98 protein-coding genes and 3 pseudogenes (2 of these 101 running past the window's edge) are annotated in these 115343 nt (G+C 36.9%); 16 read left to right on the top strand and 85 right to left on the bottom strand.

All coding sequences use genetic code 11. The features are described 5' to 3' along the window. A protein-coding gene (gene glmS / locus AB3I42_RS03975; RefSeq protein WP_081123306.1) for a glutamine--fructose-6-phosphate transaminase (isomerizing) crosses the window boundary here: on the top strand, positions 1 to 751 show its final stretch. 1058 nt of this gene lie to the left of the window's left edge; 751 of the gene's 1809 nt are visible here — the last part of the coding sequence; the start codon falls outside the window, past its left edge; it ends in the stop codon at positions 749 to 751. Between the two features lie 166 nt (positions 752 to 917). Here glmS and AB3I42_RS03970 read toward each other — a convergent pair whose 3' ends face one another. The 5 genes from AB3I42_RS03970 to nifJ form a co-directional block, all read right to left on the bottom strand. Continuing rightward, positions 918 to 3155 (bottom strand): fibronectin type III domain-containing protein, encoded by a 2238-nt coding sequence (locus AB3I42_RS03970; RefSeq protein ID WP_368022290.1) that lies wholly within the window; start codon positions 3153 to 3155, stop codon positions 918 to 920. 293 nt (positions 3156 to 3448) lie between these two features. Beyond that, positions 3449 to 4807, bottom strand: a complete 1359-nt coding sequence (glmM, locus tag AB3I42_RS03965; protein WP_010718960.1) for a phosphoglucosamine mutase — start codon at positions 4805 to 4807, stop codon at positions 3449 to 3451. A gap of 23 nt (positions 4808 to 4830) precedes the next feature. Next, positions 4831 to 5988, bottom strand: coding sequence for a YbbR-like domain-containing protein (locus AB3I42_RS03960; protein WP_010737734.1), 1158 nt, complete (start codon positions 5986 to 5988; stop codon positions 4831 to 4833). Beyond that, positions 5985 to 6872: a diadenylate cyclase CdaA gene (gene cdaA / locus AB3I42_RS03955; RefSeq protein WP_010737735.1), complete on the bottom strand. Its 888-nt coding sequence runs from the start codon at positions 6870 to 6872 to the stop codon at positions 5985 to 5987. The genes AB3I42_RS03960 and cdaA overlap by 4 nt, the downstream gene beginning before the upstream one ends. A gap of 187 nt (positions 6873 to 7059) precedes the next feature. After that, on the bottom strand, positions 7060 to 10728 hold the full coding sequence (gene nifJ, locus AB3I42_RS03950) for a pyruvate:ferredoxin (flavodoxin) oxidoreductase (protein WP_368022289.1): 3669 nt from the start codon (positions 10726 to 10728) through the stop codon (positions 7060 to 7062). A 175-nt stretch (positions 10729 to 10903) separates the two neighbouring features. Between nifJ and AB3I42_RS03945 the strand changes: the two genes are divergently transcribed. Then, a complete protein-coding gene (locus AB3I42_RS03945; RefSeq protein ID WP_131773463.1) occupies positions 10904 to 11422 on the top strand; it encodes a thioredoxin domain-containing protein in 519 nt (172 codons plus the stop codon). 193 nt (positions 11423 to 11615) lie between these two features. Here AB3I42_RS03945 and AB3I42_RS03940 read toward each other — a convergent pair whose 3' ends face one another. From AB3I42_RS03940 to uvrB, 9 genes are all read right to left on the bottom strand, one after another. After that, on the bottom strand, positions 11616 to 13817 hold the full coding sequence (locus AB3I42_RS03940; protein WP_368022288.1) for a hypothetical protein: 2202 nt from the start codon (positions 13815 to 13817) through the stop codon (positions 11616 to 11618). Positions 13818 to 13909: 92 nt separating this feature from the next. Continuing rightward, positions 13910 to 14800, bottom strand: a complete 891-nt coding sequence (locus tag AB3I42_RS03935) for a hypothetical protein (protein ID WP_181933738.1) — start codon at positions 14798 to 14800, stop codon at positions 13910 to 13912. 179 nt (positions 14801 to 14979) lie between these two features. Then, the gene (gene whiA / locus AB3I42_RS03930; RefSeq protein ID WP_010718951.1) at positions 14980 to 15915 is read right to left on the bottom strand and encodes a DNA-binding protein WhiA; all 936 of its coding nucleotides are present in this window, start codon (positions 15913 to 15915) and stop codon (positions 14980 to 14982) included. Positions 15916 to 15949: 34 nt separating this feature from the next. Further along, a complete protein-coding gene (yvcK, locus tag AB3I42_RS03925; RefSeq protein WP_181914436.1) occupies positions 15950 to 16948 on the bottom strand; it encodes a YvcK family protein in 999 nt (332 codons plus the stop codon). Then, positions 16945 to 17829 (bottom strand): RNase adapter RapZ, encoded by an 885-nt coding sequence (gene rapZ / locus AB3I42_RS03920; RefSeq protein ID WP_010718949.1) that lies wholly within the window; start codon positions 17827 to 17829, stop codon positions 16945 to 16947. The genes yvcK and rapZ overlap by 4 nt, the downstream gene beginning before the upstream one ends. A 153-nt stretch (positions 17830 to 17982) precedes the next feature. Then, positions 17983 to 18702 carry an amino acid racemase gene (locus tag AB3I42_RS03915; protein ID WP_010718948.1) on the bottom strand — a complete coding sequence of 240 codons (720 nt, stop codon included), beginning with the start codon at positions 18700 to 18702 and terminating at the stop codon, positions 17983 to 17985. Between the two features lie 3 nt (positions 18703 to 18705). Next, complete coding sequence (locus AB3I42_RS03910; RefSeq protein WP_010718947.1) at positions 18706 to 19971, bottom strand: D-aspartate ligase; 1266 nt, start codon at positions 19969 to 19971, stop codon at positions 18706 to 18708. Positions 19972 to 20208: 237 nt separating this feature from the next. Further along, positions 20209 to 23046, bottom strand: coding sequence for an excinuclease ABC subunit UvrA (gene uvrA / locus AB3I42_RS03905; RefSeq protein WP_131773462.1), 2838 nt, complete (start codon positions 23044 to 23046; stop codon positions 20209 to 20211). Positions 23047 to 23055: 9 nt separating this feature from the next. After that, on the bottom strand, positions 23056 to 25050 hold the full coding sequence (gene uvrB, locus AB3I42_RS03900) for an excinuclease ABC subunit UvrB (protein WP_010737740.1): 1995 nt from the start codon (positions 25048 to 25050) through the stop codon (positions 23056 to 23058). A 387-nt stretch (positions 25051 to 25437) separates the two neighbouring features. Here uvrB and AB3I42_RS03895 point away from each other — a divergent pair, with 387 nt between their 5' ends. After that, entirely contained in the window at positions 25438 to 26934 is a 1497-nt protein-coding gene (locus AB3I42_RS03895; RefSeq protein WP_010737741.1) for an amino acid ABC transporter substrate-binding protein/permease, read from the top strand. Between the two features lies 1 nt (position 26935). Further along, on the top strand, positions 26936 to 27673 hold the full coding sequence (locus tag AB3I42_RS03890) for an amino acid ABC transporter ATP-binding protein (protein WP_010718943.1): 738 nt from the start codon (positions 26936 to 26938) through the stop codon (positions 27671 to 27673). Between the two features lie 270 nt (positions 27674 to 27943). On the opposite strand, the gene dnaJ is transcribed toward AB3I42_RS03890, so the two are convergent. The 6 genes from dnaJ to AB3I42_RS03860 all read right to left on the bottom strand — a co-directional run bounded on the left by dnaJ (position 27944) and on the right by AB3I42_RS03860 (position 36654). Then, a complete protein-coding gene (gene dnaJ / locus AB3I42_RS03885) occupies positions 27944 to 29110 on the bottom strand; it encodes a molecular chaperone DnaJ (RefSeq protein WP_010718942.1) in 1167 nt (388 codons plus the stop codon). 662 nt (positions 29111 to 29772) lie between these two features. Then, positions 29773 to 31605: a molecular chaperone DnaK gene (dnaK, locus tag AB3I42_RS03880; RefSeq protein WP_010718941.1), complete on the bottom strand. Its 1833-nt coding sequence runs from the start codon at positions 31603 to 31605 to the stop codon at positions 29773 to 29775. Between the two features lie 41 nt (positions 31606 to 31646). Continuing rightward, positions 31647 to 32210, bottom strand: a complete 564-nt coding sequence (gene grpE, locus AB3I42_RS03875) for a nucleotide exchange factor GrpE (protein WP_010718940.1) — start codon at positions 32208 to 32210, stop codon at positions 31647 to 31649. Between the two features lie 45 nt (positions 32211 to 32255). Continuing rightward, positions 32256 to 33299 (bottom strand): heat-inducible transcriptional repressor HrcA, encoded by a 1044-nt coding sequence (gene hrcA / locus AB3I42_RS03870; RefSeq protein ID WP_010718939.1) that lies wholly within the window; start codon positions 33297 to 33299, stop codon positions 32256 to 32258. A gap of 246 nt (positions 33300 to 33545) precedes the next feature. After that, complete coding sequence (gene hemW, locus AB3I42_RS03865; RefSeq protein WP_010737743.1) at positions 33546 to 34712, bottom strand: radical SAM family heme chaperone HemW; 1167 nt, start codon at positions 34710 to 34712, stop codon at positions 33546 to 33548. Between the two features lie 604 nt (positions 34713 to 35316). Next, entirely contained in the window at positions 35317 to 36654 is a 1338-nt protein-coding gene (locus AB3I42_RS03860) for a hypothetical protein (RefSeq protein ID WP_225429050.1), read from the bottom strand. 2135 nt (positions 36655 to 38789) lie between these two features. Between AB3I42_RS03860 and AB3I42_RS03855 the strand changes: the two genes are divergently transcribed. Beyond that, complete coding sequence (locus AB3I42_RS03855; RefSeq protein ID WP_081186522.1) at positions 38790 to 38936, top strand: putative holin-like toxin; 147 nt, start codon at positions 38790 to 38792, stop codon at positions 38934 to 38936. 236 nt (positions 38937 to 39172) lie between these two features. Here AB3I42_RS03855 and AB3I42_RS03850 read toward each other — a convergent pair whose 3' ends face one another. The 5 genes from AB3I42_RS03850 to AB3I42_RS03830 all read right to left on the bottom strand — a co-directional run bounded on the left by AB3I42_RS03850 (position 39173) and on the right by AB3I42_RS03830 (position 44323). Then, positions 39173 to 39364, bottom strand: coding sequence for a hypothetical protein (locus AB3I42_RS03850; RefSeq protein WP_010718919.1), 192 nt, complete (start codon positions 39362 to 39364; stop codon positions 39173 to 39175). Positions 39365 to 40202: 838 nt separating this feature from the next. After that, positions 40203 to 40631, bottom strand: a complete 429-nt coding sequence (locus AB3I42_RS03845; protein WP_258924840.1) for a hypothetical protein — start codon at positions 40629 to 40631, stop codon at positions 40203 to 40205. Between the two features lie 229 nt (positions 40632 to 40860). Continuing rightward, positions 40861 to 41613 carry a restriction endonuclease gene (locus tag AB3I42_RS03840; RefSeq protein ID WP_010718916.1) on the bottom strand — a complete coding sequence of 251 codons (753 nt, stop codon included), beginning with the start codon at positions 41611 to 41613 and terminating at the stop codon, positions 40861 to 40863. A 642-nt stretch (positions 41614 to 42255) separates the two neighbouring features. Beyond that, positions 42256 to 43626 (bottom strand): MFS transporter, encoded by a 1371-nt coding sequence (locus AB3I42_RS03835; protein WP_104325007.1) that lies wholly within the window; start codon positions 43624 to 43626, stop codon positions 42256 to 42258. 166 nt (positions 43627 to 43792) lie between these two features. Continuing rightward, a complete protein-coding gene (locus AB3I42_RS03830) occupies positions 43793 to 44323 on the bottom strand; it encodes a PadR family transcriptional regulator (RefSeq protein ID WP_181914435.1) in 531 nt (176 codons plus the stop codon). 274 nt (positions 44324 to 44597) lie between these two features. Between AB3I42_RS03830 and AB3I42_RS03825 the strand changes: the two genes are divergently transcribed. Then, complete coding sequence (locus tag AB3I42_RS03825; protein ID WP_010718913.1) at positions 44598 to 44975, top strand: YccF domain-containing protein; 378 nt, start codon at positions 44598 to 44600, stop codon at positions 44973 to 44975. Between the two features lie 175 nt (positions 44976 to 45150). On the opposite strand, the gene AB3I42_RS03820 is transcribed toward AB3I42_RS03825, so the two are convergent. The 4 genes and pseudogenes from AB3I42_RS03820 to AB3I42_RS03805 all read right to left on the bottom strand — a co-directional run. Next, positions 45151 to 46209 carry a family 20 glycosylhydrolase gene (locus AB3I42_RS03820; protein ID WP_223603360.1) on the bottom strand — a complete coding sequence of 353 codons (1059 nt, stop codon included), beginning with the start codon at positions 46207 to 46209 and terminating at the stop codon, positions 45151 to 45153. Positions 46210 to 46226: 17 nt separating this feature from the next. Beyond that, the gene (locus AB3I42_RS03815) at positions 46227 to 47579 is read right to left on the bottom strand and encodes an alpha-L-fucosidase (RefSeq protein ID WP_181914434.1); all 1353 of its coding nucleotides are present in this window, start codon (positions 47577 to 47579) and stop codon (positions 46227 to 46229) included. Next, positions 47548 to 47856, bottom strand: a complete 309-nt coding sequence (locus AB3I42_RS03810; RefSeq protein WP_306690366.1) for a fibronectin type III-like domain-contianing protein — start codon at positions 47854 to 47856, stop codon at positions 47548 to 47550. The genes AB3I42_RS03815 and AB3I42_RS03810 overlap by 32 nt, the downstream gene beginning before the upstream one ends. Positions 47857 to 47937: 81 nt before the next feature. Continuing rightward, a pseudogene (locus tag AB3I42_RS03805) lies at positions 47938 to 48075 on the bottom strand (hypothetical protein); the annotation flags it as partial. Positions 48076 to 48222: 147 nt separating this feature from the next. Between AB3I42_RS03805 and AB3I42_RS03800 the strand changes: the two are divergent. Then, a pseudogene (locus AB3I42_RS03800) lies at positions 48223 to 49399 on the top strand (branched-chain amino acid transport system II carrier protein). Between the two features lie 135 nt (positions 49400 to 49534). Here the strand turns inward: AB3I42_RS03800 and AB3I42_RS03795 are convergent. Genes AB3I42_RS03795 through AB3I42_RS03785 form a run of 3 tightly spaced genes read right to left on the bottom strand, consistent with a single transcriptional unit; the run spans position 49535 to position 51043 of the window. Then, complete coding sequence (locus AB3I42_RS03795) at positions 49535 to 49810, bottom strand: hypothetical protein (protein ID WP_010737768.1); 276 nt, start codon at positions 49808 to 49810, stop codon at positions 49535 to 49537. 14 nt (positions 49811 to 49824) lie between these two features. Beyond that, the gene (locus AB3I42_RS03790) at positions 49825 to 50751 is read right to left on the bottom strand and encodes a radical SAM protein (RefSeq protein WP_258924835.1); all 927 of its coding nucleotides are present in this window, start codon (positions 50749 to 50751) and stop codon (positions 49825 to 49827) included. Continuing rightward, positions 50714 to 51043 carry a hypothetical protein gene (locus AB3I42_RS03785; protein ID WP_258924834.1) on the bottom strand — a complete coding sequence of 110 codons (330 nt, stop codon included), beginning with the start codon at positions 51041 to 51043 and terminating at the stop codon, positions 50714 to 50716. Before AB3I42_RS03785 ends, AB3I42_RS03790 begins: the two co-directional genes overlap by 38 nt. 788 nt (positions 51044 to 51831) lie before the next feature. Here AB3I42_RS03785 and AB3I42_RS03780 point away from each other — a divergent pair. After that, on the top strand, positions 51832 to 52287 hold the full coding sequence (locus AB3I42_RS03780) for a helix-turn-helix domain-containing protein (RefSeq protein WP_010718891.1): 456 nt from the start codon (positions 51832 to 51834) through the stop codon (positions 52285 to 52287). 359 nt (positions 52288 to 52646) lie between these two features. Here AB3I42_RS03780 and AB3I42_RS03775 read toward each other — a convergent pair whose 3' ends face one another. The 11 genes from AB3I42_RS03775 to AB3I42_RS03725 all read right to left on the bottom strand — a co-directional run bounded on the left by AB3I42_RS03775 (position 52647) and on the right by AB3I42_RS03725 (position 66209). Further along, on the bottom strand, positions 52647 to 53432 hold the full coding sequence (locus AB3I42_RS03775) for a glucose-1-dehydrogenase (RefSeq protein WP_010737770.1): 786 nt from the start codon (positions 53430 to 53432) through the stop codon (positions 52647 to 52649). A 199-nt stretch (positions 53433 to 53631) separates the two neighbouring features. Next, a complete protein-coding gene (gene ribF / locus AB3I42_RS03770) occupies positions 53632 to 54567 on the bottom strand; it encodes a riboflavin biosynthesis protein RibF (protein ID WP_010737771.1) in 936 nt (311 codons plus the stop codon). A gap of 2 nt (positions 54568 to 54569) precedes the next feature. Then, the gene (gene truB / locus AB3I42_RS03765; RefSeq protein WP_181914427.1) at positions 54570 to 55493 is read right to left on the bottom strand and encodes a tRNA pseudouridine(55) synthase TruB; all 924 of its coding nucleotides are present in this window, start codon (positions 55491 to 55493) and stop codon (positions 54570 to 54572) included. A 662-nt stretch (positions 55494 to 56155) separates the two neighbouring features. Then, a complete protein-coding gene (gene rbfA, locus AB3I42_RS03760; RefSeq protein WP_010718887.1) occupies positions 56156 to 56503 on the bottom strand; it encodes a 30S ribosome-binding factor RbfA in 348 nt (115 codons plus the stop codon). A 19-nt stretch (positions 56504 to 56522) separates the two neighbouring features. Then, positions 56523 to 58877 (bottom strand): translation initiation factor IF-2, encoded by a 2355-nt coding sequence (gene infB, locus AB3I42_RS03755; RefSeq protein WP_010737773.1) that lies wholly within the window; start codon positions 58875 to 58877, stop codon positions 56523 to 56525. A 12-nt stretch (positions 58878 to 58889) separates the two neighbouring features. Further along, a complete protein-coding gene (locus tag AB3I42_RS03750; RefSeq protein ID WP_010718885.1) occupies positions 58890 to 59201 on the bottom strand; it encodes a YlxQ-related RNA-binding protein in 312 nt (103 codons plus the stop codon). After that, positions 59198 to 59491, bottom strand: coding sequence for a YlxR family protein (locus AB3I42_RS03745; protein ID WP_010718884.1), 294 nt, complete (start codon positions 59489 to 59491; stop codon positions 59198 to 59200). The genes AB3I42_RS03750 and AB3I42_RS03745 overlap by 4 nt, the downstream gene beginning before the upstream one ends. 23 nt (positions 59492 to 59514) lie before the next feature. Next, positions 59515 to 60702, bottom strand: a complete 1188-nt coding sequence (nusA, locus tag AB3I42_RS03740; protein ID WP_010718883.1) for a transcription termination factor NusA — start codon at positions 60700 to 60702, stop codon at positions 59515 to 59517. Positions 60703 to 60723: 21 nt separating this feature from the next. Beyond that, positions 60724 to 61197, bottom strand: a complete 474-nt coding sequence (gene rimP, locus AB3I42_RS03735) for a ribosome maturation factor RimP (protein WP_131773455.1) — start codon at positions 61195 to 61197, stop codon at positions 60724 to 60726. Between the two features lie 143 nt (positions 61198 to 61340). After that, on the bottom strand, positions 61341 to 65693 hold the full coding sequence (locus AB3I42_RS03730; protein ID WP_025480508.1) for a PolC-type DNA polymerase III: 4353 nt from the start codon (positions 65691 to 65693) through the stop codon (positions 61341 to 61343). A gap of 150 nt (positions 65694 to 65843) precedes the next feature. Then, positions 65844 to 66209 carry a helix-turn-helix domain-containing protein gene (locus tag AB3I42_RS03725; RefSeq protein ID WP_010737776.1) on the bottom strand — a complete coding sequence of 122 codons (366 nt, stop codon included), beginning with the start codon at positions 66207 to 66209 and terminating at the stop codon, positions 65844 to 65846. A gap of 131 nt (positions 66210 to 66340) precedes the next feature. Here AB3I42_RS03725 and AB3I42_RS03720 point away from each other — a divergent pair, with 131 nt between their 5' ends. Together AB3I42_RS03720 and AB3I42_RS03715 are read left to right on the top strand one after the other, a co-directional pair. Next, complete coding sequence (locus AB3I42_RS03720; RefSeq protein ID WP_368022287.1) at positions 66341 to 67183, top strand: aldo/keto reductase; 843 nt, start codon at positions 66341 to 66343, stop codon at positions 67181 to 67183. A 16-nt stretch (positions 67184 to 67199) separates the two neighbouring features. Then, complete coding sequence (locus AB3I42_RS03715) at positions 67200 to 67994, top strand: SDR family NAD(P)-dependent oxidoreductase (protein WP_368022286.1); 795 nt, start codon at positions 67200 to 67202, stop codon at positions 67992 to 67994. Between the two features lie 197 nt (positions 67995 to 68191). Here the strand turns inward: AB3I42_RS03715 and AB3I42_RS03710 are convergent, their stop codons facing one another. The 8 genes from AB3I42_RS03710 to rpsB all read right to left on the bottom strand — a co-directional run bounded on the left by AB3I42_RS03710 (position 68192) and on the right by rpsB (position 76717). Beyond that, positions 68192 to 69895, bottom strand: a complete 1704-nt coding sequence (locus AB3I42_RS03710; RefSeq protein ID WP_010718877.1) for a proline--tRNA ligase — start codon at positions 69893 to 69895, stop codon at positions 68192 to 68194. A 69-nt stretch (positions 69896 to 69964) separates the two neighbouring features. Continuing rightward, the gene (rseP, locus tag AB3I42_RS03705) at positions 69965 to 71233 is read right to left on the bottom strand and encodes an RIP metalloprotease RseP (protein ID WP_010737779.1); all 1269 of its coding nucleotides are present in this window, start codon (positions 71231 to 71233) and stop codon (positions 69965 to 69967) included. Positions 71234 to 71615: 382 nt separating this feature from the next. Beyond that, a complete protein-coding gene (locus tag AB3I42_RS03700) occupies positions 71616 to 72416 on the bottom strand; it encodes a phosphatidate cytidylyltransferase (RefSeq protein ID WP_034866992.1) in 801 nt (266 codons plus the stop codon). Beyond that, the gene (locus AB3I42_RS03695; RefSeq protein WP_010718874.1) at positions 72413 to 73222 is read right to left on the bottom strand and encodes an isoprenyl transferase; all 810 of its coding nucleotides are present in this window, start codon (positions 73220 to 73222) and stop codon (positions 72413 to 72415) included. The genes AB3I42_RS03700 and AB3I42_RS03695 overlap by 4 nt, the downstream gene beginning before the upstream one ends. 229 nt (positions 73223 to 73451) lie before the next feature. Beyond that, positions 73452 to 74009, bottom strand: coding sequence for a ribosome recycling factor (frr, locus tag AB3I42_RS03690; protein ID WP_010737781.1), 558 nt, complete (start codon positions 74007 to 74009; stop codon positions 73452 to 73454). Positions 74010 to 74012: 3 nt separating this feature from the next. Continuing rightward, positions 74013 to 74735 carry a UMP kinase gene (gene pyrH / locus AB3I42_RS03685; RefSeq protein ID WP_010718872.1) on the bottom strand — a complete coding sequence of 241 codons (723 nt, stop codon included), beginning with the start codon at positions 74733 to 74735 and terminating at the stop codon, positions 74013 to 74015. A 221-nt stretch (positions 74736 to 74956) separates the two neighbouring features. Continuing rightward, a complete protein-coding gene (gene tsf / locus AB3I42_RS03680; RefSeq protein WP_010718871.1) occupies positions 74957 to 75838 on the bottom strand; it encodes a translation elongation factor Ts in 882 nt (293 codons plus the stop codon). A 96-nt stretch (positions 75839 to 75934) separates the two neighbouring features. Continuing rightward, entirely contained in the window at positions 75935 to 76717 is a 783-nt protein-coding gene (rpsB, locus tag AB3I42_RS03675) for a 30S ribosomal protein S2 (protein WP_010718870.1), read from the bottom strand. Between the two features lie 387 nt (positions 76718 to 77104). Here rpsB and AB3I42_RS03670 point away from each other — a divergent pair, with 387 nt between their 5' ends. Continuing rightward, positions 77105 to 77584 carry an arginine repressor gene (locus tag AB3I42_RS03670; protein ID WP_010737782.1) on the top strand — a complete coding sequence of 160 codons (480 nt, stop codon included), beginning with the start codon at positions 77105 to 77107 and terminating at the stop codon, positions 77582 to 77584. A gap of 150 nt (positions 77585 to 77734) precedes the next feature. Here the strand turns inward: AB3I42_RS03670 and argS are convergent, their stop codons facing one another. From argS to arcA, 4 genes are all read right to left on the bottom strand, one after another. After that, a complete protein-coding gene (gene argS / locus AB3I42_RS03665; RefSeq protein ID WP_368022285.1) occupies positions 77735 to 79426 on the bottom strand; it encodes an arginine--tRNA ligase in 1692 nt (563 codons plus the stop codon). A gap of 416 nt (positions 79427 to 79842) precedes the next feature. After that, positions 79843 to 80793, bottom strand: coding sequence for a carbamate kinase (gene arcC / locus AB3I42_RS03660; protein WP_010718867.1), 951 nt, complete (start codon positions 80791 to 80793; stop codon positions 79843 to 79845). A 116-nt stretch (positions 80794 to 80909) separates the two neighbouring features. After that, positions 80910 to 81929, bottom strand: a complete 1020-nt coding sequence (argF, locus tag AB3I42_RS03655) for an ornithine carbamoyltransferase (RefSeq protein WP_010737784.1) — start codon at positions 81927 to 81929, stop codon at positions 80910 to 80912. 88 nt (positions 81930 to 82017) lie between these two features. Next, a complete protein-coding gene (gene arcA, locus AB3I42_RS03650) occupies positions 82018 to 83247 on the bottom strand; it encodes an arginine deiminase (protein ID WP_306690359.1) in 1230 nt (409 codons plus the stop codon). 474 nt (positions 83248 to 83721) lie between these two features. Between arcA and AB3I42_RS03645 the strand changes: the two genes are divergently transcribed. Next, positions 83722 to 84423: a Crp/Fnr family transcriptional regulator gene (locus tag AB3I42_RS03645; protein WP_010718864.1), complete on the top strand. Its 702-nt coding sequence runs from the start codon at positions 83722 to 83724 to the stop codon at positions 84421 to 84423. 92 nt (positions 84424 to 84515) lie between these two features. Here AB3I42_RS03645 and AB3I42_RS03640 read toward each other — a convergent pair whose 3' ends face one another. The 16 genes from AB3I42_RS03640 to galE all read right to left on the bottom strand — a co-directional run bounded on the left by AB3I42_RS03640 (position 84516) and on the right by galE (position 99302). After that, a complete protein-coding gene (locus tag AB3I42_RS03640; RefSeq protein WP_368022284.1) occupies positions 84516 to 85304 on the bottom strand; it encodes a glycosyltransferase family 2 protein in 789 nt (262 codons plus the stop codon). Beyond that, positions 85297 to 86133 (bottom strand): O-antigen ligase, encoded by an 837-nt coding sequence (locus AB3I42_RS03635; RefSeq protein WP_228022436.1) that lies wholly within the window; start codon positions 86131 to 86133, stop codon positions 85297 to 85299. The genes AB3I42_RS03640 and AB3I42_RS03635 overlap by 8 nt, the downstream gene beginning before the upstream one ends. Then, positions 86118 to 86576: a hypothetical protein gene (locus AB3I42_RS03630; protein ID WP_228022438.1), complete on the bottom strand. Its 459-nt coding sequence runs from the start codon at positions 86574 to 86576 to the stop codon at positions 86118 to 86120. The genes AB3I42_RS03635 and AB3I42_RS03630 overlap by 16 nt, the downstream gene beginning before the upstream one ends. Before the next feature lie 79 nt (positions 86577 to 86655). Continuing rightward, positions 86656 to 88485, bottom strand: a complete 1830-nt coding sequence (locus AB3I42_RS03625; protein WP_368022283.1) for a polysaccharide biosynthesis protein — start codon at positions 88483 to 88485, stop codon at positions 86656 to 86658. 81 nt (positions 88486 to 88566) lie between these two features. Then, positions 88567 to 89235, bottom strand: a complete 669-nt coding sequence (locus AB3I42_RS03620) for a CpsD/CapB family tyrosine-protein kinase (RefSeq protein ID WP_025480509.1) — start codon at positions 89233 to 89235, stop codon at positions 88567 to 88569. A 28-nt stretch (positions 89236 to 89263) separates the two neighbouring features. Further along, positions 89264 to 90061, bottom strand: a complete 798-nt coding sequence (locus AB3I42_RS03615) for a YveK family protein (RefSeq protein WP_010737789.1) — start codon at positions 90059 to 90061, stop codon at positions 89264 to 89266. 19 nt (positions 90062 to 90080) lie between these two features. After that, positions 90081 to 90935, bottom strand: coding sequence for a hypothetical protein (locus AB3I42_RS03610; protein WP_051641758.1), 855 nt, complete (start codon positions 90933 to 90935; stop codon positions 90081 to 90083). A 212-nt stretch (positions 90936 to 91147) separates the two neighbouring features. Further along, the gene (locus tag AB3I42_RS03605; RefSeq protein ID WP_306172383.1) at positions 91148 to 91855 is read right to left on the bottom strand and encodes a class D sortase; all 708 of its coding nucleotides are present in this window, start codon (positions 91853 to 91855) and stop codon (positions 91148 to 91150) included. Then, positions 91848 to 92429, bottom strand: coding sequence for a hypothetical protein (locus AB3I42_RS03600; RefSeq protein WP_034698353.1), 582 nt, complete (start codon positions 92427 to 92429; stop codon positions 91848 to 91850). The genes AB3I42_RS03605 and AB3I42_RS03600 overlap by 8 nt, the downstream gene beginning before the upstream one ends. A gap of 493 nt (positions 92430 to 92922) precedes the next feature. Then, positions 92923 to 93951 (bottom strand): tRNA (adenosine(37)-N6)-threonylcarbamoyltransferase complex transferase subunit TsaD, encoded by a 1029-nt coding sequence (gene tsaD / locus AB3I42_RS03595; protein WP_010718855.1) that lies wholly within the window; start codon positions 93949 to 93951, stop codon positions 92923 to 92925. Further along, the gene (gene rimI / locus AB3I42_RS03590; protein ID WP_010737792.1) at positions 93948 to 94415 is read right to left on the bottom strand and encodes a ribosomal protein S18-alanine N-acetyltransferase; all 468 of its coding nucleotides are present in this window, start codon (positions 94413 to 94415) and stop codon (positions 93948 to 93950) included. Before rimI (AB3I42_RS03590) ends, tsaD begins: the two co-directional genes overlap by 4 nt. Before the next feature lie 9 nt (positions 94416 to 94424). Beyond that, a complete protein-coding gene (rimI, locus tag AB3I42_RS03585; RefSeq protein WP_010737793.1) occupies positions 94425 to 94964 on the bottom strand; it encodes a ribosomal protein S18-alanine N-acetyltransferase in 540 nt (179 codons plus the stop codon). Next, entirely contained in the window at positions 94948 to 95670 is a 723-nt protein-coding gene (gene tsaB, locus AB3I42_RS03580) for a tRNA (adenosine(37)-N6)-threonylcarbamoyltransferase complex dimerization subunit type 1 TsaB (RefSeq protein ID WP_010737794.1), read from the bottom strand. The genes rimI (AB3I42_RS03585) and tsaB overlap by 17 nt, the downstream gene beginning before the upstream one ends. 131 nt (positions 95671 to 95801) lie before the next feature. After that, on the bottom strand, positions 95802 to 96782 hold the full coding sequence (locus AB3I42_RS03575) for a LacI family DNA-binding transcriptional regulator (RefSeq protein ID WP_010718851.1): 981 nt from the start codon (positions 96780 to 96782) through the stop codon (positions 95802 to 95804). A 38-nt stretch (positions 96783 to 96820) separates the two neighbouring features. Further along, positions 96821 to 98305, bottom strand: a complete 1485-nt coding sequence (gene galT / locus AB3I42_RS03570) for a UDP-glucose--hexose-1-phosphate uridylyltransferase (protein ID WP_010737795.1) — start codon at positions 98303 to 98305, stop codon at positions 96821 to 96823. Positions 98306 to 98312: 7 nt separating this feature from the next. Further along, positions 98313 to 99302, bottom strand: a complete 990-nt coding sequence (gene galE / locus AB3I42_RS03565) for a UDP-glucose 4-epimerase GalE (RefSeq protein WP_010737796.1) — start codon at positions 99300 to 99302, stop codon at positions 98313 to 98315. Positions 99303 to 99535: 233 nt separating this feature from the next. On the opposite strand from galE, the gene AB3I42_RS03560 reads away from it, so the two are divergent. Continuing rightward, positions 99536 to 99703 carry a DUF3042 family protein gene (locus tag AB3I42_RS03560; RefSeq protein WP_010718848.1) on the top strand — a complete coding sequence of 56 codons (168 nt, stop codon included), beginning with the start codon at positions 99536 to 99538 and terminating at the stop codon, positions 99701 to 99703. A gap of 126 nt (positions 99704 to 99829) precedes the next feature. Here the strand turns inward: AB3I42_RS03560 and AB3I42_RS03555 are convergent, their stop codons facing one another. The 11 genes and pseudogenes from AB3I42_RS03555 to AB3I42_RS03505 all read right to left on the bottom strand — a co-directional run bounded on the left by AB3I42_RS03555 (position 99830) and on the right by AB3I42_RS03505 (position 109320). Next, positions 99830 to 101647: an FAD/NAD(P)-binding domain-containing protein gene (locus AB3I42_RS03555; protein WP_081123326.1), complete on the bottom strand. Its 1818-nt coding sequence runs from the start codon at positions 101645 to 101647 to the stop codon at positions 99830 to 99832. Further along, positions 101644 to 102009: a DUF488 domain-containing protein gene (locus tag AB3I42_RS03550; protein WP_010737798.1), complete on the bottom strand. Its 366-nt coding sequence runs from the start codon at positions 102007 to 102009 to the stop codon at positions 101644 to 101646. Before AB3I42_RS03550 ends, AB3I42_RS03555 begins: the two co-directional genes overlap by 4 nt. A gap of 150 nt (positions 102010 to 102159) precedes the next feature. Continuing rightward, positions 102160 to 102870 (bottom strand): hypothetical protein, encoded by a 711-nt coding sequence (locus tag AB3I42_RS03545; RefSeq protein WP_081115223.1) that lies wholly within the window; start codon positions 102868 to 102870, stop codon positions 102160 to 102162. 438 nt (positions 102871 to 103308) lie between these two features. Beyond that, positions 103309 to 103704 carry a rhodanese-like domain-containing protein gene (locus AB3I42_RS03540; protein ID WP_010737800.1) on the bottom strand — a complete coding sequence of 132 codons (396 nt, stop codon included), beginning with the start codon at positions 103702 to 103704 and terminating at the stop codon, positions 103309 to 103311. A 14-nt stretch (positions 103705 to 103718) separates the two neighbouring features. Next, entirely contained in the window at positions 103719 to 104684 is a 966-nt protein-coding gene (locus AB3I42_RS03535) for an ROK family glucokinase (RefSeq protein WP_010718843.1), read from the bottom strand. Then, positions 104684 to 104896, bottom strand: a complete 213-nt coding sequence (locus AB3I42_RS03530) for a YqgQ family protein (RefSeq protein ID WP_010718842.1) — start codon at positions 104894 to 104896, stop codon at positions 104684 to 104686. The genes AB3I42_RS03535 and AB3I42_RS03530 overlap by 1 nt, the downstream gene beginning before the upstream one ends. A gap of 20 nt (positions 104897 to 104916) precedes the next feature. Continuing rightward, the gene (locus AB3I42_RS03525) at positions 104917 to 105615 is read right to left on the bottom strand and encodes a rhomboid family intramembrane serine protease (RefSeq protein ID WP_010737801.1); all 699 of its coding nucleotides are present in this window, start codon (positions 105613 to 105615) and stop codon (positions 104917 to 104919) included. A gap of 13 nt (positions 105616 to 105628) precedes the next feature. Continuing rightward, a complete protein-coding gene (locus AB3I42_RS03520; RefSeq protein WP_010737802.1) occupies positions 105629 to 106174 on the bottom strand; it encodes a 5-formyltetrahydrofolate cyclo-ligase in 546 nt (181 codons plus the stop codon). A gap of 361 nt (positions 106175 to 106535) precedes the next feature. Beyond that, a pseudogene (locus AB3I42_RS03515) lies at positions 106536 to 107531 on the bottom strand (FecCD family ABC transporter permease). After that, a complete protein-coding gene (locus AB3I42_RS03510; protein WP_081123330.1) occupies positions 107528 to 108517 on the bottom strand; it encodes an iron ABC transporter permease in 990 nt (329 codons plus the stop codon). The pseudogene AB3I42_RS03515 and the gene AB3I42_RS03510 overlap by 4 nt, the downstream one beginning before the upstream one ends. Next, positions 108514 to 109320: an ABC transporter ATP-binding protein gene (locus AB3I42_RS03505; RefSeq protein ID WP_034698560.1), complete on the bottom strand. Its 807-nt coding sequence runs from the start codon at positions 109318 to 109320 to the stop codon at positions 108514 to 108516. Before AB3I42_RS03505 ends, AB3I42_RS03510 begins: the two co-directional genes overlap by 4 nt. A 168-nt stretch (positions 109321 to 109488) precedes the next feature. Here AB3I42_RS03505 and AB3I42_RS03500 point away from each other — a divergent pair, with 168 nt between their 5' ends. Then, on the top strand, positions 109489 to 110445 hold the full coding sequence (locus tag AB3I42_RS03500) for an ABC transporter substrate-binding protein (RefSeq protein ID WP_010737806.1): 957 nt from the start codon (positions 109489 to 109491) through the stop codon (positions 110443 to 110445). A 78-nt stretch (positions 110446 to 110523) separates the two neighbouring features. Here the strand turns inward: AB3I42_RS03500 and AB3I42_RS03495 are convergent, their stop codons facing one another. Further along, on the bottom strand, positions 110524 to 111027 hold the full coding sequence (locus AB3I42_RS03495) for a dihydrofolate reductase (RefSeq protein ID WP_010737807.1): 504 nt from the start codon (positions 111025 to 111027) through the stop codon (positions 110524 to 110526). 168 nt (positions 111028 to 111195) lie between these two features. After that, complete coding sequence (gene rpmG, locus AB3I42_RS03490; RefSeq protein ID WP_002320810.1) at positions 111196 to 111360, bottom strand: 50S ribosomal protein L33; 165 nt, start codon at positions 111358 to 111360, stop codon at positions 111196 to 111198. A 206-nt stretch (positions 111361 to 111566) separates the two neighbouring features. Between rpmG and AB3I42_RS03485 the strand changes: the two genes are divergently transcribed. After that, on the top strand, positions 111567 to 112013 hold the full coding sequence (locus AB3I42_RS03485; protein WP_010737808.1) for a DUF2188 domain-containing protein: 447 nt from the start codon (positions 111567 to 111569) through the stop codon (positions 112011 to 112013). Positions 112014 to 112120: 107 nt separating this feature from the next. Here the strand turns inward: AB3I42_RS03485 and asnB are convergent, their stop codons facing one another. After that, entirely contained in the window at positions 112121 to 114016 is a 1896-nt protein-coding gene (asnB, locus tag AB3I42_RS03480; RefSeq protein WP_010737809.1) for an asparagine synthase (glutamine-hydrolyzing), read from the bottom strand. Positions 114017 to 114606: 590 nt separating this feature from the next. On the opposite strand from asnB, the gene AB3I42_RS03475 reads away from it, so the two are divergent. Further along, a protein-coding gene (locus AB3I42_RS03475; RefSeq protein WP_010718832.1) for a glycosyltransferase family 2 protein crosses the window boundary here: on the top strand, positions 114607 to 115343 show its 5' portion. The gene runs 211 nt beyond the window's last position; only the first 737 of its 948 coding nucleotides appear in the window; it begins with the start codon at positions 114607 to 114609; its stop codon lies off the right edge, out of view.

The raw sequence follows: 115343 nt of genomic DNA, 5'->3' as shown, positions 1-115343 counted from the left end.
TCGACAAGTACTCGTGAAAATGAATGAATTGAATTACCCATCATTGACGATCACTAATGTACCCGGCTCTACTTTATCAAGGGAAGCTTCTTACACTCTTTTACTACATGCTGGACCTGAAATCGCCGTGGCTTCAACAAAAGCTTATACTGCTCAAATCGCTGTTTTAGCTGCACTTGCTAAAGGAATTGGTCATGAAAAAAATCTTTCTTCAGCTAGAGAATTCGATCTAACGCACGAGCTTAGTATCGTAGCGAATGGCATGGAAGAACTAATTTCTCAAAAGGACTACTTACAGGAGTTAGCATCTGACTATCTAATGGATGCAAGAAACGCTTTTTATATTGGACGTGGAACAGATTATGCTGTCTCTTTAGAGGCTGCATTGAAGTTAAAAGAAATCAGTTATATCCAAGCAGAAGGTTTCGCAGCTGGGGAATTAAAACATGGTACGATCGCGCTGATTGAAACGAACACACCGGTTATCGGGATGATCAGCGAAGAGATAACAGGTGCACACACGAGAGGAAATCTAAAAGAAGTGGAAAGTCGTGGAGCAAAAACTTTGGTTATGGCTACAAAAGGCTTAGATCGACCAGGTGACCAATTAGTATTGCCTGTTGTTCATCCTTTACTCACTTCATTAATCACAGTGATTCCTACACAATTGATTGCCTACTATGCGACCTTGCTAAGAGGTCTTGATGTTGATAAACCGAGAAATTTGGCAAAATCAGTGACCGTTGAATAGGAAAAAGGTTAAAAAAATATAGCATGTATCACCATGAAAAAAGCCAAAAAACAATGAAATTTAGTTTTCATTGCCTTTTTGGCTTTTTTGTGTAGTCATCAATCAGTTCGAAAATGACTTTTTATTGTTTTAACCTATTTTGCATCGAGTCCCCCATCTAAAGGAGCTAAGCATTAGTTCCGGGCTGTTTTGCTTGATGGCTCTTTTTTTGTCTCATGTAAGATAACAGGATTGTTACACTCACTATGGTTAGCCCCAGTAGTTGTAGCAATGGACTAACTTTATTATCCGTAGCTGGTAACTGTTTACTCACCTTTTTAGCAGTATTCTTATTCACTTTTGCTTCCTCTTTTCCTTTATTAATCGCTCCATTATTTTTTGTTTCGGTTTCTTTTGCCACAGGTGGTTTTTCCGTTGATTCTTTTTCTATCTCTTCCTCTAAAGGAGGAACCGTCTCATGTTTTTTGCTTGTCTGCACAATGATTTTATTACTTTCTTCCGAGAGATCCCCTTCTTTGTTTTTCGATTTAACTACATAAGAATATTTCGTATTTTCCTGTAAATCTTTATCAGTATATAGTGAGGTTTCCCCCGCTACTTCTCCTACCAATACATTGTTTCGGTAAACTTGATAGCTCATGATTTCCTTCGATTCATTAGGTGCGTCCCACATTAAAGCCACTTCATGTTCTGTGACACGGGCTGATCTCAGTTTAGTAGGGGGCAACGGGCGACTCACCTCAATTGTCATTTTCGTTCTTGCTTTCACTGCACTACTCGCTTCTGATAGATTACCAGCTTGATCAACCGCTCTGATTTTATAGGTATAAGTGGTAGCCTCCATCAAGCCTGTATCTATGTAGGATAATTCCGTACCAGACAGTGTTTGGATTAACTGATCATCTCGATAGACGTGATAACCAGTGACACCCACATCATCGATTGCTGCTTCCCACGACAAGCTGACACTGTTAGTTGTTACATCATCGATTCGTAAATTCAAAGGGGGCGTAGGAGGAGTCAGATCTTCTGCTGATTTTGTCCTAGCCGTTACCGCATTACTTGCTTCTGATAGATTCCCTGATGGATCAACAGCTTTGACTATATAGGTATAGGTGGTATCTTCCATCAACCCTGTATCTATGTAGGTTAAGTCCGTACCAGTTAGCGTTTGAACCAACTGATCATCTCGATAAACGTTATAACTAGCTACATCAACATTATCGATTGCTTCTTGCCATGACAAGCTGACACTGTTAGTTGTTACATCATCGATTCGCAAGTTCAAAGGAGCTGCAGGAGGAAGAATTTCTTCTGTTGGTTTTGTCCTAGCCGTTACTGTATTACTCATTTCTGATATGTTTCCTGCCTGATCAACTGCTCTTACTTGATATGTATACATCGTATCTTCCATTAATCCTATATCCGTGTATGCTACTTCCTCCGCACCAATAACCCCTTGAATTAACTGATTGTCTCGATAAATGATATAACCGATTACGTCAATGCTATTTGTCGCTGATTCCCACGATAAGCTGACACTATCAGTTGTTACACTAGTGACTTTTAAATTCAAAGGCACTGCAGGTGGGCTGCTACTCGCCAGTTTTGTCCTAGCCGTCACTGCATTACTCGCTACTGATACATTCTCCGCTTGATCAACTGCTCTCACTTCATACGTATAGGTAGTATCTTCCGTTAATCCATTGTCGGTATAGGCGAGGTCTGCACCGGTTACTGTTTGAATCAGTTGATTGTCTCGATAAACCAAATAACCCATTACGCCTACGTTGTCTGTTGCAGCTTCCCAAGACAAGCTAACACTATCACTTGAAACGTCGTTGACTTTCAGATTTTTAGGATTGGTAGGAGCTTCCAAATCTAATGCAGTGGCTTGAACGTTATCAAAATATGCTGTCCCGTTTCCACTAGACGCAAAACGGATAATATATGTATTTTCACCTTCCGGAGTCGTAAAGCTAAATTCATGTTGTTTCCAAGCATCATTATAATGTCTCTCATCCTTCAACGAAATAAACCCTTCCCCATGATTAAGCGTGCCAAATTCCACAATTGCTGGAAACGAAGGGTCTCCAATCACATAATAAGTGAATTGATAGGTCGTTTTCGGTTTTAACTGAACATATTGCAGGATATTCTCTCCATTTGATGCCATTACATAATGATTGCCACTTTCATCTGTCACAAGTGCAGGATTGTTACTTCCAGGATTGGAAACGATCCAGTGATTCAACCCATCATTAAATTCACCATTTTTTATAATCACCTCTTCTGCTAGTTGATAAGAGGGTGCATAAGATGGATCAACCGCTACTACAATGACCGGTTTTACAAATAGAAAAACAATCATCATCAATCGAATCAGTTTTTTGAAAATTTTCATATTTACCCCCTCTAAATTAGTTGTTTCGCAAGTTAGTTTAATCTATTCAGAGATAAAAAAAGCCCTTTTTTTTCGTATAATTAGAAATTAAAGTTCTATCATAACAACTTTTAACGGAGAATATTCTAAACCCAACGCTAATTTTATACAAAAAAGTAGTTATCTTGGAACAATCATTTGACAGCAACCCAAATTTGTTTTCCTACAGACAAAAAAACTGTTATTCACAAAAACAAGAAAACATTTTTGTAAATAACAGTCGATTACTATTAAAATGAGAAAAATTTTAGTTCTTATTCTTCAAGTCCGATCTCTTCTCGAACAACTGCAGCAATCTTATCCACGTAATATGCTACTTTTTCATCCGTTGGCGCTTCAGCCATGACACGTAATAATGGTTCAGTTCCAGAAGGACGAACTAAAATTCTTCCTTCACCAGCCATCTCAGCCTCAGTTTCTTCAATCACTTTTTTGATCGCTGGAACTTCCATTGCACCATTTTTGTTGCTTACTCGGATATTTACTAATTTTTGTGGGTAGATCGTCACTTCGCTCGCTAACTCGGATAATTTCTTCCCAGTTTGCTTCATGATATTCAGTAATTGGATTCCTGATAGCATTCCATCACCTGTAGTATTAAAGTCAAGGAAGACCATATGACCAGATTGTTCTCCACCAAAATTATAATCATTTTTTCGCATTTCTTCTACAACATAGCGGTCACCAACCTGAGTAACTACGTCCTTCAAGCCAATTTCTTCCACCGCTTTATGGAATCCTAAATTACTCATGACCGTTGTAACGATCGTATCTTTTTTCAAACGATTTTTCTTTGAAAGGTATTTCGCACAAATGAACATGATTTTATCACCATCAACGATGTTCCCAAGTTCATCCACTGCAATAATTCGATCCCCATCACCATCAAATGCTAAACCGGCATCGGCGCCTTTTTCAACAACCATTTCAGCTAACTTTTCAGGGTGTGTTGAACCAACACCATCGTTAATATTTAAGCCATTAGGGCTGGTACCCATCGTATAAAAATCTGTTTCTAAGTCTGCGAATAAACGGTTGACAGAAGTTGCTGTCGCCCCATTTGCCGCATCGACACAAACGGTTAGGCCTGATAGATCCCCATTGATCGTTTGCACTAAGAATTGAGAATATTTTAATAAGCCTTCTGGAAATTCTTCTACTGTTCCTAATCCCTCTGCTGAAGGACGTGGCAATTCGTCCACTTCGGCATCAAGCAATGCTTCAATTTCTAATTCTTGTTCATCCACTAATTTAAACCCATCAGCACCAAAAAATTTGATTCCATTATCTTGTGCAGGATTATGTGAAGCAGAAATCATCACGCCGGCATTGGCTTTTTGCAATCTTGTTAAATAAGCAACTCCTGGTGTGGAAATGACGCCAAGTTGAAATACTTCAATACCAACTGATAACAAACCAGAAATTAAGGCTTCTTCTAGCATTTGCCCAGAGATTCTGGTATCACGCCCAACTAAAACCCGTGGACGTTTCCCTTCTGTTTCATGTTGGCTTAATACATATCCGCCACATCTACCTAACTTAAACGCTAATTCTGGTGTCAATTCTTTATTGGCTTCGCCACGGACACCATCCGTTCCAAAATATTTACCCATAATTGTAAATTTGCTCCTTTAACTTAATTTTCCGAAGAATACGTTTGACTCTCTTGTGTACTTTGCATAGTGGATTCACTCGAATCTGTACTTTCAGAAGTTTGCTTGCTTTCTGTCTGGACACTAGAAAGTGACGTGCTCGATGTAGTCGACTTTGTCGTTGACGTTGTTGAGTCATTCCTTTTAGTCGAACTTTGATTTTTATCGACTGAAGAATCACTAGTTGTCGATTCCAGCACTGGTGTTATCTCAACTTTAACCGATTTAGGCGAGACGCTCATTCCTTGTTCAATAGGAATCTGAATCGTCCTAGTCGTTCGATGAGTAATTCCTGATATGTCGATAGGCACAGCGATACTATCCCCTATTTGAGCAAGTTGTTCCGTCGTCCCTGTGACTTCAGCCTCTAATTCGGAAAACTTGAAATTATAGTTCTTAATTCCTTCGCCTTTTGTCCCTTGTTGAATACCATATAGGCTAACCGTTTTTTTCGGTTTGATTGCATCTGACGTGACGTTGACTTGCACTGGATCAGAAACAATACTCAACGGCTCACCAGCTGAATTTAACGCTTGTACAGATACATTACTATTCACACCATCGTCCGTTATCATTGACGGGTTGACTTTTGCAACCACTTGATGAATTTCCGCTAAAGTCTTATCTCCAGTGGTGATCGTGACCTTCGTCGGATCGACGGTTGTTTCAGTTAAATTATAACCAGAAGGCGTCGTCTCTGTTGGCAGAATAGCCTTAACTTCAAAGTCTTTGGTCACTTTCTTTTCAATTGTAACCGTGATCGTTTCCGGTTGCAACTTAGCGGTGACAGCGCTGCTTAGATTTTTGATTTTCAATGGCACTTCGTGGGTTCCTTCACCTAGATGTGCTAAGTCTGCGGTGACCCTAAAGGTACGGGTGTCTTCATTTGCCTCAGCCATCAACTGGATACGATTCGCACTAGCCAATTTGACAGTAGTAGTGTTTTCGTAACCATGGATATAATACTTATCGGTATCATATAAAAGTTGGATCGAAACATCAGAAGCTGTCTGCGAATAGGACTCGTTTCCAGATAATGTGTTTTGCATCGTTTGACCATTCGCATTGAAATAAAGAATGATACTAAACAATAACGCAACAAACCCATACAGAATACTCGTACGCTTTTCTTTTGAGATCATTTCCGATCCCCTCCCTTAGTCATTGCGTCCAAGAAAGATTGAAGCCCATTCTTTTTGTTTTTATTTTTTTCTTCTACAATTAGTTGTTTTCGTAAGATCGATAAATACTCTTCTTGCGATAACCCTGGTATCAATTGATTGTCTAAAGTGATACTTACATCTCCTGTTTCTTCCGAGACCACGATAGTTATTGCATCGCTGACCTCACTAATACCGACAGCAGCTCGGTGACGTGTTCCAAATTCTTTTGGAATCAACATACTTTCTGATAAAGGTAAATAGGCACTGGCAACTGCAATTTTTCCATTTTTGACAATAACTGCCCCGTCATGCAGCGGCGTATTGGGGATAAAGATATTAATGAGTAACTCACCAGTAATATCTGCATCCAATGCGATGCCTGTCTCAATATACTCATCTAAACCAGTATGACGCTCGATCGTAATCAGAGCACCAATCTTACGTTTCGACATATATTGAATAGCTTTATCAAAGGATAGGATCATCTTCTCGTCTTCTTGCTGTTCGCTTTTCGTTTGTTTGAATAACGAACTTCTTCCCAGATGTTCTAACCCACGACGAATCTCTGGTTGGAAGATGACGATTGCTGCAATCACACCATAAGTTATGACTTGGTTCATCAGCCATGACAGCGTGTGTAGCCCAATCAACTCAGCCGCAATTCGAATCACGATAAAGATGGCAACGCCTTTGAGCAATTGGATCGCTTTCGTCCCTCTTAGTAGCTGGATCAGTTTGTAAACCAAATACCATACGACTAAAATATCCAGTATGTTTACCAAAAAATTCAGAGAAAATAAGTCACCGGAAAACATTTGTTGCCAATACTCTAAATTAAAAAGTTCCCCGATTTGAAATGACATAAAAAGCCTCTCTTCTCTTTTGAGATTTCCCTTTAAGTATATCATATGTTTGGAAATATGAGACGATTCTGCCTATTTTTTTCAAGAAAATTACATAAATTATTCGATCGATTTTTCCGTCCTTTAAATTGTTTGCTTATCATTCACTAAATGAGATAGTTGGACCACTGAACGAAACCTCAAAACATCATTTTCGACGAGCTGCACGTTCTGCTCTTTTAGCAGCTCTTCTGGCTGCTGCTTCATCATCGATCTTACGTTCTTTTTTTCTCTTTTTCGTTTCGACTTCCTCTTCTTTTACAATCGGATCAGACGGTTCTAGTTTTTCTTTAATTTTATCAAGCTGTCCAGTGAGTGAAGCATAATTGTAAAAACGAGTTTTTGCATCTAGAACCGTTTTTTCAAACAATTTTTCAGCTAATTGAGGGTTGGCACTTTCTAGTGAAGAAAACCGGACTTGCTTACGCATAAAATCACCCATTGTTGAAAAGTCTGGTTTTTTGTAATCCAAAATCATCGGAACCTTCCCTTTTTCAATTAAACTTGGATTATAACGATAGAGGGACCAATAGCCTGATGAAACAGCTTCTTTGGCTTCTTTAATCGATTCTTTCATGCCACCCAACAGACCATGGGTGATACAAGGCGTATACGCAATGATTAGTGATGGCCCTGGGTATTTCTCTGCTTCTTCAAACGCCTTGATTGTTTGCATTTGATTGGCACCAGAAGCAATTTGAGCGACATAGACGTTCCCATAAGTCATTGCCATCATTCCTAAATCTTTCTTCGACGCATATTTCCCACTTGCGGAGAATTTTGCAATAGCTGACGTTGGCGTTGCTTTAGAGGTTTGCCCCCCAGTATTAGAATAAACTTCATTATCCAATACTAGGATATTCACATCTGCCCCACTAGCCAATACATGATCGATACCACCAAAGCCAATATCATAAGCCCAACCATCTCCGCCAATAATCCATTGACTGTTTTTGACAAAAATATCTTTGTGCTCAAGAATGGATTCCAATTCTGGGACTTGCTGTACTTCCGCTACCATCGCAGCCTGAAGTTTAGCTGCTCGTTGTTGTGTTCCTTCGCTATCGAATAAATGGTTGAGCCAGTCCTCCATCAACAGTCGAAGCGCACTCGATACTTTTGGCATGATTTCACGAACAGATTGCGCTAAAGCTTCACGACGGGTTTGAGCAGCTAGTAACATACCATAGCCAAATTCAGCATTATCTTCTAATAAGGAATTAGACCAAGCTGGACCTTGCCCACAAGCATTTGTTGTGAACGGTGATGCTGGCGAAGCTCCTCCCCATATTGAAGAACAGCCGGTTGCATTAGCGATCATCATTCGGTCTCCGAACATTTGGGTCAAAAGTTTCACATATGGCGTTTCACCGCAACCCGAGCAAGCACCTGAAAATTCAAGCAACGGTTGGTTAAATTGGGTAGCCATTACCGTATTTTTTCCTTTCATAGGGTTTTCTTTCTGTCTCAATGTCATTGCAAACGCCCAATTGACCGCTTGTTCTTTTTGTTCCTCGTAAGGTTTCATCACTAACGCTTTTCCTTTGGCTGGACAAGCCTCCACACATAATCCACATCCTGTACAGTCCTCCACGGAAACTTGGATACGATATTTTAACCCGTCAGGTCCTCTCATATCACGAACGATAAATCCTTCAGGCGCTTCAGTCAGCTCTTCTTCATCAGCTAAGAATGGGCGGATGGCTGCGTGCGGACATACAAATGCGCACTCATTGCACATCGTACAACGGTCACTGATCCATTCAGGGACTTCTAGGGCTACACCTCGTTTTTCCAGCGCTGCTGTTCCTAATGGCATCTCGCCAGTTGTCATCTGGTTGGCTACTAAAGTACCTACTGACAGTTGATTTCCTTCTTGAGCATTGATTGGCGTAAAAATCTCTTTTACGTAACGTGATGTTGTCTCTTCTTTTTTGCTAGGTAGTTCTAATGATTGCCAATGTTTGGGGATTTCAACTCTATGGAGAAGTTCAAGGGTATGATCAATCGCTTGGTTATTTTTTTCTACGATTTTCATTGATTTATGACCATAGCTTTTAAGCACTTCTTCTTTCAAGAGCGGAATCACTTCTTCAATAGGAATAATGTTTGCTAATTTGAAAAAAACCGTTTGCATGGCAGTGTTAATACGACGACCTAATCCAACTTCTTGAGCAATTTTCATCGCATTGATCGTATAAAATTGAATCTCATTTTCTGCCAAATATTTTTTTAGACGAATAGGCAGATGCGTTTCTAACTGCTCATCTGTCCATAAAGTATTCAATAAAAATGTGCCACCTTTTTTCAACCCTTTAACTAAATCATAGCTGTGCAAGTAAGCAGGCGTATGACAAGCGACAAAATCAGCATGTTCAACTAAATAAGTAGAACGAATTGGCGTGTTTCCAAAACGGAGATGGGAAATCGTCAATCCACCTGATTTTTTTGAATCATAGTAAAAATAGCCTTGGGCGTATTTGTCTGTATGATCGCCAATGATTTTAATAGCAGATTTATTTGCACCGACTGTCCCGTCAGAACCAAAACCCCAAAACTTAGCTTGATAAGTTTCAGCATCCGTTAAATCCAATGTTGGTCTTGGTGCCAAAGAATGATAGGTAACATCATCCACTATCCCGATTGTAAATCGTTTTTTCATTTGTTCATCTTTTTGCAACTCGTCAAAAACGCTGATGATTTGATCTGGTGTCACATCTTTTGATCCTAATCCATACCGCCCACCAATTATTTTAGGACAGATTGTTGCATCATAAAGTGCACTTTGAACATCTAGCAGTAATGGTTCCCCACCAGCTCCTGGTTCTTTGCTTCGATCTAATACGGCAATTGACTGTGTAGTTTTAGGAAGTTTTTGCAACAATGTTTCAATTGGGAATGGGCGATAAAGATGGATATTCAAGAAACCGACTTTACGGCCATTTTTATTCAAATAATCGACTGTCTGCTCAATCGTTTGCGCTACCGACCCCATCGAAATGATGACTTCTGTCGCGTCGGCAGCACCATGATAAGTGACTAAATCATAGGAAGTTCCACGTAATTCATTGATTGCTTGCATGTATTTTTGTACGATGCGAGGTAATTGTTCGTAATACGAATTGATCGTTTCTCTTTGCTGAAAATGAATATCTGGATTTTGATTCGTTCCACTAACAGTTGGGTGGTTAGGGTTCATCGCTCTGTTTCTAAACGCAGCAAGTTTCTCTTGATTGATTAACGATGCTAACTCGTCATATTCTAGCACTTCAATTTTTTGGATTTCATGGCTCGTACGAAAACCATCAAAAAAATTCAAGAATGGCAGCTCTGCTTCAATCGAAGCCAAATGTGCTACGGGTGCTAAGTCCATAACTTCTTGCACACTGCTTTCTGCAAGCATCGCAAATCCAGTCGATCGAGCAGCCATGACATCCCCATGATCCCCAAAGATATTTAACGCATTCGTCGTGACTGCACGACTTGCGACATGAAATACGCTTGGTAGTAATTCACCAGCGATTTTATACATATTGGGTATCATCAACAACAATCCTTGAGAAGCTGTATAAGTCGTTGTCAGCGCTCCTGTTTTGAGCGAACCATGCACAACACCAGCCGCTCCTGCTTCAGATTGCATTTCAACCACTTTAACTGGTTGTCCAAAAAGATTTTTCTTCCCACTAGCAGACCATTGATCCACTAATTCTGCCATCGTTGAGCTGGGCGTAATGGGATAGATTGCAGCTAATTCTGTAAAAGCATAAGAAATATAAGCGGCAGCTGTATTTCCGTCCATTGTTTTCATTTTTCGCATTTGTCATCATCCTTGTTCAAATTCTCTCAAATATCCAACCTATTATAACGCAAAAGCTCCTGAAAACCTACCTATTCTGTAAAAGTACTCACATGAGAAGATACATGCTTTATTAAACAAAAAACTAGTCTTTTTCCTGAAAAATGCTTAAAATGAATCTAAGAGGTGATTATACATGGATATATCTATCATTAAAGCAGATAAAACAAATACCGAAACTGGCATTCATTATGGAAACTTAGATGCTCCTAAGAAAATGGCTGAGTTTATCAATCTGGCTTGCCCTTATTGCCGTCAATGGTTCAACGAATCTTATGAATTACTCGAAGAAGCTGTAAGTAAAGGTCGTTTGCAACGGGAGATCAAACTTTTTGATAAAGAAAAAGAAAGTTTGCAACGTGGGAATGTGATGCATCATCATATTGATACATCAGACGGTCAAGTAGCTTTACGAGAAATCAAAAAAGTATTTGATTCGCAGGATGATTGGAAAAATCTTAGTCTAGCAGAAGTAGCAGATTATGCTCAAAATAAGTTAGGTCTAACTTACCAAGAAGAATCTCCTGCCTCTCAAGCAATTATAGCTGAGGCGAATGCTGCCAATATCCGTTTTGTTCCAACTGTTATTTTGGAAGATCATATTTTTGATGAATCGATCAAAAAAGAAGAGCTAATTGACTACATGAACGAGTAATAATCCTGACTATCACATGTACTTGTAATCATTATTGATCAGGATTGACACTATCGTTCCGACCCTAACAAGACCCAAGAACCCTAAAAATAGCCTAGCCTATTTTTAAGGTCCTTGGGTCATTTTTGATTGAGCGACTATCCAGATCTTAATTTAGAAAAAGATAAAAAAACGGATTGATACACCATCTATCCTAAGACCTTTCGTTGACAAAGCTTCGTAAACTAGCTTGGACACGTGGGTTATTTAGATGCTGTTGCCGTTTCTGTTCGATGACATTTTGCACTTTTTCAACGGCACGAGTTGTAGTCGATGAAAAACTTTTTGGCTGTGACAATATGGGTGAGTCTACCCGTGCTTTTTTCAGACTTAGGCCCATGGCGCTAGGATCCGATTCTGAATTTCTTCTCTTCCTCTCTCCTTCTGATTTCATTTCTTGACTCTTTTCATATTTTCCTTTCACTTGGTCTGAGCTATTTGATCTAAGCTCGATTTGATGAAAACGTTTGGTCAATTCATCCATAGATATTGGTTGTAGTGGTTGGTGACTCGTGCTTTGGTACAACGGATTGTTTTTAACTAGAGATAACACTTCATCTTTATGGATAAACCGCAGTTTTCCATCGGAATTAGGAACGGAATAAAAAGAAAATTCTGTCGCAATCTCGTTAACTGTCCTCCCTTTCTTTTCTTCATTTCGGATGTAATCACATATTATTTCTTGGACCTCTTCTGGTGATAAATTATATTGATATGAAATTACTCCTATATTTTGATTCTCCTTATACTCACTAACAATGATTTCACGCAATGGATCTATTCTATTCGATTTAGTGTAGATTTGATGAAACTGGTTTGTTGATTCAGCCATAGATATTGGTTTTGGTGGTTGGATCGTGCCTTCTTGTATCAGATTTTTCTTAACTTCAAAGACCTTTCCAGATTGATGGATAAATAACACTTGTCCATCGCCTGTATGAATGGTAGAAAAATATAACTCTGCCGCAACCTCATTAATCCGTCTCCCCTTCTTTCCTTTATTTACTATGTATTCGCTTATTATATTTTGTACCACTTCTAGCGGTACATTATATTTAGCTGAAATCATTTTTATATTTTTTTTCTTTTTATACTCACTAATAATAGATTTACTCAATAGATCTAAGCTATTTGGTTCAGGGTCGGTTTGATGAAACTGGTTTGTTGATTCAGCTATAGATATTGGTTTTGGTGGTTGGATCGTGCCTTCTTGTATCAGATTTTTCTTAACTTCAGAGATTGCTTTCTCAATGATAGGTGGTTCTGGGGTGTTTAATTCTGGTTGAGATTCGTTCTGAATTTTATTCACTATCTCTTGAACGGCTTCTTCGTTTATCTTTAGCGTACATGCAATTTCATTAATGGATACATTTTTTTCAATTGCTCCCTCTACATATATCTTATAAATTTGAGCCAACGTGCAGCCATTTCTTTCCGCAAATCCTTGAATTTTTTGGTTCTTTAATATATTGTTTTTAATATACTGATATGGAAATGTTTTTATTTCAGTTTGAGTTAAACAAAGCTGGTTACTTATTTCTTGTCTAGATATTCCCCTAATTGAATGATCTATAATAAATTTAGCCATTCGATGTTTCACCATTCTCGGAGTCCAGTCCAATTCGGTTGCAATATCACCAATTTTTATCCCTTTTCTTAGTTTCTTGACAAGCTCTTCGAAGCTTAGTTGTTCAAGTACCCTTTCTGGTTGTGTTTTTAATAATAAGGTATTTGTGTTTTTACTTTCTCCCTCTAACTTATTATTTTTTTCAACTTTTTTGAAAGTCTCAAGTATCCTCGGATATCCATCTAAACTCACAGGTAATATAATATTTAATTCTTCCCGTGTATATCCTTGATGAATCTTTTTTATTGCATAATCCTCTATTATCGTTTTAGTTTTTTCTACCGAAATATTCAAGCTTTCAGAGATATTCTTTATGTTTTTCTTTATTTTTAGCTTGTGAACGACCAATTTTTCCATCACATAATCTTCTGAACAACCAATATTCTCAGCAATGAGAGGGATATCACTATGCCTTTTAAAACTATTTTGGATAAATGCATGTTTTTTGTCCATTATACTAATTGAACTTTTATGTAGTCTTTCAGCTATCTGAAGTACCGAAAAACCTTGGTATATGCTACGTGCGATTTCTAAATTAAGTATCCTATAAGCATTTGGTCTACTAATCTTTAGTTGCTCGATAAGTTCTTCATGACTTATTTTATTTTCAAGTCCTTGAATGAACTCTACTCGTATTTTCTTCATTTCCTCCTTATTGTGGCGTTTTAGAAACGCTAATTTTTTTGAACTATCTTTATTGGGGCGCATCTTATGAATGGATTTTTTCATTTCAAGTGCGCCTTCGATATACATTAATTGAATCTGATCGAACGTAGAACTGTTTAACCAAGCAATATGTTGCATTGTATTAGCCTTTAACTCTACTGTAAGATAGTTGTATACATTTTTTTCATTTGAGCTGTTGTTAACCAAAGATAGGTAGAAATGTGTTGTTTAGGGGTTCCCTTACTCGATTCACTGATAATAAATTGCGCTATTATCATTCGAATTGTTTTATGACTTCTATTCAACTCTTGTGCAATTTCCTCAATATTTTTACCTTTCTTTCTTTGGATAGCAATATAATTAATTAGATATTTATTTAATTCACTTGATGTTATTTCTTCTAACTTGTCTTTTCTATTTTCTTTGTAAAAATTAATTATTTCATTTTGTCTCCTACTTTCTACTCCTTTTTCTCCTGATTCGTTTTCCTTTTTAACTTCAAGGTAGATATTATAGACTCTTGGATTCTCAGCCAAATTAAGATGCAACATTTTATGCAATTCTTCCAGTGTGTATCCTTCCTCACAGATTTTTCGTATTGCACAATTTTCTATTATCTTTTTAGTTTCTCCTAATGAAATAGAAACACTCTTAGTAATATCCTCGATATTTTCCATTTTTTTCAGCTTTTGAATAATTATTTTTTCAAGAACATACGCCTTCGTGCCACCTATCTGCTGAGAAATGGAGTCAATCCTAGAGGAAGGTGGAATCTCAGAAATGGAATTATTACTTGAGGAATCCGAAAAACGTCTTAGAATATAGTTGTGTTTGTTTCTGTGAATTTCCTCAATGGGCTTGTGAAATCGTTCAGCTATTTCAAGTTCCGTAAATCCTTGACTTAGTTTACGTGCGATTTCAAGCAATTTGATTTCAACCACTATTTTACGGGATATCTTCAAGCTATCTGCAATTTCTTCATCTGTTTTTCCTTGTTCATAACCTTGAACAACCTTGGCTCTCAGTATTTTATTCAGATATTTCATGATACTATTCTCCTTTGTTTTTAGTAGCAATAACCGTTATCAATGGGACTTGCTACTTACTTTTTAACATATTAAAGGACACTGATTAGAACTTTTTTTGGAAATATAATAAAAAAAGATTCTGAGACAAATACTTGTCCCAAAATCTTCATTAATTAAAAAATTAAAAATTTTTTCACTTAACTTGCTTCTTCGCGCAACTTTTCTGCAAATTCATTAATCTTTCTGATTCGATGATTGATTCCGGATTTAGAGATCGCTCCTGATGGAATCATTTCTCCTAGCTCTTTTAAACTGACTTCTGGGTGCTTTAATCTCAATTCTGCAATTTCTTGCAATTTTTCTGGTAGTGCAGTTAATCCAACTCTACTTTCAATCAATTCAATATTTTCGATTTGTTTTGCTGCAGCATCAATCGTTTTATTCAGATTGGCTGTCTCACAATTGACAAGTCGGTTGACTGAGTTTCGCATATCACGTACGATACGGACATCTTCAAAGCGCAACATCGAATTCGTCGCACCAATTAAGGTTAAAAAGTCAGCAATTTTCTCTGCGCCTTTTAAGTATGAAATATAGCCGTTTCGACGTTCCAATGTTCGAGCATGAAGACCATAATAATTTAACATATCACAAATGTCTTGATTATGTTGTTCATAAATGGAGAAAATTTCTAAATGGTAACGACTAGTTTCAGGGTTATTGACTGAACCAGACGCCATGAATGCTCCTCTTAGATAGGATCGCATTTTTTGTGCATTTCCTAAAATTTCATCAGATACATGCCCATTGAACATCATTCCGTCCATGATATCTAGATCCATCAGTACATTTTTCGTTCCTTGTTTCAAACGAACGATATAGACATTATTCTTTTTCAATTTCATTTTTTTTCGAACGAGTAACTCGCTTCGGACATTATAATGATCTTTTAAAAGAGAATAGATCCGTCTAGCGATAGCTGCATTTTCTGTTTGAACGTTTAAGATAAATTGTTGATTTACAATCCCTAAAGATCCATTCATTCGCAAAAGTGCAGCTAATTCCGCCTTTGCATGTTCGCGGTGAACTTCAAGTCCAGTAAGTTCTTTTTTGACATCTGCCGCAAATGACACCCTATTCTCCTCCTTTCTTTTAGTAACCTACCGTTTAATATTTGGAACCAAAAACCAAACGAAATAGCTCTTCCACAACTTTTTCACCATCATGGAAGACACCTCCATTTTTTAATTCTAAAAAGTCAGTCGAAATCACTCGACAACCTTCATTCCGTAATCCATGAAAATCATGGGTTACTTGTACGAGGTATTCATCGTAAATTTCAGGATCCATATAACCTGGTGGTACTTTTTCTGTGTTAACTAAAACAGTATCAATAAATGGTCGTTTCAAATGTTCATGCAACACCCGAATATGATCAGCATCTGTAAAATGTTCTGTTTCACCTTTTTGTGTCATGATATTACAAATATACACCACTTCGGCTTCTGTTTTAGCTACTGCTTCTCCAATTTCTTGGATGACCAAATTAGGTAAAATGCTAGTAAACAAACTACCCGGTCCTAAAACGACCATATCTGCCTCCATAATGGCAGAAACAACTTTTCGTGCTGGTTTGGCTTCGCTATCATCCGTGGTATTTCGCACATAGACATGATCAATCGTTTTTCGATCGACCGCAATTTTTGATTCCCCCACCGCAGTAGTACCATCTTTAAAAACTGCATGGAGTGTTAATGGTGTTTCAGAAGAAGGATAGATATGACCGTCCACATGCATCATCTTAGATAGGAGTTGTACTGCTTCGTATGTACTTCCTCTCATTTCTGCGACAGCGGCAATGATCAAATTACCGATCGTATGATTGGCTAAAAATTGATCTTCTTTTTTAAAACGATACTGAAAGATATCTTCATAAAATTGGGGCATATCCGACAATGAAACCAACACATTCCTCAAATCGCCAGGGGGCGCCATCGCAATTGATTCTCTGATTGCACCGCTACTGCCCCCGTCATCTGCGACAGTTACGATTGCTGTAATATCAGCCCCTTGGTTACGCAAGCTTTTTAAAATAACCGGTAAGCCTGTGCCACCCCCAACGACAACGATTTTGGGCTTTCTTATACGGTAAGTTTTCATCTTCACGAGCGATTCACCGTCTCTTTCCGTTTATCTTTGTCACGGTGAGTCACATTGACTTTATAATTTTCTTTCAAAGCACCTGATAAACGTTCTGTTAACGCAACTGAACGGTGTTGCCCTCCGGTACAGCCAATAGCAATCGTCAAGCTGCTTTTACCTTCTTTGATATATCCTGGTAAAACCGTCTGTAATAAATCTAAAAACTTATTATAAAACAGCTCAGTTTCATCAAATGACATCACATAGTCATAAACTGGTTGATCTTTTCCTGTCAAAGGTCTTAATTCAGGAATATAGTGGGGATTTGGTAAAAAGCGTACATCCATCACGATATCTGAATCAATTGGCAAGCCATATTTGAATCCAAAGGAAACAAATTCGATTCGAAAGCCTTGATCGCCTTTGGTCTTAAACGTTTGATTGATTTTTTCCCTTAACTGACGTGGTGTTAAAGTCGTCGTGTCTATAATGACCGAGGCCTGCATCTTTAGATCATTCAGTATCGCACGTTCTTTACGAATTCCTTCCGTGACTAAACCGTTCATTGCCATTGGATGGGTACGTCTTGTTTCCTTGTATCGTGCGACTAATTCTTCATCGGATGCATCTAAAAATAAAATCGACGTATCGATAAAATCCGTATTCTCAATTTCGACTAACATATTTTGGATTTCTTCAAAAAACGAGCGTGAACGCAAGTCTACCACTAATGCCATTTTCGTCACTTTACCCGATTCTTTGATCAATTCCCAAAACTTTGGAATTAGATTTGGTGGCATATTATCAATACAGAAATACCCCATATCTTCAAAACTTTGAATAGCGACCGTCTTCCCAGCGCCACTCATCCCTGTGATGATTACTAGTTGTAAATTATCAGCCATATCAAACGGCCCCCTCTCATATCTCTTCCTAAAATTATATCACTTCCGGGCGTATCATTACCAGTTAAACATTCTTAAAAATGAAGTTGTCGATAAAAATAGGGACAAATACCACTGTAGGTATCCGCCCCTAATCTTTGCTCATAAAAGTTTTCAACTTGATATGGTAGCTTGTCGGTGTTGTAAGGCACGGGCGATCGTTTGATCAGCTAAGATTGACTGTGCGTCAATGACGGGATATTCATTTTCCCCTACATACTCTTGCATCAACGATAATTCTGTACAGCCTAAAATAATTTTCTCGCAATCAAATCGCGCCACCGCTTCTGCCAAAATTTCGTAGTATAGTTCTTTGTTTAAATAATCTGATTCTTTGATATCATGATAAATCAAATGGTTGATTTTCGCCTGAAGTTGAGCATCAGGAATGACAGCCTCAAAGCCTAGCTGTCTCACTTCCTTTTCATAAATTCCAGCTTTCATGCTACCTTCCGTACCTAGGATGGCTACTTTACCAGTTGTATTTTGTCTGACAAGCTCATTTGCCGCTTCTCGTGGCATATGAAGAATCGGAATCTCAGTGGCTGCTTGAAGTTCATCAAAGAAATAATGAGCTGTATTACACGTTAAAACGATAAAATTTGGTTTGAGTAAATTTTGTTTTTCAACATCATCTAGTAGGTAAGGCATTGGACTTTCTTGTTCCCTATCTAAAATATAAGCCGTTCGATCAGGAACTGTCGCATGATTAAATAATACATAATTTAAATATTCCTGATCTTTTGAGGCTTTGGTTCGATGATTGATTAGACGGACAAAACTCTCTGTGGCCATCGTTCCCATTCCGCCCAAAATACTAAAAAAGTTTTCCATGAATCAACCTTCTTTCACATGAAAGTATTTTTTAAATCGAGGAATGTAATTTCTAAACATATACTTCATCAATAACCAGCGTTTGAGCGAACGATCTTTCTCATAAAAAACAGTCGTTCCATAACGATTTTCTTTAATCATTTTTTCTGCAACTTTTTTGTCTTCATTTGCTTTTGCATAAGTTAAAAAGACCTTGTTAGGTACACCCATCCATAATTTTGCTTGATCCGATTGGCTTGTCCCATAGGTAGTCCCTGTGAATGGAACTTCAAATACACGGTCTTCTGTCACAAATTTTGCTAAATTCAAGCCATTAAGAGTGACAAAGAAACTGCTTCTTCCCTGACGAAGGTTGATTTCAAAAAGTTTGTATTCACCATCTCTTGGATCGTATTTCATATCAAAATTCGCAAAACCAGTATAGGAAATATCTTCTAAAAATCGTTTAATCGTTTGATAGATCTTTTCATTATAATCTGGCATGATCACCACATAATTACCAATCGAAGCTGGTGTTGGATCTTCTAGTAATGGGTGACCTAAACACATCATTCTTACTTGATGGTTTTCATCGACATAAGCATTTAACACACGCATATTACTATCATCCCCAGGAATGAAATCTTGGACGATCATTTCACTTGTATAACCTGCTTCGTAAATACGACCTAAGATCAAGTCAAATTCTTCACGATTATCGATAATAAAGGCTTTTTTTCGACCTTCAAATTGGACAGATAAGTATTCTACGCTGTTTGCCGGCTTTAATGCCACTGGAAAGTCAAATGGTAACTCTTGATTCAAATGCCCATCAACTAACATTTCTTTTCTAACAATCAACGTTTTGGGATAAGGTAACTGGTATTCCTCGCAAACTTCATAAAAACTAACCTTATTAATCAGACGTTTAAATAACGAATAATCGATGTAAGGACAAATAAAATACTTTGAGAGTTCTTCTTTATGCTGAGAAATCAGTTCTGCATAGCCATCTCCACATGCAATCAAGAGATACTTCTTCGTTTGATCTGAATATTTCTCTCTTGCTAAACGTAACATGGACTCAATAAAGACCGGATCTTTATCAAAACCAGGAATTACGTCTACTTTGACAATTTTGCTATAGCGAGTTGGTGCCAACTGATTTGATGCATACGCCTGGCAAACTTTGCCATACGCTTCATGAAATGAACGTGCCATTCCATAGACATTCATGTCGCTACCCAATAAAATAGGAATAAATTCTTCGTTTACATTACTGTTCATCATTATCTCTCACTTACTCATAATCTCTAGTTTTCTTTTTCAACTACACAAGGAATATCATACCATAAAGAAAAAAGCAATCAAAGGAATCTCCTCCGATTGCTCAATTCTTTTTTGAACGGATTGAACTTATAGGAAGTTTTTATCTATACCAATTAGTGTAGAAAGAACTACCATGTTTCGTATTTTAGTCTATACTAGTCAATAAAACAAGAATAGATACTTGATTTTAATTTTTTTTTAACTATCCAGTTGGTTTTCACCATTCATGATTTTTTTTAAGTATCGACCAGTATAACTCTCTTTCACCTCAATGATTTCTTCAGGTGTACCAGTGGCTAAAATCGTACCGCCACCTTCCCCGCCTTCTGGTCCAAGATCAATAATATGATCAGCGGTTTTAATAACATCAAGGTTATGCTCGATCACTAATACCGTATTCCCTGCATCTACTAAACGTTGCAAGACATCAAGTAGCCGGGCAATATCATCTGTATGCAAACCAGTCGTTGGTTCATCTAAAATATAAAAGTTCTTACCATTCGCTATTTTGTGTAATTCACTAGCGAGTTTCATCCGCTGTGCTTCCCCACCAGATAATGTTGTAGCTGGTTGCCCCATCGTAACGTAGCCTAGACCAACATCGACAATGGTTTGAAGTTTTCGATGAATCTTAGGGATTGGTTGGAAAAATTCAACGGCATCTTCAACCGTCATTTCTAAAATATCTGCAATACTTTTCCCTTTATAATGAACTTCTAGCGTTTCAGAATTATATCGCTTCCCATGACAAACTTCACAAGGAACGTAAACATCAGGTAGAAAGTGCATTTCAATCTTAATAATTCCATCGCCTCGGCAGGCTTCACAACGTCCACCTTTAACGTTGAAACTAAAACGGCCTTTTTTATACCCACGCATTTTAGCTTCATTTGTTTGTGCAAATAAATCTCTAATATCATCAAATACACTAGTATATGTCGCAGGATTGCTTCGTGGTGTGCGCCCAATCGGACTTTGATCGATATCAATGATTTTTTCAATACTTTCATAACCGGAAATTGATTTGAATTTACCAGGTTTTGCTGAATTACGATTGATTTTTTGTGCAAGAGCTCGTTTTAGGATACTATTGACCAATGTACTCTTACCTGAACCGGACACACCAGTCACCGCAACAAATTCACCTAAAGGAAATTCCACTGAAATATTTTTCAAATTATTTTCCGTTGCCCCAGTGATTTTGATAGCTTGTCCATTCCCTTTTCGGCGTTCAGTTGGAACTGGGATACTCTTTTTACCGGATAGATATTGTCCAGTTAAAGAATCTTCATCAGCAGCAACTTCTGCTGGCGTGCCAGCTGAAACGATTTCTCCTCCTTGATGCCCCGCACCAGGACCCACATCAATCAAATAATCTGCCGCACGCATCGTATCTTCATCATGCTCGACCACGACCAGGGTGTTCCCTAGATCACGCATTTTCTTCAATGAACCGATCAAACGGTCGTTATCTCTTTGATGGAGTCCGATAGAAGGCTCATCTAAAATATAAAGAACCCCTGAGAGATTCGAGCCAATTTGAGTGGCCAAACGGATCCGCTGTGCTTCTCCTCCTGAAAGAGTTCCTGATGCACGACTCAGCGTTAAATAATCGAGACCAACATTTTCTAAAAATGAAAGTCGATCATTCACTTCTTTTAAAATCGGTTTAGCTATTACTTTTTCTTGGTCTGAAAGGGTCAAATTTGAAAAGAAGTTGACCGCTTTTTGGATAGACAACTCGTTCGTTTGTCCAATATTCGTTCCATTGATTTGAACGGATAAAGCTTGAGGATTCAAACGATACCCATGACAAGTTTGGCAAGTCAATTCAGTCATATATTGTCTCATTTGCTCTCTTGTGAAATCACTGTTCGTATCATGGTACCGACGCTTAATGTTTTTCAATACCCCTTCAAAAGTTGTTTCAACATCACGAACACCACCGAAATCATTCTCATAGTGGAAATGGAACAGCTCGTCTGTCCCATTGAGCACGATTTCTTGATGTTCAAGTGGCAACTCTTCAAAAGGCGTCTCCATATCAATCCCATAACTTTCACAGGCTTGAGCTAGCATCTGAGGATAGTATTGTGAACTGATTGGATTCCAAGGGGCGATCGCTCCTTGACTCAACGTCTTCGTACGATCAGGTATCACTAAATCTTGGTCCACTTCTAATTTGACACCAAGACCATCACAATCAGGACACGCACCAAATGGCGCATTGAAAGAAAACAGTCTTGGTTCCAATTCACCAACAGTAAAGCCACAATAAGGACAAGCGTAATGCTCGCTAAACAGCATTTCCTCTTCTCCGATGACATCAATCAAAACATAGCCTTCTGCTAAACGCAAGGCAGCTTCGATTGAATCAAACAAACGTGAACGGATTCCTTCTTTTATGATGACACGGTCTATGACAATTGCGATATCATGCTTTTTATTTTTTTCTAATTCTGGTACTTCACTTAAGTCATAGATTTCTCCATCCACTCGAACACGTACGTATCCTTCTTTTTGAATACGTTCAAAAACTTTTTTATGTTGGCCTTTTTTCTTGACAATGATCGGCGCAAGAACTTGAATTTTAGTTCGTTCAGGTAATTCTAAAACTTTATCAGCCATTTGATCAATAGATTGGCTGGTGATCTCAATGTGATCATTCGGACAGATAGGATGCCCCACACGTGCAAACAGCAATCGGAGATAATCATTGATTTCTGTGACAGTTCCTACTGTTGAACGAGGGTTTTTACTAGTTGTTTTTTGATCAATTGAAATTGCTGGACTTAGCCCATCAATACTATCAACATCCGGTTTATCCATTTGCCCTAAAAATTGCCGTGCATAAGCAGAAAGACTTTCGACATATCTTCTTTGTCCTTCTGCATATAATGTATCGAATGCTAACGAACTTTTCCCAGAACCAGATAATCCAGTGACCACCACAAATTTATCTCGCGGAATTGTCACATTGATGTTTTTTAAATTGTGGGCTCTTGCACCATGGATAATTATTTTATCATTTGCCATATAATCCCCCTACTCTGACGCCTTTAGTTCAAGAATCATATCCCGTACATTTGCGGCTGTCTCGAAATCTAATGCTTTAGCAGCATCTTTCATTTCTTTTTCTAATTTCATTAATAATGTAGCTTTTTCTTCTCTTGTCATTTCTTCATAGGATACTTGAACCGTTTCTTTTGCATCATCTTCGGATTCTTTCGTGATGGAAATCAAATCACGGATCTCTTTGATGATCGTTTTCGGCACGATACCATGCTCTTGATTATATTGTTCTTGGATACTACGTCGTCTAGAAGTTTCATCGATAGCCTTGCGCATCGAATCAGTCACTTTGTCCGCATACATAATCACTTTTCCTTCTGCATTCCGCGCTGCACGTCCAATCGTCTGTACTAAAGAACGTTCGCTCCGTAAAAAGCCTTCTTTATCTGCATCCAAAATCGCTACTAGCGAAACTTCCGGTACATCAAGTCCTTCACGTAACAAGTTGATTCCTACAAGTACATCGAATTCACCTAAACGAAGATCACGAATGATTTCGGTACGTTCTAATGTTTTGATATCACTATGCAGATATTTGACTTTGATTCCTAATTCTTTAAAATAATCAGTCAAATCTTCAGACATTTTCTTTGTCAATGTAGTTACAAACACGCGCTGATCTTTTTCAACTCGTTCATTGATTTCTCCTACCAGATCATCAATTTGCCCCATGATCGGCCGCACTTCGATGATTGGATCTAGTAGTCCAGTTGGTCGGATGATCTGTTGAATCACTGTATCCGTTTGTTCATACTCATATGGACCAGGCGTAGCAGATACATAAACGATTTGATTCACGTGCTTTTCAAACTCTTCTAATCGTAACGGACGATTGTCTAATGCCGATGGTAAACGAAAACCATAATCGACTAACATCTGTTTTCTTGCGCGGTCACCATTGTACATTCCCCGAATTTGCGGCATTGTCACATGCGATTCATCAATAATCATTAATGAATCTTCGGGAAAGAAATCAAGTAATGTGTATGGTGGCTCACCTTCTTTTCGACCATCCATGTGTCGCGAATAATTTTCGATTCCAGATGTATAACCCATCTCTAACATCATTTCAATATCATAGTTCGTTCGTTGTTCTAGCCGTTGAGCCTCTAACAATTTATTCTCATTCCGCAAAACTGTCAAACGTTGTTCCAGTTCCGCTTTGATATTTGCAACCGCATGTTCCATGTGTTCATCATTTGTGACAAAGTGAGTCGCTGGAAATATCGCCACATGCTCAGTTTCTCCCAAGACCTCACCAGTCAACGCATTGACTTCACGAATCCTTTCGACCTCATCACCAAAAAATTCAACACGCAACGCACGTTCATCTCGACTGGCTGGAAAAATCTCCACAACGTCCCCACGTACTCGAAAACGACCACGTTGAAAATCAATATCGTTGCGCTCAAATTGGATACTAACTAAATCACGAATCAATTGATTACGATCAAGCTCAGCTCCTTGTCTAATTGAAACGACTTGTTTTTGATACTCAAAAGGTGAACCCAAACCAAAGATGCAAGAAACAGAAGCAATCACGATCACGTCATTTCGTTCTAATAACGAACTGGTTGCCGAATGTCGTAACTTATCAATTTCATCATTGACACTAGAATCCTTTTCAATGTAAGTATCACTTGAAGGGACATAAGCTTCAGGTTGATAATAATCGTAATAAGATACAAAATATTCAACTGCATTATTGGGGAAAAATTCTTTGAACTCCCCATATAATTGTCCAGCTAATGTTTTATTGTGAGCAATAATCAATGTTGGCTTATTCACTTTTTCAATCAAATTCGAAACGGTATACGTCTTCCCTGTACCAGTTGCTCCTAAAAGTATCTGAGCTTTCTTTCCACCAACTACCCCATCAACTAACTGTGTAATGGCTTCGGGTTGATCTCCTGCTGGTTGATATTTTGACACCAACTCAAAGTGTCGGGAGGTATCTCTTTCTATCATATTTCATCCTCCTTTTCATTCTTTCCTCTTCATTTTACGACCACAAAAAAGAAAAGGAAAGCAAAGGCATTCCTTGTTGACTTATTATACCACACCGAACATACTTTCGCTACTTTTGAGTTTTTTCTTTTCTACTATATTATATAAATTCATACATGTATTATGTAGTAAATTAGGCAGCAAAATTATATATCAATAAGGTCCCTTAAGTAATTATTTATCTTACGTTAGATTCCTCTCTACATTTATTATGTTACATTTTATAACATAGATTGTTACAAAATGACATTTTTTTTATTTTTTTCAGCAACTCAGCTTGTATCTATTATTAGTTTTCGCATATAATAGGAAAATATGAAAAGTTATTGAAATTTTAGGAGGTTAATTATGAAAAAAAAGCATTTGCTTCATACGATTATTTTCATAATGACAGGACTTGTCACATTTGCGCTTAGCAATCCTGTACAAGCTGACGATAAAACTACTGCTGACTCAAGTACGAGCGAGACGATGCAAAAAATAGAACCTAAGAAAGAGACGTATGTCATTGCCAGCGATTCAGCTTTTGCACCTTTCGAGTTTCAAAACGCTGAAGGCAAATACGAGGGAATTGATGTTGGATTAATGGAGGCAATCTCCAAACTGCAAGGATTTAACCTACGTATGGATTATCGTGGTTTCTCTGCTGCGCTACAAGCGTTAGAATCTGGTCAAGCAGACGGAATGATCGCAGGAATGACTGTGACCGATGAACGAAAAAAAAGCTATGATTTCTCAGATCCTTATTTTGAAAGCGGGATTCAAATCGCTGTCAAAAAAGGAGACAATTCAATCAAGTCCTATGAAGACCTAAAAGGAAAAACAGTAGGTGCCAAAGTTGGAACTGAAAGTGCTGATTTTTTAAATGCCCACGAAGACCAGTACGGCTATACCATCAAGTACTTCGATTCTGCAGATCAGTTATATGACGGATTGAGAGTTGGAGCAATTGACGCCATGATGGACGACTACCCTGTTATCGGCTATGCAATTAAAAACAATCAACAATTAGAAACACCGATTGCTAAAGAATCTGGTGGTAAATACGCTTTTGCTGTGAAAAAAGGCCAAAATCCTGAACTATTACAAATGTTCAACGAAGGTCTAAAAGAATTAAAACGAACTGGCGAATACGATAAAATCATCAACAAATATATCTCAACAGATAATACGCCTACTAAAGCCAGCAAAGATGAATCTACACTAACTGGTCTATTACAAAACAACTACAAAGTTTTACTAAAAGGTTTATGGCAAACGATCTTATTAACTTTAATTTCATTCGCCTTGGCATTAGTTGTTGGTGTTATCTTTGGTTTATTCAGCGTAGCGCCAATCAGAGCCCTACGAACAATTGCAAGTATTTATGTCGATGTCATCCGCGGTATTCCAATGATGGTTCTTGCATTCTTCATCTTCTTTGGATTACCAGGTATCGTCGGATTTACTATTCCCGACTTCATTGCCGGGATTATCACACTAACTTTGAACGCCAGCGCTTATATCGCAGAAATCGTTCGTGGTGGGATCAAAGCTGTGCCAGTTGGTCAAATGGAAGCTTCTCGCAGTTTAGGACTTTCATATAATCGAACCATGCAAAAAATCATCTTACCACAAGCAATCAAGATCATGTTGCCATCTTTCGTGAACCAATTCGTTATTTCATTGAAAGATACAACAATCATCTCAGCGATCGGTGTGGTAGAGTTACTGCAAACTGGTAAAATTATCGTTGCACGTACGACACAAAGTACGTACGTCTATCTAATTATTGCTATCATGTATTTGATCCTCATTACTATTCTGACAAAATTAGCAAAAGTTTTAGAAAAGAAGGTGAAATAAGATGGCTGAAAAAATTCTAGTTGAACATCTTGTAAAAAAATACGGTGAAAATACCGTTTTAAATGATATCAATGTTTCAATCAACGAAGGTGACGTTGTTTGTATCATCGGTCCTTCCGGTTCAGGAAAAAGTACCTTCCTACGTTGTTTAAACCGTTTAGAAGAGCCTTCAGACGGCGAAATCATCATTGATGGGGCCCACTTAATGGACAAAAACACTGATATCAATTTGGTAAGACAACACATCGGAATGGTATTCCAACATTTTAATTTATTCCCACATCTTTCAGTGCTAGAAAACATTACATTAGCACCAATGGATTTGAAAAAAGAATCAAAAGAAGCCGCTGAAAAGAAAGCAATCAAATTGCTACAAACCGTCGGCCTTGAAGATAAAAAAGACATGTATCCAGAAATGCTTTCTGGTGGACAAAAGCAACGGGTCGCTATCGCTCGTGCTCTAGCGATGAATCCTGATATCATGCTCTTCGACGAACCAACTTCTGCACTAGACCCGGAAATGGTCGGAGATGTCTTGAACGTCATGAAAAAATTAGCTAAGCAAGGGATGACGATGGTTATCGTTACACACGAAATGGGCTTTGCTAAAGAAGTTGCCAATCGTGTCATGTTTATTGATGGAGGGAATTTCCTAGAAGATGGCACACCACAACAAATCTTTGAAAATCCACAAAATGAACGAACAAAAGATTTCCTAGATAAAGTACTAGATATTTAACCTTAAGATGATGAAATTGTTAAAGACCGTTGCAAAAGGATGCCTATCCCTTGCAACGGTCTTTATTTTAAAGGCATTTATAAAATCGACCAGAAATAACACTTACTTCCTTTTTGTCCTCTTCTTTCGTCCCTGCTTTAATTATTTGTTTGCCACTTTCTCCTGTCTAAATAAAAAAAGCAAATCAATAAGAGGCTGGCGATTTTCCAGCAATTAGATGTTGGTCTAACTGCCAGAGATGCTAGCTGAATTTATTGATTTGCTTTTCTTTTATTTTCTTTTCTTACCGCCAAAGGCATCTTTCACTTTATCAAAGAAGCCATCTTCTTGTTGTTCTTCTACTTTGATGCCGCCAGCTTCAGCAAAAGCACGCAATGCTTCACGTTGCTGTTCATTTAAGTTCTTCGGCGTGATCAACTTCACTTTCACATGTTGATCCCCAGTAGCTCCTCCACGAAGTTTAGGCGCTCCTTTGCCACGTAAACGGAAATTCGTTCCTGTTTGCGTACCTGCCGGAATTTTAAGTTTGACATCTCCATGAACGGTTGGTACTTTTACTTCATCACCTAAAGCAGCTTGTACAAAACTCAATGGCAATTCGTAATAGATCTCTGAACCATCACGATCGAAAATATCACTTTCTTCCACACGGAATACAACATATAGATCACCAAATGGTCCGCCGTTTTCTCCAGCTTCACCTTGACCTGCCAGACGCATTTGTTGTCCTTCTTCTACACCTGCTGGTACATTCACCTTAACAGAATGTGCTTTCTTTTCGTGACCAGAACCATGACAAGTCGGACAAGGATCTTTGATTTCTTTACCAGTACCATGACAAACGTCACAAGTTTGACGACTCATCACACGGCCAAGTGGCGTTTGACGTTCCACATTGATTGTCCCTGATCCATGACACTTATGACAAGTTGTTGGTTGTGTTCCAGGTTTCGCACCATTTCCATGGCAAGTATGACAAATTTCTTCTCGGTTATACTTGATTTCTTTTTCTACGCCAAAAATCGCTTCTTCAAAAGAAAGATCGATCGTATACTGTAAATCCGCACCCTGTCTTGGCGCATTAGGGTCTACCGTACGACCGCCACCGCCAAAGAATGAATCAAAGATATCTTCGAAGCCACCAAAACCGCCACCTGAAAAGCCGCCAAAACCACCAAAGCCGCCACCGGCTCCACCAGCGCCATAGTTTGGATCGGTACCTGCGTGTCCATATTGATCATAAGCTGCCCGTTTTTGCGGGTCACTTAAAATTTCATAAGCTTCTGATACTTCTTTGAATTTTTCTTCTGCATCAGCTTCTTTATTGATATCTGGATGATATTTTTTTGATAGCTTTCGATAAGCTTTTTTAATTTCATCTTCAGAAGCTCCTTTTGAGAGCCCTAAGACTTCATAATAATCACGTTTTGTTGCCATAGGCTTTCCTCCTATTGGTTCTCATCATTTCCACGTCGCTTGTTATCATATCATACTTTTACGAAAACAAAAACTGCTACTTTCAAGTATTTAAAAAAGGAAGCTAGTTTAAGGCTCATACCTAAGTCAAGTTTTCCAAATTGAAGAAAGAATGTTCCTCAAATCTTATCTTATGACCAGATCGAACTACCTCAAAGCAACAGCTATTGTCCAAGAAATTCTCCCATTGTTCTTATGACTTCTGTTATTCAACAGGCATAATCATGCACATCAAATCTCCAAACAATAAGGTCTCTATTTTGCGCATCATTCTTGAAAGTGAACGCCTACTAACCTTTTAGACCACGCTAAATTTAGAACTATCGGAAAATAATCCGAAGAATCTCGAAAATATGAGAATCTATTTTCGCATTCTTCGGATTATTTCTTAGAGCTGATCTCTTTTGCTAAACCTTCTTTCAAGCATTGGCACTAAAAACGAATGGTGAAGTAAATTGTTGTATAAACTTCGATTCACTCGTCTTTTAGATCCTGCTTAATATTGTTTAACAACGTATTCAAAAGGTTGTATTGTATGATAACAGTCCCAGCTAGAGAAGGGGAAAACCTTCTCTACTGAAACTTGTCATTTCTACTAAACAGCTAACGATTATTTAATGAGATTATTTTTTGTCGTCTCCGTCGACTTCTTCAAAGTCAGCGTCTACTACATCATCTGCACCTGTTTGCGCTGCTTCTGGATTTTCTTGTGCTTGTTGTTGCGCAGCTTGTTCATACAATTTAACTGTCAAATTTTGCACGATTTCATTCAATGCATCACGTTTTGTTTTCATTTCTTCGATATTGTTTGCTTCAACAGCAGCTTTCAATTCATCGCGAGCTTCTTCCGCTTTTTTCACTTCTTCTGCGTCAACTTTACCTTCTAATTCTTTTAGTGTTTTGTCAACTGAGAATAGTAAAGCATCAATATCGTTACGTAAATCCACTTCTTCTTTACGTGCTTTATCTGCTTCTGCATTCGCTTCTGCATCTTTTACCATGCGTTCGATTTCATCATCAGTTAGACCTGAAGAAGATTTAATCGTGATTTTTTGTTCTTTTTGTGTACCTAGGTCTTTAGCAGAAACATTCACGATACCATTTTTATCAATGTCAAAAGTAACTTCGATTTGTGGCACACCACGTGGTGCTGCAGGAATATCTGTTAATTGGAATCTTCCTAACGTTTTGTTATCAGCAGCCATCGGACGTTCACCTTGCAAGACATGGATATCTACAGCAGGTTGATTATCTGCAGCCGTTGAGAACACTTGTGATTTACTTGTAGGGATCGTTGTGTTTCGATCAATTAATTTAGTAAAGACGCCACCCATTGTTTCAATACCTAATGATAACGGAGTAACATCAAGTAACACAACGTCTTTGACATCACCTGTGATAACCCCACCTTGGATAGCAGCACCCATCGCTACTACTTCATCTGGGTTTACAGATTTGTTTGGTTCTTTTCCAGTTTCTTTTCTTACTGCTTCAACAACTGCAGGAATACGTGTTGAACCACCAACTAAGATAACTTCATCAATTTCAGATTGTGATAAACCAGCATCTTTCAAGGCTTGTCGTACTGGAATTTTTGTACGCTCTACTAAATCAGCGGTTAATTCATCAAATTTCGCACGAGTCAATGTCATTTCTAAGTGAAGAGGACCTGCTTCGCCAGCTGTGATGAACGGTAAGCTGATTTGTGTGCTTGATACTCCAGATAAATCTTTTTTCGCTTTTTCTGCAGCATCTTTCAAACGTTGCAATGCCATTTTATCTTGTGATAAATCAATGCCGTTTTCTTTTTTGAACTCAGCTACCATGTGATCAATGATTTTGTTATCGAAGTCATCCCCACCTAGATGGTTATCTCCAGCTGTTGATAGTACGTCAAATACGCCATCACCTAATTCAAGGATAGATACGTCGAACGTACCACCACCAAGGTCAAATACTAGGATTTTTTCATCACGATCTGTTTTATCCAAGCCATAAGCAAGCGCTGCAGCAGTTGGTTCATTTACAATACGTTCAACTTCTAAGCCAGCAATTTTACCAGCATCTTTTGTTGCTTGACGTTGTGCATCATTGAAGTAAGCAGGCACAGTAATAACTGCTTTTTCAACTTTTTCACCTAGATAGTCTTCAGCGAATCCTTTGATATATTGAAGGATCATTGCAGAGATTTCTTGTGGTGTATATGATTTCCCTTCTACTTCTACTTTATAGCCTGGTTCACCGATATGGCGTTTGATCGATGAAATCGTATTTGGATTCGTTACTGCTTGACGTTTAGCAACTTCACCCACTTGAATTTCCCCATTTTTAAATGAGACAACAGAAGGAGTTGTACGGTTACCTTCTGGATTTGCAATAATTTTTGCTTCGTTTCCTTCTAAAACAGCTACTGCTGAATTGGTTGTACCTAAGTCAATACCGATAATTTTACTCATAATTAACGTCTCCTTATCTTAGTTAATTTTATATCATGACATTATTGCGCAACAATAACCATTGTTGGTCTTAATACGCGGTCATGTAATTTGTAACCTTCTTGTAGTACTTCGACGATTGTGTCAGCTGGAAGTTCCTCAGTCGCTGGCACGGTTTGTACAGCTTGATGGAGGTTCGGATCAAAAGCCTCTCCTTTTGCTGGGATTTTTTCGATTCCTTCTTCTTTAAGTGCTTGTTTCAAGCTTTCTAGTACCATTTCAACACCTTTTTTCAAACTTGCACCCTGATCATCAGCCACATCTGTAGCCAAAGCACGCTCTAAGTTATCAATTGAAGGTAATAATTTTTTAGCAAGATCTTGTGAACGATATTTTTGTAATTGTTCACGCTCATTTTTACTTCGATTTGCAATATTTGCAATCTCAGCTCGAGCACGTAAATATTTATCTTCCAACTCTTCCATTTCAGCCTTTAAATTTAAACGCTCAAATTCTTCAGCTTCTACGTCAGAGACACCTGAGTCTTCCGTCGCTTCCGTATCGATTTCCGTATCTTCTTGAATATCCGCTACGTCTTTTTCTAACTCTTCTTTTTTTTCTTTCACAAGACACACTCCTTTTCGTTAATCAGTCAGTGATTCGTTTTCATGCTAAGATCCAGTCAAATCAATTGATCGATAATAATCAGCAAGCTTGTTCGCTAATTCTTGACGATAGACATCTACCAGACCCAGCATTTTTGAATAAGGCATACTGGTTGGTCCCAACAAGGCTATTGTACCTCGACCGTGTCCAGCAATCTCGTAACTTGCTTGGATCATGCTCATATTTTGTAAAAGCTCATTTCCTAATTCAGATCCAATTTTGATGTGGATGTTACTATCCGTTGGGACGATCATTTGGGTTAATTCATAAGTATCTGTCATAAACGAAAACATCGATTTGAATTGCTCCAGATCTTGGTGGAGTTCATAATCTAGTAGATTCATTTGCCCACTTACATAAATTTTGTCTTCAAACGCATGTCCGAGTATCGTATCAAAAAGATTTGATATCCCTTCAGTTGTCTGAAAATATCTATGCAAAATCATTGGAATCTCTGTCCGCAATTTATGATAGACAGTCATCAATGGATCTCCCACCAATCGTTCATTGACAATGCGAACAATTTTTTCTAAATCTTGGCTTCCTAGATTTTCAGGAAGTGTAAAAACTTGGCTTTCTACATTTCCTTTATCGGTTACTACAATCGCAATCACTTGACGACTATTTAAAGGAACAATACGAAAACCAGTCAAACGGCGGTCTTTAATTTCTGGGCCTAACGAGAAGGTTGTGTAACTAGTTAGCTCGGATAAAATCTCAGCAGATTGTTGAATAATCTCGTTAATTTCATGAAATTCTTTGCTTAAAGACAGCCGAATCTGCTGCAGATCATCATTGGTTACACGAGCAGGTTTTAGCAAATGATCCACATAATGCCGATAACCTAATGCTGAAGGAATCCTTCCTGATGAAGAATGAGTTTTAAGTAACAACCCAGCATCTTCTAAGGCTTTCATGTCATTACGGATCGTTGCTGAGCTTGCCTTGACTCCATCTTCCATTAAGGTTTTGGAGCCAACGGGTATACCGCTACTCGTATAGTTTTGGATGATCAGACGTAAAATCTCACTTTGTCTTTGTGTTAACATCTTCTTCACCTCTCATTAGCACTCATATCTTCTAAGTGCTAACCCACTTACTAATATAGCAAGAAGCGCATAGTGTGTCAAGAAAAAGAACACCACTTTTAGCACTCTCATTTAACGAGTGCTAAAAGCGGCATTCTCTGATAAATACATTGATAGATCAACACGAAAGATAAATAGGTTTCTTAATACCTTCCATTATTTAATCGATCTATAAAGAAATTTAAAGGTTTTATTGACCTCTCACAACTATTTTTCAAGCAAGAAACGTTCAAATACTTCATTTCCTAGAAAAGTTCCTTTTGGCGTTAAATAAATTCGATCGGATTCATTGACCAATAATCCTTCTTTTTCTAAATCTGTCAAAACCTTTGAATAAAGCGATTCGATTGTTTGCTGATAACGTTCGTAAAAATGTTGTTTGGAAATTCCTATCTTTTTCCTTAACCCAAGAAACATTTCTTCCTCGATTTGATTTTCTCTTAAAAGTACTTCAGTTTCCAAAACAGGGAGTTCTCCTGCTCTTAATGGACGTAAATAATGTTGAATCGGTCCCTTATTACGGTATCGTTTATTCCCAAGATATCCACTTGCACCTGCGCCAAAGCCGAAATAATGATCATTGTTCCAATACATCAAATTGTGTTTTGATTCATGCCCCTCCAACCCAAAATTACTGATCTCATATTGATGACGTCCCTTTTTTTCCATTGCTTGTATGGTTTCTTCAAACATCCGCGTTTCGGTTTCTTGGTCAGGCAGTTCTAAACGCCCTTGCCGCACCCAATTCATAAACATCGTTTTATTTTCTAAAATCAATGAATACAATGAATAATGGGGCAAATCAAGTGCAAGTGCTTGATTCAATGTCTCTCGATAGCCCTCTAATGTTTGTCCAGGTAACGCATAAATCAGATCAATACTCACATTCGTAAAGTTTTCTTCTTCTAAAAAACGCATTGTTTGGTAAACATCCTCTGCGGTATGTTTCCGCCCAATTTTTTTCAGCAACCGATTATCAAAAGTTTGCACCCCCATTGATAAACGATTCACTCCATAATTTTTCATGACCTGAAGCTTTTCTTTCGTTAGATCTCCAGGATTCGCTTCAACCGTAAATTCTTTTCCTTCTTTAAAAGGCAATATTTCCCTAGCGCCTGCTAACAAACGATCCAATTGCACTGCAGTCAAAGACGTAGGTGTCCCACCACCAACATACAGTGTTTCTAATTCTTTTACAGGATGTTGTTTAAGTGTGATTTCCATTTCTTTTAGAAGCATCTCGACATATTCATCTACGGGTTGACCTTCTAAAAATACTTTATTAAAGTCACAGTAATAACAGATATGCTCACAAAACGGGATATGGATATACGCAGAAACCTTTTGTTCTGCGGGATTGGTTGTTTCATTCATTAAACTAAATTCTCCTTACGTCGAAAAGTCGTACCTGTTTTCGACCTTCTTTAAACGGTGTTCAAGCGATTGCTTCTACGGAATTAAGTTCAAAAAATTCAAAAATATGGAAAGCTATTTTCGATTTTTCGCTCTTAATTCTTGAAGCAAACCATCGCTTTCACAACCTCTCATATACGCATACTAACCGTATTTTCCAAACAAATCCACTAAAAAATCCAAGAATCGACTTCTTGGACTAGTTTTTCTTTGGTTGTATTGGTTACTTGGTTATAAATTTCTAAAGTTGTTTTCATGTTGGAATGACCCACTCGCTCCATGATCGCTTTAATTAGAACGCCTGCTTCTGCCAATAAAGAGATATGAGTTTAATGGTAAAGACAGTAAGGTCTATACAGTGGCTAATCAAAAAAGACCTAAAAAATGGTAATTCAACAAGCATCTCCTCAATTGCTGAACTTATTAGCTATTTCATTCTGTCTTTTATGTTGTATGTACGTTTTAAATCTAATTCTTTTAATCATTCTTTTCTTTAGGTTTATCCATTTGAAAAACTCTGCATCACTTGATACAACCTCTGGGGGTTTACACACTTTTTTATAGACTACCTTTCAAAAGTTGACTCTCGTTTAGTTCTTGAAAATTCTTCGTTATTTTTTATAGCAGTATTTGTTAGTTTTTCTGAGAGAGTAGGTTTCATTGACTGGCCTCTTTTATTTCTTCTGTTATTAGATTGTTCAAAGTTATTAATGAGTTTATTGTATTCATCAGTATACTTTGTTGCTAACGAGGGGCTTAATTTTCCTTTTTTTACAAGCAACTCTATACAATTTTTCTCATTAATTATTGCATATTGAATATTCGTTTTTTCACACTTTAATGTTGGAAGGATGATATTCTCAAAAATATTAAGATTTTTTTCTGTCTGCTGAATATCACTAGGAGACATTTTCTTATTCGAGCGTAACTGTAAATGGAACTCATTAATTTGTTCACGTAAATATTTTATATTTTTAGTTGCCATGTTGAAATTGTTTGAAAGATCTTCAAATCTTATTGCTATAGATTCTTCTTGTGGAGAAAGAGTAGGTAGCGCTGTTGTAGGTTTATTCGTTATTTCAGGCATACTTATCGTTGTTTTATAAGTGCTACCCAAATGGGTTCCTTTTGATTTTGTAGACTCTTGTGAAAAAATAGTAGGACTTTCTGTTTCAAGAGAATGCACTGCAGGGGTTCTCAGGTAGTTTATCTCATTTTTTAGGAATCTTGTTAGCTTTCTACAATTGGCTAAAAAACTATTGGCCTCCCTTTTTTTGTTTTTTAGATTGTCTAAGTCCATTATGTAACGAAACTCATATTCTTCTACTTCTGTTCTATTCTCTATTCCATCATTTTTTAAATATTTTTCAAGCGATTCCATCTTCTGTTCTGTCTTATTCACAAAAGTTTTTAAATCATTCCTCACAAGACGTAATTCTTTGCATAATTCTTCAGACTGCTCACGGTATGATTTTAATTGATTAATTTCTGCAGGTTTTTCAGTAATGTATCCGTTTAAGAGTTTGATAAATTCTGACTCTTTTTCCACTAGTTGATAAATTGCTCCGTCATGAGCTTTTTGATCCTCGAGATGCTTTGAAAATTCTACATCAATTTCTTGTGATTGTTTAGATTTTTGAGCTGAATAGGGGTGTCTTGGATCATCTCTTTGCATTTCGTCTAGTAGTCTTGAGGTTTGGTCAGCGTTCATCCCATTGTTGTGTTTCGAGTGTTGAACTTCGTGTGGATGAATGTCATCAGGTAAAAAATTAATTCTACCCAAGTTTTCTACATACGGATTTCGTTCTAATTCCCTTCCTTGATTTTGGTGTCCTAAACTACGTGCTTCATTTGCTATGCTCGCCACACCAAGAGCAGCAGTAATCAGTTTACCTATTCTCATATAGTATCCATCTCCTTTTCATTTAATGCTTTTTACTTATCCTATGGAAAGTAAAAAGCTAGACAAAAAACACAACAACTATAAAAACTACCCAAACAAGGAGAGAGTTTTCTAGCCGTCGCAAATGTAAAGTACCACAACGACTCTTTAATGTTCATAAAAGTTTCATTTGGATTTGAGTCATTATTTTAAACACATTTTAGTAGTCACAGTCATATCTTAATCGTAGATATGACTTCATTGTTCAAACCATTTTTATCCACATCAACTAATTTTTGTTATTTAATGCTTATCCCATTAACTATGTACTTCATCATTTCTTTTGTTTTTTGGCCAACAATTGTTTAACCAATCAGCGATAATTCTGTTGTCTTTTTTTCATGATTTTATGTAACAATTTCTTTATTGCTTATGATTATAACGATGTTTTTTTTAAATGGCTTACGATTATTTCATATCCCCAAGCAATGAGAACAAGTATTACAATTCTCACATAAATAGGAAAACAATAAATAATAAATATGTTAATCAATTCAAAAATCACTAGTAATATTAAATAATGAACAAATAGCCATATTTTAGATAAATAATTCATATAAAACACCATCCAATCAAGATTTCTTTACTTTATTGGCTGCGTACACTTATGATTACTCAACAATCAATATTCGAACCCCATTTTCATCCTGGTTGTTTATTTACAAGAATAATCATTCCTTTACTTGTATGAATAGTAGTTCCGATAGAACCATTAATAGCTTGAGCTATCCTAAACCTACATAATGTACAATCGTTGCAAGCCCAACAGTTTTTGCAGTAGTCGCAATATAAGAGTTCAAATAAATATCTTTTGTTTCGTTATTGAAATTAAATACTTTATTTACCCTAGCCTTAAGTAGCTCTTTTCTTCTTTGTAATGCTATTTCGCTAGCAGTAAAAATTGTATATGGATCAATTTCTTATCGTTTCAAAATAGTGATTAAATCGTCAATATTTAAATTAAATAATTGCCTGAATCCTTCAGTAAGCTTTTATTCAGTAATAGTTCTGTCTATTGATTGATTCAACGAAATTTTTGTATTTTCATTAGCAAATACATTTGATCCTATCGAGATTGATGGAGTAATAGAGACAACCAAATCAGATGTAAGTAATACTAATTTTCATTTAAAAATATGTATCCTCCCAATTATTTTATTTGTCTTATATGACGATACAACTGTAAACTAATAACGATGTTATTAGTTTACCTCGTCATAAAAAACGTTTTTAAAGTCATAACTGTTTGAATTTTTTAAATAAAAGAACTAATTTTAGTCAGCCAGTTACAGTAATGAACAGATATGCTCACAAAACGGGATATGGATTTACGCAGAAACCTTTTGTTCTGCGGGATTGGTTGTTTCATTGATTTTTGTTCCCCTTAATCTTATTTTATTTTGTTTCTTTCTTATGTTACAAAGCAACTTTAATTTTTCTTATTTGACTAAATAACTTTAACTTCCATCGATTCTAATATACTTACGTTTTCACGGATAAAAAGTTTTTGTTTTTCTCCTTTTTCTTGATCTTTTTTCAGTTCACAATCCCTCTTGGTTTCTTATTTTTAAGCAAAAAAATAGACCTAATTATACTTGAAATTTCAAGAAAATAACTAGGTCTATATGCTATATATAGTTGAGACAGCACAGTTTATGTGGTGGCTAATCCCAATAGAAATGGGGTGAGGCCTATGTTGATTTGTAACTTGCTCCCTAGAAAGGATAAGCTTGTCTGTTTTTGAAGCGCTAATGTTTGTAATAGCTTTTGCAACGTTAGGTCTGACAACCAGCAATCACAAAAACGACAAAAAATAACCGCAATTTAAACTTAGCCAGTTTGAACGGTTATTTTTTTGTAACTATTTTTAAACTGAGCCACCTTCTTAAACGGTGCTGTCAAAAGGGAACTGTTCGCGCAGTTCCATTTTTCATCTTCATTATAGCATACGCTTATTCTTCTATCCAATTTTCAAAACAAAAGAACGGTTGTTTTTTATTTTTAAGGTAATAATAACAAATCCTATAGGCTATAATCAGTTATGACAGTAAAGTTTAATGACGGTGGCTATCCAATCTGAAAGTGAGGTGGTGCTTATGCACATAATCTCAAACTTTAGAGAAAGGAGACGCCTTTTGTCTGTGGAAGCAGCGTTAGGGCTAATGATCAGTTTTGGATCTTTGATCGCAACACTGATTTTTGGCATTCTAACCTTAGCCCACAAAAACGACAAAAAGAAGTAACCGTCACTTTAGCGAGAGATTGGTTACTCCTTTTTGAGATAACTATATAACTTGCCACCGTCTTTAGCGGTGCTGTCAAAAGGGAACTGTTGACGCAGTTCCTTTTTTCATGTTTATTATAGCATACCCTTTCTCTTTTGTTCAATTGTTTCATTATTCATCATTTAATCTTTCATAAACTCATCATTTTTCACACTACAAAAACGCTTCTTACCCCGACACTTTATTTCAGTAAATTATTTCTTATTTTTCTTTACAACAACTATCTGTCCGATAATCAAAATCAACGTTACCCCAAAGCCGCTTCTTAGAAAGTCTCGATTCAGTAAATATTCGATAAAAATACCTATTAAACTGGCTACTAACGCCACAATGATAATACTAGCGTATGGATGGTTTTTCGTATACTTTTTCCAGTTTTTATACAAGAAAACTCACTCCTCTATATTATTCCGGCTATAGCTATTCCAGCATCATTATAGCTAGTTCTCGTAGGAAGCCAGCCTAACCTTTTTTAATTCTATCTTATTTTCTTGAAAATGCTGTATTAAGCGCTGATTCTAAAGTTTCTCAACGTAAATCAGAGATAATCTTATAGTATTTTTTCATGATGTTCTACCATAGTTTTTTATAGTTAATGTTTTAAAAAACGTCTTATGATTATTTCATATCCCCACCCAATGAGTATCAATATGCCTATTCGTACATAAAAAGGAAACTGATAAATAAGATATGTGTTAACTAATTCAAAAATGATTAGCAAGATTAAAAAAGAAATAAATGACCAACTTTTAGTGATATACTTCATCTAATATCCCTCCCTCTCTTTACCAATTTATTCCGCGCACTCTAGCCTTAGTCTTATTCCACTCTATATCAATCCGAGGATGAGTTTGAGCTTTAAATTGAATATAACCTATTTCTAAAATGATGGTTTTACTATTTTAGAAAGGATTATGTACTGTTTATTTTTCTATTGATTACACGAGACTCATGAGTACCGTTATTCATTGTTCCGATCTATTTTGATTGTCTTCATATATTCTAATTCCTTTTTTACGTGAACAAGCATATAATAATCTTCGACATAAAGATTTTTTACTAGTATAAATAAATCATTCGATTTAAAAATTAAAAAAATGATTATCAGTGTAAAAATACTGATTAGAAAAATACTAAAATTTATACTGCCATTCTCAAAAAATTTTTGGATGAGATAGATCATGATAGGAAAACACAAAGCTACGATAAAGTTTTGGTAAATACTTAATATCTTGGTTCCGTGTATTTCTTTTCGATCAAGTATTCCACATCAAAAATCAATTGATTGATACTTCGTTCGTCAAGCATTCTTTCGGCTTTTCGTTTATATAAATAATTATGGTATTTCTTAGGACGACCATGCTTTGTTCGATATATTTTATAGCAACAGTATAAGATAAAAATTGTTGCCACAATAAATTGGTAAAAAATATTTTCAATATTGTTATAAGCATTATGATTTCCAGTTAAATATAAAAAAACACTACCCAAAATTACTACCGTAAATAACACTATAGGCCCTGCACTAATAATATACAAAAACAGATAAAAGGGTTTGATTACCCACATGGTTCTGAATGAACTTGCTTCTCGATAGATATCCGTATAAAATTTCATTGCTTCAATTTGCTTTACTTTGAGTATTTTTGTCATTTATCCATTCTAGAGTCCTTTCTTAATCACTTGTTTGAACTGTTTATTCTTTCTATTGAAAAATTGACGGGGAATTATTCCCAAGTACGGCTTCATCACATATTTTTTTGTTGATTTTTTAAACTATAAACCCTGTCTTATCGTCCGTAGTATTGACTACCATTCAATCGAAGTATCACTGTATTAGTATATGTAGAGATTTTGGAAAAAGAATCGCTGACTGATGCTATCATTCCGTTGTGTTGAACTTTTCTGTATGACCACAATGTAAGGAACATGCTTTAAATAGATGGCCGGTTTTTCCATTCCGACAATTAATTATGATTCCTTCGCTACATTTGGGGCATATTTTTATACCCATTGGCAAAGAATTTAAAAGCTGAAATTTTAGCATCGTATCTGGTATGATTTGATTTAATAATTGTAATAACCCGTAGCGATCATACCACTCGATTTCTTTTGCTTTTTCATTTTGTTCAATTTCTTCATAGACCTGTTGATAAAAAAATGAAGTGGTGATAAACATTTTTTTATCCCAATTTTTATTTGAAATTCCTGAAAAATTAGTGATATCTTTACGTCCAATCAGTGTCGGTGTTGGTTTTGCGTTTAAGCGATTGGATTTTGCTTGTACCGCGATCCGCTTTTTTTCTTTCGTCAAAATTAAATCGACACCCCCATCTCCCACATACTTACGATGATCTTTGACATAACTTTTCTTCGTTATCTCAACCCCGTATCCTGCTAATCGGAAAGCTGCTGCTAAAAATTGCTCAAAATGTTCTCCTTGCCTCACTCGATCATCTTGGCTACTACCGAAATCTTTATCCATGTCACTTAAAAAGTCGATTACGATCTTCTCATCTTTCTTTTGCACAAAAGACGTTTTTCTTATTTCTAAGTATTGTTTGGAAACCACTTCTTGAGCGCTGCTTTCCAGTTGATTGGCTTCTTTGAATTTTTGTAAGAATTTAAAAACCATTATTTTCTCCTCTCGCTTATCGTTCTGACAATTACATTGTAAATCAATAACAAGAGTATTAATTTGTTATATAATAAAAATTTTTAAATAATTTTTATTAAAAGAATCAATCCGTTGATACTTCGCTTACTAGAACTATTGTGAAGATTACAGATTTTTTAGGCATTCTCGTTGATTATCATTGATTTGAACTATCGTTTACTGGGGATCATTCCTCTCCTATACTCAAAGAAACTTTATCAAAAAGGCTCGATTATATTTTAAGGAAAGCTAACTTGTGTCCGAGTCACATGAAGGATTTTCCCTACTAGGAAAGATCGGATTGTTACTTGTTCTTGTGTTGATCAAAAAATCAGAATAGTCATTCAGGTTTTTTAGCCAATTACTTAAAACAACTGCGTGTACTGACTCACTAATCTATGATCCTTGATTTGCTTATTTGTAATAGAGTTGGCGTTTGTTTGAACCGAAGTGTCGTTATTCAACTTACTACCAACGTGGCTTTTCGGTAAAACGCTACATAAACTACCCCCTCGCTCAATCAAGTCAGCGAAGGGCTAATTTTTGAATAGTTTTTTGATTGTAAAGTACGTTTAGTTAAAATCTTTCTTTAATACATCTACCTGTCTACTATATTTAGATTTATTTCTTCATTGTCGCTATGCCCATTGTTTGTGGGGTTTTTAGGATTTCAATGATTGGCAGAAGCATTAGCGCCCCTAAAACAGCAAAACTTAGGCTATAAGCCAGTGGAATCGACAGCTGGATTTCCAATAAATGAATCACCAACGTAATAAATGATACGCCTAACCCTTGAGCTAAAGATTGGACAACTGTATTCAATGTATTGGCACTATTGCGTTCTTGTGGTGGAATTTCTGATAAACTCAATCCCATAAATGCGGTAAGTGCGAGTGAACGCCCGATTCCTGAAGCAAAAGCTAGTAACATAATAATCGCTGGAAATGTAGTTGCTTCAATGAAAAACAAACAGAAAGAACTACTCAAAATCATGAGGAATGACGCAATCAGTGCCCCTTTGTAGTTAAGTGAGCGAATAATCGATGTCGTGAAGGGTTTGATCCCAATATTTCCAATAAAAATGAAAATAACGTAACTTCCTGCAACGATTGCTGACCAATGAAAAATATTTTGTAAATAGATCGTCAACAAGTATGGCATCGCTCCGACAGATAACCAAAGGATTGCCCCACTGGTTTGGCCGATTCTAAAAGAAGTTTTTGATAGGGCTTTTAATGAAAATAAGGGTTGTTCGACTTTATTTAAATGTTGATATGTGAACAAAAGAAATATTATTCCACTCACGATACACACAATTCCTGCTATCTCAAATGAAAGACCGTCTCGTGAAGATAATTCTGCACCGACTACAAGTAAGGTGGATGCCATTGCCATTTCCACAAAACCGAGCCAATCAAATTTATTTTTGATCAGGTCATGGTCTGACGGAATCAATGAATATCCTAGGATCAAGATCGACATACCGATTGGCAAATTGATCAAAAAAATCCAATGCCAACTTAAATAGGTAATGATTGCTCCACCCATTATAGGAGCGATCGCAGGTGCGATTAATGCTGGCCAAACAAGATAACTCGTCATTTTTAATAGTTGATCGACTGGCGTTTTTTCAAAAACGATCAATCGTGCAGTAGGTGTCATCAACGCTCCAGAGAAACCTTGCAACATTCGCATTCCTAAAAGAACCCCAAAACTAGGCGCAAGGGCGCTCCCTAATGAACTAATGGTGAATAGGAAAACAGCCAGAAGCCAGATTTTTTTCTTACCAAAATAATTGGCTAACCAGCCACTCATTGGGATAAAAATCGCCACTGTAACTAAATAGGCACTGATTAAAAGTGAGATTTGCGACATACTTGTTGAAAAAGTGGTCGCCATTTTGGGTAAAGCTGTTGTAACAATCGTACCATCTAATATTTCCATAAATAAACTCATTGCCATTACTAAGGCAATTTTGATTTGTTGAGACATGTTCTTCCTCCAAATATCATCCTTAATATATCTTTTAGATATATATTTTTTTGTATAAAAGAGACTGTAACTAATAAAAAGTTACAGTATCGTTGCTTTTTTATGACGCTTTAAAATCGACCTGATGTTAAGAACTGTCACGTTTTGTTCTACACCAAGATCATGCTTATTCTTCCACAAAAGGTAGTTCTGATAGGAAATCTTCTGCCCACTGGATTGCTAACTGGGCTTTTCCAAGTAATAATTCTAACTTTTTAGTCGCATACCAATGATCAATTTTTTTTACTTCGTCTAGTTTTTTTAAATAGCCCTTGATTTCGTCAACCGTGATTTGTTTTTCACGTATGTAGACCATTAACAATTCTTTTTGTTCGTCTAATGAGAGATGTTGCATCGAATCGAGTTTGATTAAATAAATTTCTTCTGTATGAGCGCCACTGGGAACGTCTTGTTTCATTAATTCAAAAAATCGTTGACGTCCTTTATCAGTAATACTGGCAGTCTTTTGTGTACGGCCTTCTTCATTAACAGTAATAGTGATTAAGCCATTTTTTGCCAACTTGTCTAACAATGGGTATAAAACACCAAAACTGACTTTGCGATTTTTACCTAAAGAAGCCTGCATTGCATTTCTTAAGTGATAACCATTTTGTGGTGATTCCATCAATTCTCCTAGAACAAACAGTTCATTCATCATGTTTCTTCCTCCTTATCTATCTTTTAGATACAAGAATGATATATCTAAAAGATGCATAAGCCAATCACTTTTCTTTATTAAGGTAATTAAGCAAACCCACTTTGCCATTCACATTCTTTCTGTTCTTAGCTCACTATTAAATAACTATTTTTATATATAATTAATATTAAAAAGCATTTATTCAAAACAAAAAACACATAATTAAATAACTTTAATAAAGGAAATCTAAGAACCATTACATGGTATAATGGGAAAAAATTTAGTAGGTGTTAAAATGAGAATGTTAGGAAACTTGATTTGGTTTATTTTTGGAGGCTGTATCGGTGGGATTGGTTGGTTTTTAGCAGGAGTCATTTGGTGTATAACGATCATTGGTATTCCAATCGGGTTACAATGTTTTAAGCTGGCAACTCTTAGCTTTTTCCCATTTGGTAAAGAAGTGATTTATAGCGATAGTGGGACTTCTTTAATTATCAATATCATCTGGTTGATTATCAGTGGACTCCCATTAGCGATTGCCCACGTGATTAGTGGTCTTATACTCTATATTACAATCATTGGTATTCCATTTGGTAAACAGTCGTTTAAATTAGCTAAATTAGCGTTGATGCCTTTTGGTACGAGAATCGTTCTAACCAGATCTTATTATTGATTAGATAGTTAAGAACCTGGTAACAATTTCTAGATCTAAAAAAGCCGAAGAATGTCAAAAAAGAAACAATTTTTGAAATCTTCGGCTTTTTTGTTTGGACAACTTTTAAGAAACACCAGGATCAATTATTGAAAACAACATCAACTATAGATTCACCTCTTTGATCACTGATTGTTCATATTGTTTCGTGCCAGATGATTTGCTGTTGTGCAGCTAATGGTTCTTTAATCATCGTTAAGACTTCCTCTTCAGTCAAAGCATCAGGGTAGTCACTCCAGATAGCAAAATAGGCACCTTGTACTTTTTTCATTTGTTCGTTTGTTAATCGTTGATTTTCAGGAAATTGATCAATCGTCCAGTTGTCTTGAATCTTTTGAGCTGTAGGATATTTATAACTGGCACCTTCTCCTAAAACAAAATAGAAAAATTGATCGTTGACATTGATCAATTGATGGTCACGAGTGAGAAATTCCCCCGCAGTCGCCATTGTTGCTTGATGTTTTGTCCAATACGTAATTTGAATAGAAGGTTTTAATTTACTTTTCATGAGCAGTCCTTTTTTATAGACACCATCATTCCAAATTCTAGCTTTTTTACCTAATGTTTCGACATAGTCTGCTAACTCATTGATGTAGTCGATGAAAACATCATACTGACGAGTTGGGTCGTGGTATTCAGCGATTGCTTGTGCTTTTAATGCAGGATATTTATCCAACTCTGAAAATTCAATGTATTCATCTGCCCCTAAATGGAAATAATCGGAACGATGAAATAACTCTGCATATTCTTTTATCATCTTTTTGATCATGGCGACCGCATCTTTTTTGGTGATATCAAGGGCTCGATTAGTGGGAAAAATCAAAGAATCCTCGCCTTTTCGCTCCATTTGCCATTGTGGATAGATTGCCAACAACCGTTGCAAATGACCAGGACTATCAAACTCTGGAATCACAGAAATCCCCTTTTGCTCCGCATAATCAATCAAATCCGTCATTTCCTGTTTCGTCAAAAATTTCTCTGATGTGATTTCTGGAATTGTTTCGCATTCCAACCGAAATCCTTCATTATCAGAAAAGTGAAGTTGCAAAGCATTCATTTTCAATGAAGCCATGTAGTCTACAAGTTCTTTTAGAAAATCTATTGAATAAAATTTACGTCCAATATCTAAAATCACGCCACGCTCTTTTAAAGAAGGTGCTTTTGTAACAGATATTGGCTTGTTTGATTCATTCATCAAGCAGCATCCACTCCTTATTCTGCCATTAGTTGCCAACAACCAATGCCCTCTATCGTTTTTCCTGGTACTAAAGTTTCTGATCCCATTACCTGATTTTTTTCAGACAGTTCTTGAATGGTAAAGTTTCTATAATCCAATCCTACCTCAGACAGCAATAAAGATGAAGCGTTTTCTTTATAAAAAAAGTAATAATCGCCATTTTTCTGGGTCACATACCAGCCTCCAGGGGAATCAAACGGTACTGCTCTTGTCTCATAGATTCCTTCACCATATTTTTCCAACCAATCGCCTAGTCTTTCTAAAATCGCTACCGCTTCTGTAGGTAACTCTCCATTTGGTTTAGGTCCGATTCCTAGTAGTAGATTTCCTCCTTTTGCAACGATCTGGACGAATGATAGAATAACTTCTGCTACTTCTTTATACTCATCATTTGGCCAATAGCCCCAATTTTTGGTTAATGGGATATTACTTTCCCATACTTTGACTGGTGGTTGTTCAGGTATTTTTCTTTCTGGTGTCACATAGTTCTCATAGGCCCCGCCAATGGTTCGATCGACAATCAAGAGATCTGGCTGAGAATGCCGAACTTCACTCGCTATTCTTTCCATATCCAGTTGTTCATTCCCCTGATTCACCCAGCCTCCATCTAACCATAAGATATCAAGTTGGCCATAATTTTGACTAATTTCAATGAGTTGATTCGTAACAAACCGATCATATTTCTGCCAGATTTCAGGAAACTCTTTTGGGTTATAATTTGCATATCGCCCAGTCGCTTCTCTTTCTGGCAACCAATAATAAGAGCTATGCCAATCTGGTTTTGAATAATAAGCACCTGTCGCTAGTCCTTCCTTTCTAAAAGCAGTAACAACTGCCTTAAAAATGTCTGCTTGAGGCGCTTTATGGTAGGGACATGTCGCTGCAGTTACTTTATAATCCGAATACTTTGTATCATACATTGTAAAGCCGTCATGATGTTTTGTTGTAAAAATCATGTAGCGAAAACCAGCTTGTCGGCACAGCTTTGCCCACTTAGTTGGTTCAAACTTATAAGGATTGAAACTATGGATCAACCCCCAATAATCTTCTCGTAATTCGACCATGTTCGTGCGCCAAGGTATTTTTCTTGCCCAGCTGTCTTCTTGTGACAATTGCCAAGACTCTACAATACCGGGAATACTATACAGCCCCCAATGAAAGATCACGCCCAGTTTTTGATCTTGAAACCAATCGAGTTTTTTTTGGATATTAGCGGGTAACTCCTGGTAATGATCTGTTTCGCTTTGATGGTTTTCGACAATGTCTTTTCGCAGCTTACGGTCTTCGTTTTCCTGTTCAACTGCGGATACACCATGTGCTTTTTTCATGATCATCAACCTTTCTAAATAATTGAATACTTTGTTTAAAGGTAACTGTTTCAACTGTCAAATGAACTTCTCTTGGCAATACTTCTTTAAACGTTTCATCTAAATAGTATAACTGTTCTTTTGTTAGGATAATTTCAATCATTCGTTCTTCCAATGGGGTTAGATGTACTTTTTTAAATGCGAGCAATTCTTTTTCTCGTGGGGGAATAAAACCTTGTTGTTTTTTCCCGTAAATTTGAATCGTCTCTGCTCCACTATGATTACCTGTGTTTTTCAATCGACAAGAAACCTTAATCGAATGATCTTGATGATCGGTAAAGAGTACATCGGTCAATTCAAACGATGTATAGCTTAAGCCATAGCCAAAACGATAGATTGGCTTTTCAGGATAATCGGTATACGTTTCTTTAAATTGAGTATTTCGATAGTTATAATAAACGGGTAATTGACCTGAATGCTCGGGAATCGTAAACGCTAATCTACCATTCGGATTTTTTCCAAAAAGAACATAATAATTATTCCAACGGGCTTTTTGTGTTTTTCACCAAAGAAAGGAAAAGATTTATGCAAATTTTTAGACAAAGACGAGTCAGACGTTTAGCTTCATTTCATTTATGTTAACTAAACGATTAAGGAGTTATTTATGATGGAAAAATTATCAACAAAGAAATTATTTTTATTAGCTTCACTCATTTTCGGAATGCTTTTTGGAGCAGGTAACCTTATTTTCCCTGCTCATTTAGGTCAACTTGCAGGTAGTCATTGGTTATCTGCTGGGATTGGTTTTTTGATCTCCTCTACTTTATTACCTTTAGCTGCACTGATTGCCTTAAGTAAAACACGCTCAAGCGGGTTGTACGATTTTGCTAAACCAGTGGCTGCGTGGTATGGTACCTTATTTCTTATTATGAACCATATGGCCTTAGGACCTTTATTGGCCACTCCCAGAACTGCTGCATTAGGATATCAATTTAGTTTAGGAATGATTTTACCAGAAAAGTATACAACGATTGGCTTATTTATCTTTTCGGTTATTTTCTTTGGCTTAGCCTATTATTTATCAACTCGTGAATCAAATTTATTAAAAATCAATTACGATCATTCGTGCGCTTCAAGGAATGGGGATTCATGATGAAGATCAGATTGCTAAAAATACTGTAAAATCTGGTCTATTCACGATGGTTTTATGTGGTGGTATCTATTTGGGGATTATTGCATTAGGTACGATGTCTTTAAATCGCTTTGGTATCTCCGAAAACGGAGGGATTGCATTAACTCAAATCGTCCAATCCTATTTTGGTAAAGTGGGATTGATTTTTATGGCCTTGATGACGCTGTTAGCAGTTTTCACTTCTGCGATGGGATTGATTGCCTCATTTGCCCAAGATTTCTCAGTCCGCTTCCCTAAGATCGGCTATAAAGGATGGCTTCGAATCACTACATTACTTTCTTTTATTACCGCAAACTTTGGACTTGACACCATTATTGCTTGGACCATGCCATTTTTAATGATTCTTTATCCTCTTTCCATGGCAATGATCATCACAGCACTTTGCTCTGCCTTTTTCCAAAATCGCAGAATCGTTTATCAATTGACGACAATCTTTACAGCCATATCTGCTTTGTTTGATGGTATCAAAGCATTACCTATTCAAAATCATTTGACAACAAATTTAACCAATTGGTATGTTCATACGATTCCATTTGCTTCCAGTGGTGTTGGTTTTATCCTGCCAGCAATCAGTGGCTTTATCATAGGCGTACTGTATTGTTTAATTTTTAAACAAAGAACTGAGTTAGACCCTTCTCTATCTAATTGAGTCTTGTAACGGACAAAGAGAAGTTTTACCGAAATATGACGCTTCATTTGATAATTTGAGTGAAGCCAGAAGAAAGAAGCAAAAAAGAACAATGTTGATTATCTTTTGATAAACGCATTGTTCTTTTGCTAGTTTTCATTGATTGACCTGATCTTGTAAGAGAATTTGATTGTTAATCAGATCTGAGATAAACTCTGTGATATATTTTTCTTTTTCTTCATTAGAATAGTCACCAGAATCAGCAAATCGTATTAATACTTTTTCTTTTACATGACTAAGTGCTACATTTGTTTTTAATAATTCAAATATATAGATCGATACTTCATTATCTAAAAGATAGATTTCATCATTCAAGGAAAGATAGAGGTCGTTCCCTAATTTCTCATAGGCCAATTCGCCGTTCAGTCTCACCTAATCACGCTCCTTCAGGTCATTTCTGTCTGTTTCCAGATACGATACATTTGATTTTTTATTAACTCTTGCAATAATTGACATTCAGAGCGATCCACTCCATGAATATCATTGGTATGATAATAATGTTGCGCACGACAACCACCACCGCATAAATAGCGAAAAGAACAAGTTTGACAACCAGATAAATGATGGATATTTTGAGATTCAAGCAATTCTATCTCTTTATGGTTATAAATATCAGCTAATTTGTTTTTTCTGATATTACCTAATTTATAGTCATCTGTCTCCAATAATTTACATGCAAAAATATCCCCAACTGGATTGATAACGAACTCTCCCAAACCCAAACCACAAGATTCTTTAATTGTAAATGGCTTTAAAAATGCAGATCGTTGAGCACTTTTTTCTTTGCACTCGATTTCTTTTCTTTCTTCAAAAGATAATGAAATATCTGCCATACTACCTCTTCCTAATTCGCTAAATCCACCTAATTTATAGGCGATTCCATTCTCTTTAAAAAACTCAATCGTTTGATCAACCGATTTTAAGTTATAGTTGGTAACGGTTGCATTAATGTAAATATTATGGAAACCGATATCTAAAAGATTACGGATACCTCTCATTGCTATTTCATAACAACCTCTACCACGGTTCTTGTCATTTTCTTCTTTATCAATCGAATCCAAGCTGATGGTCATTGATTCGCATCGATCTGCCAAGAATTGTGCATTCCTTTTTTTTCCAATCAAGGTTCCATTAGTGATCAAACCAACCGATAAGCCTAGTTGATAGGCATAATCGATATATTTTAAAGAATCATGATTCAGTCCTATTTCTCCACCAGTAAAAATGACTTTTTTTACACCACAGTCTTTTAATTGCTCTAATAGTTGGAACCATTCAATAAAAGACAATTGATCTGGATAGTTCTTGGTCATATCTGCTTCTGCGTAACAATACACACATTTTTAAATTACATTGATGTGTCAACGCCAAATAAGCGGTTTCAGGAATGGTGACTTCATTTTTTTTTACTTTTAATGGCTCGTCTAATAGAAGCTGAAAGATTTTTAGTTTTTTTTGCGTAGACTCGGATAACGCTGAATACTTTCGTAGCTTCACCAACTCTAACTCTTCTTTAGAAATCACTAGCCAGCTGCTTCTTAGAACATTATGGAGAATCATTTCATCAAGAAAAGGATACGCGTATAAATTTTCCTTGATTTTCATAGATCACTCACCTCTTTTATTAGCATCACAAACGAATAATAACATTTTGACTATATTAAATAGGAAAATAAAGTCGCCTTTTTAACAGGGGAGTTTTGTAGGGCAACTTTATTTTCCAATTAAAAATGGACATCGGAAGACTAGATTAAGAACCGTTACCAATCAATAACCCACAAGAACATGGGGACAAAACATTGCCAGAGATTTTTTTTAGTACAGGTTTCGTAAACATAACAAGTCTCCTTTCTGAACTTTTAGGAAAAAGCACGATAATATTCATTTTTTTTCCTAAATATAGTATAAACTTTGAATGAAAATATTGTCAATGACGGTTCGAGAGAAAAATTATTAAAACCTTAGTTATAAAATAAAAAAAATTAACAATTTATGCGTTTCTTTTATATAACGCTAAAATTTCTAAGACACGTTGATTTGTTCTTCTGACTTATTTGATTGGATTCATTACTATCTATAAGTAAATTTGTTTTTATTTTATTTCATCACCTCAAATTTTCATAGTGATCATAAATTTCCATTAAGTTATTTTAAATAACGATTTTTTAAGTTTAAATTTGAAAAACACTGCTTTATCTGTTTATTTTATTCTAAACATAACGATTATTTAACGAACAAATCTATTTTTTTCATAAGAATTTTAGTATAATTACAATCTATAAAGTATATTTAATTCCTCATCAATCTGAAACTAACTTTTGGGTCATAAGGACTTTATTTTAATTCGATACCACGGTGTTTAAATAAGTGGTTTAATTTTTAGGAGGGATATATTGAAAGGTTATTATTCAGTACAAGAATTAGCCGACCAACTTGGTGTGACAACTCGTTCAATTCGAAACTATCTGCACGAAGGGAAATTAAAGGGAACAAAAGTTGGAGGAAAATGGAAGTTTTCTGAACAAAATTTGTTTGATTTCCTTTACGGTGACAAGGAAAATCTAATGATCCAAAAAGATTATCAAGTGACGCTTGATGTCCCTGTCACATTAAAATTATCTCTTGTAACAGATGATTTTCACGAAATGGATGCCTTTAAAGAGCAACTTTTTAACTATCATTCAGAGGTTTATGCTAATAAAAATGATCGATTGATCCAATACACGCATTTCAAAGAAAATGAATATGATATCTTAATTGGTGGTAACTTTAATTATGTCACTAATTTCGGGTCATGGATCTATGAACAACTACAAAAACAAACATCCATTTCACTAAAAAAGAATTAGTTTTTTATTTTGAAAGAGAGACTGTGAAAGAAACGATCTGCTCTGATGACAATAAGCCTGAATTTTTTGAAACAGCTTCCCATGTTTCAAAAAATTCAGGCTTATTTCAAGAACTGGATGCATAAGCACCGTGTATAAGAGATTGCGAAAAGAGCGTTTGACCTGATTACTCGCCAAGTAAAAACTACGACGAGTAATCGTTGGAGCAAACAAGATAAAAATCTCGAAACAGCTCCCCCTGTTTTGTGGATTTTTGTCTTATTGCCGAAGGTCAGCTCTTTGAATGTCGTTTACTGTTTTTTTAGATTCTAAATTTATTTTTTTCCTATTTCTTGTTTCTATAATAATGGTAAGTAGCTTTAACCCTTACCACCTTGAAAGGATGGATATAGTTTCATGCCACCATCTACAAATAAAGTAATTCCTGTCACATAACTGGATTCATTAGAAGCGAGCCAAGCAGCAGCGGCGGCGACTTCCTCGGGTTTACCCACTCGTTCCATTGGTATCATGCTTTCTAGAATTTCTTTTTCTTTTGGATCTTCAAATTTTTCTGCATTAATCGGAGTTTTGATCGCCCCTGGTCCAATACTGTTGATTCGAATATTTTCTGGTGCGTACTCCATGGCTACTGTTTCTGTAAACAGCTTGACACCGCCTTTTGATGCTGCGTAATGAGCAAATGTCGGCCAAGGGATTTGTTCGTGAACGGAGGACATGTTGATAATATTACCTTTGATCTGATGAGTTTTAAAATAACTCAACGCTGTTTTTGTCCCTAAAAATACGCCTGTTAGGTTCACCTTTAACACTTTCTCCCAATCTTCTAATTCCAGCTCATGGGTTGGTTTTTGCGTTTCCATACCAGCATTATTGACCCAGATATCTAAACTTCCGAATGTTTCGATTGCTGCTTTGAGCAGACGATCCATCCCTTCTTCTGTACTGACATCCGCTTCGACAGCTACTGCTTTGCCACCATTTTTTTCGATCTCGGCTACTGCTTCTTGTGCCCCTTCTTCATCCGAATGATAGTTGACAACCACACACATTTTTTCTTTACCAAAGCGTTCACAGATTGCTTTACCGATCCCTTTTGATCCTCCAGTTACTACTGCCACCTTATTTGTTAGATCTTTATACATATACTTTCCACCCTTCTTTTTCACCTACTGCATACTTCCTATATCAAGTGTACAATAGCACCCTGTCTTTTAGGCAAACGATACGCTTATTCGATCGATTTACTTTTTTCTATAATAAAAGAGTCAGCAAGCTACTTGCTGACTCAAATGATTTCACCAAAAAAGTCTTTTTTATTGTCTTCAGTTAAATTCAATACTTTTATTTAAAATAGTCCGCTGTCGCTTTTTCATCTGCTTTCAGTTGTTCAATCAACGATTCAACGTTTGGAAATTTCACTTGGTTTCTCAAAAAATGATGCCAACGGACTTTTACATGCTCTCCATAGATATCTTGAGCAAAATTTAAAATATATAATTCAACGGTAAGTTCACGATCATCACCAAAGGTATCATTATGACCGATTGATCCCATTGCTTGATACCACGTTTCACCAACTTTGATCTCTGAAACATAGACACCTTCTTTTGGAAGATGAACAGTACTTTTAACTTTGATGTTAGCTGTTGGGAATCCTAGCAGGCGACCACGAGCATCGCCATGGACTACCACCCCTTCGACCTCGTAAGCAGCCCCCAATAAACGTGTTACTTCATTTATTTCTCCTGCGTTTAATAATTCACGTATCCGTGTCGAACTAATCTTCTCGCCACTGTCTTCTTCTTTTGGTACAGTGATGACTTCAAATCGATTCTTTGCATAACTTGGTAAGTGCGCTACATCTGCAATTTCTTTAGGTCCGTAAGTATAGTCAAAACCAGAAACAGCATATTTTGCATGAAGTCCTACGATATATTGATCGACAAATTCTTGTGGAGCTAAATGAGCAAACGATGACGTAAAATCGATTTCGTATAAATAATCAACACCTAATAGGGCCATTTTTTCTTCTTTTTGTTCCAGAGTAGTCAAATATTTTACTTGACTTGGATTTATTTTTTTGAAGACGATTGAAGGATGTTGGTTGAAAGTCATCAAAGCTAATTTCAATCCTTCTTTTTTAGCAATTTCTTTTCCCCGATTGATAACACGTTGATGGCCTAGATGTACCCCGTCAAAAAATCCTAAAACAAGTACAACGTCTTCTGGTGGGATCTGATCTGCTTGATAAGGATGTCTAATTTTGATAATTTTCATTTTTATACCTCATTCCTCAACACTTTGCTTGGTTTTAATTTATTTTTTTCTTTTGGATTTGGCTGGTAAATACTTACTACTTTGTCTTGGTAAAAAAGTGCGATCTCTTCTGTCGGCATTTCTGCTAAGTTAAATACCTGATAATCTAAGCGCATACCATTTTTAACTTTTTCCCAAACACGATCACTAATGTCTACTCTCTTAAAACGAGCGACACCAGCTTCTAGTGGTAATAAATGTTCTTCAAAGGTTCCTGCAAGCATATAATCTGCTACTTGCTGTAAAGTGATTGCCTGCTCCTTCTTCATTCCTCCACTAGCTGTTCGAGTAAGATCGGACATGTGAGCAGGATAGTCTAATTTTTTCCCAGTATCAACAGCAAGCGTTCGTACATAAGTCCCTTTCCCGCATACTACCTCAAAACGCCAAGATAGCAACCCCTTCTCTTGGTCCCAATGCACGTCACTTGTTCTTTCAAAACGTTCAATCTGCGCTTTACGCACGGGACGTGTAACTGTTTCATTGTTTCTGGCATACTCATAAAGACGTTTGCCGTTCACTTTGACAGCTGAATACATCGGTGGTATCTGAGTGATTTCCCCGATAAAACTTTTCATCGTTTCATCAATTTCTTCATCACTGATTAATCGATCAACTGTTTTACTTTCGACGACCTCACCAGATTTGTCTTCTGTCGTTGTACTAAATCCTAATGTAATCTCTCCTTGGTATACTTTTCCTGCATCGCTTAAATATTCGATAACTTTAGTCGCTTTTCCAAGGCAAATCGGTAACACACCATCAACATCAGGGTCTAACGTACCACCATGACCAATTTTTTTCATATGTAAGATTTTTCTTAATTTAAATACACAATCATGACTTGTCATGCCACGTTCTTTCCACAAAGGTAATAATCCGTCCATGTTTTTTCTCCCTATCCAATAAAATATCAACTTTGTCATTATAACACATCCCACAATAATGTGACGATTTTACCTTTTTTCGCTACGTTTTTATTATTTGGCAACAAACTTGTAATAAAACTTCACAAACCTGTAAATACAATTCATGTTATTCTCTTAGACAAAGGCAAGCTTGAATCCTTCATTTGCAACCTTTGATTAAAATGAGACGCAGCTTTTAAGGAATAGATGATCCTAGTCTTCCCCAAAACAAAAAACTGAGAATCATATACGAATCTCGAAAAGAGTCTGAAGTATAAATCTAACTCTTAATAAACGGTGTCCAAGAAGCCACTTCTTAAAAATAAGAGAGAATTTTTCAAAATAAGAAAAGCTATTTTAAAAGATTCTCTCTTATTCGTTTGGAGTTGACCGCTTCTTTCACAACCTGTTCGAGACACGTACAAATTGCTCATTTTTTTCTCATGTATTCTGTACAGTAAAATTACGGTACTGTGCGTTTATCATTTTAAACTACTTGCATTGTGTAGTTTGAACTTTTTTTCTAAAAAATTGGATGATGGTGTAACTGCGGTATCTCTGCTTTATAAAAAGCTAAAACTAAAAAAACTACTAAAAAAGAGCTATAACCCCACTTCTTAAGGTTTATAGCTCTTTTTGTTTTAATCTTTATTTAAATTACGAAGCAACTCATCAATGTGGTTACCATACCCCACTGACTCATCTAATTCAAAAGTTAATTCAGGCGTTTTATAGATGCTTAAGTTGTGTCCTAATTCACGGCGAATCAGTCCACTTGCTTTTGCTAGGCCTTCCTGTGCTTTTTTCTTATCTGAAGCTAAGTCAGATAAAATACTATAATAGATGGTTGCTTGTTGTAGATCTCCCGTAACGTGGACATCAGTGATTGTCACGTTTTCTACACGAGGATCACGAACTTTTTTGCGTAAAATATCATTTACTTCTTTTAAAATTTCTTGACCGACTCGGCGGTCTCTATAGTTTGCCATATTGAGCGGCCTCCTAAAATTAATTTGTTTTGATTTCTTCCATAATGAAGCCTTCGATGACGTCATCGACTTTGATGTCATTGAATTTTTCGATCATTGCACCACATTCATAACCCATTTTAACTTCTTTTACATCGTCTTTGAAACGTTTCAAGCTAGCTAGTTGTCCTTCGTAAATGACGATACCATCACGGATCACGCGAACGCCACTATCACGTCGAATGTATCCTTCTGTGACATAAGCCCCAGCGATCGTTCCAACTTTTGAAACTTTGAATGTTTCTCGAACGATCATTTGACCAGTGATTTTTTCTTCAAACTCTGGATCTAGCATCCCTTTCATCGCTGTTTCGATTTCTTCGATTGCTTTATAAATGATTCGGTGTAAACGAATGTCCACTTCTTCATTATCCGCTTGAATTTTAGCTTGTGGTGTAGGACGAACATTGAACCCAATGATGATCGCATTACTTGCTGCTGCAAGGGTTACATCACTTTCATTGATGGCACCAACTGCAGAATGGACGATTTTCACACGTACGCCTTCTACATCGATCTTTTGCAATGAAGCAGCCAATGCTTCTGCAGAACCTTGTACATCAGCTTTAATGATAACATTTACTTCTTTTAATTCGCCTTCTTTTAAGCTTTCAAACAAGTTGTCCAATGTTACCCGACTAGTGATCGCACGATGTTCTAACAACGCACGTTTGGCACGTTCTTCACCGGCTGCACGAGCAGTTTTTTCATCTTCAAAGACAACAAAGCGGTCACCTGCTTGTGGCACATCGTTTAACCCAGTGATCTCAACTGGTGTTGCTGGTCCAGCAGATTTTTCACGACGACCTAAGTCGTTGACCATCACACGCACACGTCCATAGGTATTTCCTACTACAATTGGGTCACCTACGTTTAAAGTCCCTTGTTGAACAAGTAATGTAGTAACAGGTCCTTTTCCTTTGTCTAGACGTGCTTCAATTACTGTACCAATTGCTCGTTGTTTAGGATCTGCTTTTAGATCCTCTACTTCCGCAACCAGCAAGATCATTTCTAGCAATTCGTCAATATTTTGACCAAATTTAGCAGAGATTTCAACGAAAATCGTTTCTCCACCCCAAGCTTCTGGAATCAATTCATATTCACTTAATTCTTGCATCACGTGTTGAGGATTTGCCCCTGGTTTATCAATCTTATTAACAGCAACGATAATTGGTACGCCAGCTGCTTTCGCATGGTTGATTGCTTCGACTGTTTGTGGCATAACACCGTCATCTGCTGCTACAACTAAGATCGTGATATCAGTGATACTTGCTCCTCGCGCACGCATACTTGTAAATGCAGCATGCCCAGGTGTGTCTAAGAATGTGATTGGTTTGCCATCGATATCGATTTGGTAGGCACCGATATGTTGTGTAATCCCACCAGCTTCGCCACTTGTTACTCGTGAATGACGTAATGTATCAAGTAATGTTGTTTTCCCGTGGTCGACGTGTCCCATGATTGTTACAACTGGTGGACGAGAAACCAATGTATCAGGATTTAATTCTTCTGGTTCAAAGAATTTGTCGATATCTGCGATATCTACTTGGATTTTTTCTTGTGGTTCCATCCCATAATCTGTTGCTAAGAGTTCAATCGTATCTTTATCTAGTGCTTGGTTTTGGTTGACCATTACGCCAAGCATAAATAATTTTTTGATGATCTCTGCTGGTTCACGATGGATTTTCTTCGCAATATCCGCAACGTTCATGCCTTCAGTATACTCTAATACTTCTGGTAACTCACGGAATTTACGTGGTGGTACAGCAGGTTTATTGGAAGTTTGTTGTTTTCCTTTTTTCCCTTTTTTGTTAAAACGATTGCGGTTGTTATTGTTAAATTTACCACGATTATTATTGTTGTTACGGTTTTGGTTACCACCTTGGTTTGATCCTTGGCGATTTTGGTTTCCGCCTTGTGTTGATCCTTGGCGGTTTTGATTGCCACTTTGTGTTGCTCCTTGACGGTTTTGGTTATTTCCGCCTCCATTATTACTTCGGTTTTGGTTTGTTGATTGGTTTTTTCCTTGATTCACTTGACCGCTCCCTTGACCGCGATCTTGATAGTTGCGGTTATTTTTTTGTTGTTTCGTTTTTGTTTCTTGTTTCTTTTGTTCATTCGGCTGGTTTGTGGCTGGCTTTTGGCTGGCTTGCTGTGCTGGTTTTTTATTCGTCTGTGGTTTTTTGAACGCTTGTTGCAACTTCTTTTCATCACCAGTTGTGATTGTTCCCATGTGATTCTTCACATTAATCCCAAGTTGCTGCGCCTTTTCCACAACGTCTTTACTAGGCTGATTTAATTCTTTTGCTAGTTCATAAATTCGTTTGTTGCTCATGCAATCACCTTCCTAACCTTCAATTAGCTCCTTGGTTTTCTTCGCAAAACCGTTATCTACGATTCCAAATACTTTGCGAGGCTTCCCAATCATCTGCGTGATTTCAGCTTCGGAAAATAGTTCAAAGCAAGGAACTTCATAATATGAACTCTTATCTTTCACTTTTTTCTTCGTATTCTCACTCGCATCATTTGCTACAAACACGATCTTTGCTTTCTGTTTACGAATGTCTGCAATGGTCAACTCCTCGCCGGTAATCAACTTACCAGCGCGCATCGCTAACCCAATGAGATTCATGGCTTTTTGCCGATTTCCTTCATTCATTTACCGAATAGCTCTTTTCGTGCTTTTTGATGGGTTACATAATCGAGTAACTCTTGGTAGAATTCATCTGTCAAAGTCGTTTCTAACGCCCGATCAAGAATCTTCTTATCCCAAGCTTGTTGTACTTCAGCTGGCTCAAGTGAGACATACGCACCACGGCCTGGCATTTTCCCAGTGGGATCAATCGATACTTCCCCTTCTTTGGAACGGGTAATTCGAATCATCTCTTTTTTGGGTTTCATTTCACCTGAAACCACAGATTTGCGTAAAGGAATCTTCCTTTGTTTCATCTCTTCGCCTCCTAAGCTAATTGTTAAGCATCTTGATCCGTATTTTCAACTGTTTCATCGTTGAAAGCAATCGTTTCATATTCATCATCTGTATAATCAGATTGAACGATCGCTTCATCATGAGCGACTTCTTCAGAAGCTACTTCTTGATCTTGCGCTTGTTTTTCATAATATTCAGCCATATCTGATTCTGACTTGATATCGATTTTGTGATTTGTTAGTTTGGCAGCCAAACGTGCATTTTGTCCACGTTTACCGATCGCTAAGGATAATTGGTAATCTGGAACGACAACGGTACAAGCTTTAGGATTTTCTTCATCAAAAATCACATCGATCACTTGCGCTGGATTCAGAGCATTCGTGATAAATACCGCTGGATCTTCGTTCCACTCAACGATATCCATGTTTTCACCCTTTAATTCATTCACTATCGCTTGCACACGCTGGCCTTTTGGTCCAACACAAGTTCCAACTGCATCAATATTTTCATCATTTGAACGAACGGCTACTTTTGAGCGATCGCCCGCTTCTCTAGCAATGCTTACGATTTCAACGATCCCATCGTAAACTTCTGGCACTTCTTGTTCGAATAAACGGCGTAATAGATCTGGATGGCTACGGCTAACGAAGACTTGTGGACCTTTTGACGTATTTTCTACACGAGAAACGTACACTTTGATACGATCATGCGGTTGATAAAATTCATTAGGCATTTGATCTTGTTTCGATAAAACTGCTTCGATCTTTCCAAGATTTACATAGATATATCGTTTATCTTGACGTTCAACGATACCTTGCATAATGTCTTTTTCATACGCGCTGAACTCATTGTAAATGATGGTTCTTTCTGCTTCTCTGACACGTTGTAAAATAACTTGTTTTGCTGTTTGTGCAGCAATTCGTCCAAAGTCTTTTGGTGTCACTTCAAAACGGATGGTATCACCAATCTCATATGCCGGATTAATCAAAAGCGCATCTTTTAATGATACTTCTAATTGTGAATCCATTACTTCTTCAGTAACTTCTTTCACAGCATAGACGTGAATTTTCCCTTTCTTTTGATCAAATTCAACTTCAACATTTTGAGCTTGACCATAATGGCGTTTGTATGCAGAAACTAAAGCAGCTTCTAAAGCGTCGATCACGATTTCTTTTGAAATCCCTTTTTCAGCTTCTAATGCATCTAATGCGTTTAGCATTTCTTTACTCATTTTTCTGTTTCCTCTCCGTGATTAAAATTGGATCGCTAAGCGAGCTTTGGCAATATTTTTTCGGTCAAGAATTAATTCTTTTTCCCGTGTTTTTATGCGTATTTTCAATATCAGCTGTTCAGCATCAACTGATTGAAGAAATCCTTCATATTGTTTTTCTCCATCAACTGGTTGATAAAGAGAAACATGGATATATTCTCCAAGCGCTTTTTCGTAATCTTTCTCTTTTTTTAATGGGCGTTCTGCCCCTGGAGATGATACCTCTAGAAAATAAGCTTGTGGGATAGGATCTGGATCTGCTGCATCAAGTTTTTCGCTAAGTTTTTCGCTAACCCATGCACATTCTTCGATATCGATTCCGCCATCTTTGTCAATGAATACTCGTAAGAACCAACTTTTGCCTTCCTTCACAAATTCTACTTCGACAAGTTCAAAATTTTGTTCCTCTAAAATCGGAGTCACCATTGATGTGACTGTTTCAACGACGCTACTCAAAAAGTTCGCCTCCTTAAAATTGCTTCCGTAATTCCATTAAAAAGAGTGAGCGAAAATTCCGCTCACTCACAGTTAGTATCATTACCTATAAATAACTATACCATATTTCATTTAAAATGACAAGCTTCCACGCTAACCCTTGATTAGAACATATCAAACAAGGAAAGTTGGTTTTCATCTGGAAGGTCTTTCAATACTCCGTTGTCGTTCATATACTCAATCAACGTTTTAGAAACTTTTCCTCGTGTAGCAAGATCTTCTTTTGATAAGAATGGTCCATCTTTTCGTGCTTCAACGATTTGTTTTGCAACGTTTGTTCCTAAACTTGGGACAGCTCTAAATGGTGCGATCAATGTGTCTCCTTCGATCACGAAGTTCACGGCATCTGATTTATATAGATCGATCATGCCAAAATGGAAGCCTCTTTCCAACATTTCATTCGCTAATTCAAGGACGGTCAACTGATTTTTCTCTTTGACTGAGGCATCCAAACCTTTATCTGTGATTTCTTTCATCGCTTGTTTTACCGCATCTTTCCCTTTACACATAGCCACAAGATTAAAATCATCCGCTCGAACTGAGAAATAGGCACAATAGTATAAAATAGGGAAATAGACTTTAAAATAAGCTACACGTAAGGCCATCAAAACATAAGCCGCTGCATGGGCTTTTGGGAACATATATTTGATTTTAGAACAAGAATCAATGTACCAATCTGGAACATTGTTTTCTTTCATGGCGGATAGATAGGTTTCTCGTAATTCATCAGGGATCTTGTTCCATAGCCCTTTACGAACGGTTTCCATAATCTTAAAAGCCATCCCACTATCTAATCCAGCATGGATCAAGTAAACCATGATATCATCCCGACAACCAATTACTTCAGCCAAAGTTGCATCCCCACGTTTGATCAATTCTTCTGCATTGCCTAACCACACATCGGTCCCATGTGATAATCCGGAAATCTGTAAGAGTTCAGCAAAAGTCGTTGGATGTGTTTCTTCCAACATTCCCCGAACAAAGCGTGTCCCAAACTCTGGGATACCTAGTGTCCCTGTTTTAGAATAAATCTGTTCACTGGTAACGTTCAAGACATCTGGACCGGCAAAAATTCTCATTACTTCTGGATCGTCAGTTGGGATCGTTTGTGGATCGATTCCCGATAAATCCTGCAACATACGGATTACTGTCGGATCATCATGTCCCAGAATATCAAGCTTCAGTACATTATCATGGATAGAATGGAAATCAAAATGCGTTGTTTTCCATTCTGAATTTTGATCATCTGCTGGATATTGGATCGGTGTAAAATCATATACGTCCATGTAATCGGGAATAACGATGATCCCCCCTGGATGTTGTCCAGTCGTTCGCTTCACGCCAGTCGCACCTTTGGCTAATCGATCAACTTCAGCACTGCGAAATTGTAAATTATGATCTCGCTCATAACCTTTAACAAAGCCATAAGCTGTTTTATCGGCAACTGTACCGATTGTTCCTGCTCGATAAACATATTCTTCCCCAAACAAAACTTTCGTATAGTTGTGCGCTTCTGCTTGGTAATCACCTGAAAAGTTCAAATCGATATCTGGTACTTTGTCTCCATGGAACCCTAAGAACGTTTCAAAAGGAATATCATGGCCATCTTTATTTAATCGTGCGCCACATTTCGGACATTTTTTTTCAGGCATATCAAACCCCGAACCGTAAGTACCATCTTCAAAGAATTCTGAATACTGGCAATCAGGACAATAATAGTGAGGGGCTAATGGATTTACTTCAGTGATCCCAGTCATTGTCGCAACAAAACTAGAACCAACTGATCCACGTGAACCAACTAAATAACCATCTTTGTTACTTTTATGCACCAGTTTTTGCGCAATCAAATAGATCACAGAAAACCCATTCCCGTTGATCGAATTCAATTCTTTTTCTAATCGTTTTTCAATGATTTCTGGTAATGGATCACCGTACAACTGTTTAGCTCTGGTATAACTCAAATCAGAAATCTCTTCTTCAGATCCAGGAATTTTTGGCGTATACAAATCATCTTTCACCGGAATGACCTCTTCACAAAGGTCAGCAATCTTATTCGTATTGTCAACGACGATTTCTTTCGCTAGATCTTTTCCTAAAAAGTTAAAAGCAGTCAACATCTCATCTGTTGTTCTAAAATGCACATCAGGCAAACTATGTCGGTTCAACGGATTAGCCCCACCCATTGAATTAATCAAAATCTTCCGATAGATTGCATCTTCTTCATTAAGGTAATGAACATTCCCAGTAGCAACGACGATTTTGTCCAATGACTTTCCGATTTCAACTAGATTTTTGATGATTTCTTCTAAATCATGTTCATTTTTGACTAGTTCTTGCTCAAGCAATGGTGCATAGACCGCTTTTGGCATCACTTCAATATAATCATAAAATTTTGCTCGATTTCTAGCTTCTTCAATTCCTTTTTGCATCATTGCTTCAAAAATCTCACCTTTATCACAAGCAGAGCCAATGAAAAGATTCTCACGTAATTTCTTCAGTTGTGAACGAGGAATACGTGGGACACGTTCAAAATATTCCACATTCGACATCGAGATTAATTTGAATAAATCTTTTAATCCAGCTTGATTTTTCGCTAAGATCGTCACATGAAATGGCCTTGCTCGTTTATACGAATCGCCTTCTCCCACATGAGCATTGAGTTGATCATGGTAGAGCATCTCATGGTTTTCCATTGCTTCTTTAACGAAAATCCATGCTAAATGACCTGTTGCTTCAGCATCGTAAATCGCTCGGTGATGCTGTTCAAGACTGACACCAAATTTTTTAGATAACACACCTAGACCAAATCGTTTAAATTGAGGATACAGATATCTGGCTAATTCTAGCGTATCGATGACTGGATTCGTCGCCTCTGGGATTCCATATTTTGCATAACTTGTATTCAAGAATCCCATATCAAACGCGGCATTATGGGCGACCAGAATCGAATCTTTTGAAAACTCGAGAAACAGACGTAGGACTTCTTCTTCTGATTTAGATCCTCGTACCATTTCATCTGTGATCCCAGTTAGATCAATCGTTGTGCGGGAAAGTGGGTGTCCAGGATCAATAAATTCATCAAAGCTTTCAATGACATTCCCTTTATACATCTTGACCGCAGCTAATTCGATGATCGTATCATAAACAGCAGATAGTCCGGTGGTTTCCACGTCAAATACGACATATGTTCCTTCATTCAAAGAAACATGTTCATCATTGTAAGCAATCGGCACACCATCATCTACAACATTGGCTTCAACCCCATAAAGAATTTTCACGCCTGCTTTTTTACCGGCACTATGCGCTTCAGGAAATGCTTGTGCCCCTCCATGATCCGTGATCGCAATCGCTTTGTGTCCCCATTTTCCAGCTTGAGCCACAAGGTCAGAGATACTATTGGTTGCATCCATCGTACTCATATTACTATGAACATGTAATTCCACTCGTTTCTCATCGTCAGGAGCATAGTCTTTACGAGGTGCATGCTTCACCTCAATGATATCTTGTGCATTCATCACCAGGTCTCGCACAAATGTATCTTCTTGGATACTTCCTCTAACTTTTAACCAGCTTCCTACGCTGATTGCATCAAAGATTTGTTCATCTTTTTCATTATTTGAAAATTTCTTAACAATAAAAGAAGAAGTATAATCGGTGATTTTTAACGTTAGAATCTTACGTTTTGAACGTAGCTCACGCACTTCTTTATCAAATACATAGCCTTCCAAGGTCACACGACGTTCTTCTTCAACGATATTGATCATTGGTATTGTCGGTTCATCTGCTGGAATATTACGACCTAACTGGATCGGTCCATCTAGTACAGGAAGTTGCTCTTTTCTTTCTTTTTTCTTTTGTTCATGGACAATCAAACTTTCCGCAGCTTGCTTCATGAACGCTTCTGCTTGTTCTTGCTTCCGCTCTTCAAACAGTTTTAGCACACGTTCTGCTTGTTCTTCATCAATTTCAGGTTCGATACGAAATTTAGGGAACCCGTAGCTGACAAACAGCGTTTCAACTAAAGGTAGATATTGTTGCTTTAAATAATTAATAGCGCCATTACTATCGACTGGCAAGACAATTTTCTTTTCCTTCAATATAGGGACTTGTGTTTTTAAAACTTGTTGAGCCAACGGCGTATCGCATTGTTGGCTTTCTAAAGCTTGTGCCCAATAATCTTGTAATAATTTTTCATCAAACTGCTGATCATCAGCTTTGATAGTTAATCTGATCTGTGCAATATCTTTAAATGCCAGTGTCAAATTTTGGAGCAATGATCGATAAAGCATGATCGGTAAAATTTGAGTAAAGTGTAGGGTAAACTCCCACAATCTTGATTTGCGGTGAACCACTACACGCTCCATTTCGCCAGCAGAGATTAGTGGATGATTTTTTTCCACTTCTTCTAGTTGGATTTGTTCCAACAATTTTTCAAATAACTCTCGTTTTTCTGACAAAACCATACGCCCTTTCTGACGAGGACAAATCAATGCTATTTCATTTGAACCTCTTCTTCTTTCAGTACTATTTAGTATACCCGTTTTTACATGGATTTACATTAAAAAAACGACAAAGAATTTTCTTTCTCGTTCTAAATCGTTGATTACTTAGCTAAATGAATCCTCACAACGTAAGCTGATTGGTACTCCTTGCTCTTGCAACGTAGTAACATGCAGTTCGCCCCAATCACATAACGCATCTAACACACTACTTAATGTTTGACCATATTCACTTAAGGAATAAACAACTTTTGGTGGAACCTGATGATATGAGGTTCGTACAACAATACCGTCTGCTTCTAATTCACGCAATTGTTGAGTCAACATCTTTTGGCTAAGATTAGGAATTTTTCGTTTTAAGTCGCTGGGACGAAGCGGACTGTGACGCAGGTTGCATAAAATAATCGGTTTCCATTTTCCACCGATAACATCCATCGTGGCTTCTACACCAATATTATACGTTTTTTCAATCATATTTCCCTCCTAAAATCCTTTTACTATCCAATAGTTACTTTTTAGACACTATAGCACAATAAAGTAGGTACTATCTATTAGAGCCTATCTAGTATACATTATATCTATTGAAAATTAAAGGAGGAGTATAGATGATCCATTCATTGAATGATCGAATCATGTTAAATAACCAAATAGAAATTCCAGGGATAGGACTTGGTGTCTTTCAAATCCCTGATACCCAAACTGCTGAAGTAGTCAAAGCAGGCATTGTAAAGGGCTATCGATTGATTGATACTGCTCAAATATATGATAATGAAATTGGTACAGGAATCGGAATCAAAGAAGGGCTGAAAGCTGCTGGAATTTCTCGAGAAGAACTATTCGTAACCTCCAAAGTCTGGAACGATCATTTAACCTATGACGAAACGATCCAAGCTTTTGAAACCAGTTTAGCACGTCTAGGACTAGACTATCTAGATCTTTATTTAATCCATTGGCCTGGCGAAGATGCTTTCTTAGAGTCTTGGCGTGCTTTGGAACAATTATATCAAGCGGGGAAAATCAAAGCGATTGGTGTTAGCAATTTTCAAATCACTCATTTAGAAAAATTATTGACACATGCGAATGTCATTCCCGTTCTCAACCAAGTGGAACTACATCCAAAGTTATCTCAAATTGAACTACGCAATTTCTGCGCAAAACATGCAATAAAGATCCAAGCGTGGTCCCCTTTGATGCAAGGGAAACTATTGAATCACCCAACTATAGTAAAGATTGCTGAAGCGCATCATATTACTCCAGCCCAAGTAATCTTACGTTGGGATGTCCAGCAAGACATCTTATTAGTGGTCAAGTCAGTTAAGCCCGAACGAATGAAAAGTAATGCTGACATTTTTGATTTCGTTCTTTCTGAAGATGAAATGACGGTTTTGAATGCACTGAACGATCATTTTCGGGTAGGACCAAATCCTGATACATTCGATTTTAAATAAAGGAGGAAGATGTAAGATGGAACTAGGTTTATCTCATAAGGTTGCGTTAGTCACTGGCTCAACGAAAGGCATCGGAAAGGCCATTGCGATTGAATTGGCAAAAGAAGGTGCAGATGTCATCATCAATGGTCGTCACGCACTGCTTGTTGATCAAGTGGTCATTGAATTAAAAGAAAAATCCCCCAAAACTAACCCTCAGCGTGCGCCATTTGATTTAGCAGATCCAGAAGCACGGCAAGAACTGTTTACGCAATTTCCTACAGTAGATATTTTGATCAATAATATGGGGATTTTTGAACCGATGGATTATTTAGCTATCACAGATGATATTTGGGAACATTTTTTCCAAGTCAATGTACTTGCTGGAAATGCATTAGCCAAAAATTATTTACCTAAAATGTTGAAGCAAGATTTTGGTCGTATCCTTTTTATTGCGAGTGAAGAAGCAGTGATGCCTTCAGGTGAAATGGCTCAATACAGTATGACCAAAACGATGAATCTTTCTTTAGCAAAAAGTTTATCCAAATTGACTGTTGGCTCTCAAGTGACCGTCAACACGATCTTGCCTGGCTCCACCTTGACAGAGGGCGTTCAAGAAATGTTAACAACAATGTACGCAGACAGCCAATTGCCTGAATCTGAATGGGAACAAGATTTTATGAAAAATCATCGTCCACTCTCACAGATCCAACGCTTGATCCGACCAGAAGAAATCGGGCGTTTTGTTGCATTTGTTTCTAGCCCCTATGCAACTTCTTTTTCTGGCGCTGCCTTGCGACTTGATGGAGGATTGGTGCCAACAATTTATTAAGAACGATTTTGTAACACAAATCAATTTCTTCTTACTAAAGAGCCAGTATGATTTTTCATTCGAACAAATGTAAGAAACAAAAAAACGAAGGATACCGAGCCAAGACTTGCCTCAGTCTCATTAGAAAAAAGACAAGCCTAACTATTCGTTAGGCTTGTCTTTCATTTCAAGCAAGAATTTTCTTTCTTAACTGTATTTTATTGATTTAAAAGAATGGGTAACGTATTTGCTAGCTCTTCTTTGCGAACTTCAACCATTTCCCCAGTTTTCTTAATTTTGACTTCAACGATACCATCCACCGCTTTTTTACCTACTGTAATTCTAATTGGACAGCCAATTAAATCGGAATCTGCAAATTTCACACCTGCACGCTCATTACGATCGTCAACGAGTACTTGATAACCAGCAGCTAACATCGTTTGTTCGACTTCTTCGGTTAAGTTCGTTTGGTTTTCGTCTTTTAGATTCATTTGAACAACATGTAAATCAAAAGGCGCGATTCCTTTAGGCCAGTTAATGCCATTTTCATCTGAATTTTGTTCAACGATTGCTGAAAGCAGACGACTTACGCCAATTCCGTAACAACCCATAATGACAAATTTTTCACGTCCATTTTCATCTAATACGGTTGCGCCCATTGATTCACTATAGCGTGTGCCTAATTTAAAGATATGTCCGATTTCGATTCCACGTGTAAATGCCAATACACCATTATTATCAGGTGATGGATCTCCTTCTTGAACAAAGCGAAGGTCTTCATATGAGATCACTTCAAAATCTCGTTCTGGGTTGACATTCACATAATGGAACCCAGTTTCATTCGCTCCAGTAATAGCGTTCGCTAAGTCTTGGACATGACGATCAGCGTAGACTTTTACTTCTTCTGCTACACCGATTGGACCAACAGAGCCGAAATCTGCTCCTAGGTATTTTTGAGCATCTTCTTCTGTTGCTTCTTCTAAGAAATCAACCGCTAAAAAGTTTTTCAGTTTCACATCATTGACATCGTGGTCCCCACGTACTAATACCAATACTGGGTTTTCGTCAGCCATAAATAAAACAGATTTGATGATTTTTTGTGGTTCAGTTTCAAAGAAGTTCGCTACTTCTTCAATCGTTTTTACATCTGGTGTCGCAATTTTTTCTAATTCAAGTTGTGTTTCATGTGATTTTTTAGGGACATAATAACTTGTCGCCATTTCTAAGTTAGCGGCATAATCGCTTTCTGTTGAGTAACAGATCGTATCTTCACCGATTTCTGAGATCGCCATGAATTCTTTTGAATCTTTACCACCCATTGCGCCACCATCACCAATGATTGCTCGGAAATCTAACCCACAACGTTTGAAAATCTCAGTATATGCTTTTTCATAATCTTTATACGCTTCATCTAAACTTTCTTCTGATGAATGGAAAGAGTAAGCATCTTTCATAATAAATTCTCTGCCACGTAATAACCCAAACCGTGGACGTTTTTCATCACGATATTTTGTCTGGATTTGGTAAAGGTTCAACGGCAATTTTTTATAGGAATTGACTTCATTGCGAATCAATTCAGTAAATGTTTCTTCATGAGTTGGACCTAAGATCATTTTGCGATCATTACGATCATTGAGACGATATAAATTTGGGCCGTAAGTTTCATAACGACCAGATTCTTCCCACAATTCCGCAGGTAAGAGAGCTGGCATCAACATTTCGACAGCGCCAATCTTTTCAAATTCTTCACGCATGATCGTTTTTAATTTTTCCAATACACGATTAGCAAGAGGCAAATAAGAATAAATACCAGCTGAAACTTGGCGAATATACCCTGCTCTTAATAAAATTTGATGACTTAGTACTTCTGCATCATTTGGAACTTCTCGTAATGTTGGAATCAACATTTTTGATTGTCTCATTCTATATACTCCTTCATTTCTCATATAATCATTTATCGTTTGTAATTATACCCTATTTATAAACTTTTTCTAGAAAAAGAATCGTTGGATATCATTCCATGTGACTAATACCATTAAAAGCATCAATAAACCGAAGCCTGCTAATGTGATAAAGCCTTCTTTTTCTTGGCTGATTGGTTTTCCACGAATCCCTTCCACGACGTTCAAGACAAGCTTTCCTCCGTCAAGCGCTGGAATTGGTAATAAGTTAACGATTCCCAAATTCATCGAAAGAATGGCCATCAAGCTAATGACCGTTAATATTCCTTGATCTGCAGCTTCTGAAGATAATTGGAACATCATTACAGGACCGCCCAATTTATTTAAACTAAAGTTTGTAAATAATGAGCCTAGTGCTTTAAAAATTTCTAATGAACTACTGAAAGCTTGTTGTGTTCCTCCAATGATTTTGTCAAAAAATCCCGTTTTCATTGGTGCTTTGATTCCTAATTGCCCATATTTTTTTCCATTCGATTCTACCACGCCTGGTGTTACTGAAAGGGTTTGTTTCTGTCCATTGCGCTCGACTTCAACACTGAGTTTTTTCCCAGGATTCTCGGTGATCGTAGCCGTTAGATCTCCCCAAGAATGAATGGCATTACCATTGATCTCCAAGATTTTATCATTTTCTTTTAAACCAGCAGTTTGTGCTGCACCATTAGGTAAGACTTCGCCAATTTGGTTCGTGTTAGTGACTTGAACTCCGCCATGCATAAAAGCAAGCAGAATAAATAACAAAATAGCTAACAAGAAATTATTCATTGGTCCTGCGAAATTCGTCAACATCCGTTGCCATAATTTGGCTGATTGGAACTGCACGTCTTTTGGAGCGATTCGAAGTTCTGTGCCATCGGCTTCAATGATCGAAGCATCATGCGCGACAGAATAAGTCACTTCTTGTTCTTCCTCGCCATTGACATAGCCAGTAATCGTTAATTCTTCTTCAAGATCATAACGAATCAATTCCATCGGGATACTATTTGTAAGCTGTACTTTTTTACTTAAATTGATTTTCTCTACGATACCATCAGAATTTAATAAAAGAGATAACGGCATTCCCGGAGCCATCTCTGTTTCATCGTCCCCGTTTCCTGCCATCCTCACATAACCTCCGATTGGCAATAAACGTAGTGTATAGGTAGTTCCGTCCTTAGCTTGATGCCCATAGATTTTGGGTCCCATACCAATTGCAAACTCTCGAACGAGAATTCCTGATCGTTTCGCAAAGAAGAAGTGTCCAAATTCATGAACAATGACCAAAATGCCAAAAACAATAATAAATGTAATAATTGTTTTCATTTTACATTCTCCTTTACTTTTTTAGGTTAAATAAAACATCTTAATTTTACCATATTAATAGCTATTCACCAATAGCCCTAGTTTTTTTAAAGAAAAGAGGTGGCGCTGGAAATAATCAATTTTTAGAAATAAGCCGAATAATCCAAAACTATTTTTCTTCTGGATTATTCGGCTTATTTTCTGAACGAACAACTTCTAAGACACCACGCATTCTTTTTTGAGTAATATGTGAACATAAAGTTCGCATATTGATTTGAAAAAAGATAATGCTTCATTCCCATGCCCATATTTAGCTAACAACTCATTGACATACTATTAAACTATTGTTATTTATAAATGAGTAGACGATTGGGCAAGTGCTCATTCAAGTCTTTGATGATCACTAGATCAATCCAAATAAATGCATGATTGGAAAGACAAAAAGCAAACTATCAAAACGATCTAGTATCCCGCCATGCCCTGGTAAGATATTCCCAGAATCTTTGACATCGTAGTGACGTTTGATCGAAGATTCAACGAGATCACCAAATTGTCCCACGATCGATAAGAGCATCGTTACAAGGAGCATGAAGAACAGCCCATGTCCAAATAATTCTTTGGCTGGATAGAACAAGAAGTACAACAAAGCAACGACTAATGCACTAGTAATACCACCTAATGCTCCTTCGATTGTTTTATTCGGTGAAACATCTGGACTTAACTTATGTTTTCCGTATTGTCTTCCAACCATATAAGCACCGATATCAGTTGCCCAAACGACAAATAATCCAAAGAGCAAGACTGCCAAACCTTCTGTTCTTGCATTGACGAAATTTTGAAATCCAATACCTACATATAAACTAGTAATTACCGGGAATCCCGCCTCATCAATCGTATAAGTATTCTTTGAAATAACTGATGTCCCTAACAAGATCATGACGATCAAGTAAAAGAGCATAAACGTGCTTGTCTTCTCCGGTAAAAAGAAAAACCAACGTTCTTTTGGTAGAACTAAAATAACTGCTCCAATCGCTGATAATATTCCTTCAAAACTTAACAACGTCAAGCCCTTCATACGGAATAACTCATAGACACCGACGACTGCTAACAAAGCTGCTACAAATTCGATTGTGATTCCACCGATCCATATAATTGGTATAAATAGGACCAGGGCAATAGCAGCTGTGATCACTCGTTGCTTCATGACTGATCTCCTTCTTTCTCTGTTTTCTTCACGCCACCGAAACGACGGTCTCTGTTTTGAAATGCTGCGATTGCTTCTTCTAGATGCGCCCCATCAAAATCAGGCCACAAAGCTTTTGTGAAATACAATTCGCTGTATGCAAGTTGCCAAAGCAAGAAGTTACTAATTCTTTCTTCCCCACTTGTTCGAATAACCAATTCAGGATCCCGCCATTCGGTTGGCAAAAAACCAGTCATGAGATGATCTGCAATCAGTTCTTCGTCAATAGCTTCAATCGCAGTTTCTTCATTTTTGACTTCTTCAGCAATTTTTTTGACTGCTGTCACAATCTCTGCTCTGCTTCCATAATTCAAAGCAAAGTTAAGGATCATTCCAGTATTATCTTTTGTTTGCTCAATTGCTCGACGAACAGCATCTTGTGTATGTTCAGGTAATACTTCTTCATAGCCCATGACACGAACCTGAACGTTTTCTTTGATCAATTCTGGAACAAATGTATCAAAAAAATCCACTGGAAGTTGCATCAAAAAACGGACTTCATCTTTTGGTCGTTTCCAATTTTCTGTTGAAAAAGCATAGAGGGTTAAAACTTTCACACCTAAACGAGAAGCTTGTTTGGTTACTTTTTTAACTGTCTCCATCCCTTCTTTATGTCCAGCAACTCGAGGTAAACGTCGATTTTGGGCCCAACGACCATTTCCGTCCATAATGATTGCGATATGCTGAGGAATGGGACCTTCAGCCGCAAAATGAAAATCACTTTTTTCTTGAATATACTTGTTTTTTTGCGGAAAAAAACGTAACATTCTTTTTCCTCCTATACTTAAAAGTTACCACTATCTTTAGTATTATATCAATTTATCACGTGATTTCCTATGCTGGATTACTTTTTTTAGTTATTTCTACGACTTTTTTCTTATTTTTTAACTTTTGCTATAAAAAAAGCCTAGGACAAGAAATCGTCCAAGGCTTTTTAGTAGGTGTAAAAATACATAAACGGCATTGATAAAAGACTGATTCTACCAAGCTTTATGATTAAACATCCAGTAATTCTTGTTCTTTGTCACTAGCGATTTTATCTACTTCTTTGATGCTTTCATCGGTTAGTTTTTGTACTTCTTTTTCTAATCCACGTAGATCATCTTCTGTGATATCGCCATTTTTTTGTTGTTTTTTGTATTCATCAATTGCATCACGACGAATGTTACGAACAGCGATTTTCGCATTTTCTGCTTCTTTTTTTACATCTTTTGCTAATTCTTTACGACGTTCTTCAGTTAATTGAGGAATAATTAAACGAATGACATTCCCATCATTGGTTGGACTGATTCCAATATCACTTGCCATAATTGCTTTTTCAACATCTTGTAAAATGCTCTTATCAAATGGAGTGATCATTAAAACACGTGCTTCCGGGATTTGAATTGAAGCCATTTGGTTCAAAGGTGTTGGTGCACCATAATAATTAACTGTGATTCGATCAAGTAAACTTGCATTGGCACGTCCTGCACGAATTTGTCCAAGCTCACGTTGTAAATTTTGTGCTGCTTTTTGCATCTTTTCTTTTGCTTCTGTCATAATTGCATCTGCCATTTTTTATTTCCCCCTTACAGTTGTTCCGATATTTTCGCCTAAGATTGCACGACGGATATTTCCATGTTCATTTAAATTAAAGACAAGCAATGGGATGTCATTGTCCATGCTTAGTGAGCTAGCGGTAGAGTCCATTACCTGCAACCCTTTTGCAATCACTTCTAAATGAGTCAATTCTTCAAATTTCACAGCATTTGAATCTAATTTTGGATCAGCTGAATAAACACCATCAACATTGTTTTTAGCCATTAAAATAACATCAGCGCCAATCTCAGCTGCGCGTAATGCTGCAGTGGTGTCTGTTGAAAAGTATGGATTCCCAGTTCCACCTGCAAAAATCACGATTCGGCCTTTTTCTAAATGACGTTCTGCTTTTCTGCGAATATATGGTTCAGCAATTTGTCGCATTTCGATTGATGTTTGGACACGTGTTGGCACACCAACATTTTCCAAAGTATCTTGCAACGCTAAAGCATTCATTACAGTTGCCAGCATCCCCATGTAATCAGCTTGAGCACGTTCCATTCCCATCTGAGCACCGATTTGTCCGCGCCAAATATTGCCGCCGCCTACCACGATAGCCATTTCAACGCCTAATTCGTGTACTTCTTTGATTTCTTGGATGATTTCTTTAATAACAGGCGGTTTAATTCCAAAGCCTTCATTCCCAGCTAAAGCTTCTCCACTTAATTTTAAGACAACACGCTGATATTTCGGTGTGACCATGTTCATTCCTCCAATATTTTCTATTGCTATTTTACCATATTCAGGTAATTTAGCCACTAAAAGTCTAACTATTTGTACCTATGCCTAAAAAAAAGAGCTGTGACATACGTCGCTGCTCCTTTTTAATTCCAAATAAGCATACTATCTAATGTTGATCCAACATTTAAAAAGTGACTCGCAAAATGAATCAACATTAGATAACATATACTCAATTTTCAGAATTATTTTTTCACTTGGTTCATAACTTCTTCAACAAAGTTGTCTTCGCGTTTTTCGATTCCTTCGCCAACTTCAAAGCGTACAAAAGTTTTCACTGTAGCACCTTTAGAAGCAACATATTTTTCAACAGTCATATCAGGATCTTTAACGAATGGTTGGTCAACCAAAGCGATTTCTGCTTTAAATTTCTTCAAGCGTCCTTCTACCATTTTTTCAACGATATTAGCAGGCTTACCTTCGTTTAAAGCTTGTTCTGTAAGAACAGTTTTTTCATGTTCTAATTCAGCTTCAGGAATTTGAGTTTCGTTTACATAGCGAGGATTGATTGCAGCTACGTGCATAGCAACGTCTCTTGCTACAGATTCATCAGTTGTTCCATCTAAAACAGTCAATACAGCGATACGTCCGCCCATGTGTAAGTAACCACCGAAAGCAGCGTTATCTTCTTTTTCAACTACTTCAAAACGACGGAAGCTGATTTTTTCTCCGATTACTTGTGTTGCTTCGATCAAGTCAGATTCGATCGTACCTTTTTCTGTTTTGATCTTCATTGCAGCTTCCATGTCTGCAGGTTTGTTTTCTGCAACAAGTTCAGCGATTTCTTTCACTAGATCTTGGAACATTTCGTTTTTAGAAACAAAGTCTGTTTCTGAGTTAACTTCAACGATTGCTGCAGTATTTCCTTTGATTGCTACTGAAGCTAATCCTTCAGCTGCAATACGATCATTTTTCTTAGCTGCTTTAGCCATTCCTTTTTCACGTAAAAGATCTACTGCTTTTTCCATATCGCCTTCTACTTCAACTAATGCTTTTTTCGCATCCATCATACCTACGCCTGTCATTTCGCGTAGTTCTTTTACCATTTTAGCTGTTACGTCTGCCATTATTGTATCCTCCTATAGTTTCTTTTTAAAAAAAGCTGTTTCAAAGGAGAGTGAGGCTTGTCGCCTAGCCTTTGAAACAGCTCCATCATTTAAAAATTATTCTGCTGAAGTGTTGTCGCCTTCTACAACGTCAACGATTTCTTCGATTGAAGTAGCATTGTTTTCTACTACAAAGTCTTCTTCAACTACTTGGTCTTCCCCTTGGTTACCTTCGATAAATGCATCAGCCATTTTTGAAGTAATCAATTTAACGGCACGGATTGCATCGTCATTTGAAGGGATAACTACGTCGATTTCGTCTGGGTCGCAGTTTGTATCAACCATAGCTACGATTGGGATATTTAATTTATGCGCTTCTTGAACAGCAATGCGCTCTTTACGTGGGTCAACGATGTACATTACATCTGGAATTCTTGGCATATCAGCGATACCACCCAAGAATTTTTCAAGACGTTCACGTTGTTTGTTCAAACCAGCAACTTCTTTTTTAGGTAGAACTTCAAAAGTTCCATCTTCTTCCATTGCATTGATTTGTTTCAAACGGCTGATACGTTTTTGGATTGTATCCCAGTTAGTCAATGTTCCACCTAACCAACGATGGTTTACAAAGTATTGTCCAGCACGTGTTGCTTCATCTTTGATTGCTTCTTGTGCTTGTTTTTTCGTACCTACGAATAAAGCCACGCCGCCTTCTTCTGCAACGCTCTTCATGTAGTCATAAGCTGCATCTACTAACTTAACAGTTTTTTGTAAGTCGATGATGTAGATTCCGTTTCTTTCTGTGAAGATATATTTCTTCATTTTTGGGTTCCAGCGACGAGTTTGGTGACCAAAATGTACGCCGGCTTCTAGTAATTGTTTCATTGAAATTACTGCCATTTTTGTTTCCTCCGATTTGGTTTTTATTTTTCCTCTCCCTGTCTTTCACCTCGCTGACAAACTTTTTCAAGCACCTATCAACGATCCAACAGGAATGTGGATTTATTGATACAAAAAGCATCTTCAAACATTATACAAGTAACCTACCTGTATAGCAATAGCTAAAGAGACATTCTTGCTCAACATTCAATATTTTACCTGACTTGCTAGTAAATATCAAGAGAAATCTCTAGTTGCCTCTGCATTTATTCTCATCTTTTATGCTTTACTCTCTCATTAACAAATGATCATAATTCCTAGAGTTATCTCATAAATCAGAATAATATTGGGCAACTCGATTTTTTTTTGATATGATACATGTGAAATCTTTCGTAAAGGAGAAAGAATATGCGTAAATCTGAGCGACATTTACTTATTAAACAAGTGATCGGGGAATTTACGATCCGTACACAAGAAGAACTCTTGGCCAAACTGGAGAATTATGGTGTGACAGCGACACAAGCTACGATTTCCAGAGATATTCGTGACTTAAAAATCGTAAAAGTACCAGATGAAAATGGCGTTTCCCATTTTGTTCTTTTTCAAGGAAAAAAAGGACTCGAAGCAAAAACAGATGATGAAAAACGGTTAGTCCAAATGATCGAAGACATCGTGTTAAAAGTGGAACGGGTCCATTTTCTGACGGTCGTCCATACCTTACCAGACAACGCACATCTTTTCGCTGCCGTTTTAGACGATATCAAACCACCTCATATCGTCAGTACGATTGCCGGGTTCGATACAACCATTATCATTTCCAAAGATGAAGAAGAAGCAAAATTGGTGGAAGCCTTCTTACATGCTCCCAAAGAAACAACACTTTTTTAAGCCAACTAAATTTAATCAACGCAGCATGAATCAATGAATGGATGATATCTGTCCCAATCACTTCTATATAAAATAAACCGACCCTCACGAAAGCTACTATTATAAGTAAGCCTTTCGTAAGGGACGGTTTATTTGTGTACGTTACTTTTCTTACATTTTATCTGGTGCGTGTAAGCCAAGCAAACGTAAATCTTCTTTTAACAAGACTGTTACAGCATAAACTAATGCTAAACGCGCTTCTTTTTGGTCATCTTCAACTAAAATTTTAGTATGTGCATAATATTTATTAAATGCTTGAGCTAACTTGATTGCATGTTTCGCAATAATAGACGGTTCGTATTTTTCACCTGCTTGTAAAACAGTTTCTGGGTATTTTTGAATCAATTTTACAACTTCCCAGCTGTTTTCATCATTCAAGGCGTATTCTTGATCTGCCGATGGCGTAAAGTCGGCTTTTGCTAACAAGCTGACAGCACGAGCATGTGTATATTGTACATAAGGTCCTGTTTCACCTTCGAAACGGACAACTTCTTCTAAATTAAAGTCAAATGTATTTAGGCGATCGTTTTTTAAATCATGGAAGATAACTGCGCCAACACCGACTTGTTTAGCTACCACATCTTTATTTTCTAAATCAGGATTTTTCTCACTGATCTGTTCTTTAGCAGAGTCAATGGCTTCATTTAGCACTTCTTCAAGTAAAACAATTTTCCCTTTACGTGTTGATAGTTTTTTACCACCTTGAGTAATCAATCCGAATGGGATGTGATGCATATCATCTGACCAATCAAAGCCTAATTCTTTAAGAACAGCTTTCAATTGTTTGAAGTGATAACTTTGTTCGTTTCCGACAACATACAATGATTGTTTAAAATCATAGGTGCGTTTGCGGTAAAGAGCTGCTGCTAAATCACGAGTGATATAAAGTGTTGCACCATCTGATTTCTTGATCAACGCTGGGTTCAAATCATAAGCTGATAAGTCAACGATTTCAGCACCTTTATCTGCTTGCAATAAATGTTTTTCTTCTAAAAGTTCTACGATTTCATCCATTTTATCGTTATAGAAAGCTTCACCATTTAAAGAATCAAAACGAACTTCTAATAGATCGTAGATTTTATTGAACTCTTTCATAGATTCGTCGCGGAACCATTGCCATAATTCAATGGCTTCTTTGTCGCCTTCTTCCAAACGTTTAAACCATGAACGTGCTTCATCATTCGATTCTGGTTCTGTTTCAGCCACTTCATGGAATTGAACATACAGACGCAACAATTCATTGATTGGTTCAGAACGTACTGCTTCTTCTGAACCCCATTTTTTATAAGCCACAATCAGTTTCCCAAACTGTGTGCCCCAATCTCCTAAATGATTGATACGAATCGGGTTGTAGCCTAATTTTTCCATGATAAATCCGATGGAGTTCCCGATAACTGTAGAACGCAAATGCCCCATTGAAATCGGCTTTGCAATATTAGGAGAAGACATATCGATTGGTACGTTTCCGTTATTTCCGATGGAGCTGTCGCCATAATGTTCTTTTTCTTTCACGACAGAAGCCAAAACTTCTTTACTGATCATCGCTTTATTCATAAAGAAGTTTAAGTAAGGACCAACCACTTCGATTTTTTCAAAGTTTGTTGAATCGATTTTTTCTGCTAGGTCAGCTGCAATTTGTTGAGGGGCTTTTCGATAGATTTTCGCTAATGAAAAGGCAGGAAAGGCTACATCCCCATGGTCTGCAGATTTTGGATTTTCTAATAGTTTTTCTACTTGTTCCATTGTAAGATCGTCTTTGACAACGTCATAGATCGCTTTTGATACAATATCTTTGTTATTCATTTACATTCCTCCTATAAATACTTTTGTTTGCTGAAAACAAAAAAATCTCTAGTGATCATAGATAACTATGATCACTAGAGACGAGATATCCCGCGGTACCACTCCAGTTGTCCTATTTGCTAGGACCAGCTTCATCTGATATCGGTTGATAGCCGTCTGTCTTAGACAGAGTTCTCCAAGTGCGCTTCATTGTATCCTCTCGTTTGGCTTTCACCACACCCAAACTCGCTTTGATCAAGTAAATACAATTACTCTCTTGTTCAACAAACTATGAAATTATTATATTAATTGAATTATAGCAGAAAAAAAAACTGCTGGCTAGGGATTTCTTATAAAAAATGTCCAGAAGGTCTAAAGGAGAAGAAATACCAACTGGACACTTTTTAACATAGTTCATCTCCTAAGAAAAAGAATTCTTAGTTATCCGCTACGATGATCGTTCCTTCTTCAGATGCGAGAAGGTTCTCGATATTTTCTAAAGAAGTAATAATCGCTTTAGCTTTTGGTTTTGCCTCAACAAAGGCAATTGCCGCTTCGACTTTTGGCAGCATACTTCCTGGTGCAAATTGATTTTCATCAATGTATTGCTTCATTTCTGAAACTGAAACAGTTTCTAGTTTCTTTTGATCTGGTTTTTGATAATTTACATAAACATTATCTACTCCAGTTAAAACGATCAATAGATCTGCATCGATAATTTCCGCTAATTTTTCAGAAGCAAAATCTTTATCGATAACCGCTTCTCTACCTTCTAAACCAGTTGCCGTTTCCACAACAGGAATTCCACCACCACCAACAGAGACTGTAATCACGCCTTGTTCTACTAGCGTTTCAATCACTCGTGCTTCTTTAATTGAAATTGGTTTAGGAGAAGCCACTACTTTACGCCAGCCACGACCAGCATCTTCTTTAAAGGTTACTGTTGAATCAGCTTTCATTTGTTCATTGGCTTCTTCTTCGGTATAGAATGGTCCTACTGGTTTGCTTGGGTTTTTAAATGATGGATCGTTTTCATCAACGATGACTTGCGTAACAAGTGAAACCACATCTTTATCGATGCCTTTTTCTTTCAATACTTCACCCATTGCATTTTGTAACCAATACCCAATTGATCCTTCTGTCATTGCAACACAAGTATCTAAAGGCATCGCTGGTGTCTTTTCTGAGTCAGCTGCTTGTTGTTGGATCAGCAAATTCCCTACTTGTGGTCCATTCCCGTGAGAAATGATCAACTCATCCCCTTGTTCAATGAATTTTACTAAGTATTTTGCTGTTTCCATCAATGCCTCTTGTTGTGCTTTTGCACTTGCATCTGTTGATAAAATCGCATTACCACCTAATGCGACAACTACTTTACGATTTGCCATATTTGTCTTCCTTTCTCCAGAGAGTTCTGAATTTTCTCAATGACAAAACAAGCCAGCCCATGATGAGGTCCATTAAAGCTGACTCGTTTTGTTCTTGAGATGAATGTGATTAACCGTTACACACGAGGAATAAACAAGTTACCAAGTGTTGCTGCCATGATCGCTTTGATTGAGTGCATGCGGTTTTCTGCTTGGTCGAATTGACGTGCATATTTACTGCGGAAGACTTCATCAGTAACTTCCATCTCAGTAATGCCGAAGCGTTCTTTCATTTGTTCACCATAGATTGTGTTTGTATCATGGAACGCTGGTAAGCAATGTAAGAAAATCAAACGGTCAGTATTGTGCGTTTTTTCGATCATTTCCATGTTGATTTGGTAAGGTTTCAACAATTTGATTCGTTCTTCAAATTTATCTTCTTCACCCATTGATACCCAAACATCTGAATAAAGTACGTCAGCACCGTCAACACCTTTATCCACGTCATCAGTGATCATTAATTGTGAACCAGATTTAGCAGCAAATTCTTCTGCCATTTTGACGATTTCTTCTTCTGGTTGTAATTCTTTTGGTGCTACGATACGCATGTTTGCACCTAAAATAGCCCCAGTCACAAGTAAAGAGTTCGCCATGTTGTTACGTCCGTCACCACAATACGCCACTGTGATTCCTTCAACTGTTCCAAAGTTTTCTTGGATTGTTAAGAAATCTGCGATCATTTGTGTTGGATGCCATTCGTCTGTTAAGCCATTCCATACTGGAACACCAGAAAATTCTGCTAGTTCTTCCACCATTTTTTGGCTAAAGCCGCGGAACTCAATTCCGTCAAACATTCGACCTAATACTTTAGCTGTATCTTCTGTTGATTCTTTTTTACCTAATTGGATATCATTGGCACCTAGATATTCAGGATGCGCACCTAAATCGATTGCTGCAGTTGTAAAAGCTGCACGTGTACGAGTAGACGTTTTTTCAAATAAAAGTGCAATGTTTTTACCTTCTAAGTAGTGATGTGGAATGCCACGTTTTTTCAAATCTTTTAAGTGCTCAGAAAAATCGATTAGATATTGCAATTCTTCTTTTGTAAAATCTTTTTCTGCTAATAAACTTCTTCCTTGAAATACTGACTCTTTCATAACTAAAATTCTCCTTTAGGTTGTTTGTTTTTGTTTTAAAGAGGAAATCTAGTGGCAGCTGACAGTTAGACTGCCACTAGCATTCATATTATTTTAAATCTTCACGTACTAATGGTTGGCTCATGCAGCGTGGACCACCACGACCGCGTGACAACTCACTTGAATTGATTTCCAATACTTTGATGCCATAGCTACGTAATAATTCATTGGATACATAGTTACGGTTGTACGTTACGACAACACCTGGTGCGATTGCCAGGGTGTTAGAACCATCATTCCATTGTTCACGAGGAGCAACGATCGCATCACCATTACCAGTTGGGATCAAGACTAAATCATCCAAACCTAACGCAGCTTTTAATGACGCTTGTAAGTCATCTGAATGAGCGATCTTGATATCATCGCCTGCTTGTTCGATCGTAAAGACATCCATTTTTCCTTCTTTACTTTGGATTGCTGGATGGATCGTGAATTTATCATGGTCAACCATGGTAAACACAGTATCTAAATGCATCATTGCTCGATTGTTAGGAATCTTGATTGCTAGGACTTTTTCAAAGCCTGCATGTTTAGCAAATAAATTACGTGCTAATTTTTCGATTGCTTTAGCGCTTGTTCGTTGTGAGATACCTACAGCGACGACTTTGTCACTTAGGATTAATTCATCTCCACCTTCGATGTGATCAGGGTTTTCACGATCTAACCATACTTCAACCCCTTTGTTCGCAAAACGTGGGTGATGTTTCAAGATGTATTCAGTAAACATTGATTCACGACGACGTGCTTCAAATGTCATCATGTTAACAGTCATCCCATTTCCCATTGATGCGGAAGGATCACGTGTAAAGTAAAGGTTTGGCATTGGGTCCATATAGAATGGATAGTCGTCATCTGAAGAAAGATCATACAGACTGTTTGAACGAACTGAAATATCTTTCGTGCGGACACCCGCCATAATTTTATCTACCATTTCTTGGGTTTCCATTGATAGAAGGAACTCATGAAGACCATCTCTTACAGCAGAAGATGCAATGCGGGATTCGTCTAACATTTTATTTAAAAATTGTTCTTTGACATTGCCGGCATCAATTGCTTCTGCAGCTAATTTTTCTAGATATAAAGTTTCGACGCCTTCATCTTGCAATGTCTTTGCAAAATAGTCATGCTCTTCTTGTGCGATTGGCAGATATGGAATATCATCAAACAACAGACGGTCCATAATATCTGGTGTTAAATTTTCCACTTCTTGTCCAGGTCGTTTCAATAAAACTGTCTTTAACTTCCCTATCTCAGAGAAAACGTGAATAGGTTTATCCATGTTGTGTTGCCTCCTTCGTTTTGATTACATACATAGAATACCGCCTTTTTGTAACCACTTTCATAATTTCTTCTCATCTAAAACGAGAGCAATTTCACATTATTAGAAGACAATTAAATAAATAAACGTTTTTACATTTTTTATTAACTTTTATCACTTTTTTTATACTGAAAACTCTCTCAAAAAAATATTTATTCATTAAAAAATTATTTTTGAATATTTTCTTTTTCGATATTTCACAAGGTTGATAGCGCTTGCTTTATGTAATAATTGTGTTTTTTATACAAAAATACCAATCATTAAAAAGAATTATGCAATCTATCCGTATAAATTATTCATAATAACAAAAAAGACTGATCACAAAGAATAAAATTGCTTTTTTAACCATGATTTTTCTTCTAGGTTAAAACTTTACATTTAAGCCAAAACCAGTCACAATATAGTATGTAGCTGAAAGTAAGGAGTGGGAGTTTTATGCGTATAAATAGAATTGATTATCATTTTTCAAAGTTACGCTATCAACCTGATTTTGAAAACTTTACTGACGAGGAATTTGAGCTCATTAAAGAGCATACGATCCTTCGTTCTTATAAAAAAGGACAAATTTTATTTGATGAAGGAGATGAACGACAACGTCTCTACATTTTAACATCAGGATTGGTTCGTCTAGAACGATATGATGAAAGTGCTACTTATTATTATTATGATTATGTCAATCCAAATAACCTTTTCCCAATGTCTGGTATTTTTGAAGAAGGAATTTATTCATACACTGCTCAAGCAATGACAGACATCGAAACTTTCTCTTTCCCAGTATCTTGTTATGAAAAAATTGCGAAAAACAATCCAAAACAATTACTCTATATGATCCATAAAATCTCAAAAGTAGTAGCGATGCACGAACTGCGGATACAGATCGGTTTAACTTCTAGCGCTTTTGATCGAGTGAAACAAAACTTATTCATTTTAAAAGAAGAGCTTGGCATACCAACCACAGATGGCCATGTCGAAATTCCATACCCTATCACACTAAAAGAATTAGCGGTTAATAGTGGGACAACGAGAGAGACTGCTGGACAAGTAATCAAACAGTTAAAAGATTCTGGTTTATTAGATTACCAAAAGAAACGGTTTACTTTTTGTAAAACTGCTGTGACGCCTGCTTTAAGAGAATAAAAAAACATACTAAGATGAGGCTGCCCTTATCTTAGTATGTTTTATTTTTTGTCTAAGCCTGATTTATTTGTAAAGGAGACAAAGAGACCTTTTCATCCTTGTTTGCGGTGCTGATGCCAAAATAGGAGGTGTCTAGGAATCATTATCGCTATTAGTGGTTTCAAGACATACAGATAATGAACTTTAACAACCTGTAATTCTTTGAAATTACGATATTTCAACCGACTTTCCCCAAGGCGATTTTTCCAGGAAATTTTTTTATAATACTCTTTATCTTGATAGTAATAAACTAAGTTTTCTTGTAAATTATAACCTTTGTGTCCCTTCGCATATAACCGCATATATAGGTCATAATCTTGTCCTCTAACAGTATCTTTTGAAACTCGATAACCCGCTACAGATTCTAAGATGTGTTTTCTAAACATAGCCGATGGATTGATGAACGGACTCGTTTTCAAGAGATCTTTTATTTCAGGTCGTTCTTTGACCACCCGTTCACCATAGACACCCTCTTGGTCCCATAAATAGGCATTACTGCCAACAAAACCAAATTCTGGATGAGCCTCTAAAAACGCTACTTGCTTTGCCATACGTTCCACGTGACAATAATCATCGTCATCTAGTTGCATAATGTAGTTCCCCCGTGCATGTTTGATTGCCTGGTTGCGAGTATAAGCACTTTTAGAATTTCTAGCGTTTTGATAGATTCTGATACGTTGATCTTGTTTTTTTAATTTCGTTAAAAGTTCCCAAGTATGATCTGTTGATCGATCATCGACAATAATGATTTCAAAATCTTGATAGCTTTGTCTTAGTACAGAATTGACTGCTCGCTCAATCGATTTTTCTGCATTGAAAGTGGGAATAATCACACTAATCATTTGACTGCTCCTTTTTTCCATTTACTAGAGATCCCTGTTCTTTCACAACGAGTAAACCTACTAAGATCCATAGTAATCGTGAATTTTGTAAAGAAATACTAAAAGAAAAAATAATATTCGCTAATATTAAGAGACACAGCAACCATTTTTTCAGCAATAATTTTCTGACAAACTGACCAAATACCAACAACATTCCCATCATTGCTGGGACTATTCCCCATTCAACAGCTATTTGTAAAAAAGTATTATGAGCAATCGTCGGGCTTCCACTAACTGATAAAGCAACTGAAGAGTAGTCAACGAAACCGATACCCATGAAATGAGTCCGCGTTAACAAAAGTTGTGCTGTTTTCCAAGCTTCTGTTCTACCGGAACCTCCAGCAACGATTGCGCCATAAAAATTAGTGAAGACTCCCTCAAATCGGACAAATTGCGGAATGGAAAGAAAACGTGCAATTAAATTACTTACATAATCAGCAAAAAGAAAATGCGTACCGATAATCAATACACTCGCTGTCATGATTGTCATTACAAGATGTTTGACGTTGATATTTTTCCTAAATAATTTTTGAATTAGAAATAACAAATTGATTACTAAAAACGCTACAACGCCTGTTTTGGAAGCAGATAACAAAATACAGAATGTATAACCCATGAATGCAATCAGGTTCTTCCACTTACCTTTAAATGGTCTTAAGTACCAGATACAGTAGCCACATGTTTGAAGATAAGCAAAATAGTTAGGATCATTCATGAATCCTTTCAAACGTAGATCACCGAACAAAACAAATGATTTCAAACTTGCTGGAGCTACTAGAAAAATGAACATACTAAGACAGCCAAAAAAAGTGTTCCGACTTTTACCCCAGATAAAAAATCTTTTTTCAACTCTGGATTTATATGAAGGATCGAGATCGTTAGAATCAAATAAAGGAGATTGACGAAAAATTTTTGTCCCGTCATGATGACTGAAAAAAGCGAAACAGAAGTATCCACCCATGAACTTAACAATATCGTGGACAATAACCGCCAACAAATAACCCCAATAAAAAATAGTACTAATTGTTTACTGAACACCACTTTTTTCATTAGTAGAAGGTAGCCAACTAATAGCACCATAAATACATCACTTATTGACATATTGATCCCGAAAAAAACACGCGAAATACAGAGTGTAAATCCCAATAGGTAAAATAACCTTCCTAAAATTTTTTGGTTGCTTTTCGTTAATTCATCAATTGATGAGTACCCATTTGCTTCAATTGTTTTCATTTTCTATCTCCCCGTGTGCCTTTAACAGCAAAAATTCACTGATTGATTTATTTTTCCAATCATCATTTCTATCTTTCCTTCATTCATTAGAAGCATTTGCAAACGCTATAACTTTCTTGGCTGCTTCGCTTTCATCTTCTGGTAACTGTTCAATTAGCTGGGTGACTTCTTTTAAAGAAAAGCCTTTAATGTCCCCAACAAAAATCTTCTCAAAAATTTGCGTTTCTTTCTTTTCTTTTTCTAATAGCAATTCTTCATATAATTTTTCCCCAGGACGTATCCCTGTTTCAACAATCTCGATATCTTCTTCTGTATAACCACTCAAATGGATCATATTCTTAGCTAGATCCACGATCTTGATTGGCTTATCCATATCCAAAACAAAAATTTCTCCTCCCTTAGCCAATGCACCTGATTGAATAACTAATCTGCTCGCTTCAGGGATCGTCATGAAGTAGCGGGTCATCCGAAAATCGATGACAATGATCGGTCCCCCTCTTAAAATCTGTTCTTTAAACAGTGGAATAACACTACCTCTAGACCCAAGTACATTCCCGAAACGGACAGCCGAAAACTTGGTCTCACCAGATTGGTTCAGACTTGTGATTAACATTTCTGCGATTCTTTTTGTTGCTCCCATCACATTTGGCGGGCGATTTGCTTTATCAGAAGAAATCATCACAAAGTTCTTAACATGATTTTTTTTAGCTGCTTCCGCCACATTTTTTGTTCCGTTAATATTATTCTTAATTGCTTCTGTGGGATTATATTCCATCAGCGGAACGTGTTTATGTGCGGCTGCATGATAAACAATCGTGGGATGGTATTTTTCCATCAAATAAAAGATGCGTTCTCTATCTTGAATATCAGCAATGATTGGTAGAATCTCTACTTTCCTCTGAGGATCTAATGTAGTTAGTTCTCGATGAATCGAATAAATCGAATTTTCTCCATGTCCAAGTAAAATCAACTTTGCTGGTTCAAATGCCAAAACTTGCCGACAAATCTCTGAACCAATCGAGCCCCCAGCCCCAGTTACTAAAATCGTTTGTCCTTCTAATTGATGGCTGATACTTTCTAGGTCAAGGGAAACTTCCTCTCTTCCTAATAGATCGATCACATCTACTTCTTTTAATTGCGAAACATTGATTTTTCCGGTAGCTACTTCTTCAAAAGAGGGAACCATATTTACCTTGATATTCTTATTTTCAATGGATTGAACAAGCTGTTGGATCTTCTTTTTTGGTAACGAAGGAATCGCTATCGTAACCATATTGATACGGAATGTCTGGATCAATTGATTTATTTCACGGGTATTTCCCAGTACTTTTTTACCTAAAAGATAAGTTCCCCATTTGTTACAATCATCATCGACAAAGCCCACAACTTCAATATTATTCACAATTTGAGAACCTAAAAAACTTTGATACAGTAATTGTCCACCCTCTCCAGCACCAATGATCAAGATTCGTACTTTTTTTTCATTCGAACGACCATTTTTATTTTTCAATTCAACCCAGACCCGCCAGCCTAACCGACTACTAGCAATCAATAAAAGTGCCATTATGTAAGAAAAAACAACTAATCGCAAACTAATCTGGTACATGAGCTCCTGGTTAAACAAGTAAAACAAAGGAAAAATTGAAAATAACATAAAAGTGAGTGCCGCAAAGATCCCTAACAACTCATTAAGATTCGTATAACGATTGATTCTTGTAAATACTTTAAAGATCCCACCATAGAACAGATAACAAACAACTGATGAAATGAGTGTTATTGCCAAATAATCTCTATTGATGATAACAAATGGAACCATAAATATAAAACTGATGTAATTAGCAAGTATGATCAGAAAACTATCGAGTAGCACCAAACTAATCGCTTTGATTTTTCTAGTTGGTTTAATCAATAAATCACCTTCTTTAGTACTTGATATGCACGATCTTGATCAACATTTTCTTTCAATCATTTTAACACACCATCTACTACCTCAATAATAGTAGTTGATATCTTTCGACTTCTTTACTCCATTATAGACAATCCCTAAGATATTTGCCTGAGCGATCGTCAATAGTTCCTTTGCTTTGAACAATTCTTGCTTTAGCGTTTTTCGTTCTCTCACGACAATGATTGTACCATCTGTTTTTGAAGCTAGTATCTGTGCATCCGTCACAGGCACAACAGGCGGTAAATCAAAAATGATCAAATCAAAATTTACGCTTAATTCATCAATGATTTCATTCATTCGGCTTGACTCGAGTAATTCAGAAGGATTGGGAGGTTTTGGTCCACTGGTCATTGTCCACAAATGTGCAATATTTGTTTCATGAATGAATACGAAAGCTGATTCATTTCTTTTTTTTAACAGGTTAGTTAGTCCGTCACTGTTCGAGGTTGAACGAAATGTACTTTCTACACTTGGCTTTCTTAAATCTGCATCAATTAGGAGTGTTTTCTTCCCGCTATTTGCAAAAACAATCGCTAGATTCGCTGAAACAGTTGACTTCCCTTCCTCTGGACCTGCTGAAGTAACGACGATTGTCTTTATATCCTGATCAAATGAGCTAAATTGGATATTTGATCGAACCGTTCGATACTGTTCAGAGATCATGGACGATTGTTTACTAGCACTAATCAGAGGAACACCCTTTTTTTTCATATTATTTTTCACGTATTAGTCTCCTCATCTATTTTCGTGTGAACCGATTTTCTCTGCTTAGATGTGTACGCGCTCGTTGTCTATGTGTATGAGTGCCTTGTCGAGAGTAAGTTGTGAGTTGAATCGATTGCCCACTTTCAATTTCCTTATTACTCATTTCACTAATTATCCCTAAGACTGGATACCCCATCGTTGCGAGAAAATGCTCATCCTTTACTGTTTTATCCAATATTTCTAACAAGACAGCCATCCCGATCCCTAGAAGTAAACCTAAAAATGCACCAAGAAAAAGATTCAACCGTTTATTGGGTGAAACCGGTAGCTGATTTGCTTGCGCAATTGATGTGATCGTTACTTTATTTACGTCTAAAACTTCTTTTACTTTTTCTTCAAAAGTATAAGCAAGAACATTTGCTATATTCGCAGCTTTTTCAGCTTCATCTGACATCACCTTGATATGGAACATTTGTGAATCTGAAGATTGAATAATCTGAATATTCTTTCTCAATTGATCTTTCGTTAAGTAATAAGCAAATTTATTTTCTAAGTATTCGGTTGCTTCATTAAGTACGATATCTCCTAAAATCATGTCTTTATATGTATTAATCAAGAGTACATTTGCATGTACTTCTGATTGTAAATTATGGTTGACGATTTCGTTTTTCGATTGAACGATCAATTCAGCCGATGAACTGTATGTTGGTGTAATAACAAAATAAGTTATTCCAGTCGCAACGGCGAAACCGCCGATCAATGTACAAATAATCAACAGTATCCGCTTTTTTAACCAGCTTAGAATCTCATTCAAATTAATAACCGCTTCCATCTTTTCGCCCCTTTCTATTCTATTTTTCACGTCGAACTATTTTCTTTCTGAAAAACTCACTTACACCAAATAGGAACAAGCTCAACAGGATACTGAAAAGACCAAATTTCATAAACATAAAGAGAAAATTTTTCAAATAAGTCGTTAAAAATAAGTATAGAGCTTCAGAATGAATACCCAATCGTTCAATCAATCGAGTTACATACAAATAGGTCGGTAAAGCCCCTACCATTAATCCAGCTCCACCGATCACATAAGCAAGGTAACGGATAATTAAATGAAAGAAGGGTTTGTTAAGCGAAATGATTGCGGAAAATAAGATTCCAAAAAAAGCGACTGCAAAAATGAGCAACAGGTTAAGGGTGGATGTATAAGCCATTATTTTTTTGCCGTATAACGCAAAATAAGGGATTTCGATATCACGCCGAACTGTTTCAATACTCACTTTTTTTAGTTTATTTACTGTGGTTTCAAATTCTGCATTTCTTGGGTAATTCTTTTCTTTTCCATAACTTTCTAATTGGCTTTGGACTGTCTCTTCTATTTGCTTCTCCCCTTCTAATTGAAAGGTTGAGCCAGCATAGATACTATGAATATATTGTTTGATATTATCATTTACTAAGCTTTCTGAAACTGTCTGATTCAACCATTTTTGGGAGATATTGGCACCTCTTCCTACATCAGCAATTGTGTGATTGATCTCTTTAGTGATCGTTTCCCCATAATGTGAGGATTCCACTGCACGGATCATAAAATTTTGATTGAATAAAGTAATCTTAAGAATGCCCAAGACAAAAATTGCAAATAAACTAAGCGAACAGATAAAAGCAAGAATCATTTTTGGCACTTTTCGCCATTGTTTTCTTTTTTTCATAACTATTTTTACCAAATGTAAGAAAAGACCATAAAATTTCACAAACTCATTGCAGCTTAAATTGCCCCACTTCGAAATTTTTTATCCACTAACTTCATTTTTAGTGAGCCAAACAAGCGATTATTCGATTGATCATTTGATTCTTTTTTGGTAAATCCACCTCTTTTCAAAGCGTTTTGCTTAACACATGAGTAGCGCAATTTTTCAATTCATTATTTATCTGGTTGGATCATTGGCCCCTTAATGAGATCGCCTAGAATAAATAATCTTTGATCCGTCATTCCAATACTATCGACTGGATAACAAGTATACAAAATCAGTTTTCCTTGCTGTTTTTGAACTAGAAGTTGACTAATCAATTTCGCATTTTTATCTAAAATCTTTGTTTCGTATACTTGGTAAACATACTCACCATAACTAGTGGAAATGTTAATCTTATCCGTAATTTTGACAGCACTTAATTTTCCAAATTCACTACTATTATGCCCACCAATCAATGTAGTCCCATGTTCACCTGGATACACAGACCCCATGTATTGTCCAGCACCCTCTCGTAAAATATCATCTGAGTCTCCATAATATAAGGGCACATTCAAATTTACAGAAGCAACATCAACCTGTCCATATTGATACCCGCTTCTTGGATAATCGATTTTACTGGAGGGAATGTTCTCTCCTTCCAACTCAATTGTTTTCCGTTTTTCTTCTAACTCACTAGTTGACATACCTTTAGCTGATGGTTGTGTCTTTTTTTCATATTTTGGAATATCCGAAAGCAGAAACAATCGTAAGGAAGAAGTCGTAAACTGAATGACAGGTCGCCCAATAATATACATTAGCGAATAACCCATGATCAAAAAAAAGATAGGGGTAAAAATCATTCCGCCTATTCTTTTTAATTTTTTCTTTTTTTTATGCAAGTTTGACTTTCTTTCCTACGATGAATGCACCTGTCGCAGTCATCATTAAACATCCAATTGCAAGAATGCTTGAGATAGGGAATGTTCCCGTTTGTTTAATCGGTTGTTTCGAGTTGAACACTGCTGAAATCGAGCCATCAGAGTTTTGTGCGCCTAGCTCAACATACCCTTTATTCCAACTTAAAACGACTAATCCTAAAGCATCCGCTGTTGATGAAATCAATTGCTGAATTTCCAAAATTGTTTCCCTAGGGATAATTTTTATTAAATCATTTATCGTATGAACCGATGACAAATCAATGTCTAAATTAGTCAGTTTTTGCTTCACATTTTGGATATTTTTTACTGCTGTATCCACTTGTGACTTGGATAAATCATTTTGTTTTAAATAATTTTCAGTTTGTGTAATATATGTTTGAGGCATTTGAAATTCTTTGCCTTGAATTAAAATAGGTTGAGTCAATTCTTGGATGATCATTTGCTCATCTTGCGAAATCGCCCCGGCAGCATCAACATAAGACGTAAAAAAGAAACTACATAAAATTAAAACCATACTCTGTAACACATATTTCATCTTCTAACTCTCCTTTTCCTATCAAAATAATTAAACAACCATTAAAAAATAACACATAAAAGCATTTCTACCATCCATATTAGCATATGTTATTTCTTAAGACAATTAAATAAATGCCTTCAAAACAAATAACCATCGTAATAAAATCACTACTCGCAAAATAACAATTACTATTTAAAAATAGTTATTATAATAAGTGTTTTTGCTGAGAACATATTATTTACGTCATTTGTATTCTTAATCTCTAATCCGTATTATCGCGAGATCTCTTATTAATATAACGATTTGAACAATAGAACAAAAATTTCCAAATTTAGAAATTTTAAGTCAAAAAAAGCTTGGAACAAATAAAAGATTGTCCCAAGCTCTTTGATAGATGTAAAAACAAAAATGATATTCTAACTTTCATATTTCATTAATCAATCGATTTCACTTACTACAAAGTAAGTTTTTCTCCACCGCTCTTGCCATGTATACGAAAATGAGGTGAATTTTACTCATTTCCTCCTTGATTCAATACCACACTAGGTTTCGCATTTAAACGAAGATCAGCGAAATTGGCTTGTTTCAATTCTACATGCGCAGCTGCTCCAATCATTGCTGCATTATCACCACAAAGTTTTAATGGAGGGATCAGCAGTTCAATTTCTGGATGTTCTTTTTTCAATGCCTCTTCGAGCGTTTCACGCAATCCTTGATTGGCTGCAACTCCACCTGCTACAATCAATTGTTTGACTGGGTATTCGTTACAAGCACGAAGAGTTTTATTGACTAAAACGTCCACAACGCTCGCTTGAAAACTAGCAGCTAAATTATTTGTATCAAGAGTTTCTCCACGTTGTTGGGCATTGTGTACTAAATTGATAAAGGCGCTTTTTAAACCACTAAAGCTAAAATCATAATTACTTTCATGAATCATGGCTCTTGGAAAATGGTAGGTATCTTCACCACGATGCGCTAACTGATCGATTTCTTTTCCGCTTGGATAACTCAAACCTAAGACACGACCAACTTTGTCATAAGCTTCTCCAGCGGCATCGTCTCTCGTTTCACCGATGATTTGATAGTTCCCGTCTTCCTTCATATAGACCAACTCTGTATGTCCACCACTGACAAGCAATGCTAGTAGCGGAAATTCAAAAGGCTTTTGAAAGCGTGCAGCGTAAATATGACCTGCCATATGGTTCACAGGTATCAAAGGCAAATTGTTCGCCCAAGCAAAAGCTTTAGCGGCAGAAATCCCAATCAGTAACGAACCAACTAAACCAGGACCATAAGTAACCGCTACAGCACTCAGTTGTTCAACAGAAGTGCCAGCCTCCGCCAAAGCGTCTTCGATACATAAGGTGATTTGCTCTACATGATGGCGACTTGCTACCTCTGGAACAACACCGCCAAATCTTTTATGGCTGTTAATCTGTGAAGCAATGACATTGGCTAAAATCTCATCACCATTTTTCACAACTGCGACACTCGTTTCATCGCAACTTGATTCAATTGCCAGAATCAATTCTTCTTTCATTTCATCGTCTCCGTTTTTAACTTTGTACTCATAATGATCGCATCTTCTACTGGATCATGATAATAAGATTTTCGTTTCCCTAGTTCTCTAAATTTCTCTGATTGGTAAAGATGACGAGCTGCTAGGTTAGACGTTCGTACTTCTAAATAAACATTATATGTTCCTGCTTGTTTTTCTCGGTCTAATAAAAAGCGTAATAACTGACGTGCATACCCTTTTTTTTGCAGTTTTTTTGCCACAGCAATATTCGTGATCTCCGTTTCATCGATAACTTTCGAATAGCCAATGAATCCTTGGAGTAGCGAATTTTCCACCAATAAGTAATATTGCGTATGTGGTTGTTGGATATCCATTAAAAATTGGTCTTTGGTCCAAGGAGAACCATGTTCATATGCTTCCTCACAGAGCGCCCATAAACAAGACGCTAACTGTTCATCTTCAAAGTCACTCTTAGTATAAATCAATTGTACCTCTCATTTTTCTAAATATTTGATCATTTCTAATCCATCTTCATTTGTTTGGGTATAATACCCTTTTTTTACTTTGTTCGATTGAAATCCTAATTTCCGATAGAGTCTTTGGGCATCTTGATTACTCATTCTCACCTCTAAAGAGAGTGTGTCACAGCGATTCATTATAGCAAATTTTTCAATTTCGTCAATTAACAATGTACCGATATTTCTTCGTTGGTACACAGGAATAACCGCAATATTTGTAATATGGCAATCCAAGCCAAAAATTCTCGCACCTATAAATCCAATTAACTGTTCACCGTCTAGTATTCCTAAATATAAATTTTGAAAAGGTGAATTTAATTCAGAAAGGAAGGCACTTTTTGTCCATGGTAATTCGCCATTGTATACCTGGCGTTCAATCGATAATAAATCTTTGATATCTCGAGGTATCAGCTCTTTTATTCGATAGCTTTTCCCTTGATTTTCAATTATCTTAGTAGCAAATTCTTTTTTTTCATAGAATAAACTTCTAGCATATGCTTTAAATTTTTTCAACATATCTTTCGTCTCCAGGAGTGTGGGTTTCCAACCACTTTTCCTCTGCTTCTACTTTTTTCAAATAACGTGGTACAAAATTGGTTAAATCTCTTACTGGTTCACGATTGGCCCCTAATGTTGCAATCGTACAGCCATTAGGAAGATCCCATTCAAGCACCTTATTTATTTCTGCTTCATGTAATACTTCCTTTATTTCATTCGTAAATTTTTGCGTATCTGTTCCGACAAATAAGATAGGTTCATCGAACTGAGACAGTTGCTTAAGCAGTTCTTCAATTGAAATATGTACATCTTCAAGAACTGTTTCTAATTTTCCATTTTGTCTTCGGTACACACCAGCATAAACATTTTTTCTTCTTGCATCAAATAAAGGCACGATCAATCCATTTACGTTCCGGCAATTAGCAGCAATTGCTTGTAAACTTGAAATCCCCACAAGTTCTTTACCCAATGTATATGCAAGTGTTTTTGCAGTAGTTACACCGATTCTTAGACCGGTGTATGAACCTGGTCCATCGGAAACAGCAATTCGATCGATAGCGGTTGGTGCTAATCCGAGTGCTGAGAATAATTGATCGATAGCCGGCATCAAACTAACGCTATGATTTTTCTGTTTATTGATTTGGATTTGCCCTAAGACAATATCATCTTCAATCACGCCGATCGCTAAAGTTTGATTAGCGGTGTCTATCCCTAATGTAATCATTTTGATGCATCCTTTCTACTAACTTCTATCGTTTTATATTGTAGCATACTTCTTGCTAAGAAAAAGACAATTCATTTCAGAAAAAAAGAAAAAAAGTTGCAATCATTCGCAACTTTCTCTTGATTTGTTCTTTAGTTTTTTGTAGATTCACGCAAGATAAGATCCGTTTCTACAATGATTTTTCTCGAAACAGGTGCTTTTTCATTCATCATTTGTAACACGGTCTCTACCGCCAGTTCCCCCATCCATTCCGTGTGAACTTTGACTGTCGAAAGAGCTGGGGAAACATATTTTGCTACACTAATGTCATTGAATCCGATCAATGAGATATCCTCAGGTACTTTCAGACCTTTTTCGTTAATTGCCTTCAATGCACCGATCGCTAGTGTGTCATTTGCTGCAAACAGCGCCTCAAACGAATACTGTCCACTATCTAAGTATTCTTTGACTTTCCGATAGCCAGATTCAACTGAAAAATCTGCTTCAATGATCGTTGTAGTCAATCCTTTACCAGCCATGATTTGTTGGTAGGCGGCAATCCTTGGGTCATCAATCCGTTGATGTCCTTTTTTGGTGTATTCCCTACCAGCAAGCATTGCAATCGCTTTTTTATCCTGGTTAAAAAAATAATCAATCACTTTTTGGATACTTGTTTGAAAATCAACGATTAATGAATTAATGTTATAGGGTGTTCCATCAAAATCAACTAATAACAGATTGCTTTGTGTCTGCTTCAATTCAATCAACTGCTGCTCATCGAATTTTCCCAGAGCAATCGTTCCATTTGTCGGTCTATCACTGATAGCGTCCCACGTTTCCTTTAGCAAAGTCACATTTGATTCCTCTGCCTTTTTCTCTATTCCCAAACGAATAGCAAGATAATAGAGATCCTCTAATTCTTCTTGATCATTGTACCATTGGATCAAACGCAACGACTTTTGATTCAACGATGTGTTTCTATGATGCTTCGTGTAATTCAGCTCTTCAGCAGCCTCAAAAATTTTTCTTTTCGTTGCTAGGCTAACTGATAACTCCTGATCATCATTTAAGACTCTTGACACAGTAGCAGGAGAAACCCCTGCCAACTTTGCAATATCTTTAATCGTTGCCACTTGTTTCTCCTCCTATCTATTCCACTCGGGCATTCTTCTTAAAGCGTTGCAGTAAAGCGTTGGAAAGCTTCTTGACCTTTTGTATCGCGTTTGAAGACCCCTGAATCTTCCAACACACGAGCAAAAACTTTACCAATAGCTTGCTGAACGATCTCTGTTACTGTTTCAGTTGTCACATTTGGATGGTCGGCTTTCAAGCCCTTCGCCCATTCCATGTGATACTCAGCTATCTTATTTTCTTGTCCAAGCAAATACTTTTCTACTTCTGCCATTTCTGATTTTAAACGAGGTGGTAAAACAGCTAATCCCATGACTTCGATCAAACCGATATTTTCTTTTTTAATATGCTGAATATCTCGGTGAGGATGGAAAATCCCTTCTGGATGTTCGTCAGAGACATTGTTATCTCGTAACACTAAATCGAGTTCAAAATAATTTTCGCGTTTTCTAGCAATTGGTGTAATCGTATGATGGGGCGTACCATCTTTAGAAAATGCCGTCACTGCTACCGCGGGATCTGAATATTGTTGCCATTTTTCTAAAATACTATTAGCAGCTTCCACTAGGATTTCTTTCCCCGTCGCTTGCAGACGAATGACAGACATTGGCCATTTGACAACACCTGCGATTACTTGAGGATAATCCGATAATTTGATTAATCGTTCGATTGGAGCTTTAGCCATTGGAAATTCATGGCGCCCTGCTTGGTAATGATCATGTGACAGAATCGATCCTCCAACAATTGGCAGATCTGCATTTGAACCAACAAAGTAGTGTGGTAAAACCTCTGTGATTTTTAATAAACGTGAAAATGTTTCTTTCGTAAGCTTCATAGGACGATGCTCTTCTGACAAGATGATCGAATGTTCATTATAATAAGCATATGGAGAATACTGAAATCCCCAACTTTCCCCATCAAGATTCATTCTGATGATTCGATGATTGGTGCGAGCTGGATAATTTAAACGTCCTTTATAGCCTTCATTGTTCATACAAAGCATACACTCAGGATAATCAACTTTTTTGGCATGTTTTTCGGCAGCAATTTGCTTAGGATCTTTTTCAGGTTTGGATAAGTTGATCGTAATCTCTAATTCGCCATATTCTGAAGGATACGTATACCTGATATTTTTCGCAATCGCTCTGGTTTTGATATAATCATTTCTTTTACTCAATTGATAAAAGTAGTCTGTTGCTTCTTCTGGATTTGTTGCGTAATGTTGTGCAAAAAACGCATTGACTACTGATGGTGGTGGTGTTAAAAAATCCATTAATTGTGCTTCAAAGATTTCGATTTCAGCTGGTAAATCAGTAACCACTTCATTTTTTTTGGCTTGTTCGACTAACCGATCAAGTAACACCACCGATTCTTCTGAAACAGGGCGCACTTCAGTGTTTTCCAAAGCCTCTTCGCCGATCATTCCCAAAATTCGATTTTGTAAATAAATTCGATCCATTTCCATCCAGCCACCAGCTTCAATTGCTAGTGTCGTAAAATCACAAATCGTTTGACTGATTGTCATCTTCTCTCTACTCCTCATAACCATGGGGATGACTCACATGCCAATCCCAGGCTGTTTTAATGATTTCTTTTACATCTGTGTAAGCTGGTCGCCAACCTAAGATTTCTTCAGCTTTAGCACTGGAAGCGACCAACCGGCTTGGATCTCCGGCTCTACGTGGTGCCACCTTAGCTGGAATTTCTCGATTTGTTACTTCTCTAGCCGCTTCAAGCATTTCTTTGACGGAGTAGCCTTGATTGCTCCCTAGATTAAAGAAGTTACTTTCATTCCCCGCTCTTAAATATTCTAAAGCTAAGATATGGGCATCAGCCAAATCTTCCACTTGAACATAATCTCGGATGCATGTTCCATCGGGTGTATCGTAATCATCACCGTAAATCGCCAAAGAATCACGTTGACCTAGAGCTACTTGGAGAATAATAGGAACTAAATGCGTTTCTGGTGTGTGATCTTCCCCAATCGATGCATCTGCTTTTGCACCTGCTACATTGAAATAACGCAATGCTACATATCGCATGCCATAGGCTTGGTCACACCATTTCATCATTTTTTCCATCATCAATTTGCTTTCACCGTACGGATTTTTTGGATTCGTAGGAGTTGCTTCGGTAATTGGTGATTCTGTAGGTTCACCATAAGTGGCTGCTGTAGATGAAAAGACAATATTCTTCACATGATATTCATGCATCACTTCTAACAATATTTGCATACCATAGACATTGTTATTAAAATACTTCAATGGTTTCTCAACAGACTCTCCCACTAATGAACTAGCTGCAAAATGAAGGACTCCTTCGATCGTTTCTTTTTCAAAAACAGACTGTAAAAAAGATTTATCCCGAATGTCACCTTTATAAAATTGTGCTTTAGGATGAATTGCTGCTTGATGCCCCGTTAATAAATTATCCACTACTACCACTTGATAGTTTTGATTGATCAACCGATCAACAGCATGTGAACCGATATAACCTGCGCCACCCAATACCAAGATTGCCATGAAAACACTCCTTTTTTTACAAAAGCAGCAAAAAGTACGTTTTGAATCGTTTGAAACTATGACCCTTTTGTTTCTGTTGCCTTTGCTATTTATTTAGTAAATTTATAATAAAACATTTAGTAAATATTTTCAAGGGGAATTTGTAAAGGTTTCCAATAAATAGACGTCAGACTAGCCTTTTTTTTCAATTTGTTACATAATAGAAGCAACAACTAATAAACGAGGTGGATTTAATGAAAAAATTTGTATCTGGAATTTTAGTCGGTAGTCTTGCAACAGCGGCAGCTGTTGCTGGATTGGTAGCTTCAGTTAAAAAAACAGTAATCGATCCCATTGATGAAAAAGAAACAATGATCGAAGAAAATCGTAAAAAAGCGATGCGTAAACGTGTAGCTCGCTAATCTTTAAACGATTCAAGAAAATCATCCCTTTTATAACCCAAAGAATCATTATTAATTAGTAAAACACAACCGATCTTAAAAGTTAGATGAATGATCTAGCCTTTAGAGTCGGTTGTGTTTTTTGCTTCAATTGGTTGTCCTTCCAAGAATCAGCTGTGCCACTTTATCGATTTGCCTCAAATTCCAAGCATCGGTATATGGTCGTGAGACTGTAGCTGTCAACCAATCCACACCTTCGACCGGAATCCCTAAACAATATAAATTTTCTTCTAGCTCTCCCTGTTTGTTCCAGACTTGATTGGTGCTTAGTTTGATATCAATTGCACCAGTTTCATACACGCCAGTCGTGTCCTGATAAGTAAAAGGACGAATCAGCTGATGTTTTTTCAAGCTATTTAATGCTGGGTTCTTTGTTTGTGTCAAATCAGTCTGCGGGAGTCGGGCTTCAATCAAGTAGCGACTTTCAATCCGTTGTCCCTCGTTTTCTACGATAAAGAAACCGGCCTCTGTTTTGATTTCCAGCGGTGGGGAAACGATTGTGAAAATACCCGCATCAATCAGAGCGGCTAATTCTCTTGTCCGAACAACTGGCGGACCGATCGTGAGAAAAGCATTGAGCTTAGTAAACCAACCCCATAATACTTCTCTATATTCTTTGGCAGTGAAGATGCCCCATTCAATGACCAGATGGACAGGATCACGCCAATCTTTTAACGCATCAAAAGCTGAAGCAATCGCCCCAGTACAATTTCCTTTCATTGATTCATTGATTTGATAATCAATAAACCTTCGACTTTCTTTTTGAAAGTCGTGCTTCTCATGATAGATAGGCGTTTCAAAAAAATCCCACTCCCATTGATAAGGCTGTAATTCAGGAAATTGTTTTTGCCAATCACTTTGATCACGTGTTAAAAAGATTTGTTCAAATAATACTGGTGAAATAGCTAGATGTTTTTCCTCAATTAATTTCTTATAATAAAAAAGTTCGACATCTTTTTTTAGCAAGTCGAAAAACAGTTTCCCAGTTAATTGTTGATTTTGATAAAGCTTTGCTAAATTTTCTTTGGTGATCAATTTAGGAACAGCCATTGCTCCTCCCCGTTTTTCATTTTTTCCTCGAGGAAAATAGGGCAACCCTTTTCTAGACCCGCAGTATACGATCGGCTCACGTCCAGACGGCAAATATACCAATTTCTCTCCTTGTTTTTCAAACTTACCTCCTCTATTCTCGGTAAGTAAACCTACATAATCAAAAAAACTTAGACCTAATCCTCTAAGAATCACTGTGGTTTTTGGCGGAATAGTTTCTACGGAAACATCAGCTGGATTTGCTGGCGGTTGGTAGAACAATTGCTCTTTTTCAGCATAGTCATAAAATCTTTTCTCGTCTTTGGATACTTTATTTTCCCAATGTCCCGTAGTCATCACTAACTGATCTACTACTAAATGCTGTTCGTTTGTTTTCAAGTAAAAACCTGTCTTTATCTTATCAATCTCTTTCACTAAGGATCGAACGATAGTGAATGAATGCGGTGCTAATTTTTTTAATTGTTCATAAAACCACTGTTGGTACAAGCCATAAAAACATCTGGTAGCTGGTTCATTGGCACGTAAGCGCTCGGCTTCTGCCAAAAAAAATTCTTTATTCACAAACTGTTGCTTTTCGATATACTTTTTCGCCTCTGTTTGGCTCCATTGATATAAATTAGGCCCCGGTGAAATCTCTCCGCCACTTGTTAATGTTTCATCTGTAAAAAGCGTAACTTGCTGAGAGACTGAGTTCATCAATAACTCTGTTGGTTGATCGAGCCGCCAGACTCGACCACCAGGCCCATCAGGATCGAATAAACAGATCTGGATATGTTGGTTTTCCCGATTGTTTCGGATCAATCGTTCTACCATGCTTAGTCCTCTGGGGCCTGCCCCAACAATGCCAATAATCATCGATTCAGCTTCCTTTCCATCAACGCTTTTAGCACCACGGCTTGATTTTGCTGTTCATTCTTTGCACCATAAACTAAGGTCACGATTGGATAGTTTTGACAGAGTTCAGCTAGCTGCTTGACTGCCAATTGCTTTTCTTGATCTGTCATTAACTCTTCTAGGTATTTTTCTTCAAAAACAGGAAAACGTTCAGGAAGATGTCCAAAGAATTTTCTCAACTCAGTACTTGGTGCAATCTCCTTTAACCATAGATCAATCTGCGCTTTTTCCTTTGATATCCCTCTTGGCCATATTCGATCAACTAAAATTCTAAAGCCATCACCCTTTTCGCGCGCACTGTACACTCTTTTCAGTTTGATCATTTTCTCCACTTCTTTCATTGCTTATACATTGATCATAGCATAAATGATTAGATTCTCCTTTGATTATGTCATAGCAAAAAATCGTGGCTTTATTTCTGTTAGTACTCCCTAAATGCTAAGTTTCAATTTTGCACGATCTATGGATACTTGCTAGTGATTCCTATCTCCCTTTTCGAGAGGGACAGGGTATAGGCGTTGGTTATTCTTATGACAATCATCATTAGTTTTGCTCGGTTTTCGTCTAAATATTTTTTTTAAAGGTACCCTCCCCTTATCCATTTCAATTCCTTGACGATTTGTTATATTCTCTTGTTTATCTGTGTTACTCTTTCTGAAAATGTTTAACGATTGACCCCACTTCTTAATCCTTTTCCTAAACGTTAGCTTTTCTGTGGTCAACTTACTTGTTTTTTGTTCTTGAATGTTTTCTGGTTTTGAACTATCTTTTTGTTCGACCAATTGATCTTCTATTATTATTTGTGGAGAATCTATTGCGCTTTCTATATTTTCTATAACCACAGAATTGGTTATAGAGACTTTACTTTGGCTTGGACCATCATGGTTGATTAAGCGTTTTATGTTATAGTCCTTTACGACCTGCTGATATAATTGGGCAGAAAGATCTAGTGAGTATAATACTCTCCCAAGTTCAGATTGCTTTACCTTCTTATTTATAATCTTAGACACAACCGATTCAACGATCTCCTCATATGTCTTTCCTTTTAATTTACCAGCTAGTGAAACCTCAATCGTTCCAACAAGTTTATCAAGTTCCTTTTTTCTTTTTTCTGTTATTTCTTCTTTTTTTACTATTCCTGCAGGTTGTTGCTCAGTGAAAGTTTCATTAGATATTTCTGGCATTGCCTTTTCTCCCCCATTGTTTGATTTATCATTGAATCATCATCATACATGACGTACGCAATGGAGATAGAACTTTTATTTCTGGAAAGAATAAAATTTAGTATTTTATCTTGTGCGATCTAATGAATTCTTTTTATTCCCGTTGCCTAATCGAATAATCAGTCATGCAATTTTCTAAAAAGTATCTGTTACTTTATATACAAAAACTTCTGATAAATTGGCTCTGTCATTTGTGGAACTGATGAATGTATCAATCCCAAAAAGTAAGACCAAAATCTAACTTCTGGTGGTTACTACAGAATCAAAGTTGATTCTTCAGCCCCATTTTCCTTCCAAATGAAATAACAAAAAATCTGAGACAGAATGAGGTTCATTCTGACCCAGATTTGACTTTACACGACTCATCAGGATTGACCGATAATTTGACGTCATGACGTTCTATACTTTTTTACTTTTAATCTTGCCAGACCAGCCATCATATCCACCTTTTAAGATATAGATATCTTGGTAGCCAGCTTTTCTTAACTTATTCGCTGTACGAATACTTAAGCTTTTCTTTTGGTCGTAGATATACACCGGTTGATCTTTTCGGATAGATCCTAATGAATCTTTTAAAACAGTATAAGGGATATTTCTTGCCCCTAAAATATGTCCTGCATCAAACACGTCTTTTTCACGAACATCAATGACTTGTGCCTTACGCATCCCATCACGAAATTCTTCTTCTTCCAGTGTTTTTGCAGAACGTTTTGCCATTACTCGTAGATAAACTTCCCAAAACACAATAGCAAGAATAATCAATAGCAAAATGATGTTAATTACCCATAAAACCATGTCATTCCTCCACGTTATTCCGCAAATTTCAAGGCTAATGAAGCAGCACCGATCACGCCAGCTTCATTTCCTAATTCTGCTAATTTGATTTTTGTTGATTGTTGTACTTGAGGGAACGTAAATTGGTTGAAATATTTTTCAACACGACTACGTAAAAATTCCCCGGCAGCAGATACTCCGCCGCCTAAAACAATACTTGATGGGTTCATAGTGTTCCCTAGATTACCGCAAGCTAATCCTAAGTAGAAACAAACACGATCAACGACCATCAGACCAAATGGATCGTCTGCTTGTGCCATTTCAAAAATATCTTTACTTGTTACTTCTTCTCCATTGTCAAGCATTGCTTTTAATTTTGAATCTCCGGCATACTCTTCTGCTAAGAAACGTGCTAAGCGAACTACACCTGTTGCACTTGAAACTGTTTCTAAGCACCCTCTTTTACCGCATGTACATTCAAAACCTTCTGGGTCCACTGTAATGTGTCCAATCTCGCCACCTGCACCAGCAACGCCGTGGATCAAGTTCCCAGCAGCAACGATTCCGCCACCGACACCCGTTCCTAAGGTAACAAAAATAACGTCAGGATCATTTTCCCCTGCACCTTTCCAGCGCTCACCTAAAGCAGCAACGTTCGCATCGTTATCAATAGCAAATTTGATTCCAGTTCCTTCTTCAATTTGTTTTTTTACGTATTGAAGTTCAGTCCAATTTAAATTGTAGGCTCCGATCACTGTACCTGCTTCACTATCGACACTTCCTGGTGTTCCCATACCGATTCCGATGAAATTTTCAGCATTCATGTTATATAATTTGATACGATGATTTACTGACTCGATAATTTCCGGAATAATATGTTTACCGTCATCCAATATATTGGTATCGATGCTCCATTTTTGTTGAATCTCTCCTTCTGGTGTTAGAATTGCAAATTTTGCTGTTGTTCCACCTAAATCAATCCCAATAATTTTTTTGTCCATTACAAGTTTCCTTTCTTTCGGCTTTCTTCCACTCGGTGCTCTCGTTTTAGTATGCGCCACGCTGTCATGTATGTATCATGATCGATCAAACGACTGTCATGAAGATTCTTCAATTCAATCGTCATTAATTCAATATCATAGATACGTGACCCAACATAGACAAAGATGCCAAATCGTTTGAGCAGTTGTTGCACGTCATATAAGCTCTCCATCTCAAAGCACTTCCTTCACATTATACAAGTAATCCGTAGTTTTTTAAACCCAATAAAACACATATTATCAAAAGAAATCCAAAAACAAGCGTAGATAGGATTTTTTGATGAATCGAATAATTGGTCACTTTCTGTGGTAGGCCGATGATATTTCCTATAAGCAAGCCACCAACAATCCCACCGAGATGCCCCCAGATATCGACTGAGGTATCCGTCAAACCAAATACAAAACTGATAACAATAAACAACATGTAATGACGAATCAATTGGCGAACCTGAGAGTTATTTTTGAAATGAAATCCAAGAACGAATAACGCACCAAACAAACCAAACAAAGAAGTACTTGCTCCACCAGATAGAACGCCAAGATCGTTGAATGCAAAACTCGCTGCATTCCCAAGGATACCACTAAACAAGTAGATCAAAAAAAAACGCCAATGACCGTAGAGTGTTTCAATTTGGTCTCCCATAAAATATAAAATCAAAGAATTCATGACAAAATGCACCAGTCCAAAGTGAATGAAAATCGGTGTAATAAACCGCCACCATTCATTTCCAACTACAATAGACGGCCCAAACATGCCTAAATATGCTGGAATATTTAAAAATGGAAAGAACTCCATCATTGCAAACACGATGGTTTGTATCGCTAAAAACAAATAAGTCAAAATTGGTCTTCTTAGCCAAGCGTTTAATTTTAATTTCTGTTGATAATTCATGTAACCCTCCTTATTATTTATCGATAAACAAGTGTTGCACTTTTTTATCAAAACTTTCTGGTACCCATTGATTGTTTATTTGTTCTTGAAAAACCAGACTACATGTCTGGTTCGGATAATTGGCTAGATAGCGATCATAGTAGCCTCCACCAAAACCAATCCGATAACCATTTTGATGATAAACAACCCCTGGAACGATCAGCAAATCGATAGCGTCCGGTGAAAAAGAATGATCAGATAATGGCTCCAGTACGCCAAAAGCGGTGCGTTCAAATCGGGTATCCGGATCAATTTTAAAAAAACACATTTGACGTTCAGGCAATGTCTTAGGAACAAGTATGGTTTTACCCTCTTCCCATGCCTTTTCAATAATTGGGGTCGTAGCCACTTCTATCTCATTTGCCATCGTCAAACCAACCACTTTTGCTTGCTGCCATTCATTACTTTGAAAGAGTTGTTGGTAAATTTTTTGCTCTTTTTGCTGCTTCTGTTCACTTCTAGCAATCTTTTGTAAATTTTCAATGCCAAGTTTTCTAAGTTTTTCTTTAATATGACTCAAACGTATCAACCCACCTCTCGTTAAAATGGTAGCGGAAAATAGTAAAAATAGCAATTTAACTTTTTAAATAAAAAGAGTTTTATAAACAGAATTTAAGACATCACTCTCACTCTTTATTCTAAAAACGAGTAAACGGTGTTCACGCATCAGCTCTTTGAAATAAGCCTGAATTTTTCAAAACATGAGAAGCTGTTAAAAAAAATTCTTTCTTATTGTCATTGGAGCTTTCCGATGCCTTCACGACCTCTGATTCACTCTTTTCATTTGAATAGACAGAATAATCGTAGTCTCAAAATAACGAGAAACTACTTTGGGAAACACTGCTTACTCAACACAATCGTTTCTTCCCCGTATTTATTTTCTAAGCAATCGTTTGTTTGGAAAATAATAAATATAAGAAATATGGAGCTCCTAGGGCCGCAATTAAAATCCCAGTAGGAATCTCACCACTTGGTAGAATCACTCGTGTAAGAACATCTGCAATCGTTACAAAAAATGCCCCAAATAATCCACTCAAGATCAAGGACAGTTGATTTTCTCTTCTGACGACAAATTTAGCCAAATGAGGAGCTAACAAACCGACAAAAGATAAGCTGCCAGCTACCGCAACGCTTCCGCAGGCTAAAGCAACAGCGAGTATCAATAGGATTTTTTAACTTTTCTGCACATCTAATCCTAGACTTTGCGCTCTTTCTTGACCAAAAGATAATAAACCAATTCGTCGACTATAAATCAGCACGAAAGGAAGCAAAATAACTGCCCAAGGTAACAATGAGAAAACATATGGCCAACTAGCTCCCCAAAGTGAACCTGCTAACCAGGCATTAACAAAACCATAGTTTTCTTTCGACAATTTAATCGTAAATAAAAGCATCAATGCCGACAATCCAGCATTGACTGCAATTCCTGATAGTAAAAGCCGGTTCATCCCTAAAAAACTATTTCTCGTATAAGCAAACAAGTACACAAGTAAAGCTGCAAGCAAGCCGCCTAGAAAAGCCACGATCAATAGTAAAAACGGAAAAGTTTGGTTGGCATAAAAGCCCAAATAAATCATAACGAAAAAACCTGCTCCAGCGTTAATGCCCAATATGCCAGCATCAGCTAGTCTATTTCTGGTAACTCCCTGCAAGATAAAGCCTGAAATACCTAAACACATACCAGCAAGAAGACTGATTAATAGACGAGGGGCACGAAATTCATAAACAATCAACTCTTGGATTGCCGAACCATTCCCTTGAAACACCTCAGCTAATTGATCAAATGGAATAAATGGTGTGCCAATCATTAAACTTGCAACTATATTAACAACTAATAAAAGAAATAAAACAACTAGTGATTGGTAACTTCTTTTCATCCTTGTTCCCTCCTTACTTGGAGTAGTAAGAACGGTACACCAATCAAGGAAATAATTAAGCCGAATGGCGTTTCAAATGGCGGATTGATCATTCGTGCAACATAATCCGCCAGCATCACTAATCCTCCACCTACTAAAAAAGAGGCTGGTAAAACATACCGATAATCGGAACCAATGATTCCTCGGACGATTGGTGGAACCATCAATCCAATAAATGAAACTGGTCCAACTAACGACACCGCCATTGCAGCTAACCCCGCCACTAATACAAACGCAAAAAATCTGATCCGTCCAGGGTTGCCTCCTAATGCCAAGGCATGTGACTCACTTAAGTTGACCAACGAGATGGAGCGACCTAGCAAAAAAGAGCCACTAACTGTCAACAGATAAATCGGAGCCAAAATTTCTAATTGATGCCAAGTGACATTCGCAGCGCCTCCCACGAACCAAAACGCCAAGTCTTGTTGCAAATTGAATAGTTGTGTCAGCGCTTGACTAATAGCTGTAAAAAAAGTACTGATCGCAACACCTGCTAAAATCAATTGAAGTGGATTCATCCCCATTTTTGAAAAACGTAAGAAACCAAAAACAAATAACGTAACTACCAACGAACCAAGTAATGACAGTAAAAAAACAGAAAAAGCAGAAGCTTGTGGCCAAAACGCAAAACAAAGAGCCATTGCAAGTGATGCTCCTGCATTAATTCCTAATAACCCTGAATCAGCTAAAGGATTCCGTGTCACACCTTGCATCAATGCGCCACTAAGAGCAAAACAGCTTCCCGCTAAGAAAGCCCCCAGCACTCGAGGCAACCGAATCGTTCGGATAATCAACTGCGATTGAACTGAGTCGTCAAATTTAAAAATCGCTTGCCACAAATTAGAAAAGTCGACAACCGCCGCTCCATTGGCTAACGCAAAGAAAAATATACTAACTACTCCTAGCAACAATAGGGAAAGAATCATTCGTTTCCTCTTTGTCTTCATTGTTCATCCTCCTTACGATCATTGATTAAATCGTAAGACAAAACAACGGGTTTATTCGTTTCAGGCAATTCGATGATCTGCGCTTCAATTTCATAGATTTCCCTCATCCATGACGTTGTGATTACTTCATCAGGTGTGCCTTGAACCACTATTTGTCCTGCTTTCATCCCAATTAAATAGTCAGAAAAGCGAGAAGCGTGATTGATGTCATGGATCGACATTAAAATGGTTGTCTGTTTGATATGATTGATCTCTTTCAGTAAATGTAAGATTTCCAATTGATGCGCAGGATCTAAAAAAGTGGTTGGCTCATCTAAAATCAAAATATCCGCTTCTTGGGCTAAAGCCATCGCAATCCAAACTCGTTGAGCTTGTCCACCTGATAGACTCGAAAGCTCTCTTTCTTTCAACTTAGTTAGTTGTGTCGCTTCCAACGCCCATTGGATAGCATGTAGATCTTCTTCATTTAATCCACTAAAAAATTTTTGATAAGGATAACGACCATAAGAGACCACCTCTTCGACAGTCATACCTAAAGGGTGTTCACTACTTTGGGCTAACAGTGCAATTTTTTGCGCTAACATCTTAGGGCTATATGTAGAAATTTCAGATCCATCTACGATAATCTTTCCTTCTTTGACAGGTAACAGTCGAGTAAAACTTTTTAATAAAGTTGATTTACCACTGCCATTAGGACCAATCAAACTTGTCACTTTTCCTTCTGGTATCTTGATAGACATTTTTTCAATCACTTGTTTATTTAAGTAACCCGTTGTAATATCAACAGCTTCAATCGTCGTCAAATTTTTCATCCTTCCCTGAAAATCATTCTCAATTATGAAGCTCCTTCACAAATTCGTCAAGTTTTACTCTAAATGGCTCTTTCCCGAAAATAGTTGACATGACCACTATTGTCAGGAATAATATCAATTGAGAATGATTATCAATGAAAATGCCTTCAGGAGGAAAAAATGAAACTAAAAAAGAATATCTTTACCATTGGGGCCACAGTGTTGCTGCTTAGTTTACTTAGCGCCTGCTCTTCTTCAAATAATTCATCCAATTCAACTGACACAGCAGGTAATGAAACAACTGCAAAAACTCACCTAGTGACTGATGCCTTGGGTCATGAAGTCGAGATCCCTAATCAACCAAAACGAATCATCGGGAGTTACCTCGAAGACTATCTTATCGCTTTAGGTGAAAAACCTGTTGCTCAATGGACAGTTGGTAGTGGATCGATTCAACATTATTTACAAAAAGAATTAAAAGATGTTCCCACGATCTCTTATGATCTTCCGTATGAAAAAGTCTTAAGTTATGAACCCGATCTTTTATTGATCTCTTCTTCGGCTACAGTTGAAGGAGGTAAATACGAGCAATACAGCAAAATTGCACCAACCTATGTCGTAAAAAATGGGAATGATGTCACTTGGGAAACCCAACTAAAAGATATCGGAAAAGCATTAAATAAAGAACAAGCAGCAGAAAAAATCATTACTGATTACCAAAAAAAGGTGAAAGCCACTAGACAAGAACTCGCAGATAAAATCAACGGCAAAACGGCTGCTGTTTTATGGGTAACGAATAACTCAGCATTTATGGTTAGTGAAACACGTTCAAGTGGAAGAATCATTTACGGTGATCTAAAATTTGGTGTGCCAAATCTAGTTACTGAAATCTCTAAAAGTGCAACTTCAGATTGGTCAGCTGTCTCTGCAGAAAAATTAGCAGAGTTAGATGCAGACTATATCATCTTAGTCAACAGTGATGAAAAAGCTGCGATGTTTAATGAAGCAACTTGGCAAAATTTAAAAGCAGTCAAAGAAAATCATGTCTTAGAATTTGGTCCTGAATCTAGTTGGCTCTATAATGGTCCAATAGCTAGTCAAAATATGGTCAATGATATCAAAAATAATTTGAAATAAATCGCCTGAACAAGAATAGACGTTCACCTTCCTTTCTTTACAAATTGGAGTGAACGTCTTTTTTTATTTAACTATGTGCTAAACCACTTTGCTCATTTTTTGCCATTTCTGAAATCGATGAGGGTATTGATTTTCTTGGTTGACAATTCCTTCATGTTCTTCCACTAATTCAAAACTTGTAAAATCGATTTCTCCAATAAATGTATCCCCCTCAAACTCTGCATCAATTAATGTTCGCCAGATGATTTTTGTTTCTGGTAACAAAGCTTGAAAAATTCGACTTCCTCCTGACACATAGATATCTTCAGGTATATCCTTGGCATATGCCAAAAGTTCATCAATCGAATGAAGGACTTCCGCATTTTTTTCTACTTTAAAATCTTTTTGAGTAGTTAACACAATGATATGCCGATAAGGAAGAGACAATTTGCCCATGCCTTCATATGTCTTTCTTCCCATCACTAATATTTTATCCATCGTATGTTCCCGAAAAAAACGCATATCGTTTGGTAACCTCCAAGGAAGCAAGCCATCTTTTCCAATCAAACCATTCTTGTCTTGTGCCCACATTGAAATAAACATGTGTTTCATCCTCTCAAACTGAATTTGAACAAACGATTTCAATCATACAAGAAAAACGACCCTGTTACAAGAAAAAGAGTCACTTGTCAGGTTTATGGTTTCATTCAACCTTCACTATTAAAAAAAGTCTAGCTTCCTAAAAAGGATTCTAGACTTACGCTGAACTAATTATTTAGTTTCACGGTGTAAAGTAACTTTACGTTCGCGTGGGCAATATTTTTGTTTTTCCAAACGATCAGGGTTGTTACGTTTGTTTTTGCTTGTTAGGTAGTTACGTTCTTTACAAGAAGTACACTCTAAAGTAATGTTTACGCGCATGTTTTTCCCTCCCATTTTTTACTAGAATCCTCTAAGATGACTCTCAGACTTGATTATCTTACCATGATTTCCACTAGATTGCTAGCCTTTTTACAAAATTTGTTAAGTAAAACTACTTGACGAAAGTTATCTAAATAACTACTTGCTAAACAAAATCTTTTCCTTTTCCAACTATTGCGCTTACACTTGAAGTATAAATAATTTTTGAGGAGGAAGATTTTATGCCTTGGAATATGAAAGATTATCCGCCTGCAATGAAAAATTTAGAAGAGTTAACACGAAAGAAAGCAATCGATATCGGTAACGCCTTGCTTGCAGAAGGCTATCCTGATGATCGTGCTATTCCGATTGCTATCAAACAAGCCAAAGAATGGTCAGAAGATGCTACTTCTACTGAAAAAAAAGAGTTTTCTCAAGAAAAAAATCCAACAAAGCATGATTCTCACGACACAAATCCAAGAGCTTCTAAATTATTGACAGCCAACGTGATCGTAAAATTTGAAGAAGATAAGTGGATGGTCCAATCAGAGGGAGCTAAAAAAGCAAGTAATCATTTTGATACGAAAGAAAAAGCGATTGAAAAAGGGAAAGAAATTGCTCAAAACAAAAACACATCATTAATTATCTACAAAAAAGACGGAACGAAAGAAAGAGAAATAAACTATTAATAAAAAACAACTCCTCCACAATAAAGGAGGAGTTGTTCACTGTTAAAAAGGAATAAAATCAATCCGCTCGAAGCGGGATGTTCTTTTGCTTCGCTAACTGATCACGTTTAGACTGTTACATAATCGATTGCTTCAGCCTTAGGGATTTCTTCGTCAACGAAGAAAACTTTATACCAAGTTAAAAAGCTGAAAATCGTCCAAATTTTTCGTTGTTCTTCATGACGCCCTTCATGATGGTCATTTAACAACTTCATAATTTTTTCTTGATCAAAGAATTCTTTGGCAAAATCAGCCTCAAATAATTCTTTGACTTGTTGATAGCCATGGTCTTCTTTCAACCAAGCTTTGATTGGTACTGGGAAACCAAGTTTTACACGGTTAGACCATTCTTCTGGCAAATGTTTATTTGCTGCTTGTCGGAAAATATCTTTGGTATTATTTTGATTTAACAGATACTTACTTGGGATCTGTTCTGCCAATCTCATCACTTCGATGTCAAGTAACGGTACGCGTACTTCAAGTGAGCTAGCCATTGATAATTTATCCGCTTTTAATAAAATATCTTTTGGCATCCATTGATGAAGGTCAACGTATTGCATTTTGTTCACTTCATCTTCGATTTTTTCAGTTTTAGCATAATGGACTGCCATAATCTCCTCAACGGAAGGAGCCTTTTGGTATTCTTGTGTTAAAATATCTGACGCTTCGTTTTCTTCAAACACTCGGGCATGACCAATAAAATATTCTTTCGCAGGAGCTAAAGATTCATATAAATGGATTCTACCGTGGAAGTTTTTCATCTTGCCAATTTTTCGTCCCAAGTTATAACGTGTTCCTTTTGGTAGTTTCTTCAACCCTTGAGCAATGACACGAATAACTTTTGAATTCGTATGGAACCCATAAGTTTGGTATCCCGCAAATAGTTCATCTGCCCCTTCACCTGATTGGACAACTCGAACACTTTGCGAAGCCAAGTTTGCTAAGAAATAAAGTGGGACACATGAAGGATTCGAATCTGGCTCATCTAAATGGTATTGAATCAAAGGAAAAGCTTTAAATGACATATCTCCATCGATGACAGCTGCTGTATTATCTAAGTCCAAAAGTTCTGTTAACTTTCTAGCTTCAATAGCTTCATTATATGTTTTATCATCAAACCCAATTGAAAAAGAATGATCAGGTTTTAATACAGAAGTCACATAGCTTGAATCTACCCCACTAGATAAGAATGAGCCAACTTCTACATCGCTGATCGTATGTGCTTTAATTGATGCTTCAACTGTTTCATCAATCTTATCGATCCATTCTTTCCGTGAATAGTTTTGTTTTTCTTCAAAATTAGCATCCCAATATTGATGAATCGCTAACTTATTATCTTTGTAAGTGAAATAATGACCTTCTGGCAAACGGTGAACCCCTTTAAAAAAGGTTTCTCCATTTAATGGTGAATATTGAAATGTCATATAAGGTTTCAAGGCTTCTTTATTCAATTCTTTATGAAAATCTGGATGTGGTAAAAAGCTTTTGATTTCTGATCCGAACATAAATGTGCCGTTCATTTCCGCATAATAATATGGTTTAATTCCAAAATGATCCCGAGCACCAAATAATTCATTGCGTTTATTGTCCCAGATTGCAAAGGCAAACATACCCCGAACCTTTTGTAATAGATCAGTTCCCCATTCTTCATAACCATGCAACAATACTTCTGTATCCGCATGTGTTTGAAAAATATGTCCAGCTGCAATCAGCTCTTCTCTAAGAGGTTGGTAATTATAGATTTCCCCATTAAAAATGATGACTTTTGTTCGATCTTCATTATAGATAGGTTGTTTTCCACCCTCTAAGTCGATAATACTTAATCTTCTAAATCCTAAAGCAACATGCTGGTCAATATAATCACCCGAACTATTCGGTCCCCGATGAACGATTCGATCCATCATGTCGTTGACGATTGCTTTTTTATTGTCTTTGTCGTTAATAAATCCTACAATTCCACACATTTTATTTTTCACATCCTAGATAATAATTACTATTACTTTGTTTCGTCCATAAGCATCTTATCATAGAGGCTATTAAATCTTGAAATAATAGCTCTCTTACAGTTTCGTCACATGAAATAACAGTGAATATTTTTGAGTTCTACTATAAAAAAAGTAGTCCTATTAATTAATTTAACATGTTTTGACTAAGGAAGCTATTTTGTTTAGCAAAGACTTGAAAAATATTCATTATTATTTAATCATCTCTATCATTCAACCAAATCAAAAGATAGTCCTTACTAAATAATCCGCTCTAAATAAGTTACGAGCGATTTCCAATAAGACTTGTTTGATTTTACTCTTAAACCTTCTTGTCGTGAAAGAAATTCCGTTGGAACAATCTCGTTTAAAAACAAGAATATATTTTCCACTTACAAATAAACCTAACTAGATCTGACCTCATCTCGCATAGTATCTGGTTTATATTTTCTTTTCTATTTCTTCGAACATAGCTAAGAAGACTTTGTTCGTTTACTTATCTCTAAAACTATATTTTTTTTGATTCATTCATGTTATTATTATGAAGGATCTTTATTGGAAAGGGTAATGTTATGAAAGTATCAATTGTGGTTCCATGCTATAACGAAGAAAAAACAGTTCCTCTTTTTTTTAACGAGGTCGAAAAATTTAAGGGAATACATGAATTTGAATATTTGTTTATTGATGATGGTTCAAGAGATAATACATTACAAGCAATCAAAGCATTAGCTAATGACCATGAATATGTACGCTTTATTTCCTTTTCTCGAAATTTTGGGAAAGAAGCTGCTTTATATGCTGGTTTACAAGCTTCTACTGGCGACCTTGTCTCTGTAATGGATGTTGATCTACAAGATCCACCTGATCTATTACCAGAAATGATTGAAACAATTATGCAATCTGATATTGATTGCGTCGGTACTCGTCGTTCGACTCGTGACGGTGAACCACCGATCCGTAGTTTTTTTGCTAAGAAATTTTATCAGCTAATCAATAAAATCAGTGATACTGAAATGGTTGACGGAGCGAGAGATTTCCGTTTAATGACTCGCCAAATGGTTGATGCTATCTTGGAATTAACTGAATACAACCGCTTTTCGAAAGGCTTGTTCAGTTGGGTTGGTTTTAAAACCAAGTATATTTCCTTTGAAAACCGTGAACGAGTAGCTGGTGAAACCTCTTGGTCTTTTTGGAAATTATTTAATTACTCTATTGATGGAATCGTCAACTTTTCAGATGCACCATTAACAATTGCTTCATTCGTGGGGGCATTATCATGTATTGGTTCAGGTCTTGCTATTTTATTTAT

The sequence above is a fragment of the Enterococcus sp. C53 genome, from assembly GCF_040887425.1.
GTDB lineage: Bacteria > Bacillota > Bacilli > Lactobacillales > Enterococcaceae > Enterococcus_B > Enterococcus_B hirae.
The sequence above is the reverse complement of the archived record's forward strand: the minus strand, read 5'-3'. Positions and strand labels throughout refer to the sequence as shown.

Coding starts and splice junctions, on each gene's coding strand:
- AB3I42_RS03895 (WP_010737741.1), top strand. CDS start 25,438: ATGAAAAAAAAGCATTTGCTTCATACGATTATTTTCATAATGACAGGA.
- AB3I42_RS03745 (WP_010718884.1), bottom strand. CDS start 59,491: ATGAAACAAAGGAAGATTCCTTTACGCAAATCTGTGGTTTCAGGTGAA.
- AB3I42_RS03815 (WP_181914434.1), bottom strand. CDS start 47,579: ATGAAAAAAGCACATGGTGTATCCGCAGTTGAACAGGAAAACGAAGAC.
- AB3I42_RS03960 (WP_010737734.1), bottom strand. CDS start 5,988: ATGATCTCAAAAGAAAAGCGTACGAGTATTCTGTATGGGTTTGTTGCG.
- dnaJ (WP_010718942.1), bottom strand. CDS start 29,110: ATGGCAACAAAACGTGATTATTATGAAGTCTTAGGGCTCTCAAAAGGA.
- AB3I42_RS03485 (WP_010737808.1), top strand. CDS start 111,567: ATGCCTTGGAATATGAAAGATTATCCGCCTGCAATGAAAAATTTAGAA.
- AB3I42_RS03510 (WP_081123330.1), bottom strand. CDS start 108,517: ATGAAGACAAAGAGGAAACGAATGATTCTTTCCCTATTGTTGCTAGGA.
- asnB (WP_010737809.1), bottom strand. CDS start 114,016: ATGTGTGGAATTGTAGGATTTATTAACGACAAAGACAATAAAAAAGCA.
- uvrB (WP_010737740.1), bottom strand. CDS start 25,050: ATGATAGAAAGAGATACCTCCCGACACTTTGAGTTGGTGTCAAAATAT.
- argS (WP_368022285.1), bottom strand. CDS start 79,426: ATGAATAACAAAGATATTGTATCAAAAGCGATCTATGACGTTGTCAAA.
- AB3I42_RS03970 (WP_368022290.1), bottom strand. CDS start 3,155: ATGAAAATTTTCAAAAAACTGATTCGATTGATGATGATTGTTTTTCTA.
- AB3I42_RS03940 (WP_368022288.1), bottom strand. CDS start 13,817: ATGAAAAAATCCATTCATAAGATGCGCCCCAATAAAGATAGTTCAAAA.
- tsaB (WP_010737794.1), bottom strand. CDS start 95,670: ATGATTACATTAGGGATAGACACCGCTAATCAAACTTTAGCGATCGGC.
- rseP (WP_010737779.1), bottom strand. CDS start 71,233: ATGAAAACAATTATTACATTTATTATTGTTTTTGGCATTTTGGTCATT.
- AB3I42_RS03820 (WP_223603360.1), bottom strand. CDS start 46,209: ATGAATGAATCAAACAAGCCAATATCTGTTACAAAAGCACCTTCTTTA.
- tsf (WP_010718871.1), bottom strand. CDS start 75,838: ATGGCAGACGTAACAGCTAAAATGGTAAAAGAACTACGCGAAATGACA.
- AB3I42_RS03500 (WP_010737806.1), top strand. CDS start 109,489: ATGAAACTAAAAAAGAATATCTTTACCATTGGGGCCACAGTGTTGCTG.
- AB3I42_RS03855 (WP_081186522.1), top strand. CDS start 38,790: ATGCACATAATCTCAAACTTTAGAGAAAGGAGACGCCTTTTGTCTGTG.
- AB3I42_RS03550 (WP_010737798.1), bottom strand. CDS start 102,009: ATGATCAAACTGAAAAGAGTGTACAGTGCGCGCGAAAAGGGTGATGGC.
- AB3I42_RS03525 (WP_010737801.1), bottom strand. CDS start 105,615: ATGAATTATCAACAGAAATTAAAATTAAACGCTTGGCTAAGAAGACCA.
- rpmG (WP_002320810.1), bottom strand. CDS start 111,360: ATGGGAGGGAAAAACATGCGCGTAAACATTACTTTAGAGTGTACTTCT.
- arcA (WP_306690359.1), bottom strand. CDS start 83,247: ATGGATAAACCTATTCACGTTTTCTCTGAGATAGGGAAGTTAAAGACA.
- AB3I42_RS03670 (WP_010737782.1), top strand. CDS start 77,105: ATGCGTAAATCTGAGCGACATTTACTTATTAAACAAGTGATCGGGGAA.
- truB (WP_181914427.1), bottom strand. CDS start 55,493: ATGGACGGATTATTACCTTTGTGGAAAGAACGTGGCATGACAAGTCAT.
- AB3I42_RS03935 (WP_181933738.1), bottom strand. CDS start 14,800: ATGAAATATCTGAATAAAATACTGAGAGCCAAGGTTGTTCAAGGTTAT.
- AB3I42_RS03845 (WP_258924840.1), bottom strand. CDS start 40,631: ATGACAAAAATACTCAAAGTAAAGCAAATTGAAGCAATGAAATTTTAT.
- tsaD (WP_010718855.1), bottom strand. CDS start 93,951: ATGAAAGAAGAATTGATTCTGGCAATTGAATCAAGTTGCGATGAAACG.
- AB3I42_RS03725 (WP_010737776.1), bottom strand. CDS start 66,209: ATGATTGAAAAAACGTATAATATTGGTGTAGAAGCCACGATGGATGTT.
- AB3I42_RS03710 (WP_010718877.1), bottom strand. CDS start 69,895: ATGAGACAATCAAAAATGTTGATTCCAACATTACGAGAAGTTCCAAAT.
- rimI (WP_010737793.1), bottom strand. CDS start 94,964: ATGTTGAAAAAATTTAAAGCATATGCTAGAAGTTTATTCTATGAAAAA.
- AB3I42_RS03620 (WP_025480509.1), bottom strand. CDS start 89,235: ATGAAAAAAAAGGGTGTTCCTCTGATTAGTGCTAGTAAACAATCGTCC.
- nusA (WP_010718883.1), bottom strand. CDS start 60,702: ATGAGTAAAGAAATGCTAAACGCATTAGATGCATTAGAAGCTGAAAAA.
- argF (WP_010737784.1), bottom strand. CDS start 81,929: ATGAAAGAGTCAGTATTTCAAGGAAGAAGTTTATTAGCAGAAAAAGAT.
- ribF (WP_010737771.1), bottom strand. CDS start 54,567: ATGAAAATTATCAAAATTAGACATCCTTATCAAGCAGATCAGATCCCA.
- AB3I42_RS03600 (WP_034698353.1), bottom strand. CDS start 92,429: ATGAAATATGTGTTACAGAGTATGGTTTTAATTTTATGTAGTTTCTTT.
- AB3I42_RS03860 (WP_225429050.1), bottom strand. CDS start 36,654: ATGAGAATAGGTAAACTGATTACTGCTGCTCTTGGTGTGGCGAGCATA.
- AB3I42_RS03700 (WP_034866992.1), bottom strand. CDS start 72,416: ATGAAGCAACGAGTGATCACAGCTGCTATTGCCCTGGTCCTATTTATA.
- AB3I42_RS03835 (WP_104325007.1), bottom strand. CDS start 43,626: ATGTCTCAACAAATCAAAATTGCCTTAGTAATGGCAATGAGTTTATTT.
- rapZ (WP_010718949.1), bottom strand. CDS start 17,829: ATGGCTGATAATTTACAACTAGTAATCATCACAGGGATGAGTGGCGCT.
- AB3I42_RS03530 (WP_010718842.1), bottom strand. CDS start 104,896: ATGGAGAGCTTATATGACGTGCAACAACTGCTCAAACGATTTGGCATC.
- AB3I42_RS03545 (WP_081115223.1), bottom strand. CDS start 102,870: ATGCCAGAAATATCTAATGAAACTTTCACTGAGCAACAACCTGCAGGA.
- arcC (WP_010718867.1), bottom strand. CDS start 80,793: ATGGCAAATCGTAAAGTAGTTGTCGCATTAGGTGGTAATGCGATTTTA.
- AB3I42_RS03830 (WP_181914435.1), bottom strand. CDS start 44,323: ATGATGAATGAACTGTTTGTTCTAGGAGAATTGATGGAATCACCACAA.
- uvrA (WP_131773462.1), bottom strand. CDS start 23,046: ATGGCAAATGATAAAATAATTATCCATGGTGCAAGAGCCCACAATTTA.
- AB3I42_RS03610 (WP_051641758.1), bottom strand. CDS start 90,935: ATGAAAAAAAGAAAACAATGGCGAAAAGTGCCAAAAATGATTCTTGCT.
- AB3I42_RS03540 (WP_010737800.1), bottom strand. CDS start 103,704: ATGGTTTTATGGGTAATTAACATCATTTTGCTATTGATTATTCTTGCT.
- AB3I42_RS03555 (WP_081123326.1), bottom strand. CDS start 101,647: ATGATTATTGGCATTGTTGGGGCAGGCCCCAGAGGACTAAGCATGGTA.
- AB3I42_RS03825 (WP_010718913.1), top strand. CDS start 44,598: ATGAGAATGTTAGGAAACTTGATTTGGTTTATTTTTGGAGGCTGTATC.
- hemW (WP_010737743.1), bottom strand. CDS start 34,712: ATGAATGAAACAACCAATCCCGCAGAACAAAAGGTTTCTGCGTATATC.
- cdaA (WP_010737735.1), bottom strand. CDS start 6,872: ATGTCATTTCAAATCGGGGAACTTTTTAATTTAGAGTATTGGCAACAA.
- AB3I42_RS03840 (WP_010718916.1), bottom strand. CDS start 41,613: ATGGTTTTTAAATTCTTACAAAAATTCAAAGAAGCCAATCAACTGGAA.
- nifJ (WP_368022289.1), bottom strand. CDS start 10,728: ATGCGAAAAATGAAAACAATGGACGGAAATACAGCTGCCGCTTATATT.
- pyrH (WP_010718872.1), bottom strand. CDS start 74,735: ATGGTCACACCGAAATATCAGCGTGTTGTCTTAAAATTAAGTGGAGAA.
- AB3I42_RS03695 (WP_010718874.1), bottom strand. CDS start 73,222: ATGTTACGTTTTTTTCCGCAAAAAAACAAGTATATTCAAGAAAAAAGT.
- AB3I42_RS03635 (WP_228022436.1), bottom strand. CDS start 86,133: ATGTTCATTTTTCTAGTAGCTCCAGCAAGTTTGAAATCATTTGTTTTG.
- frr (WP_010737781.1), bottom strand. CDS start 74,009: ATGGCAGATGCAATTATGACAGAAGCAAAAGAAAAGATGCAAAAAGCA.
- AB3I42_RS03890 (WP_010718943.1), top strand. CDS start 26,936: ATGGCTGAAAAAATTCTAGTTGAACATCTTGTAAAAAAATACGGTGAA.
- rbfA (WP_010718887.1), bottom strand. CDS start 56,503: ATGGCAAACTATAGAGACCGCCGAGTCGGTCAAGAAATTTTAAAAGAA.
- infB (WP_010737773.1), bottom strand. CDS start 58,877: ATGAGCAACAAACGAATTTATGAACTAGCAAAAGAATTAAATCAGCCT.
- AB3I42_RS03775 (WP_010737770.1), bottom strand. CDS start 53,432: ATGTATAAAGATCTAACAAATAAGGTGGCAGTAGTAACTGGAGGATCA.
- AB3I42_RS03535 (WP_010718843.1), bottom strand. CDS start 104,684: ATGGACAAAAAAATTATTGGGATTGATTTAGGTGGAACAACAGCAAAA.
- dnaK (WP_010718941.1), bottom strand. CDS start 31,605: ATGAGTAAAATTATCGGTATTGACTTAGGTACAACCAATTCAGCAGTA.
- AB3I42_RS03560 (WP_010718848.1), top strand. CDS start 99,536: ATGAAAAAATTTGTATCTGGAATTTTAGTCGGTAGTCTTGCAACAGCG.
- AB3I42_RS03630 (WP_228022438.1), bottom strand. CDS start 86,576: ATGAAAACAATTGAAGCAAATGGGTACTCATCAATTGATGAATTAACG.
- AB3I42_RS03750 (WP_010718885.1), bottom strand. CDS start 59,201: ATGAATGAAGGAAATCGGCAAAAAGCCATGAATCTCATTGGGTTAGCG.
- glmM (WP_010718960.1), bottom strand. CDS start 4,807: ATGGGTAAATATTTTGGAACGGATGGTGTCCGTGGCGAAGCCAATAAA.
- AB3I42_RS03495 (WP_010737807.1), bottom strand. CDS start 111,027: ATGTTTATTTCAATGTGGGCACAAGACAAGAATGGTTTGATTGGAAAA.
- AB3I42_RS03640 (WP_368022284.1), bottom strand. CDS start 85,304: ATGATTAGTGTGATTATTCCCACTTTCAATGCAGAAAAATCGATTGAG.
- AB3I42_RS03790 (WP_258924835.1), bottom strand. CDS start 50,751: ATGACCAAGAACTATCCAGATCAATTGTCTTTTATTGAATGGTTCCAA.
- rpsB (WP_010718870.1), bottom strand. CDS start 76,717: ATGGCAGTAATTTCAATGAAACAATTACTAGAAGCCGGCGTACATTTT.
- AB3I42_RS03945 (WP_131773463.1), top strand. CDS start 10,904: ATGGATATATCTATCATTAAAGCAGATAAAACAAATACCGAAACTGGC.
- galE (WP_010737796.1), bottom strand. CDS start 99,302: ATGGCAATCTTGGTATTGGGTGGCGCAGGTTATATCGGTTCACATGCT.
- AB3I42_RS03915 (WP_010718948.1), bottom strand. CDS start 18,702: ATGGAAAACTTTTTTAGTATTTTGGGCGGAATGGGAACGATGGCCACA.
- AB3I42_RS03615 (WP_010737789.1), bottom strand. CDS start 90,061: ATGGAAGCGGTTATTAATTTGAATGAGATTCTAAGCTGGTTAAAAAAG.
- galT (WP_010737795.1), bottom strand. CDS start 98,305: ATGACAATCAGTCAAACGATTTGTGATTTTACGACACTAGCAATTGAA.
- hrcA (WP_010718939.1), bottom strand. CDS start 33,299: ATGTTAACACAAAGACAAAGTGAGATTTTACGTCTGATCATCCAAAAC.
- AB3I42_RS03910 (WP_010718947.1), bottom strand. CDS start 19,971: ATGATGAACAGTAATGTAAACGAAGAATTTATTCCTATTTTATTGGGT.
- AB3I42_RS03785 (WP_258924834.1), bottom strand. CDS start 51,043: ATGAAAATCAAGGAAAATTTATACGCGTATCCTTTTCTTGATGAAATG.
- AB3I42_RS03720 (WP_368022287.1), top strand. CDS start 66,341: ATGATCCATTCATTGAATGATCGAATCATGTTAAATAACCAAATAGAA.
- AB3I42_RS03715 (WP_368022286.1), top strand. CDS start 67,200: ATGGAACTAGGTTTATCTCATAAGGTTGCGTTAGTCACTGGCTCAACG.
- AB3I42_RS03645 (WP_010718864.1), top strand. CDS start 83,722: ATGCGTATAAATAGAATTGATTATCATTTTTCAAAGTTACGCTATCAA.